This window comes from Nocardia sp. NPDC051052 (genome assembly GCF_044456045.1).
Lineage (GTDB): Bacteria > Actinomycetota > Actinomycetes > Mycobacteriales > Mycobacteriaceae > Nocardia.
Window position 1 is genome coordinate 1 of the sequence record NZ_JBITFL010000015.1, and the last position, 115,343, is coordinate 115,343.

Genomic DNA, 115,343 nt, shown 5'->3' on the forward strand with positions numbered 1-115,343 from the left:
GCGCCACCGGCGGAGGCACCGGCGGCGGCGGATCCGGCGGCGGCGGAAACGGCGGCGGCGGAACCGGAGGTGGCAACCACAACGGCAGCAGCGGCGGCGGCGGCAGCGGCAGCGGATCCAGCAGCGGCGGAAGCAGTAAAGGCAGCGGCGGCGGAAGCGGCAGTGGTGGTGGCAGTGGCAGCGGCAGCGGCGGCAGCAGCAGCGGAGGTGGATCCGGCAGCGGCAGTGGACATTCCGGTGCCAGCGGTCAGCACGGCGGCTCCGGCCACTCCGGGGCAACGGGTAGCGGCCCCTCGGGAGCCACCGGGCCGGGGCAGACCGGTCCTTTCGGCACCGGCGCCAGCGGGGGCTCCGGCATGTCCGGCGCGGATCTGCTCAGTCTCTTTTCCGAAGTGCTACAGCTCATCTCGTCCGGCATCCCGATGTTGCAGCAGCTGGGTGCTCAGCTCGCCGCCCAACTCGGGCCGGGCCTGCAGGCGCTGGCGAAGGCGGTCCAGGACGGTTCGATGACCGTGCAGCAAGCCACGAAAGCAGCCGCCGACCGCATCGCGTCGGGGCTGGAAGACGTGCGGGACCAGTTCCTGCCGCCCGGACCTACTGGCCCGCACGCCCTTTCCCGTTCGCTACTTCCGGGGGTCTTCACGGTGGACCCGCTATCCTCCGGGCCCGGCCGAGCCCTCGCGCCGGAGCCGACGGTCTTCACCGACTTCACGGCCACGACGATCGACGGGCAGCCGGTGGCGAGTGACGAGACGAGCCGGCCCGCCGGTGTCGAAGTGGAAGGACAGCAGTCGTGACGCGCACCTGGCGGTTGACCGGGCTGGAATACCTGGTGTTGCGTGAGCGGCTCGTCGGTCGTCAGCAGAACTGGCCGATGGATTATTACTCCGACATCCGCGGCTATTACGACTTCCAGTTCCGCAAGGCGCGGGTCTGGGGTGAATGGCAAGCCCGGTGGGAACCCGAACTGGCCGAGGCGCTCGTGCAGTCGCTAGATGCGGAGGTTCGGCTGGCGGCGCACGTCTACAACCGTGGCGCGCCGACGGATCTCACCGGACGGATGGTGTTGGCGGGCAAGCGTTTCGGCGATCGAGCGGTGCTGATCCACGGGCGGCACACGCACACCGTGAACAGTCACGACGACATCGAGATCACGGTGTGCGATGCCGTCTCGCTGACCCGCCTGATCGTCGACAAGCTGCCGCCGATGGCGGCGGGCTCGCTGCCGCGCGTCGAGTTGCTCGGGCACAACCAGGAGGAGACCGTCGATCATTGGCACGGCCGCAGCTCCGTCTACGACGATGACCACGCAGTCGACAGCCACTGCAGGCAGTGGCAGGCGGCGCCGAAGGGCACCGTCGGCCGCATCGTGCTGACGCAGGGCCACTCCAAGTTCGGGCCGAGCGGCAAGGTCACCAAGCAGATCTTCTGGGAGGAGCACGTCGGTGACGGCGGCTATGTCATCGACCTGGATCCGACGCCGGCCGCCGTCGCGACCGATACCGAGGGCCTGCGCGCGCTGATCGACCGGCAGTGCGGCGAATTGCTGCTCGTCGGCCAGGACGAGTCCCGGCGCGGCGTCGAGCGGGAAAGCGTCTACGACGACGCCTGGTGAGCGACGCAAGCCGGTGTGGCGGAAGGGAAGTGGTGGGCAGCGGTGACCAGGTCCAGTGATCGGCTGAAGTCCGATGTGGCTCAGGTGCTCGACGATGTGGGACAGCTGATCGCCGGCATGGCCGGAGCGCGGCAGCGGTTGCAGGCGTTGACGGCGTCGGCGGAGACCGAGCGCGGGCGCGTCCTGGTGGTGGTCGATGCCTCCGGTGCCGTCACCGAGGTCAGCTTCGCCGACGATGTCGATGATCTGGACTACAAGCAGATCGCCCGGGCCGTCGTCGCTGCGGCGCAACAGGCGGCGGCGCAGGTCAAGCGCCGGTCCGAGGCGATCATGGCACCCTTGCAGGCGGCTCAGGCGCGGCTGCCGCAGCTGTCGGATCTGGTGGGCTGGATGCCACGGCAGGAAGGGATCCCGCAGCCGCCGCCCGCCCTGTTGACGCCGCCGGGTGAACGGGTCGCGACGGACCTCTTCGATTACGAGCGGGACGGTCCCGCGCCGACGCCTCCCGGCGCCGGTGACCTGGCCGATTCCGGTGTGCCGGATGCGGACCGGGCCGCCGAGATCGTCCGGTTGCAGGATCATCGCGCGAAGCTCGTCGCAACCGGCACCGCAGAAGGGCGTCGCGTCAGCGCGGCGGTGAATGCTGACTGCGTCCTGATCGATCTCAAATTCTCTACTGGCATAGGCGATCTCGACTATGACGAGATCGCGGAGGCCATCACCGAGGCGTCGCGGCATGCGGTACTGGCCGTGGCGCGGTTGGCCACCGCACTGTTCGCGCCGATCGCCGCCGACCGCACCGACTTCCCGGGCCCGGCCGCGATACTGACCGGTGTCGAGCAGCTTCGTGACCAATTGCGCTGACGCGCACCGTAATTCATACATCAGCACGTTGGAGTGGTGGACATGGCACTTGATCCGGATATCTCGGACAACACGAAATGGGCGGGTTTGCCGGGTGAGGCCGCCAATGGGCATCTGTCGCTGGAGGCCGGGATAGCCGAGAAGTGCGCCAGGCACGTCGAGGATATGCTCAATGTGATTGTCGGCGTGCACACTTGGATCTTTCAGAATTTCATGCGGGCGAGTCCGCCTATCGCGAATACCACGTCTGGTTCTGGACTGTACCGCGTGTACAACGAGAAGATCGCGACCGAACTGACCGAACGGATGGACCGGCACCGCACCATCCTCACCGACATGGGCAACACGTTCGTCGCGGCAGGCAAGAACTATCAGACGACCGAGCACGACAACACCGTGAGCTTCCAGGACATCTCCTTCGTCAACCTGCCCGGCACGCCGCCGAGCGGATCGCCGAAGCCCGGGTCGATACCAAAGCATCCGCGCAAGAACAGTTCTCAGTCCACCGTCTACGACCCCATAGCCATCGTGCCCGAGCCTGGATCCCAGTTCAGCTGGTCGCAGCTGTACATGATCGGTAACTCGATCAATCCGCAGGCCGTCGCCGACGCCGCCGGGGTCTGGTACTGGTTGTCCAAGACCCTGGACACGGGGTTCACCACACTTCGGTCCAATATCTATGCGGCGGGGGTGGATTGGCAGGGTGCGGGAGCTCAGTCCGCGACGCAGGCCACCACCCAGTATGTCGGCGCTTCGCTCCAATTGACCGGCGACATGAACCTGCTCGGTGACAACATGCTGAACACCTCGGGCTGGCTACAGCAAACCAAGCAGAACGCCACCCCGCCGACCCCCGAACTGCCGTCGTCGCCCAATGCGGCCGAACAGTACCGACTCCAAATTCAACTGTTCCATTACCAGGCGAATTTCCAGACCTACTACACCACCAATTTCCCGCAGACCACCAGCACGATCGTGGCGTTGCCGCAGCCCGACCAGGTGGCCGTCGTGCCCGCACTCGACAACTCCGAACCCCTCACCGAAGGGGGGTCGGGACTACCGGCCCGCGACCTGGACACCAGCGGCAAACCGGAACCGGGTGGCGACAATCCGGGTGATAGCGAGCCGGGCGGCACTGAGCCCGGTGGCAGTGAACCGGGTGGTAGCAATCCGGGTGGCACTGAGCCGGGTGGTAGTAATCCGGGTGGTAGTGACCCCGGTGGTAGTAATCCGGGTGGTAGTGACCCCGGCGGCAGTCAGCCCGGCGGTAGTAACCCCGGTAAACCGGCCCCGACCGACCATATGCCGACAGGTGCGCTGCCATCGACGACGCATAAACCCGGCGAGCTGTCGGTCAACCCGCTGGCCCGGCCGCCACTCGCGGTGAATTCGTCGACCGGTCCGGGCACCGGGCGTGGCCCCTTCGGCGGTATCGGCGGCAAGAGCATCGTCGGCGCCAAGGGTCTGCTGTCGGCCGAGGAATTGCTGGCCAAGGAATCGAAACTGTTTCCGCGCGCGAGCATTGCGCCGAAGGAGGTCCCGCTCGGCCGGTCCGGTCCGGTCGGTGGCCGTGAGCCCGGCTTCCCGATCGGCGGAGCTCCTGGCGCGCGCAGGGACGAGGAAAAGCAGCGGAAGCGTTTGGAGCTACTGAACTCCACCGAACACCTCGACGAGGCGCTCGGCACGCCTGGCCGCGGTGTCCGGCCGGTGTTGGAGCGGTGATCCGCACCTGGAATCTCACCGATGTCGAGCTGATCGTGTTGTGGCACCGGCTGTTCACCGATCGGTTACCGCAGCCGCTGTTCGCGTTGTATCGCGGTGCCGACGGTGCCGAGTGGGAGCGACTGACCGCCGACGCTCGGCACAGCTTGCGCGCCAAGGAAGACGGGGTGCTGCACGGCGCGCTCGACCGGGTGGCGCACGCCGACATCCAGGTGGCGGTGTACGCCTTCGATCCGCGGAACCCCGGCGACCCGTGCGCCGCGGTGCGGATGCTGGGCGCGCAGCAGGGTTCGATGGCCACCCTGATCCGTCAGCTTCCCGGCGAAACCTGCTGGCACAGCTCCGGATTCGTCGTCTCCCTGACCGCGGCGGAAGGGCTGGCGCGGCTGCTGGCGGCAGCCCTGCCAGCCTGCGACGCGGGGCGGCTGCCGGATACCCCGCTGGTGCTCGTGCCGGGCGGCGGCGACACCGATCATCAGTACGGCCGGTCGCTGGTGTACGACAGCGACCTGGATGCCGAACGCCGCAGCGCGGCCTGGCTGGCCCATCCGGTCGAACGCGACGGGTTGGTCGAAACCAGCCTTGGCAGTTCGATTTTCGGCCCCAGAGGGGTTACCGCGCACCGCATTTTCTGGCGCGATCTGGTCGGCGACGGCCGCTATGCCTTCGCCGATACCGGCGCTCCGATCGCCACCGCGGTGGACACCCGGCGGCTGGCGGCGATGATCACCGCCGACATCACGAAGGTGTCGCAAACTTTGGAGGATGAGCGCTGTGTCTGAGCGGTTCGGGATCGTGCACGAGACCGGTGTTTTCGAAGGTGTCGATGACGACGTCGAGAGTCGGGACGGCGAAGCTTCCGTTGCCGGGCATCATACGGCCGAATCGCCGACTGGGGATCATGAAGTGGCCCAGGAAGATTCGGGTTTTGCCGCCTATTCGGTCGGTGAAGCCTCACTGCGCGGCGGCGATATCGTGGTGACCGCGACCGATTCCGGCATTCCGCTGTCGGTGCGGGTCACCCCTGCCCAGTTGCGTCGCGATCCGAACGACCTCGGCGACGATGTGCTGCGGCTGTGTCGGCTGGCGGCCGATCGCGCGGGACTGAGTCGCCGGACCTATCTGACCGAACTCGGATTCGCTGAACAGACGATGAACATGCTCGGCCTGCCGACCCCGGCGGCGGTGGAACGCTCGGAACTGGTCGACGAGGCCGAACGAAGTTACGAGCCGCGCAGCTGGCTCGAACAGGATGGGGACCAGTGGTGACCGATTTCGCCGCCCTCGAGGCCGCCGCCAGGGAGCGGCTGGCGCGGATGCAACAACTTTCCGATGATCTGGCCGCGGTGCGGGTCGTGCACGCGCACGACAGCGGGGCGATCACCATCACCGTCGACGGTGCCGCACGTCTGCTGGATCTTCGCGTCTCCGAAGGTGTTTCGCAGCTGTCACCGGCCGAGTTCGAGCGTGCCGTGGTGTCTACCGCCGCGGCGGCCGCGCAGCAGGCGCTCGGCCTGCGCGCCGCGCTGATCGAAGATTTCAACGGCCAGGTGAACGAATAGCATCGACGCTCGCGCGGCCCCGCCGGTTGCGGTGTCGTGCAGCCGATTTGTCGGCGGCACAAGTGCGCAGGACAGCACAATCGAGCCTGCTCCGCCCCTTGATCAGCGCAATCGACGGCTAGGTGAACAGTAGGCGCGGCATCCGCGCAGAACTTGCCGATCGTCAGGGGCTCAATAGATTTCACCGTGAACCGTGTAGGTATCGAGTTCGCACAAACAGCCCTAGGAGCTACCGCGATGAATGTCCTCCATGTGCAGCCGGAGACCTTCCGACACTACGGCGATATTTCCGCGGCCATGGCAGCGACGGTCGCACTCGTAGGGGCCGCCGATCAAGCCGCCGGTGTGGCGGCCGTAGTGCCCGTGTTCGGGCTGATCGGCCAGGAGTTCCTCGCCAGTTTCGCCTACGCCCAGGCCAACCACCTGGGTTCGGTGACCGAACTGGCCGAGATCTTCAGCACCACCGCGGCGAACTCGCACACCGCGGCCGCGGCCTACGAGCAGGCCGACCAGCACAGCGCCGACACCTTCGTCGTGCCGTCGGTCGCCGAGTAATGGCTGCCGTCGAAACACCAACGGACCCTTTGCATCCCACGGTCCTCGACGCGCTGCGCAACACCCCGGTGGGGCCGCTGCTCGGCCAGCCGGTCGAGCAGGTGCTGGCCGGGCTCGGACTGCCCGCGTTTCCGCAACTGCCCGCGCTCGCGCCACTGCCGGGCCTGCCGGTGTTGCCGCCGCTGGACGTGGCCGCCCTCGCCAAACCGATCACCGATCTGTTCAGCGGTTTCGGTGACGGCAATATCGGCGGCAGCGGGGCGGTCAATCCGCAGACCCTGCTGACCAACGTGATCCAGGCCGTCCAGACGGCGACACAGTGGGCCGCACAGGGCATTCAGCTGCTGCAATCGCTGGAGGGCGCGGGCCCGCGGTCGGCCGCTACCTCGGCGGCCACGGCGCAGCTCACCGCGGGCGCGCTGACGCAGCAGGCCGGGCAGATGCACATGTCCATGGGTGCGGCCGCCGGGACCGTGGCCATCGGCTACGCCCAGATGGGCGCGGTGGCAGCGCGATTCGCGCTCACCACCGCCGCGCTCGGTCTCACCCTGGCCACCCCGCCGGGGCAGGCGGCGCTGCTGGCCTCCGCGCTGGAAGCCGCCACCGAGGCGCTCGCGATCACCGCGACCACCAAGGCGCACCTGATCGGGCACTCCGGGCACATGAGCGCGACCGGACAGAAGGTGCCGACGCACCACCTGAGCCGGGCGAGCCTGCAATCCGCGGCCTCGTCGGCCAAGGGTGTCCCGGCCAAATTGGCGCCGCGGGTGGGCACGCAGGTCAAGGCCGCGAAACCGGCCGCCGCGGCGACCACCGGCACGCCCAGCAAATCCATTGAATCGCAACTGACGCAATTGATTTCGCAACTGCAGCAGGTCGTGCAGCCGCTGATGTCCAGCGCGCGTCAGCTCGGTCACCAGCCGAATCCCGTTCCGAACGGGCCGGTGCCGCGCACGCCGGCCGGGCCGGCTCCGTCCGCCGAGTCGCGCGGTACTGCCCTCCAGGCAGTCGGAATCGGCGGTGGCGCAACGAGTCTCGCGTCCGCCCCGCTCGGCCAATGGCAGCCGCAGAACTCGTTCGTGACGGCGGTGCCCGCGGTGACCACGGCATCGGTGGTGCCGGGGGCAGCGGTGACGATGACCGAAGAGGCGCTGCCGCCGATCCTGCCCGCCACCGGGGCGATGCTCGGTGCCAACCGGGCGGGCGCCGCCAACGGCACCGACGCGGCGCTGGTTACCGCCCGCCACGGCGACGAACTGGTGGGCGGGGAGCCCACCGATACGACCACGCCGGTCATCGGCGACCACATGACCAGCGGCCCCGACACCCCGTTCAACTCGTAGAGGAGCACACCATGAGCCACGTCGCGATCGATCACGAACTGGCCCGGCTGGCGGCCGGTCGGCTGGACAGCCTGGCCGACGGCCTCGAGGGCGGTATGCAGGATTCCTACGCCGCGCTGCGCCCGGCCGCGGCCGGGCTTGATCCGGTGTCGATCCGGACGTCGCAGACCTTCGGCGAGGTCGGCGGGTCGTTTCGGGAGTCGTATCTGAGCGGGGTGCGCGAACTGCGCAAGATCGCCGCGAACCTGCGCTCGCACGCGGATCTGGCCGAAGGCGCCGAGAGCAACAACGCCCAGTTGTTCCACCTCTGACGCACCACGGGCGCGCGCACGCGCCGAGATAAGGATTGACGCGATGGCCGAACCGGCACAGCACGGATTCACCGGCACGGTGTGGGATGCGGTCCCGGCCGAGCAGCTCGCTCATGAGCTGACCACGGGGCCGGGCGTCGTCCCGATGGCCGAGGCGGGCTTCGCCTACACCGCGCTGTCCGCGCGGCTGAGCGATGCGGCCTTGGAATACCACGGCATTCTGTCGGTCGTCGGCAACGCCTGGGGCTCGCACTCCAGCCAGGACGCGCTGGCCCAGCTGGCTCAGCTCGGTGGCTGGCTGGACGCGAGCGCCGCGGCCGCGCGCAGCAACGCGGCGGCCGGCGCGCAGCAGGCGGCCGCCTACGAGATCGCGCAACTGGCCATGCCGCACGTCGCCGAGGTGTCGCAGGCGCTGCACACGGCCGAGGATCTGATCAAGGGCAGCCTGCTCGGCGGACCGCTGGCCGGGGTGCTGGACACGGCCGAACAGCAGCTCGACGCGCTGCGCGAACAGGCGGCCCAGGTGATGCGCACCTACGAGGCGGCGAGCGAGCAGCTGGCGACGCCGTGGCAGCCGGATCCGGCACCGGCGGTCTCCGACGGTGCCGCCTTGCTCGCCGAAGAAGGACCGCCCACCGCCGGCGCTCCGGCACAGGGCCCGGCGGCGAGCGCGTCGTCGGTGCCGCAGCCCGCGCTGCAGATGCCGCAGGGCGTGGATCTGTCCGCGCTGGACCTCGCCCCGGTGCCGACCGTGCCGGTCGGGTCCGAGCCGATGCTGCTGCCCCCGGTGCTGTCGCCCGGCGTGACGATGGCGCCGGCCCCGGCGACCGTGCAGCTCGCCGCCCAGCCCATGACGGCCGCACCGCCGATCATGCCGCCTGTCGCGGACAGTCGAGCGCAGGCCAAGGCTCCGGTGTCCCGCGCGGTGGCCGCCGAGGCCGACGACCTCGGCGACTCGATCCTGGTCCAGGCCGGATTCGCCACCGCGCCAGCGGTATTGGGCAGAACTGACCATGCCGTCCACCGTTCGGTGCCGGCCGGACCTGCTGCGGAGGACTGATGCGTACCGCCTGTTCCCGGTTGGGTGCCGCGTCGAGTGCGGGGCGCCGATGACGACACTGACCAGCGACGGCTTCCTGGCCGTCGCCGACGCGCTCGGCGTCCAGACCTTCCCGCCGGTGCTCGCGCTACGGCCGAGTCACCGCGATTACGACCGGCTCGACGCGGCCAGAGCCGACACGGTCGCCGAGCTGCTCGATCGGGGCGTGCTCGATCGCAGCGGGGACGTGCTCGACGATGAGCTGACCTCCGCGCTGTGCACACTCGCGCGCCCGGATCGTGCGCTGATCATGCGAATCCGGCGCGACGGCAAGCTGATTCGCGTCTGCCTGGCCCGCCGCGGTCTCGATCACGCGGTCACGGTCCGCACCGACGACGAGTTGGAGGTGCGCACGGTGTGGGGTGACGAGGATCCCGTCGCGCTGGCCGCCCCGCTGCTCGGCCCGCTCGGGCGCTGCCCGCCCGCCGACATCGCGGCATTGCGTGCCCCGACCGCCGACCTGCGACAGCGGTTCGACGACGCCGGTTCGGATTATGCGGCGGTCGCGTACAGCCTTGGCATGACGGAGGCGGCGGCGATCACCCTGGGAATGGCGCTGCGGCAATGCCATTCCGTGGCCGAGCTGGTCTGCTACAGCTACCGTGACGGCCGCGCCGTCCGGTCCGCCGCCACCGCCGCGGTCTACGACACGGCGGACGGGCGCATCGTCGGCGGCGGTAGCGTCGCCGCGGACGGACAGGCCTGGACCACCTTCGCCCCTGGCAGCGATCGCCGGCTGGCGCACGTGATCGCCGCGCAAATCGAGTCGCTGCCGGAAGGCAGGTGGATGCCCTAATCAATCGATCGGAACGGCCGTCGGCGAAATCTGATCCCCGGCTTGTTCGATAACTGTTCATCCTTTACCCCCTTATTCACTCAGGAGGCTTTCCATGTCCGGAGCATCAACAACCAGCATTGATCCCCAGGCGTTCAAAACAGCGCAGAGCAATTATGCGGCGGTGATTCCCGCGATCCGGAAAATCGCCGGGAATCTCGACGGCACCGTGCAGGGCGCGAAGGCGGGCTGGCAGGGTCAGGCGTATGTGGCCTTCTGTAAATTCGCCGACGATCTGCACGCTCAGATCATCAAGCTGAACGGTGACCTGAACGCGGTGTCGGACGCCCTGGATCAGGGCCAGAAGGTCATCGCCAACACGGAATACGACAACGCGGAAAGCTTCACCAGCCTCGGCACCAAATTCACGTAATGACCGCGCGCTCGTCCGTATTCGATAACAGAAAGGCTTTCTGATGACCGATTCCCCCATGGTGTACAACGCCGGTGCGATGTCCGCACTGGTCGCCGATCTGCGCACCTACCAGCAGCAGCTGCAGGGCCAGCACAACGATGCCGAGGAGCAGCGCAAGGTGCTGGACGCGAACTGGCAGGGCCAGGGCAACGTCAGCTTCGACGCCAAGCACAAGATTCTGATGGACGACCTGACCCAGCTGACCGAGACCGTGCTGAAGCACGCGATCGACGGCGTGCAGGCCGCCTCCGACCACGCCTTCACCACCGATGGCAAGGTCGCCGCCACCTTCGAGTAGTTCACCGATACCGACGCGGGCCCGGTACCCATCGAGGGTGCCTGGCCCGCGTTTCGGCGTTTCGGTCAGGCCGGTTGCGGCACCGCGACACTCGATTCCGGCGCGGCATCGAGGTAGCGCGACTCCTCCGGAATCGTCACGGCCCGCACCGTGAGCACGCCACGGGCGGTGCGGATGGTCACCTCATGCGGGTCGGTCGCCGATTCGACAAGCACGACATCGGCCCCCGGCACCGCCGCGGACACCGCACCCGGTGCTCGGACATGCACGACGGTCGCCTCGGCGACCTGCCCCGCCGATCCCACTCCGTCGTAGACGATCATCGTGGCGGCCGCCGCGTGCTGGGCGCCGCCGCCGGGGGAGGACACCGACAGCGCGGTCGGCTCGCCGATCTCGGCCGCCAGGTGCGACCAGGCGTCCGGCCGCGTGCTGTGCACGATCACCTTGGCGCCGACCGCGATCGCGCGCAGCACCATCAGCTGGGTCAGGCGCAGGTGCCCGACGATCTCCACGCGCCGCACCGCGGGGCCGAACAAGGGGACCGCGACGCCGAATCCGTCGCTGGTCGCGCCGATCACCTGGCCGGACCCGGCGGCCGGGACGGCAAGCCGGGCCAGTGCCGCGGGCGGACCGCTGGACGCGGCGGCCGGGTCGATGTGCCCGCCGTCCAACAGGATTCGCCGCTGGCGGCCGGTCAGCCGCCGTAGCCCCAGCTCGGCAGGCATCTCCGGCCGATCGCCCGGCGCGGTCGCGGCGGTGTCGTGCCGCACCAGCGCGGTCACCGCCACCTCATCGGCGGCGCGGCCGGGTGCGCCCGAGCGGGCGACCGGCGTCAACCGCAGTCGCACCAGGGTCGACAACCCCGGCACCGCCCAGATCCCGGCCAGCAGCTCGGAGGTCAACCGGCCGGATCGGACGGTGTAGCCCGACATCTCGACGGCGTCGTTGCGCACCGTGTGCCACTGCTCGGTCCAGTCCTGCGGTGCGGTGTCGTACAGCGCGTCCGCGTCCGCGGCGGTCAGCTCGGCGGCGGTCAGCATGCGCACCCGGACCCCGTCGGTGGCCAGGCGACTGACTACCCGGCGGGTCGCGACCAGGGCCGTGCGGATCGTGCCCTCGTCGCCGCCCCCGCGATTGTCGATGGCCTCGGTGTTGTCGAGCGGATCGAAGCGCAGCGCGAGCCGGACGGTGCGGGCCGCCGAGGCGGGCAGCGGCCCGAGCAGCCGCTCATAGATCCGCACCACGTCCTGGCTGCCCTGGGTGCGCACCCCCTGGGTGACGACGTCGATGGCGGCCAGCCGGATGTCGAACTGGGACAGGCAGCGGGCCGCCTCGGTCAGCGGCACCGCGTCGTCGGTGCGAATCTGCGCCGGGCCGAGCAGGGTCGGGGCGACGGTGGCCTGGCCGACCTCGAGCATGGTGATCATGTAGCGGCCGTCCCAGCGCATGCCGCAGTGGACGCCACCGGATTCCGGAACGGGCACGTCGAAGGAGTCCGCCGCGGACTGATTAGCAGAGCGGCGCCGATTACGCCACCGGAGGGCGATTCGCATTCCCAGAGTTTGCCAAATATTTGTTTGTTTGAATTTGATCGTGCCGAGCAGCGCAATTCCGAAACCGAGCGTCAGCGTGACCCAGAGTTGTGCGTGACAAGCGACCGCGATGGTGCCGGCTACGGCACCGGCAGTGGCCGAAGGAAGCACTACCGGCAGCGGTAGCCGATCGAATAGTCCGCGGGGCCCGGAACGCAGCGCGGGAATACCGGGGGATAACGGATTTCTGTTGATCGGCAGGCCGGACACTTCACTCATTGCGGTAGCATCTCACGAGCCCTTCGAATTCGCGTGTTCGCGGGCATGGTGGAGGAGATGTAATGCCGGCACAGTTGACGACTCGAGCGCAGGTCAATGGTTATCGATTCCTGCTGCAGCGTTTCGAACATGCGCTCGTGCGCCGCGATGTCCGCATGTTGCACGATCCCATGCGCATTCAATTCCGATCGTTGATCACCGGGCTGGTGCTGGCCGTGCTGTTCACCGGCGGCTGCCTGGTCATGTCGTATCTGAAGCCGGAGACCAAGATCGGCGAGTCCAAGATCATCATGGGCTCCGTCAGCGGTGCGCTGTACGTGGTGATGGACAAGACGACGCTGCACCCGGTGCTGAATCTGGCCTCGGCGCGACTGGTCACCGGCAGCAGCGAATCACCAACGCAGATAAAGGATGCCAAGCTCAACTCGCTCTCGCGTGGTCCGCTGCTCGGCATCCCCGGCGCCCCGGCGGCGCTGCTCGGCCCGGACAAGGCCGACCGTTCGGAATGGACGCTGTGCGATGACACGACCTCCGGCGTGCAGACCACCGTGCTGGACGGCGCGCCGCGGTTGACCGCGCAGGTGCGCGCGGTCGCCGACGACCAGGCGCTGCTTGCCACGCTGGGTGACGCGACCTACCTGGTCTACAACGGCAAGCACGCGCGCGTCGACATGAACAACCCCGCGATCGTGTCCGCCCTGCGGGTGCGCGGGCTGCGTCCGCGTCCCATCGGGAACGGACTCCTGAACGCCACCGTCGCCGCGCCCGAGCTCGCGGTGCCCGGGATCGCGAACGCGGGCGCCCCCGGCCCGGCCCGGATGGACAAACTCGTTGTCGGGTCGGTGATCCGGGTCGACAACTCGCGCGACACCACGCTCTATGTGGTGCTGTCCGACGGTGTACAGAAGGTGTCCGCGTTCACCGCGGAGGTGTTGCGCACCGCGAATTCGATGGGTATGGCGGCGATTCCGCTCGTCTCGCCGGATGTGATCAGCGGCGTGCCGGTGCTCGACACATTGCCGGTGGACCAGTTTCCCGCGGAACGTCCCACCATCGTGTCGGCCGACGACCAGCCGATCGCGTGCGTGACCTGGTCGCGCGGCAAGGCCGACCCGACCGCGCGGCTGCAGCTGCTCGCCGGTAAACAACTGCCGCTGCCGCTGGACGCGCGCGCCATGACGCTGGTCGGTGGTGGCCTGGACGGCCACGCCGACGCCAGCTACCTGCCCCCGGCCACCGGTGAATTCGTGCAGGTGACGGGGATCGAACCGGACAGCACCCGACGGGACGGCCTGTTCTATGTGACCGACACCGGGATTCGATTCGGTATCCCCGACGCGGCCACCGCCGCCATGCTCGGCCTGTCCGAACCGAAACTCGTGCCGTGGCAGCTGCTCAGCCAGCTGCCGCCCGGTCCCATGCTCGACCGGCAGTCGGCCCTGATCGCTCGCGACACGGTGCGCGGCGACGGCCCGGCCCGCTGAATGCGCGCCCGCGATTCCGTTGGACGCTACCGCGCGTGGGTGTCCAGCGAGCCGAACCCGCCGCGTTCACCACATGTTCACCGTGACCCCAACGAGTGCCGTCGGCCTCCCGATACGCCGGATCGGTCTGATGTATTCCCCAGTGAGAGTGAGGGCTGATGCCGCGGATAGTGAGCAGGCGTACCGACGGGGCGGCGATCGTCGCGGTCGGCGGCGTCTGCGTGATCGTCGAACCGGACTCGGTCGACGCGAGCGGACGCTACGCGGTCGCCGCGGACGCGCTCGAGGTGACGCTGGTGAATATCGCCGCGGTCGAGCCGGGCTTCGGCGCCTCCGACGGGCCGATGCCGGACGGCCTGCTCGCGGCCGACCAGATCGCGGCGATCCTGGCGTGGGAGGTCGGTTTTGTCGAGGGCGTCGAGGGCGATGCGGAGCGGCCGGGCCTCAGCGGCAACGAGGCCGAGCTGTATCTGCGCTATCGTCCCGACACCGGTGACCCCTATCCCGATGCGGGAGCGCGGTCGGTGGACGTCGCCTTCCCGCTCGAGCTGCGTGCCGGACCGAGGAAAGAATTGGTCGCGACGCCGCAGCGCGCCGGTGCGGCCGGCGATGTCGATGTCGTCGACGAGTTCGGCGAGCCGCCGCTGGTGACCCAGCTGTGCGCGTCCATGGCCTACCTCGACGATCTGTCCGGCGCCGAGATCGTCGCGGACGCGGCGCAGGACCTGATCGATCGAATCAGTTACGCGGCAACGGTTACCGAGTTCTATCCGGCGCTGGTGGAGTCGGTCGTGGCGGGCACGTTGCCCGACGAGGTCCTTGAACTGGCCGGGGGCTTCGACACGGCCCAGATCCTCGACTTCTTCGCGCGGCTGGTGACCGAGCTGGACCGGCTGCGGCCGTGGCCGGACCCGGCGCTGGTGTCGGTGGACCCGGCGACGTGGCCCTCGCTGGGATCGAGCGTGCCGATCGGCTGGGTCGACATCCACATCGATGATCTGGAATGGGCGGTGAAGGCGCCGTTCGGTGACGTCGTCGCCGATGAGCCGCCGATGCTGGTGCTGCGGCTGCGCGATGGCCGGGTGGTGGCGCTGGTGGGCGAGCAGGAACCGGAGCCTGCGCAGTTCGTGCTGCTGTTGCCCGCGCACGCCGACCAGCGCGACAGCGCCGAGGTGATCGCGTACCTGGCGCGATACGCGGGCTTGCGGGTGGAAACCGAAGGCCTGCGGGAGGCCATGACAGAAATGGCGGCGTCATGATAGATCCGCAGAACCGACGGTTGGCCGAGGACGCCAGTGGACTACTGGACGCGTTCGGGCAAACCTTCGGGCACCTGGCCGAACTGGCGCGCAGCCGCGCCGAGCTCACCGCGTCGGCGTCGGCGGAGCGCGGGCGAATCACCGTGACGGTCAACGCTTCCGGCTCGATCATCGCGACGAAGTTTTCCGGAGCCGTCGACGATCTGAGCTACAGCCAGATCGCCCGCGCCACCCTGCAGGCGGCCCAGCGCGCGGCGGCGAAGATCACCCGCAAGGACGAGGAATTGCGTGCTCCGCTGGTCGAGCGGCAGTCCGCCATGCCCCGGCTGGAGGACATGTTCAGCGAACTGGCCGAACTCCGCAAGAAGATGCCGAAAGCGGTGCGCGCGCCACTCACCTCGCCGACCGAGCGGAACGAGCGGCCCGCCACCGGCCACCGAATACTGGATCGCGATGAGTGAGGCACACATGGACGACGAATTCGCCAGGGCGGTCGATGATTTCACCGAGCAGGTCACCGTTATCGGTCAGCTGCAGGCCGAAGCCGCGCAGCTGATGGGTACCGGGACGGCCGCGCGCCGCCGGGTGACCGTCGTGGTGAACGCCGACGGCATCGCCATCGACATCAAGTTCGCCTCCGGCATCGGCGATCTGGAGTACGACGAGATCGCCGAGGCGATCACCGAGGCGTCCGGCAAGGCCGTTGCCGACGTTGTCCGGCAACGGAAGGAACTGATGGCCCCGGTCATGGTCGACTACGGCGAGGCCCCGAAAGTCGGCGATATGCTTGCCGCCGTCGATGCACTGAAGGACCAGTTCAGCTGAACCGGCGCGGATTCAGCGGGTGAGGCCGGCCAGTGCGAGCTGGGTGAAGCCGGCGGCCACGGCGGTGCTGTCCGCGCCGCCGAAGGCCGCCCGTGCCGTATCACGGGTGACCGTACCCGATTCGGCGGCCGCCACCAGGTCGGCGACCGCCGATCGGGACGTCGAATCGCCGAGTACCGCGCACACGATGCCGGTCACCGTGTCCGGTGTCCACATCCCGGGAATCGCCGCGCCGATCCTGGCCGGTCCGGGGGACTGCCCGCGATACCAGCCGGTGCCGTCCCACCAGTAGCAGAACGACAGCAGTCCCGCGACGGCCCGGTGGTTCAGGACCGGGGCATCGACCCAATCCGGAAGGCCGCCGTAGTATTCCGGCATCGGGGCACCGTCGTTGTAGGCGGCGTCGAGTTCCGGGGCATCCCAGGTCCCGCCGGAGAGCACGGCACGCCCGCCCGGCAGCAGGTGCAGCGTCGAGCCGCTGCCGTCGGTGGATTCGAACGCGGCGGCCGATCCGATAATTCTTGGGCCCCAATCGCTTTCGGCCACCACCGCGGCTGCTGCCACGGTGGCCCACCGAGCCCATACCAGGCGTGGATCGAGGAATTCGACTGGTATCGCAGGTGTTTCGCGGTCGAGGTGGGCGCGGGTCAACAGGTCGGCGAGCCGTAACCGCCCATCCTCGACGGCCAGATAAGCCGCAAGCCACACCGGAAGGCGTTCGCGCGGAAAGCGTGCCAGATCGGCGCGGTAGGCCGCGGCGGGCTGCAGCAGGCTCGGCGGGAACGGCACGTCGCCGTAGCCGAATTCGGAGACCGTCGCGCCGTCGCGATCGCGGCGAAGCTCGACAAGCCACCAGGCCCGATCCTGCAGCGCGACGGTCACTGTGCGCAGCAGCTGGATCAGCTCGGTGACCGTCGCCGGCACCGCGACCTGCGCGGAATCGCCTGTCTCGGTGATGAATACGGCGTCGGCGGTCACCGTTGTGACCGTCGCCGAGCAGGTCAGATACAGCTGTCGCCACCGCGGTGGGCCTGCCGGTAGGAGTAGCTCGGTGATGTCCGCGGCGAGTTCGTCGGCGTACCGACGGACCTCGTCGCGGCGATCGGGCGGCGCCGCGGCTGCCACCTCGGTGACCGCCGCACCGCCGTACTCGGTGGCCAAAGACAGGGCGAAATCCGGGCTTTCGTCGGTGCTCACGCCACTCCTGTCAGCCAGAATCCGGGGCCCGGCGGCGGTAGCAGCGCGCTGAACGGGTCCGGCATGTCGTGATTCAGCGGGCGTTTGCGGCCCTTGGGTTTGCCGCTGAAGTAGCCGCCGTCCGACAGCGTCCGCTCGATCTGGGTTCGATCGGTCTGGCCGTCCTTGGCGATCCGCGCCAGCTCGGCCTCGAGCTTGGCCTCGGTGATGCCGGTGGCCAGCAGCTGTTCCTCGCGTACCGCCCGCATTTCCGCGATATTCCCGCGTTGTGCGGCGAACTGGTCCTGGAGCTCGGGCAGCCTGGCGAAACCGGCGAGCTGTCGTTGCGCACGGCGGATGCTCGCGTCGACGGCGTCGAGCCGTTGTTGTTCGGTCTCGACTCGGGTTCGGGCGTCGGTCACTCGCTCGGCAAGCCGCTCCTGCCGACCGTCCAGCTCGCGGATCCTGGCGCCGAGGGCGCGGTGCTCCGCGCGACGCTGCTCCGGCTGGTCGTCCTGGTTTTGCCGCCGTAGGTTTTCGCTTTCGCGCTCATGCCGGGCGATGCGCTCGTTGCGTTCCTGCAGGTGCGCGGTCCTGGTCTGCTCGTCGACGGTGTCCCGTCGCGACAAGGTGTGCCGAGTCGACTGCCGGGACAGCCGCTGGCGTTCGGCCTCGGCGGCCGAATCATGCTCTGCCGCACGGGCTTCACGTTGCTTGTGCACTCTCTCGCGGGCGCCGAGAGCACGGTAGTCGTGCTCGGCCCGCGCCAACTCCCGGTTGTGCGCGGCGAGATCTTCCTCGGCGATCTGGTGCTCGCGCCGGGCCTGCTGGAGCTCGGCCTCGTTGACGTGCCTACTCGCGGTGAGTCGATCGAGTTCAGCGCGCTGCGCCTCGTGTGCCCTGGTCGCCGCGTCCAAGGCATCCTCGGCGGCACGGTCGGCCCGCTCCATGGCGGCAACGGCCTTGTCCTGGTCGCGCACCGGGCCGTCCAGCTTGCCGTGCGCGCCGCTCTGCTCCTGCTTGGTCAGCTCTAGATGGGTGGTGGCGCGGACGATACTGCGCTGCTGCGTGTGCACCTCACCTTCGGCCCGGGTGAATTCCTCGGCGGCCCTGGCTCGGTCGGCACCCGTCACCGTTGGCTCGTCGAGTTGCGCGCGCCAGTGGTCGAGGCGGGCCTGTGCCGCGCTGAGGTTACGTTCCGCCTCGTGCTTTTCCCGCTGGAGTGTGTCGTGCCGCTCATTGAGGGTGTGCAGCCGGGAGTTCGCGTCGTGCACTTCTTCGTGAATTCGCTGGACCCGCTCGTCCGCGGCGGCCAGCGAGCGGCTTCGTTGTTCGAGGGTGCTGAGCTTCCGGTCGAGGTCGGTGATGGTCCGGTCCGCCGACCTGGCGCCGAGTCGTGCTGGCTGGGGTGGCGGGACGTCGGCGGGGAGTTCGGCGCGCTCCACTGAATGGGTGGACGAGGCGTAGTCGTGGTAGCTCTCGGTTTCGGTGATTTCCAGGATCGGACGTGACCGGTCCGGCGGCTGGCTGGTGGCGTGCGGTGGGCGTTCGCCGATTACCGAATGGGTGGAGGACGAATCGTCGTGGTAGGTCACGGTTTCGGTGATTTCCAGGACGGGGTGGGTCGTTTCGGCGGGTCCGTCGATCGGTCCGGTGGTCTCGACCGTCTGGTTATCGGCTCGGGCACTGGCGATCTGGGGTTCCGGCTCGCCCGCCAGCACCCGCTGAATCCGCGCGCGCTCATCGATCGCATGGCTCTGTGCTTCCCCCAACCGTTGCGTCGCATGGACTATGGGGTCGCCGTCTCGGCCCGGCGATGCGTCGGCGGGTCGCGCCCTGGCCTCGGCGCGAGCCCGGACGAGTTCGAGTTCGCGGGCCTTCACCTCCCGCTGTGCGGTAGTGAGATCGTTCAGGGCTCTGCGTTGCTCGGCCTGAAATGCGTTGCGGTGCTGGCGCGGATCGAATTCCGGCGCGTCGGCGCGGCCGCCGGAGCGGGCTTCGCGGTCCGCCACGCGGGCGGCGTGGTAACCGGGGACATCGCGCTGCCTGATCTCTTGGAGCAGCTCGTCATAGGATTTGACGCGCGCGCTGGTGCTGCCGCTGCCCATCGAGCGCAGCGAGGGCGGTCGCGGCTGCTCGGTCCGCTCGGTCATCGGAATGTGCTCGGCGGATCCGGCGCGCCCGGTCGGAACGTGCTCGCCTTCGGGTCTCGCGTGGAACTGTTGCGGCGCATCGCCGAGCATGCCGATGTAGCCGCGCTGCGCGCCCATCAGGGAGTTCGCGGATACCGCGCCGATCAGCGCCATTCTCGGGTCGAAGGTTCCGGTGAACAGTTCGCCGATGCCCGCGCCGACGAGCGTGGCGACGACGGTCGGGACGGTACCCGACAGCAGCCCGAGGCCGGCCCCCCAGACGCCGGCGGTGGGGTCCTTGCCCAGGCGGGTCAGCAGCTTGCCGCCGTACTTCTCGACGTTGGTGGCCACCAAGGCGCCGACGTACCACGCGCCGATCGACGCGGTGATCGACATGGCGACTTCCTTGCCGTCGATGCCGTCTCGATGGCCCTTGGCGATCTGGATCTCCTGAATCAACAGGTCGCCACCGCCGGCCCAGATGACGTTGTTGACCGCCTTCTCGATCATGAATTTGGTGACCGCGGCGGGCATCCGGCCGACCGCGAGTGCCGTGGCGTCGGTGAACCCCCAATCGAGCGCCGCGCGGGTCAGTCCGGGTGCGGCCCTCCCCGCGAAACCCGTCACCGGTTTGGCCACCAGCCCGGCGATCTTTCCCGGACCGTCGGACACCTTCGGCAGATACCGCAGCACTTTGACCAAGAATTCACCGATACCCGGGATTTCCGCGATGAGGTCGAGGGCACGGTTGGTTACCCGGTAGACCGCCGCCCGAGTGGCGCCGATGGCGGCGGCCTCGACGGCGGGAGCGGTCGGCGGCCACAACCACGCGCCGACGATCTGCGCGGCCAGCATGCCGATCGCCACGATGATCATCAGCTTGGTTTCTTCGAGCGTGGTCGCCGCGTGCCGGGTGGAGGTGCCGACCTGCTGAAAGTCCTTGGCCAGCTGGTCTATCGAGGTGTCGCCGGAGATGAGTTTCCGCAGTTCCGCGCTGATGGCGTCGTGCCCCTGCCCGGCCTGATAGCCGAGCAGCGCGCGGTTGTGCACCTCGCCGAGCGCGGGAATCAGCTGTTTTTCCATCGCGTCGGCGGCGTTCAACCAGGCCTGGGCCATCGCGAACATCTTGTCCTCGTCGCCTTCCGGCCATTCCGAGCCGACCACATAGGTCAGCCAGGCCAGGTCCGACGGCCAATGTAACGACATGCGCGGCTAACGGAAGTTGTCGACGTTGCCGGACTCTCCGTTCGACATGCTGTTCGCCGCGGTGGTCAATCCGGTGCCGAAGTCCTCGAGCGTCTCGAGCATGTCGTTCCCGCCTTTCAGCAGGTTCGACCGGGAGGCGCGGTAGCCGTTGGCGCCCTCGGCGAACTGCTTGCCGAAGGAATCGTCGCCCCAGGTTTCCGTCCCGGCGCCGCCGACCGCGTCGGTGAGCTCTCGCATGATCGCGTGGAACGAGACGGCACCCCCGGGGGTGCCCGAACTCATGTCGAGCAGTTCCTGACCGGCGGCCCGCACATCACTCGGGTTGACGATGATGCTCTGCGTCATGGTGTTGCCTCCGGCTCTGTCCCGCAGCACCATTCGATCGAACGACGTGCCGCACTCGGTATCCCTCACTGGATCTATCACAGGACGGCGGTATCTGCCGGTGGATCGGATCGATGCCGATCCAGTGTTAATTTCCGCGCTGCCCGCGTCACGCCGATTGGCGGGACGGTGTCCAATAAACGACACTGCGTTGACCGCGATTGGACAGCGGACTCGTGTCACGGCTCGGCAGAGGTGAGAGAAGACCATGGGACAACCCACTCGGCCCCCGCTGCGGCGGGCCGGATGAGCACGCAGACGCTGCCCGCGCGGCTCGGCCGGCGCCAACGTGCGGCGGTACTGCTGGTGATGTGCGGCATCGCCTTCCTGCTCAGCTTCGATACCGCGATCCACGCCATCGCGGTGCCAACCCTGTTGCAGCAGTTGGGGGATCGGCCCAACCTGCAAACGTCGCAATGGATTCCCAAGGTCTACGTGGTGGTGGCGGTCGCGCTGCTCATCGTCGGCGGCGTGGCCGCGGACCGGTTCGGCGCCAAGCGCGTCTTGATCGTCGGCCTGCTGATGTACCTGGCCGGTGCCCTGGCGAATTTTCCGCTGGCGATGACGTCGGTCCCGCTGATCGCGTTGCGCGCGGTCATGGGGGTCGGCTCGGCGCTCATGATCCCCGCCGCCATGTCGATCGTCGGTGCGGTCAGTGACACCGACGCCGGGCGGGTCAAGGCGTTCACGGTGTGGCTCGGTTGCTTCGCCTCGGGTGTGACGATCGTGCAGCTCGTCAGTGGCCTGGTTCTCGATAATCTCTGGTGGCCGCGGATCGTGGCGGTGCTCGGGCTCATCGCGGTGACGTCATTGCTCGGCGTCGTGACGGTGGTGCCCGCGATGCCACCCGATCCGCCGCGCCCGGTGGACTGGTCCGCGACGACGGTGGTGACGCTCGGGGTCGGGCTGGTGACGTTCGCCCTGTTCCAAGGGCCGGAATGGGGATGGACGAACCCCTCGGTCGTGCTGCCGCTGGCCGCGGGCATCCTGCCACCCGCGATCCTCGCGATAGCCCGGCGCAGCGGCAACGAGCCGTTGCAGGACTACCTCTTTCGCTCGGATCCGCTTATCCGCCGGGCGGTGATCGCGATGGCCGCGGTGTTCCTGGCGGTGTTCGGGATCGTGTTCCTGGTCATCCAATATCTCCAGGCGGTACGGGGCTATTCGCCGATTGTCGCGGGCTGGCTGTCGTTCCTGCCGACGGTGGCCGCGATGGCGATCGGGGCGAAGCTGGGGCCGATGCTGCGGCGCCAGCTCGGGCCGGGCGCGGCGCTGATCGTCGGACTGGCGGCCGTCTTGGACGGCCTCGCCATCGGGCTGACCGCCGACGCGACCGGCGATCTGCCGCCGATCGTTGCCATGGTGACGGTGGCCAGCGCGGGTTTCGCCGTCGTCATCAGCGTCGGGATGGACACGGTGATCGGCGCGCCGCCCTCGTCGAGTCGCGGGATCAGCTGCGCGGCGCGGATGACGTTCGCACAGCTCAGCGGCATGCTCGGGCTGTCGATCGTCGGCAGCCTGGTCGACAGCGGTTACCACGCACATCTCCGGGTTCCTGCCGCGGTTCCGATGCAACAGGGCGACACCGTGGTCAGTCGCGACTCGCTGGGTAAAGCGGTGGCGGTGGCCGCCTCTGTCGTCGATCAGTCCGCCGCACCGCTGGCCGCCGCCGTACAGCACGCCTTCCTGGCCGGTTATCGGCACGGGTTGCTCGCCATCATCGGCGTCATCGTTGCCACGATGGTCACGATTATCGTGAAGTCCACCGCCTCGAAACGGCGTCGCGGGCAGGGCTCGTTGGGCGCGTGGTAAATGCGGAAAAGGTGTAAAGCTACTTTCTGGTCGGAATAATCGCGCGCCGTGCACAGTTGTCTCGGCTGGTGGATTTACGCGTGCTCTAACTGGCCTCTATTTTGCATGCGCAGCCGCCGCTGCAGCGGGTTGTGTGTCGACGTGAGCAGTGCCTGAAACCCGCTGTACCTGGCCATTTGTTAAGGAAGTATCAACATCTAAAGGTTTTCTAAAGAACGCGAGGAAATTATTTGGAATATCAAATGATGTCAAGCTGATGCAAATATTTCAATTGAAAGTTGACGACTCCTGAAATGTGCATAATCATCTCGTAAGGCACCCGTAACGAGCTGGATCCGGCCATTCGACACGGCGTGTCAGTGCTACTGAAAGGCTGAGGTTGCCATGCAGGATATCGAGGACGGCACACGCGTCAGCCGCCGCGCGGCACGTCCGGGTACCGCGAGCAGATCGATGCCTGCGCGGACATCGGCCGAGGAGACGCTGATGCGATCGCGGGCCGAACGCGCGCAATGCGAACAGGCGCGGGTGTTCCAGACCATGCTCATCGCCGAGGCGGAGCAGCTGCAGGACGAGTTGCGCGAACTGCATGCCGAACTGCGTGAGGTCTATCGCCATTTGAGCACCATGCGCCGCCGATTCCCGACGTTGCCGCCGGTCCCGCGAACCGTTGGCTACCCTCCCGTCGCGGTGCCGTCGGCGCCGCCCACCGGCCTGCGCCGGGGTTCCGCCACCGCATGACGATCGGCTCGGCGCGGTCGCTCGGCAGATCGCGCCCGGTCAACGGTCACTTCCACGGTCCGCTACCATTCAGGCTGCCTGAGGTCGACGGATCGGACAAATGTGCGTGTGGTGCTTGTGGAGGATGACCGGGGTGTGGTCGCGGCCGTTGTCGACGGACTACGAGCCCACGGATTTCATTCCGTCGACCATCTGTCCCATGGACTAGATCTGCTGACCTCGCACTCCGGTTATGACGCGGTAATCCTGGATCTCGGTCTGCCCGACGTCAACGGGTATCTCGTTCTCCGGCAATTACGTAAGGTCAGCTCCGTCCCGGTGCTGGTCCTCACCGCCGAGGGCGACGAGCTCGCGGTGGTGTCGTGCCTGCGGGCCGGCGCGGACGACTACATGGTCAAACCGCCGCGCGTCGGCGAGCTGGCGGCACGTCTCGAAGCGATCGTGCGGCGCTGGCAGGCCACCGACTATTGCCCGGCCGTCGTGGTCACCGGCGATGTCACCGTGGACCTGGTGGCGCGCCGTGTCGAGGTGGCCGGCCAGTCGGTGTCGCTGACCGTGAAGGAATTCGCGGTGGCGCGAATGTTGGTGACGCAGGCGGGCATCGCGGTAAGTCGCGAAAAGATCATGGACGAGATCTGGGGCGAGAAGACCACCGCCATCTCGCGTTCACTCGACGTCCACATGGGCGCGCTGCGCGGCAAGCTGAACAGGCCGGGCCTGATCGCCACGATCCACGGTTTCGGCTACCGCTGGGCTCGGTGAGATCGCTCGATGCGCGTCCGTTTACTGACGGCGTTCACCCTGCTCGCGGCGATCTGTATGACCTGTCTCGCCGTCGGCATCGGCTTCCAAATCGTGTGCAGCCGAACCAGGGGACTGCTCATCGATCGGATCCACGACGCCGAACGGTTCGTGGCGCTGTCCGCGGGACAGCCGTCGACCCTCGGTGCCGAAGCCCAGCGCTATCACGACCGCACCGGCAACGGTGTCCTGGTGACCGGGGCGGACGGCACCCTGCTGTGCGACATCGGCGTCGACCGCCGCGACCCGGCGGTCATCGAGGCGTCCGGCCGAGCCAAACGCTTTGTGCCCGAAGGCCAACCACCGTGGGTGTATCCGTGGAGTACCCAGTCGATGCTCGTCGCGGAACCGATCGGGGCGCCGCCGGAGGCGGGTGGCGTGGTGGTCATCGTGGTATCCACCTTCGCGACTCGCACGCAAATCGGCGACGCCTGGATACAACTCGGCTGCGTCACCGCGACCGGGGTGCTGTTGGTCGGCGGTCTCGCGCTGGTGATGTCCGGGTGGATCCTGCGACCGGTGTCCGAGCTGCTCCGCAACGTCGACGCACTGACCTCGACAATGCCGGTGCGCAACGCCGAGCCGCGCGGGCACGCACCCAAGGGCGAGGGCCCGCCGGAGATCGTGGAATTGGCGGTCGGGGTCCGGGCCTTGACCCAGGCCGTTGCCGAGCTGGCCGCCGCCGAGCGGCGACTCGTGGCCGACACCGCGCATTCCATGCGCAACCCGCTCACCGCGCTCGCGGTCAGACTCCAAGCGCTGCAACCGATGATGGCCGCGGATCGGGCGGCTTCGGCCTTCGTCAGCGTTGTCGGCGAAGTGGACCGGCTGACCGGGTTGCTGGACGGGCTGCTTGCCTCGGCCGTGGCCGAAGCCGGGCTCGGGTGCGCCGAGGCAACGAGCGCCGCGTCCGGCTGCGACGCGGTGCGGGTGGCCGGCCAGCGGGTCGAGGCGTGGCACGACGCGTTCACCGAGGCCGGTCTGACATTGACCATGCGACCACTGGTCACCACCGCGGAATCGGTAGTGCCGCACCAGGTTCTCACGCAGATCCTCGACGTCGCGTTGAGCAACTCGGCGCGTTACGCCGGGCGCGGCGCGGCGGCGACGGTCATCGTGAACCATGAATGCGAGTCGGTGGTGATCTCGGTCCAGGACACCGGAATCGGGGTGGCGCCGGACGAGATCGACCGGATCACCACCCGATTCTTTCGCGGCGCACAGGCCGCCGCCGGCGGTTCCGGGCTCGGTCTGCCGATCGCCGCGACCTTGGCCGCTCAGCACGGCGGATTGTTCTTCGTCGAGGCCGTCGAGCCGCATGGTCTGGCGGTGACGGTCAGTTTTCCCACGGTGTCCGGCCCCGCCGGTATCGACGAAACAGCCCGCCTTCGCTGATCCGCGCAACCTTACGGCTCGGTGAACTGCTTACCAGCCGGTGAACTCTGCATCTCCAGCCACGTCAAGCCAAGGCCGATGGCGCAACGATTGCTCGGTGGCAGCGGGCCCTACCGGCAGTGCGGCAGTTGACGAGGCCGTCGGGCGGTGAGCTCGGCGGGAGATGAGAAGGAACCGTGACGACACCGACGCCTGACCCCAACGGTCATCCGCGCGACCCTCATCATTTCGAACACGGTGGGCACGGGCGTCATCCACATCGGCACCCGCACAAGGGCCATCCGCCGCATGGTGGGACCGGGCCGCATGGTGGGACCGGGCCGCATACTCCGGGGCATCACGGTCCGTCGGGGGCGACCGGCCCGCATGATCCGGGTCATGGTGCGACCGGCGCGCATGGGCCGACCGGGCCCAATGGCGATCCGAATGGTGGCGACTCCGGCGGCGGCGAGCCCAAGGGTGACTCGGGTGGCGGTAAGCCGAGCGGTGACTCCGGCGGCGGTAAGCCGAGTGGAGGTGGCCCGAGCGGTGGTAAACCGAGCGGCGGCAACCCGGGTGGCGGTAATTCGGGCGTCGGCAACCCGGGTGGCGGTAATTCGGGCGGCGGCGGGAAAGCCGTGCAGGTCGATCCGGCGGAACTGATCGCCAAGGGTAAGAAGCTGGCGGATCTGCCGAGTGCGGCAAACGGCCTGTTCGACATTCTCAAAAAATTGAATAACAGCATCCAGTCGTTGGGGACCCCGTGGGGTGAAGACGAACTCGGGAAGCAGTTCTCGGAGGGTGCGTCGGGTTACCTAGCGGCGGTGGAGTCGCTGGTGGGTAATGCCACTCCTGGTCCGGACGCGGCCGGTGCGATTCCGGTCTATGGACAGATCCTGGTCAATTACGGCAAGACGATCGAGGAAGCGGGCAAAGCGTTCTCCCTGGGCGAGGATCTCTACGCCCAGTGGATGCTCGGCAACTATGTCAACGAAAACGCGAAAGGCAATCCGGGCCCGTACAAAGGACCGCTCAGTTCCGACCCGAACTTCGGCAAGAAAGACGACAAGAACAATCAGACGCCGCCTCCTGGCAACCAATATCAGGGCTCAGGTGGCGGTGGCCAGGATTCGGGAGGATCGTCGCAGGGTGGCCCGAACGCCGGTGGTGCGAACGCTGGTGGCCCGAACGCTGGTGGCCCGAATGCAGGTGGTCCGAATGCAGGTGGTGCGAACGCTGGTGGATTGAATCCGAAGGGTCCGAACACCGACGACACAGACGGCCAGAGCGCACCACCGCCGTCGAATTACGCGTTGTCCGGTTCGCCGTCGTCCCGCACTCCGAATTTCGACGGCGATAGCTCTGACGATCCGCGCGGCTCGATTGGCACATCGGGCGCGCCCCTGGCCGGCATGTCCCTCCCGCCGGGTGCGCTGGGGTTCAACGGGCCTGGGCCTGCCGTCGATCCGGCGACCGGTTTGCCGGTGGACAAGACCGGTGCGCCGAACGTGAGCGGCAAAGTCGGTGGCGGTGAGGGGGCGGCTGGTAGCACCGCCGGTGGCCAGCGGGCACCGGGGCCGGGGTCCGCGTTCGATGGTGAGAAATTGGCGTCGAAGAACGTCGGCGCGGGCATGCCGACCCGAGCTGGCATGCCCGGCAGCGGAATGACTCCCGGCATGCCGAGCACGCCGGGTGGCGGTGCCGCTGGCGGCGCAGCGCCCGAGGGGAAGAAAAAGGGGCGCGGTGAGCGCCGCAAGCCGCCGACCTCGGACGAGGTCGAGGACGAGCCGGGCACGGATGATCCGTGGCAGCGGTCCGGCTGGCCGATCGGTGGTCGGTGATGGCTGTTCCCGACGCGATCTCTCGATCCGATATCAACCTGCCGCCGAGCTTGCACGATTTGGCTTGGGTTGCCGGTGGCGCGTGGCCCAAGGGCAGCGAGAACGGTATGTTCGCGCTGGCCGATGCGTGGTCGGAGGCTTCCGGTGACTTGACCGGGCTGGTCGACGACATCAAAGAAGCGGTCACCGATGTTTTGCATGCGTATGCGTCGGCGGATTCCGATAACGCGGCGATGGTGCAGACGCTGAAAGATTTGACCAAGGAGTCGGATACCTCGTCTCTGCAGTCGATCGCGGAGTCGTTGAAACAGCTGGCGAGTTCGTGCGACAAGGTGGGTTGCGCGATCCAGCAAAACAAGATCATGATCATCCTCGGCTTGATTCAATTGTTTGTCGAGATCATGTACGCGTTGTTTTGGCCGCCGACGGCTGGGCCTACGATTGCGGCCGAAATCGCGTGGACCAAACTGGTTTTCCAGTGGCTAAAAAAGATGCTGTACGAAATCGTGGTCGCTGCCTTGCGTGCCGCCGGCCTCCAGGTGATTCAGAATATCCTGATCCAGTTGGGCCAGATGGCCGCGCACCACCGCGAGAGTTTCGATGTCAAAGAAATGGGGCAGTTCGCGCTCGGTGGCGCGTTGGGTGGCGCATTCGGTCATTTGTTCGGCAAATTGGGTGGAGATCTCGTCCGTCTCCTCGGCGGAAAAGTGGGGTTCAACCAGAAGTTCGAGCACATTTTCGCTGGTCTGGTGCAGGGCGGGGCCGGTGGTGTCGGCGGCATGATCGGTGGCGGTCTCGCCAACCAGATCGCCACCGGTGGCCCATTCGCGCTGGATCCGAGGATGCTCGCCGCCGGTGTGGCCGGCGCGTTCACCGGTGGTGCCCGAGGCTGGCGCAATTCCAGCGTGAAGGTGCATATCGAAAATCTGCCGATGTCGAGCCTCAAAGACAGGCCAGGGGCTGCGCCCGTCGGTGCGGTGGGTAAGGACCTCGGGAGTCCAGAACAGAATCTGAAATCGCCGCCGACCAGCCCCGCGCCCTCCCCTAAGGCCGGTGAGCCGAGCCTGGCGAATGGGTCGAGTCGTGCCAACGATTCGGGCAGTACGAGCGGGTCGAGTCGTGCCAACGATTCGGGCAGTACGAGCGGGTCGAGTCGCGCCAACGATTCGAGCAGTTCCAACGGGTCGAGTCGCGCCAACGATCCGGGCAGTACCAACGGGTCCAGCCACACCGGCGGATCGAGCAGTACCAGCGAATCGCAACGTGGCAATGGATCGGTTCACACCGAAGGGGCACCTCCTAAAAGCGAAGCGTCGAACCACAGTGCGGGATCACCGCGCACGGGCTCGGAAAGCGCCGCCGGGCAGTCGAATCGCAATGGCGCGACACCTCATTCGAGCGACAAGCAGCCTGACGGTACGACGACAACACAGTCGCCCAAGTCCGGGCTCGGGCGCGGCGACGGCGCACCGCAAACGGCGGGCCAGACTCCCCGTGCGGCTGGGGCCGGGGCTGGAGCCGGTACGACGGCGAGGCCTGTCGCGGACTCGGTGTCGCGGTCGTCGGACTCCAGCGGATCCGGTGGGTCGCGCGCGCTCGGCCCGGAGGCGAAAAGCAACGGCGGTGGCCGCAGCCCCGACAACGTGCATGCGGAGAGCCAGTCCACCGCGGCTGCCACCAGGGACAAGTCATCGGGCGCGGAGAGCAAGCCGGTGGTCGTGTCCGAGTCCGCGGTGCCGGAGAAGTCGACCGCGAATTCGCCACGCGGCGACGCACCCTCGCGGAAGGACGGGGACAACGCATCGCAGCACAGCTCGGCCAGCGCGAAACCGCACACCGAGGGGGCGGGCGAGAAGACGGCACCGGATACGAAGGTGAAAGCCGGTGACGCCCATGGTGGGACGACCACCGACTCCGCCAAGTCGTGGACCGAGCCCCGGTGGCGCCGAGTCGACGCGAGCCTGCTGGGGCCGGTGTGGCCGGGGACCGGTGCATTCCTGAAGGAACTGCTTCCCCTGCAGCAGACGTGGGCCTTGCTCAAGGGATTCAAGTCGCCGGAGCCGCGCGAGCCATACCGGGTGCCCGAGGGCAGCGATCTACCGTTGCGTCCCCGGTTCGGCCAGGAGGATGGAAAGGTCAAACCGCTTTCGCGGAATACGAACTGGCTGACCGCGGACGAGCGACCCGAGCATCTGTACAAGGTCGACTCGGCGGGGAACTGGTCCAAGGTATCGAGCCGCGCCGACGACGCCGCGTCGGTGTCGAGTAAGCCCGGGTCCGACGATGCCGCGTCGGTGTCGAGTAAGTCCGATGCGGTGTCGAGTAAGACCGCGCCGGGCTCCGACAACGCCGCGAAGAGTACCGATAAGTCGGCGTCGAATAAGTCCGAGGCGGGCGGCGGCGGGGGCAAGGCTCCGTCGGGTAAGACTGTCGTCGGGGAAGGCGGCGGGACTTCGGAGATCCCGCTGCCGCGGACCGGGCCGTTGTTGAAGCGCTGGGCGAATCAGACGGCACCGGTGATGCGGACGGTGGTCGGTGACCACGAAGGCAACTGGTATATCAGCGATCTGCCGCACGAGTCGTTCCACAATGCCGGGGTGTACGTGGCGTTCAAGGCCGCGTTCGAGGACGGGCGGATGACGGCCATCTTCGATGACGCCGGCGCCTATCGCCCGGCCCCGGGGCGGATCAGAGACGCGTTGAAAGACCTGTACAACGGTCTCGACCATTATGACCAGCACTGGCGGAAATACACCGAGGAGGAGCGGAACGGGTGGCCGCCCGCAGCCGAACGGAATGGCCCGGCAGCTGCCGAAACCCAGGCTGGGACGAAGGCCGACAGTGATACCGCGAGCCAGAAAAAGACCGACGAGGCCAAGAGCGACACCAAGAGCGACAAGAAGTCCGGCGCAGACCGCAGCGGTACCGAAAGCACTCGGCCCGGTGACGAGGAAGGACCGGCGACTCGTCAGGAATGGGACTCGATCGCGGGTCTGGATGATCCGAGAACCTTTACCAAGGACGAGTACGGAAAAGCCACGGTAGCCGATGCCGAACTGGTCGTACTCGGCGACAAGGACTACGCCTACTACGTCTGGCGCAGTGAGCATGTTCGCCCGGGTGTCGGCGAGGAGACGACCACCGGTTGGCGGCGTGCCGACAATGGCGCGGATTTGTCGACTGCCGAAGTGGAGAAAATCCTCGCGGATAAGCGCATGACCCAGATTCGGGTGCCTGGCGACGCGAAAGTGGAGCTGTCGGCGCCCGGCCGCCGCCCGTCGGGGACCGAGCCACACCTCACCGAGAAGCACCCCACTGTCGTCGAAGAGCTGACTCGCACAACGGATTCCGAGACGGATGGCGTCGGAGGGAAAGACAAGTCCGCCGACGACCATGGTCCGAACGAGGGGCCGGTAGTCCACGACGACGGGGCGCTCCCGGAGTTGGTCAATGTGCCGCGCGCAGACCTGGAGCGGATGACTCCGCAGCAGCGCGCCCGCGCCATCGAGGCCGACAGGTTGCTCGAAGCGCACAAGGCCAAGGGCTGGTCGGACGTGCCGATCGACGAAATGTCGCAGCAGTTCAAGGACGAGCTGATGGGCATGTTGAAGAACGGCACGGAAGAGGATGCGTTGATAGCCGCGATCGAAATGGTCCGGCACGGCACCGAGGGCAAGGTCCTGCGGTGGCATCAGATCTCGGGCCTGAAGGCATGGAATGACGTAAACGTCCTCGAGATGGCCGCCGGTGAAGGTAAGTCGATCACCTTCGTGGCGGATGTTATGACTATTGCCGCTCGTAAGGGCTCGATGCAGTATGTCACCACCAGCGATCTGTTGGCTAAGGAGGCGGAAACCGCATATCTGGAGGTAGCTCAAAAATTCGGCTTCAAGATTGTTCGAATGGATTCCAACACCACCTATGAGCCGCCGAAGGAGGGTGAGCCGACGATCTATGTCGGCACGCAGGACGAGCTGATGTTCGGAATCCTGAAGGGGCATCGCGTACCGGGCGCGGAGATCTCGATCGACGAGTACGACCAGGCGCGATATCACAAGGACTCCGCATACATTCTTGCCGACGCCGGCGTGAAAGGTGCGGCCGACCAGCCGATCAGGGATCAGGTGAACTGGGCTCGTGATTTTATCGAGCAGCATACCGGCACAGATGATGCTCGTCTCACCATGGCAGATTTTGCCACGACTCCTGGCGACGTAGCCGGACAACGCGAGTTGACGCCTGCCGGTCGTGAAAAGATCGAGAAGATATTGCAGCGGCCATTGCAGACGCCTGACCAGGGATGGAGTGAGGAGCATCGGCTGGCCATGGCCGCCGTCGCAAAATGGCAATTTCGCGCGGAGGCGCACTACACGGTCGATGAGGCAAGAAGAGCAATCTATATCATTGACCCCACCACGCACGGCGTGATGCGCGATGCCAGGACCTCCAATGAAAGCCGATGGAACAACGGTCTGGCGCAGGCTATCGAGGCCAAACATGATCTGATCATCCGCAATGATGTGGACAGTTCGAAGACGGCCATGCTCACCTCGAAAGAGGTGTACGAGAACGATTACGCGAAACTGAAGGGTGCCACCGGCACGGCCGATACCGTCCGGGCGAATGAAGGCGAATCGGCGGTCGAGCGCATCGCTCGTTTCCGGGCCTTGAAACTGCAATATTCCGACGATGTGGTCGCCGAAAACCGAGACGCGAAACACGACTTGATCGCCGAGCATGTCGTCAATAGGAGCAGAAACACCGGCCGGCCGGAGCTGGTGCTCGCCAACGACAACAGCGAGGTCGAGGCGATTGCGGGCCGGATGGAGGCCATGGGGCTGCGTCGTGGAATCGACTTCGAGGCGATCGACGCGAAACGGATCGTCGCCCTCGGCGAAAAATGGGAAGAGCAAGTGCAGGCCATCGTCAAGGGGGCCGGTGGGGAAAACAAGATCCTCATCACCAACCGGATGGGTGCGCGCGGCGTCGATATCAAAATCTCCGCCGAAATGAGTGAACGCAATGGTCTGTCCGTCAGCATCACCAGCCGGTCGGCGGAGTCGAGAGATTTCGATATCCAGGCCGAGAATCGCACCGCGCGTGACGGTCAGAACGGAAGCGTCCAATACTATATTTCCCCCGACGACGCGCTCTATGCGCATGTCCCCGAGGCGACGACTGTCCGGATCAAATACGAGCAGGCCGCCGCGGCGCACAGAGCCGATCCGGACGGAACCGATACCAAAGCCGCGCTCGCGGATGCTGAGCATGAACTCCGCCAGCTGCGTGAGCAGCTGCAGCCCATTGGCACGGAGCGGCCTCGGATTACCAGCTTTGTACCGCCGCAGCATTCATCGAATCACTCGGTCGAGCGCCCGCCTGTTACAGCTGAGCCGGTAGGCACTCCGCCGCCGGTGCCCGATCAACAGCAACAGCCCCCTACCGACGATGTCCAGCAACCGATTTCCGATGGTCCGGCAATACGGGTGGATGAAAAGGGGACATCGTTCCACTACTTCGTCGACGATAAAAGCGGTAGGAACGCTGTGGTGGGCCGTGTCCTGCCCTCCGGCGATTACACCGAATCCACGTATCACGACGACGGCCGTGTCGTGACGGAGTCGAGTCGACTGGTGACCACTACCGACGCGAACCGAAACACGGTAACCACCAATCACGCAGGCACGATCCAGACCACGGTTGTCAACGGCGCACTCACTACGCACCACAGCGGTGCACAGCTGATCCAAAAGATCGCGACCGACTCGGACGGCACGCACGTGTGGATTCAGCGTGTCGACGAGTCTGCAGACGGCTCGCAGGCCGATCTCGTCATCGGGACGGTAGGCGAGGGACACAGCGTCGTAGGCTTCGACGGTGCCCAACGGGTGATCACTGTGAACGAGACCGGCGCGGTGGTGGCCGCCGATACCCACGGTGAATTGCTTGCCCATCTCGTACCGCTGGACCATGCCGACCGTCTAGTGAACGGCGGTGTGCGGCAATCTATTCCGGGTTGGGATTCGCTCGCGGGTTACCCAGAGTTCTTGCAGCGCCTCGCGCAGCAGTGGTATCTGGCCGCAGGTCTGCACACCCGGCTGGTGAACGGCCCCGCGGACGGCAACTGTGCGTTCCGCGCCGTCCTGCAATCCGAGTATCCGGGTGCCTGGAAAGTCGGCGCACCCGGGAAACTACTGAATTTGGATGCGGAAGCCGCCCGCGATCGAGCGGGCGCCGCCGACTATATCGCGAAGAATCCGGCGGAATTCATCCGCTGGTTCGGGCTGGATGAGCCGCTCTCTCCCGAAGATCGGGAGCAGCTCCCGGCACTCGCACGAGCGGCGGCCGAGACCATCCGAACGTTGGATTCCTGGTCCGACGACTACCACGACATGGTTATGCATGCCCTGTCGCTGGTCAAGCAGCGTCGCATCATTGTGCTGGCCGACGGACAACAGCACATATTTCCGCCCGACGGCTCGCTCGACCGTACCGCGCCGCTCTATGTCGCGTTCGTTCCGCAGGACAGTGAATCGACCACGAACAACCATTACCTCGGCGTTCAGCGCGTCTCCGACAACGCCGCGCTACCAGAGGATTCGGCGCATTTCGGTCGGTCGGCAGCGGTCGCCGACGAACTGGCCGACGGCTCGCCAGTTCACCTGCTCGGCACAGCTGACACAGCGTCCCCGGTGCTTTCCGAGAAGTCGACCGCTTCGTCCGTCGGCGTGCGGTGGGACGACCCGGAGCTATTGATCTACCGCGGCAGCCGGCCGTATACCGGTCTGGTCGATGACTGGCAGCCGTCCGGTCCGCAGGATTGGCTGCTGCTCGGCAACAGCGATCGCCAGCTGTTCAGTGTTCATCGCGAAGCCGTCGGCGCCCATGACAGCCGAACGATCATCCTCGACCACGACGGCGCCGTGATTCTGCTCGGCGATCGAACGTTGCGACAGTTCAGCGAGGAACACGGGGTATCGAAAGTCCAGGCAGGCACCCTGCTGCCGTTCGGCCTGTCCTGGTCCGAACCGGAACTGCTCGGGCAGCTGATCCCCGGGCCCGCCCGCAAAGAAGATTTCGAGGATTGGTTGCGGGCCGACATCGATCACCGTGCCCTCCAGCTCGGTACGGCAGCTGCTCATCTACTGACCGCGTACGCATCCTCGGATGGTTCGATTCACGTAATGGATGCGCAGTTCAATCCGGTGCACTTGAATGGTGAGCGGCTCACCGCTTTGTTCGATCGATTCCGTCTCGAAAAATTCCAGGGCGTTCATCCGGTGCCGCTGATGTTGCAGGCGAAGGAGCCCGACCTGCTCGGCGCACCTTTTTCATGGCAAGACGACGAGGTAATCCCGGTAACCCGCAATGTGGCACAGCGAGTTCAGCCGACCGGTGGCCTGTTCACCAATGAGCGCAGGCTGATAAAGCCATATCCGGACGGCTTTTTCGGGTACGACGAGAGGATTTTCAACGCTCGGAAAGCATTCGTCTTCGGCGAGCAGCAGGAGTGGCATCGCTGGGTTTGGGGGCCTGACGGCGCCGAAGGATATGTTTCCGAGGAGGCCCTCGAGCGGGTCGGCTACTTTCCGGTCAGAGAGGTTCGGGACGGGGCGGCAGCTACGGGATACCGGCTCGCCGGGCGAAAGTCCGTCACGGTGCCGGGTCCGGTCGGCCCCGTAGAGCTCGCCGTCGGCGAACGAGTATTCGTCGAACCCAACGTTCAGCTGCACGCCGCGTTCCTGGTGCATCGGCAGAACGGCGAGGCGGTGTGGGTCGATTCATACGCGCTTGCCGAATTGGGCGTGTGGCGTCCGCGCCCGCTCGATGGACCCCTGTGGTGGCGATCAGGGCCGGCGATGGGCGATATCGCGCGGCTTGCGCAGGCGGATGCGGCGGAACTTCGCGGCATTATCGGTAACGACCTGACCAAGGTCGGCGCGATGCTGCGCGTCTACCGCGGCTACCGAGCCGATTCCAACGCGGAAGCATCGGTGCACGCGGCCGAACTTTTCGATGAGAACGGTGCCGAACGCCGCGGCTTCCGTAGCGTCGAGGTCCTCGTCGACGGGCAGTGGGCGCAGGTGGACTGCCTCACCCTGCTGCCTTACCAGAATGGGGAGCCGATCTGGCCCCACATGATCATCGAGGCGCACCGTGCGGTCCGGGCACATGCCGAGACGTCACGAAACGCACTGGCGCAGAGCGAGTCCGCCGATGCGTTGACCGGTGTCACGGTCGCGTCGCACTCCGCTACCGACGGGGACAGCCCGCCGTGGTCTTGGCAGGGGAGTACGGACGTATCGGAAACTGCCGGACTGGCGGACGTCGCGCACGCGACCGGCCTCGAACCCACCGAGGGCGGGTATTCGGTCGTGGTGCCCGCGCCGGATGTCGAGATCCGCTCGGCGGGGAACAGGTTTGTCGCGCCGGCGGACCTGGCCCTGCGCATCGAGTCGGCTTCGAAGGCCGGGGTCCCGTTCCGGGTCTCCGGGTTGCCTGGCACCGCAACGGTATTCGTGCGCCGAGACGATCTCGCCGCCAGCGGTTATGTGCTGCGGCGGGCGGCGGGTACCTACCAGCAGATCGACAGGAAAACACAGGCGGCCGAGGGGGACACCCTCGTCCAGGCGGTGCCGGTGCTGGCAACCGACGGCACACAGCGGTACGTGGTCCGTGGCGTCGAATACTCGATCCATCCGGTAGGCGACAATCCGGGTCTGCTCGAGGTCGAGCACGACTCGCTGTCGTGGCGGATCGCCCGCGTCGACGCGGAGCGGGCCGGACTGGCGCACCCGGATACGTTGTACGAACACTGGATTGGTGCGGGGGAGATCGACGGCCCCGAGTGGGAAGAGGTGGCGGGGGCCCACCATATAGCGAGCTCCGCGGACACACACAGTGACGCGGGCACCGCGGACAGCTCCGATCCGGGAGAGGCCGCAGGGTCGGCGCAGGTGTGGCGATGGTTGACCGAAAACCCTGGGCGACAGTTGTTCCTCGGTGACGCGTTGCACCACAGGTTCACCGCGGTAGCGCAATCCGGCCGGATCCTGGTGCGAACCGCCGGCGATCCGTGGATCGCGATGGATGAGCAGCGGCTGGGCGAGCTGATTCGTGAACATGGATTGTCCACGTTCAAGTTCGAGGCGGAAATCGGCCAGGACGAGGATCAGTCCACCAATTTCCCGCAGGGCCAGTCGGCGTCGAGCGATTCAGCGGCTGGTCGGCCGTTGCTGCGTGGTGGTGCGGGTGCGTCGAGCGGGCGTGAGTTGCGGGCGGTGTTGGCGGGTGTTGTTCCGCCGGTGGTGGGTGCGGTGTGGGAGTCGCAGCCGGGGGTGGCGAATAATTGTTTGTGGCATGCGTTGGCGCGGGCGCTCGATATTGATGCCGATGATGCTGGGGCGCATCGGGATTTCCGGGATGGTGTGGTGCGGGCGATGCTCGCGGCTCCGGAACTGTATGTCGGTGAGTTCATGGGTGCGGAGCCGTCGATGGTTGTGCGGGTGCGTGCGTTTGTCGAGCAGTTGAAACTGTTGTTGACGCCTGGTGATTCGGGTCGTCCGGCGGTTGATCATTTGCTTCCCGCAGCTGATCGTTCGTTGCCTGTGGCGGCGGAGGCTTTGGGGTTGAATTTGGATGTTTATTTCGAGAACGGTTTTGTCGAACGTTGGCGTTTCGGTGTGCCGGGGCAGCGGGCGGTCGCGTTGTTCCGGGCGGGTGTTCGGGATGATGACGGGCATTATTGGGTCGCGGTCGGTAAGAGTGGAGAGGTTGCTGGTTATCAGCCTGTGCTGGATGTCTCCGAGGTCGTGGGTTCCGGGCGTCCGGCGCTACGCGGCGGCACAGCCGCAGAGCCGCCGGTAGCTCCCAGTCCGGCGGTTGTGGAAACGCTGCCTGCTGATCCCGCCTACACCGAGCAGACTTTCCCGAGCGACGACGACCGCGAGTGGCTGTACGCGAATGAGCCGATCGAGGGTCTAACGGCTGCCGAGGCGCTGGTGTTCAGGCAGGCGGTTGTCGCGCCCACCGGCGATGAGAATCCGCCGCCGTCGAACCTGCCGGTCGTGCTGCCCGCCGCAATGATCAAGGCGCCGGATGACCGCGCACTGGTGCGTGCTGATGATGGTCAGCTGGTATCGATTCCGCTCAGTTCGGTGCTGCGGATGCGCGGGGGAGTCAGCAGCACCGGCAATGTCAAGTTCGTCGAGGTCGAACATCTCGGTGGCGTATGGGACGTGCCCGAAATTGTGCTGCACGAGGAGTTCGAGGAGGTATCTCTCGCCGGTAGACAACGCGGATGGCGGCCGAAGGCTGCCGGTATCTTCGGCGTCGGCAAGGACGATCAGCTCGTCAGATGGGCGGCGGATTCGAATGTCGCTATTCGACAGAATCCACTCGATCCGGCGAAGATGGATCTGCACCTGCCCGAAGACGAGGGCTGGTTGTCGGTCGGCCGATCCGAGGCGCTGGTCCTCCGCACCGGAAGGGCGGCAGGCGACCTTTACCGGGATGGGCGGCCGCGGCCGGAAGATGTCATCCAGGGCAATGTCGGGTCTTGCTACCTCCTGTCGAATCTGATCGGCTTGGCGACCAGTAATCCGCACCTGATACACAACATGATTCACGAGACCGGGACCGGCGAGTCGCGCACATTCAAGGTCCGGTTCTATGCTCCCGAGACCAATAGCTGGGTGTGGGTCGAGGTGGATAACACCTTCTACACCGACCCGGCCGGGCAGATGATCTATGCGGTACAGGATCCTTCGCGGCCGCTGTGGCCCGCCGTCATAGAGAAGGCCTGGGCAGTGTTCCGCGGCCGAGATCGAGGCTATCTCGGCATAGACGGCGGACAGGCCGGGGAAACGGCCGCCAGGTTGCGGCCGCCGCGGGTGCCAGGGTTCGCGGGCCGAGTCCAGTCGACCCATCACGTCGATGATCCGTTGGCGGAGGCGCTGTTCCAGCTGGACGTAGATGCGGTGGCCGACCTGGTGGGCAGCCAAGGCTTCGCTCGAATGTTCGCGGATTGGAACGGCCCGCAATGGCGAACCGAATTGGTGATGGCGCGCATGCGGGTAATGAATCGCATGAAGGACGAAGACTTGCTTCCGTCTGCTCTGCGGCAGAAAAGCCATGCCGAATTGGCCGAGGTGCTCGGTGCCGGCCTGGCGGCCGCGGTCGGCGAAGCACTGCTGGCTTGGCGGCCCGAGGACGAAACCGACAGTGCCATCGCCTTCGTGAATTTCCTCAACAGGCAATGGGGGCCGCTTCGCCAGCGTCTGAGCGATCATCTCGACGCCTGGGAATCGGTGGACGAGCTGCCCGATACCCGGATCGCCCAGTGGGTGGCGGAGCGAATTGATTACCTGCTCCATAGCGGTGACACGGTGAGCTTGGGTACGAAAGCTGATATCCCCGAACAACTGCCGTCTTTCACGTTGTCACCTCAACATGCGTACGCGGTGGTCCGAGTAGACCGGATCCGCCTGGCTTCCGGATCGTTCGGGCTACCTACGGCGGTGGTGCTCCGTAACCCGCACGGCGGCAATGAGTTCCCCGTAGACCTGAAGTATCTCAATCTGTTCGACATGCTTCGTGCCGCCGGACCGGGCACTCGTTTTGCCTATGGCGTGGCGGACGCCGAGGCGGGGCACGAGGCAACGTCATCGTCGGCGGCTCAGATCGGCGCACGGCCGGGTATCGCGCCGAATACCTCGGAGCCGGCGGCAGCCACCGTGCCGGACTTCTTTGCCCTCGACGGCACACAGTCCGGGGCTTTGCCACGATCGGTGGCCGGCCTCGAAAGCTTCCTTACGGCGAACGGTTTGTCGAATGTGCAGTTGGCCAAGGACATCGGCTTGGACCACCGGAACAGTCTGGTGGACCGGGGGCGGGGTCTGTTCGAGGATCCGGGCCCGCGGTTGGCCGCGCTGTGGGGGCTGCACGACGAGCTGCTCGGGCCGGTGCCCGCCGACGTACCCGCGGCGGTGCGGCAGCTGACCACGATGCGGCGACTGTGGGACATTCTGCGTTCGGCACGGATCGCCGACCGCTCGGCGGTCACCGTGGCACATCTCGACACCCTGTTGGACAGATTCGACGCGAGGGACGGCAGCGAAGGCCGCGCGGAGATGGTGGCCGGAGATCGCCGGATGCTACTGCTCGACGTGCTCGACAAGGCCAAGGTGCCTGGGCAGGCGATCTCACCGGCCCAGGCGGAAGACGCTTACCGGCGGTGGTGCGACCAGGCCGTCGGCACCATGGCCGGCGGCGTCGTGACGGTTGCCGGAATGCGCTCGGCGCTGACGAGTTTTGTTGCGCTAGGCGAGAATTCGCGTGCCCGCGGGTTCGTCCGCAAGCTCGGGCACGAGCGGCTCGACCGGTATCACGCCGAAATGGTCGCGCACCTGCAGCAGCAACTAGTCGCGCAGCAGACGCGCGGTAGCCATCCGGCCGAGGTGCACCAGGTGCCGACGCGGATGAACTTCGCCTGGTTCGGCGGCGAGCTGAGCCCGGCCGCGGTGGCGAACGTCGCGGCCTGGGTCGAGGCGGCCGAAGGCTCCGACTGGACGGTGACGTTGTGGAGTGAGAGCGGCCACGACAAGGTCTTCGACCAGTTGCGGCGGCATCCGGAGCTCGGTCCCCTGATCGGCGACAAGCTGCTACTCGACGGCGGTGTCACCGAACTGGTCGCCGAGGTCGGCGGTGACGAGTTGGTGGCCGCGTACCGGTTGGCCCTGCGAACCGGCGCGTTCAACTTGAGTTCGGACATCGCCCGCTACGCGGTGCTCGTCAAGTGGGGCGGGGTGTACGCCGACGTCGATATCGCGCCCGGCACGGTCCGGCTCGCGGAACTCCCGCCGATGCGCCTGCACGAGGACGACGTCCCGGTGCTCGCGCCACGGATCCGCGAGCACCGATCCTTGGGCGTGCTCGGTATCGATCCGACGCTGCCGTTCACCGAGCAGGTCGCCCAGGCCGTCGCCATTCGATATAACCGCGGCGAGTTCGGTAATCAATTCCTGGTCGCGCCGCCGAATTCGCGGTACCTGCGCGACCTGATGACGGCGATTCCGGAAAAACTGCTCTTCGGTAACCCGATAGACGTTCCGGGGACACCGTTCACCGATGTGCAGCGGGTGATTCAAGCCGACCCGGCAGAACTCCGCGACATCCTGACCCGAATGCGCGCGGCAGTAGCGGAGGAAACGATCACCCCGGTCGACACCATGCTGTTGGCGGTTCTGGAACACCACATCGCGGAAGCGATGAAAGTACTGCCCAATGCCGTACTCGGTCTTCAGGAACTGACCGGAACAGCCGACGATGTCGGCGGCCGGTTGACGTTGCGTGCCCCCATCGTCAGTGGGCCGATGCTGCTGGCGCAAAGTGCCGCGGTCCACGGCTCATTGATGAACTACGCCAAGAACGTGCTCGGCTTGGAAAAACTGTGGTGGCCCGACGTGACCGCGATGATGGACCCACGGATCGTCAGCGCGTTCGAACAGTTGGCTTGGCTTACCGACGAAAGCGAAGCGGTGCTCGACCAGGAGCCCGGGCAAGGGGCGACGTCCTCGACACCGGTCGAGGACGATGATGCCGTCGTCGACCTCCGCGACGAGGCGCCCGAGCCGGACCGCCTGGCAGCCGCGGTGGACACCACCGTCGACCTCCAGAACCTCGGCGTCGAACGGGTGGTGTGGCGGACAACCAGTGAACCGCTCTACCGCAGCAGCAATTCGTCGCCGAACGACATATTCGACACCGGATTCGCGCCGCCGATTCCGGAATTCACCGATCTGCGGAAATATGTCCTGAACAATAGGGATTCCGTCTTCGTCGGCACCTCGAAGAGAGCGGATATCTGGGAAGTATTCCCCCGTCGGTATGTCTACGAAATAAGTGTTCCCGGCGGAATCGACGTGAATGCGACCTTGGCGCTGCACGACAGTGATGCGCACAGCGCGGCCGGTCCGCACGATTTCCATCGCGAGGAGGAAATAGCGCTGCCAGGCGGGATTCGAAGGGAATTCATCGTCGGCGCCTTCCGTTTCCATCGATCCACGCAGACGTTGGGTCAATTCTTCCCCAATCCGAACTATGGTCGACCGCACGCGCCGCAGTCCGCCGACGCCGATGAATTGTCGATCGAGCAGGCGGAGTATATAGATTATGACAGCGAATCCGATGTCGAGGCCGACATCGGGCCAGTTTTCGACCCCGGTTACGAACCTGCGGATCGGCAGATCGAAGCGCTCCCGGGATATCAGGTAATACCGATTCCGCCAGGCCCGCCCGCGCTGTTCTGGGCGATCAATGTCGCCTCGGGGCAGCCGATGTACGGGGATCTACGTTCCCGAATTGTCGAGGCGTTGAAGGCTCGGCACCAGGAGTTCCTCGCGGGACGAAACCCGGAGGTCGACGGCGTCCTCGTGGCAGTCCGCGACCAAGAGGACACGCTCCGCCTGATGCGCGAGCAAGATCCCGACGACCCGGGTATTCCGGCGCTGGAGCAGGAAGTGGACGGCATGCGCCAAATGCTGCCCTGGGTGCTCAATTCGCAGATCGACGCCTACATCGATGTCGGCACATCGGATAGCGCAATCGGGGACGTGCTGGTCCGCGTCGCCGCCGACGAGCTGGGATTCCGTCTCATCGTGGTGAACCCGGACGGAAGCCGAGCCGCCTTCGGACCCATGGCCGGGCCCGAGCACGTCCTGATGCGAGTACACAACGGCAGCTACCACTACCACGCCGCCACGCGGATCCCCCTCGAGCTGGCAGAAGTGCGGTCCGCCGCAGCGTCGAATCTGAATGAGATTGCGGGCCTTACTGATTCGGTCAGCCGGACGCCGAGCGGGCAGTCGGACGAGTCGACGGGCGTCGAGGCGCTGACTCCGGGCAGTGCCGGCGGTTCGAGTGTGGTTACGGACATGAACCGGTCCGGCGAGGTCACGGATGTAGACCGGTCCGGCGCTCTGCCCGATGTGGTCGACGAAGCCGGCGGACTCAGTTTCGTGGCGGCCGCGCAACCGACGCCCACCGCGGGGAGCGTGCTGGCCCCCGAGACAGCTGTCGTCATGCCGCCCGCGGCGATAAGTATCCCGGGGGACCGCCTGATCGTCCCCGACCGCGCGGGCAACCTGGTGGTGGTGATGCTCGCGGGTGTCGAGCCCCGACTGGTCGGCCCGGCCACGTCGGAGGACGGATACGACTGGCGCCGTGTGGATTTCGGCGGCGAGATCGGTGAGCGCGTCGTTCGCTTCGATCTGCTGCGAAGCCACTTCGACACCTCGACAGCGAATCGGTCGCTGTTGAGGCCGAAGCACGCCGGTGCCGTCCTGGTCCGCGGCGATGGCGCGGCCGTGCACTTCGCCGCCGGCACGATCATGCCGGTGCGCATGGCGGGTCCCATTGTGGCGCTGCGTGATCCGGCCGATACCGACCCCGCGACCGCCTGGCACCCACTGCCCGCCGACACGGGGATGGCGCCGAGTCGGCGGACCATCGCCGGTGACCTGTTCGGTGCCGACGGTCCGACCGCGACCGACGTGCGGCAGGGCGATGTCGGCACCTGCTATCTGCACGCCGACCTGATCTCGCTGGTGCGGCAGGATCCAACGCTGATCACGGACATGGTCGTCGAGCACCTGGACGGCACCTGGTCGGTGCGTTTTTATCGCGGCGACGAGGAGGTGTGGGTGCCGGTCGACCGCACCTTCTACACCGATTCGGCGGGCCGGATGAGCTACGCCGCACACCTGCCCGGCCAGCCGCTGTGGCCCGCGGTGATCGAGAAGGCGTGGGCGGTGCACCGGGGCGGCGAGCAGGGTTACGCTGGTATCGATGCAGGCAGGGCGGGCGACACCGCCGCGAATCTGCGCCCGGCGATGGCCGCGGGTTCCGCGGGACGTGTCCAGCCGACCCGCAGCGTCGACGACCCGAGCTTCGCGCATCCGATGGGCATGGGCCGCGACGCGCTGGCCGAAGTGCTCGGTAGCGAGGGCTTCGCGCACGCGGTACTGGACGTCGAATCCGAGTGGCGCACTGAGGCGCTGGGTTGGTCGGACGCGGACAACTGGGACCGCGCGCAGCGCCACTATGCGGAATTGCTCGAGGCGCACGATGGTGAGAAGGACGCCGCGGCAACAGCTTTCCGGCAGTGGATGCGCGACATCGATCCGCGCGGCGCGACCGGCACCGCCCAGGTGCTTCGCCGTCGATTCGATGCGGCATTCGACCGTTTGTGGCAGCCGGGCGACACCGGGAATCCGATGGAATCGAGCAGCGCGGAGCTGTCCGCGCGGGTCGGTTCCGGTATCGCGCACGCCCTGATCGAACTGGTTCCGGCGTGGCGGGCGGCACGGCTCGACGGCGCCGAGGTGACCGGCCCGGCAGGTCTGCGCGCGTTCCTGGACGGGCACTTCGATCAGTGGACAGACCGGTTGACCGCGCAGCTGCGGGCATGGGAAGCCGCAGCACCGTTGGCGGACACCAGGATCGCGGCCTGGGTGGCGGACCGGCTGGACTACGCGTTGCGGCGCACGGACATTCAGACGTTGGGCACCCGCCGGACGCCCGACGGAAAGCGGCATGCGGGCAGCGGGCTCAGTCCGCAGCACGCGTACGCGGTCGTTCGTGTCGAACGCGACGCCGCCGGTAATCCGACCGGTGTACTGCTGCGCGACCCGAACGGCGGTCAGTCGACCGTACCGTTGCGTCATTTCAACCAGTTCGATTTCCTTTCCACCAGTGGCGCGGGCGCGCGCGGCATGCACGGGCTGGATGCCGTGCCCACCACTGGGATCGGGTACTCCCGGATGGTCGGGCAGCCGCAGGACGGTGCGGAGTCGCCGACCGAGATGGACTACGAGCTCGATACCCCGGCGGACATCGCACCGGACTTCATGGATTTGGATCGGCCTTTTACCGCTGTCGCGGAATCTGTTGCCACGGCGCAGATCCCCGCGGCCGACGATGGATCGGATTCGCTGTTCACCGCGCACGAGCTGTCGGCATTGTTCGGGGAGCCGATCCCGGCCGATCAGATCAACGCGGCTGCCGGCCCTGACTCCTCGTCAGCCGCGGCGCCTGTCGCCGCGGCGTGGGAGTTCGTGGAGTCGGCCGTCAACGCACCCGGGTCGATCGAAATGCCCGCTGCCGCGGTCTATCTCGATGAGAGCGGACTATTCCTGCGTGACACTGATGGCAAGTTGATTCGGATACACCTCGATACGCGGCTGAGTGTGGAGCAGCCGGACCAGCACCCGGACTGGTATGAAGCCCGATTCCCCGACGACTCGACGCGAAAGCTGAACAAGCGAGTGGTGGAGCTGGCCTTCGATATCTTCGGAGGTGGTTCGAACCCACGCGAAGGTATGTGGCTACTGGCGAAAGCCAACGGTCACGGTTATGTGGCTGGATCCGATAATCCGGTGCTTTCGACGCGGTCCAGGCCGGCGGCGATGACAAACATCGGGAACGCGGTGCGGATCAAGCTGTCCAAATCAGCCGAGTGGGAGTCGGTGACGTGGGTCTCGGGTGCCGATGAGTCGTTCATCGTCGGCCGCGCCGCAGGGCCACTGTACGGCGCGACCGGGCCGCGACCAGAGGATGTCCGGCAAGGCGGCATCGCGGATTGTTATCTGCTTGCCGATTTGATCGGGTTGGCCGAAAAACATCCCGAATGGATCAAGAGCATGATCCACGAGCATGGCGACGATACTTTCAGTGTTCGATTTCGGGTACCGGACGGCTGGCGTTGGGTTCGGGTGAATCGTGACTTCTACCGGGCTGATGACGGCAGCATGATGTATGCGGTGCACGAGCCGAACCAGCCGTTGTGGGCGGCCATTGTCGAGAAGGCATGGGCGGTACACAGGGGTAAGGACCGAGGGTACGCGGGTATTCACTTCGGCCGCGCGGGCCGGACCGCCGCGACCCTGTGGCCGGAGCAGGCACCAGGATTCGCCGGGCGCACCCAGCCGACCCGGAGTATTGATGATGTTTATTTCGCGCATCCGCTGACGTTGGAGCGTGACGCCATGGCCGAGCTGCTCCGTAGCGACGGCTTCGCCCACGCAGTGCTGGATACCGAACCCGCGTGGCGCGCCCGTCTGTCGAACAGATACAACACGAAATGGGCACCGGCCAAAAAGAAGTTCAAAGAGTTCCGCGACAAACACCCCGGGGACCGGGCGGCGGCAAAGCGGGAGTTGGAACGCTGGCTTCATGAGATCGATCCGCGCACGCGGCGCGGCACCGAGTCGTTGCTGCAGGAGTATTTCTCGGCGGCCTTCGATCTGCTGTGGGTGGACACCGACACCGAATGTCCGATGAACCTGGACCGAGCGGAGCTGTCGGATCGGGTCGGCGCGGGTATGGCACACGCACTCGACGAACTGCGTCCCGTGTGGCGTGCCGCGGAGCGGGAAGGTCTCGATGTGGCCAGTCCCGCAGGCCTGCGGGATTTCCTGGACGAGGAATTCCGGGTGCGGACGGTCCGGTTGATCCGGCATATGCGGGCGTGGGCGTCCGACACCGCATTGGTGGACACCACGGTCGCGGCTTGGCTCGCCGAGCGGATCGATTACGCGCTGCGTCGTGGGGACACCGTGGTCTTGGGCAGTCGAGCTCGGTTCGACGAAGATTCGACACATCCGGAAACCGATCTTTCCTCGGACCATTCCTACACGGCGGTCGAGGTTCGACGTAACGCGAAAGGCCGCCCGGCCGCCCTGGTGCTGCGTGATCCTTACGGCCCCGAGAAGGTTGTCCTACTGCGTCGATTCAACCAGTTCAAATCGCTGTCGAGCACCGGTCCCGGTACCTACGGCATGGATATTCTGGATGAAACGTCCTTTGTGAAGCCGACCGAGCTCGCCGCAAGCGGATCCGGGGCCCGTCGCCTCGCCGACACCTCGACCACCCATGCCATGGATGCCGGCTCGAGTTACGAAATCGCGGACACCCCAGGTGATCTCAGCGGATCCGGCGCCTTGATGAGCAGCGGGCTGCTCAGTCCGGCGGAGGTACCCGCGGCTCGGCATGCCGCGGTATTGGTACCAGATCGTCCAGGTTCTCTTGTTCAGTTACCTGGCGGTGAACAGGCGACGTTGATCGTTCGTGCTCGGGATGGCGGTGCCTACCAGGAACTAGTGCTGCTGGCGGGCATGCGGTTCGTCGTTGAACCGATTTACGGTGATTCGAGCGGGACGTGGGTGTGGTTGCGTCAGGGTGACCTGGTGTGGTCGGTGACCGCCGATGCCGCCGCCGCGGTGGGTTTGCGTCCGTTGCGCCGGCTCGACGGGCCGGCGTTTCGAACGGATGCTGACGGCAGGCCGCGGCCAACGACAGCGGATCTCGAATATCTACCGATGATTTCGCCGCTTGTCGAGGAACTTCGCGAATTGGTGGTCGAGCATCCGGCATCGGTTCGGGACATGGTGCGGTACGACGAAGTGGGCAATATCGAGGTATTGCTGCGGGTGGGGAACGAACCGCGATGGGTACGGGTGGATGGTCTCACCGATACGTCCGCTACTCCGGCCGAAGCTCCGGTATGGCCCGCACTGGTGCTCGAAGCGCACGCTGCCGCCGAGGCCTGGTTGCAGAGCGCGGCGAGTTCCTTTGCCGCGGAACATGCCGAGCCGCACGGCGGACTACGACCGTTTAATGTGCTGGAACGGCCTTTTTCCTGGCAGGACGGCAACGCGGTGACACGCCGGTGGGAGCGACAAGTTCGACCGACCGGAGCCGTAGTCGCCCAGAACAATCGGATCATATATCCGCACCCGGGCAATTTCTTCAGGCACGAAGCGAGCATGCACGAGGCTCAGAAGATATTCGTAGCCAATGAAAAGGCGAAACTGTATCGATTGGTACAGGGCGTGGGCGGCGACGTAGCTTACGTGGCGGAGGAAACATTGGCTCGGGTCGGTTACCGGCCGGCCACCGCGACCCGTGGCGCTGTTACCGTCTCGGGCTATCAGCTTGCCGAATCCCAGTTCGTGACGGTGCCGGGCCCCCTTGGTCCCGTGACATTCACTGTCGGCGAACGCATTACGGTCGAACCCCGCGCCCATCTCCGTGGCGCGATCCTGCTCCGTCGCGGTAACGGTGAGTCGGTGTGGGTCGACCCACGCGCGGCCGCGGAAGTGGGCGTACGGCACCCCAGGGTGCTCGACGGCCCCCTGTGGGGCAGGCCGGTTTCCACCCGCGAAGACCTGATCAACGATCTGCGGCAGCTGCCGAGACCGGCCATCTTGGAAATTCACGCAATTGTCGGTCGCGACTTGGCCGTGGTCGGTGACCTGCTGCGGATAAGCGGCGACAGTGCCGATAGCGCGCCCGCGCCGCTCGACGAGCAGGCCGCTGAGCGTCGAGGATTCCGTAGCGTCGAGGTTCGGGTCGGGCAGCGATGGGTGTCGGTGGACTGCCTCACCGATCTGCCTTATGAGAGTGGGCGCCCGATCTGGCCCCACCTGATCATCGAGGCGCACCGTGCCGTCCGGGCGAGCACCGAAACCTCGGCGGAGGTACCGCAGAATATGCCAGGGGGACAAGCACTTTCGTGGCTCGACGAGGCAATGAGGCTGCTGGGAGACGAGCGGGATCGGGTCGCGCCCGAAACCAGCACCCGACGGCCGTTCGTGCCCGTGTCGCCGGTTTCGGCCGATGAGCCGTACTTGCCGTTCTTCGTGCCGCCCATCGAGACGGTGCCCCGGCACACGGAGTTCGCACCGCCGCGGCTGCGCTACACCGGGGATACGGCGGCCGTAGTGGCCGCCGACGGCACTCGGATCGTGGCCGCGGGCAATCAGCTGCTGACCGTGACCGAGGTGGAATACGCAGGGCCGCACGGACTCCCGTTCCGGGTTCGGGTGGAGGGCGAAGCCCGATCCACCGCCTTGGTCACCCCGGCCGAGCTGGCGGCCGCCGGATTCGTGGTGCCCGGCGAGGACAGTTTCCTACCGGCCGACGCCGTGCCCGCCGTGCGCCGCGGCGACGAGTTCGTGCGCTTCGCCCGCGCCGGTTTCCGCCTCGCCGATCACCAAATGGGTTGGGCGCAGGACACGGTGGCGGAAGTTACCGGTGTCGCCCAGCGGCCGGACGGCACCGTCGACTTCGTCGAGATCGAACAGGACGGGCAGACCCGGCGGGTGACGTTGGCGGAGCTGCGCGCCGAGGGTTTCGTGACCGCCGCCGTCGGCAGCTTCGCCCGGCCCGACTCGCTCGGTATTCTCTGGCCCGGTCACGCGCTCCTGCACGCGCGGCGTGTCGAGCTCGGCGGGCAGGTCGCCCCGCTGTATCTGATCCACGGCAGGCCGTATGAGGTGACGGCGGGTGACGGCGACACGGTGCTGGTCACGGACGAGGATCGCGACGAGTGGTTGATCAGCGCCGCGCAGGCCGCGGCGGCCGGACTGCACTTGCCGATCGAACTGGCCGGGCCGCTGTGGGATCCGGCGACCGGACCGCGTCCTGGCGACGTCCCCCTGGACCTGGGCGATCCGCAGCTGACCCAGATCCTGCGTGAGTTCGTCACCCGGAACCCGGATGGGGTCAGGCGGATGTTCACGCCGATCGGCGCCGCGCGAAGCGACATCCTCGCGGCCATCGACGATGGCGACGACACCCTGTTCGCCTCGGAACACGCTATCGCGGAGGCGGATCCGATCACCGCGGGTCATTACGCGATCCTGCTCGAGGTGGATAGTGGCCCGATCCGGTACGTGATCGGCCGGGATAGCTACCCCGGCTCGGCGGCGGGCTCGGTGCCCGGCCCCGATCAGCCGATCTGGCCGTGGCTGCTCGCGAGCGCGTATCGCCACGCGTTGCACGACGAGACCGTGGCCACCGAGGAGGAGTTCGCCAACCGGCGCGGGTTCGTCGAATGGTGGAACGCGGACACGACCGGCGAAGCTCCCGAGGATCCGACCCCGGAGACCGAGATGCCTGGCGGTGGAGGGGATCCGGGGCCGAGCAGCGCCCGGGGACGTCCGCTCACCACCGATATTGTCGGTCCCGACCACGTCAAACGTCGGCGCACCGATCGCACGGAGGATGACGAGTGACACCGGCACGGCCGGTCGTGCCGACGGTGCGCACGCGATGATCGAGATCCCGCCCGAGCTGAAATGGCTGGGCTGGCTGGTCGGTATCGACCCGCCGGAGGGGAACGAGGATCTGCTGTTCGCGATCGGCAATGCCTGGAACGATGCGGCGAAAGGGCTTGCCGCTCAGGTGGATCCGTTGACGTCGGTGCAGCGGGACGCGACAAGGGCCTACACCTCGGGCGCCGGCGCGGAGGCGATCGCCGGGCTGTTCGACAGCCTGCTGCACGGCGGTGCCTCGCTGGAGACTTTGGCGGCCGTTTTCGATGAACTCGGCAACGCCGCCTTCGATTTCGGCACGGCGGTGCAGGAGGCGAAGTTGATGATGATCGTCTCCTACGTGCTGCTTGCCGCGGAGATCATGTGGGCGTGGATGTTTCCGCCGACGGCTCCGGCGCTGGAGGCGGCGGCCGTGGCGGGCACCCGGTCGACGCTGCGCGCGGCCGAGGATTTCACGGTCGCGAAGATCGAGCAGCTTGTGTTGCGAGCCTTGGGAACCGCTGGCCGCAAACCGTGGTCGAAGCTGGTCGTCAAGAATCTGTCCACCTACGCGGTCAAGGGCGTGGTGTCCGGCACGCAGGCGGTGGCCGTGGACGCGGTCGTGCAGGGAGTTCAACTGGCCGCACACACCCGCCGGTCCTTCGACAGCAACGAGTTGGTGCTGTCGTTCGGGTCGTCGTTCCTCGGCGGCATGGTGGGCCGGGCCGGCGCGCACTGGGGTGGCATCGCCTTCGACACCACGATCGGCCGGTTGACCAATAGGCTCAGCCCAGCCGGTGGGGCGTTGCGCGGCATGGCGATCGGCGCGTTCGGCGGTGAGGTGAGCACGATCGGCGGCGCGGTCGGAGCCGCGCTGAATACCGGGGATTGGCAAAGCGGGTTCAGCGGTTCCGAATTCGCCGCCTCGATGGCCGGTGGCGCCTTCCGCGGCGCGGTGCCCGGCGCGACCCGCGGCCTGTGCCAGCTGAACCGGGTCCCGCGCGGCCCGGCGAGCACCGGCTTTCTCCGGCATTTCCACTTCGACGCCGAGGGCAACGTTTACGCGCCCGCGAGCCGGGTCGCCAAGGCTATCGGTGCCGCCGGAGACGACCCCGTCGCGCGGCCCGCGCCGGTGGACCGATCCGCGGTCGAAGGCTCGGGCGCCACGCGGCAACGCAGGCTGGCCGAGCTCGACCGCCAGGATGCCGCAAACCTGCGCCGATACCACCGCGAGGTGCGTGAGCGGCAACCGCGTCTGCAAGCCGAACCCGCTGAGTCACAAGGGAATCGCTCGCGAAGCCGGGTGTTGGGCGAGTGGACGCGACCGGACTCGGGAGACCCGAGCGTTCCATCACCTGAGTCGCCGGGAAACCGTCTGCGGACGGGGCCGGAGTCCGCCGAGCCTGCGCCGCGGGCACAATCCGCCGAGCCGCCGGGGAGCCGCCCCCGGGCTCGTGCGCTCGGCGAACCGGCGGGCTTGGAGTCGGTCGATCGACAGCCGCCATGGGCGGCACGGATGTCGGGCCGCGCGCGAGAGTTCGCGGAACGGGCCGCGTCGACGCAGCACGCGGCCGACCAGGCCCAGGACGTCGCCGACACCGCGCAGCGGAAAGCTACCGTGCAGCAGACGCTGGCCGATGCCGGGGACGGGCGGGTCCGCGAAGCGCGGGCGAACCTTGTTCAGGCACAACGCCAAGTGCACGACGCTGAGAGGCAGTTGGCCAGCGCACGGACGACGCGGACGACCGACCCGCAGCGGGTCGAACAACTGCAAGGGCGTCTTACCGATGCGCAGCGCGCGCACGAGCAGACGTTGCGCGGATTGAGCGCCGCCGAACGGGAGGCAGGCCAGGCGCAACGCACGGCGGATCAGCATCAGGCCGATGCCGATGCCCTGCAGCGCCGGGCGGATCAGGCGCAGCGCCACGCCGACGACCACCGAATGGTGCGGATGAACCAGGAGGCGATCAACCGCACCGCGGATGGCGAAGCCAGAAAGATCACGCAACCGGGCACCGACGAGAACACCTGGTGGAAGCGGGCTCTGATGCGCAGCGAACGCCTCGGAAAAGAGTACGGCACCGGCGGCCCCGGCACCGACGTCTACCAAGCCAAGGCCACCGACCTGCGCGGCAAGACCCGCCCGAAGCAGTACAAGCACCACAATCCGGAGATCATCCCGTACACCGCTCCGACAGCGCCGGACTCGACAGCATGGGGCCAGCCGAATCCCCCGACACCGCCCAACCCGACCCCGCCGGGGCCGCCGCACCCACCGGACCCGTCGCATCCGCCGCATCCGCCGACGCCGCCGCACCCGACGCCGCCGCATCCGCCGCATCCGCCACCGCCGCATCCGCCGCACCCGACGCCGCCGGGTCCTCCGCACCCGCGAAATCCTCCGCGCCCGCCGCTTCCGCCGGACTTTTCGCATCTACCGGATTCGCCGCACCCGACGCCGCCGCCGCACCCGTCGGAGCTACCAGGCCCGCCGCCCCCAACGCGTCCATCGCACCTGTCGCGTCCGCCGGGCGCACCGAACCCGCCGGGCGCACCGAACCCGTTGGGCGCACCGGGTCCACCGAACCCGCTGGATGCACCGAACGCACCGAACCCGCCGGACCCTCGGCACCCGCCCCATCCGCCGCTTACCTCCAGTGGCCGAGCCGGACTGCCGAAGCCGCCAAGCGGGTAACGCTGCACAACAGCATGATTCGGCTCGGTGTGCTTGAAACATATTGTTAAGAAGCTGTTTCGGCGCTGCTCGCGCACAATCCTGGTTCCGGTCGACTGCGTCGATGACGGTGGTGTGGTCGGCCCCGACCAGGAGGAACCACTGTGGCACAGGTCATTACCGTCGATTCGGCCGCCGGGCTCCGGGCCGCCGCGACCGAGATGGACGGCGTGTACGAGGCGGTCAGCCACACGGTTACCACGCTGTACGAGACCCTCACCCGTCTCGGCGACCCGATCTGCGCGGTGCCGAGCGGTACCTCGGGGAGTGCGTCGGCCACGGTGGTCAGCTCCACGGACAGCACACGGCCGCCGTGGGCAACCGACGCGACCGGCTGCAAGTTCGCCACTGGCGCCTCCGGTTACGTGGCCATGAGCGTCGACCTGCTGCAGGGTGGTTTCGACCTGGCGCAAACGCTGGCGGAGTTCGCCAAGGGCATGCGCCAGGCCGCCGACGGCCTACAGGGCGCCGACGAGTACTCCGCGCGGCGCTGACCGACGCCGCACCGGAACCGGCCTCACACCGGCGGCAGGTAGCAGACCTGGATGAGCTCGCGACTTCGAGTGCGCGACACCAGCATTCCGCGCCCGGCGGGATACTGCGCCGGTCGCACATCGCTGAGCAGCACGCCCTCGTCCTTGGGCGTGCTCATCAGAATGCCGTCCACCGACATGTCTTTCAGCGGGCCGAGCACGCCGTCGTATAGTGCCCGCGCCGCCCCGCCGGCCCGCCGGGCGATGATCACGTGCAGGCCGATGTCACGGGCCTGCGGGATCAGATCCATCAGCGGGAGCAGCGGATTGTTGGATGCCACCATGTCGTAGTCGTCGACGATGACGTACACCTCCGGCCCAGTCCACCAGTTCCGTTCACGCAGCTGCGCGGGCGTGATGTCGGGACCGGGCAGGCGGGCGGAGACGAATCCCGCGACCTCTTTCAGCGTCGGGATCGAGGTCTGCGCGGACGTCGAATACCCGGCCAGATGCGGTGTTTCGATCGCGCCGAGCATGGTGCGCCGATAGTCGACGAGGATGACGCGCGCCTCGTCCGGCCCGCAATTCTCCACGATGCTCTGCGCGATGTTGCGCAGCAGCGTGGTCTTGCCGCAGCCGACGTCGGCGAAGATCATCAGATGCGGCTGTTCCTCGAAATCCAGCACCATCGGCTGCAATTCGGATTCGCTGAGCCCGATCAGCACCCGCCGGTTGTCCAGCACCAGACCCTGCTCGCGGGCCGTCGCCACCACCTGCTCGCGCGAGAGTTCCAGCGGCAGCATCCGGACGGCGGGCGCGCGCCGGTCGCCGTAGAGCTCGGTGAGCGCCTCCTTGGCCGCGAGGACGGCCTCGGACAGGGTGTTCGGGTCGACGTCGGAGTCCAGGCGGGGCAGTGCGAGCAGCATGTGTAGCTTGTCCGGGCTGAGGCCGCGGCCCGGACGATTGATCGGAACCCCCACGGCCGCACGGCGATCCATCTCCGAGTCGGACGGATCGCCGAGGCGCAGTTCGATCCGGGTGCCGATCTGGTCCTTGACGGCGGGCCGGAACTCGGCCCAGCGGTTGGCGCCGATGATCAGGTGGATGCCGTAGGACAGGCCGCGCGCGGCCAGCGCCTGCACCTGGGGCTCGATCAGCTCGAATTCCTCGCGGAACGCGGCCCAGCCATCGATCACCAGGAAAACGTCGCCGAACAGGTCCGCCGAGAGCGGCTGGGCGGCGCGCTGGTCCTGCGGCAGTGCCGCCAGCTCGGAGCGCAGTTTGCGGAAGTCACGCATGGACTCGATGCCGAGCTCCAGGAACCGGGCCTCGCGCTGGCGCAACAGCGTGCTGAGTTCGGCGACCGTGCGGCGCACCCGGTCACTCTCGAGTCGTCCGGCGGCCGAGCCGACGTGCGGCAGGCCGTTGAGGGCCGCGAGGGTGCCACCGCCGAAGTCGAGGCAGTAGAACTGCACCTGTTCGGGGGTGTGCGTGGCCGCCGCGGCCATGATGATGGTGCGCAGCGTGATGGACTTGCCCGACTGCGGTCCGCCGACGACCGCGACATTGCCCTGCGCGCCGGCCAGATCGATGGTGAGGACGTCGCGCTTCTGCTCATACGGCTTGTCGACGATGCCGATCGGCAGCCACAGCTTGCCGTGCACGTTCTCGGGCGAACGCCAATCCGATTGCGGCAGCAGCATATCGACGGTGGGGGAGAGTTCGAGCGGCGGCAGCCACACCTCGTGCGCCGGACGGCCGTGGCCGACCAGTCGTTCGACCACGGTCTGCAACAGGGAACGTTCGACACCGCTCGGGGGAGTCTCGGCGAGCAGCTCACTGAGGTCGGGTAGCGCCACCTCGACGACCGAGGGTGTCTCCGTGGTGACCTCGGCGGCACCGGCGGTGAACACATCCACGGCGCTTATCGCGGGCGCGATCGGTCCGCCGCCGGTTTGCCCGGTGGCCGGCGGCACATAACTGCCCGACACGTAGGTTGCGTTGAACCGCAACGGATCCGAGGAATCGCTCTTCAGATACCCGGCACCGGGTTGGCCGGGCAGATGGTAGGCATCGGTGATGCCGAGCACCTGACGGGACTCACCGGCCGAGAAGGTGCGCAGGCCGATCCGGTACGACAGATGCGAATCCAATCCCCGCAACCGGTTCTCCTCCAGCCGCTGCGAGGCAAGCAGCAGATGCACCCGCAGCGAGCGGCCCAGCCGGCCGATCATGACGAACAGCTCGGCGAAATCCGGTTTCTGCGACAGCAATTCGGAGAACTCGTCAACGATCACGAACAGCGCGGGCAGCGGATCGAGCGGCGCGCCATTGGCCCTGGCCTTCTCGTATTCGGTGACGTTGGCGAAGTTTCCGGCCGACCGCAGCAGTTCCTGGCGGCGGTTCAGCTCGCCGGCCAGCGCGTCGCGCATCCGGTCCACCATCGAAAGCTCTTCCTCGAGGTTGGTGATAACGGCGGCCACGTGCGGCAGCGGATCGAGGCCGAGAAAGGTCGCGCCGCCCTTGAAGTCGACGAGCACCAGATTCAGAAGGTCCGGTGAATGGGTGGTCACCAGCGACAACACCAGCGTCCGCAGAAACTCCGACTTGCCGGAACCCGTTGCCCCGATACACAATCCGTGCGGGCCCATGCCGTTCTCGGCGGATTCCTTGATGTCGATCTCGACCGGCGTCCCGTCGGGCGTGACACCGATCGGGACCCGCAGCCGCTCGCGAAAAGACCGGGGCCGCCAGACCGTGTTCGGATCGATGGTCGCCGCGTCCGGGATCCGCAGCAGCGCCATCAATCCCGGGTCACCGCTGCCGCCGTCACCGAGATTGACGATCTGCGCGGTGGTGGCGATGCGGTATCGGGACATGCCGCGCGCGAAGGTCGCCGCCACGGCGCAACTCACCAGGTCCGGGTCGGCGAACTTCTCCACCGAGCCACCGGTGCGTGCCCCGATCACCCCGTCCTCGACCACCAACTGCAGGCCGCGGCGCACGGCGAGCCCGGTCTGCGGTGCGGTCAGGTCAAGCACGGTCACCGAGTCGAGGCCCGCGTCGCTGATGGTGCGTTCGGAGCCGCTGACATAACCGTCGTCGATCACCACCACCACGTGCAACCGGCCCGCGGTCGGCGGCGCGTTGCGCAGGAACCGCCCGCGTTCCAGCAAATCCTCCGCCAGCGCGGTCTCCAGCTCCGACAGTGATTCGTAGAGCATGCGGGCCGTGCCGATGCGGTCGGCGTCGCGCGGATGTTGCAGGTGCGGAAGCCATTTCGTCCACGCCCAAGTGTCGGACTCAGGGTCGGCGGTGACGATGGCGAACACCATGTTGTCCGGACCGTGGAAGGTGGCCAGCTCGAGCAGCATCGCGCGCACCAGCGTCCTGCCGTGCTCGCGCGGGCCTTCGACATTGACCGCGGGAAACGCGCGCAGCGAGATCGCGGTCGGCAGCGCGTGCACCACCGAATGGGTGCGAACGAAACGCCGCAGCGCCACCGTGCCCACCGGCTCCAGGTCTTCGAGCGGGCCGGTCTCCGGCCTGCCGAGTTTGGTGGCGATGCGGTGGCTGCCGATGCCGATGCGCACGTGCCCGAAGTCCGGGTCGTTGGGTCGCCGTTCCCACATGCGACGGGTGCCGATCAGCGCCTGCAGGTCGATCGGGTGGGGGTGACTCCAGGTCAGCGACTCACGTTGCAGCGCACCGGTATCGCGCACATCGCGGCGCAACTGGTCGAGATAACGGAAGTAGTCCTTGCGTTCCTCGTTGAGTTCGGCGGCCTTCTTGCCGCCGCCCTGCCCGCGTCCGGCCATCATGCCGACCATCGACATCAGCATCATCATCGGGAACATCAAGGTCATCGGATTGGTCAGCATGGACTTGCCGCTCATGGTGACCATCAGCACCACCATGCCGACCATGGCGACCACCATCACCACCGGCATCAACCGCTGCCACAGCGGGCTCGGCACCGGCGCGGTGATCTCCGGCGGCGCGTTCAGCACCACCTCGCCGCCCGGCGCGCGCGGCGGCGCGATCCGAGCAACCCGGATGAAACCCTGTGTACTCATTTCTCAACCTCGCTAACGCCGGCCTCCGGCACGAGCACTCGTCGTAGCTGTGTCATTTGTTCGCTCACTCGGTGTCGTCGCCCGGGAAGGCGAGTGTGCTGCGCTGCTCGCGCCGGAACGGAATCGACAGAGCCTGGACCAGACCGAGCAGAGCAAGGCAGATCACGGCCCCGGCCTCGCCGATCCAACGCGGCCAAGGGTTTTCGGGTACCGGCGGGATCGGCGCGGCGATCGGTATGCCTGCCGCGGGGTCGCCCGCTGTCCGGGGCGGCAGCACCGCGGTGAGCGCGGCGACCGGGTCGATCATGCCCGCCCCGATCCGGCTGTCGTGCCCGGTGCCCGGCGCGTGCGCGGTGGCCGTGATGCGGTTCATCACCTCTGGCGCGGACAACTGCGGGTAGCGGGTGCGGACCAGCGCGGCCAGGCCCGCCACATAGGCGCTGGCGAAGCTGGTCCCGTCGACGGGAGCGACCTGGCCGTTGGACTGTGGCGTGCCGTTGACCAGCCCGGTGCCGCCGGGGGTGCTGTCGAGTGACATGAGATTGCTGCCGGGTGCGGCGACCCGCACCCACGGCCCGTAGAGGGTGTACGGCGACGGTGATCCGTCGGCCTCGACCGCGGCGACCGTCAGGACATAGGGAGCGAACCAGGCCGGGGCCGCGATGGTATTGACGGCATCCCAGCCCGCGGTGCCGTTCTGGTCCTTGCACGCCCCCTGCGACTCCAGGTTGCCCGCCGCGGCGACGACCACGACGTCGTGGTCGTAGGCGTATTTCACAGCGGCGCCGAGCATTCCGTCCACCGGGTCGGTGCCGACCGGCCTGCACGACACCTCCGAGATGTTGATGACGGTGGCGTGCAGGTCGACCGCGTGCACAATCGCGTCGGCGAGGGTGGCGACGGTACCGAAGCCGCCTGCCGACATCCCGCCGGGATTGTCCGTGCCGTAACTGTTCTTGGGTTCGTAGGCCAGGCTGGTCTGGCGGATCGACAGGATCGTCGCCTGCGGTGCCACGCCGGAGAATCCGTCGCCGCCGTCCGGCGCCGGGTGCGCGGCGATGAGGCCCGCGACCAGTGTGCCGTGCCCGTCGCAGTCGACGGTGCCGTTCGAGTCGGCGACATAATCGCCGCCCGGGACCATGCTCAGGCGGGGATGCGGGTTGATGCCGGTGTCGATCACGGCCACGGTCTGCCCGTCACCCCTGCTGAATTTCCAGGCCGATTCGAGTCCGAGCGCCTTCTGCACGGCGGGTATCCCGACGGGCGGGGGACCGGTCCAGATCGGGTGCGAGCAGAGCAGTCGCTGCCGCGCGGGTTCCGGCGGAGCCACCGGAGCGTTCGTGATCAGCGCACCCGGATCCACCTCGGGCGGCGCGATGGCCTGCGCCGCACCGGCCGGCGCGAGCGCCAACCCCAGCGCCAACCCGGCGGCGCAGCCCCGCAGGACCGCGCGCCGCGGCCCGGACTCAGCCATGGCGAGCGAGGGAGTAAATATCGAGTATCCAGAAGGCCAGCGGGCCGATCGTGCAGATCATCAGGTATTCCAGTAGCTCACCCGCACGTTGCGCGACCGGCGAGACCTCCAGGTGCGGCCCCGCGACACCGATCAGCACGGCGAGCACCGCGAATACCACCAATGCGCCCGCCGCGGGGAGCGCCGCGTCCGATATCCGCAGACCGACCACCACCGCCGGTACCACCAGGCTGGCGCAGCCGCCGAGCACCAGGGCCGAGGCCTGGGTCAGGTCGGCGAATCCGCGTCCGCGCCTGGCCAATACGATGCCGACCGCCCCGGCCAGCGCCACCGCGTTCCAGTGCGTCGCGGTCACGACCGTCGTGATCGTCGCGCCGACGGTGACCGCCACGATCGCGATGATCATGCCGGACTGGTACTGGTTCGCCAGCCGGGACCGCTGGCCGAGGCCGGCCGCCGACGGTATCGACGTCGCGCCGATCGCGCCGATCCCTTCGATGTTGGGGCGTGGCTCGTGGTCGCGCGGATCGATCGCGCCACCGGCCGTCGGCACCGGCGGCACCGGCAGCCGGGCCGCCGCCACCGCGATGCGCGGGGCCAGGGTGATGCCGATCAGCGCGACCACGATCACCGCCGCCGCGGCCTTCGACGGTGCCACGTGCCACACCGTCACCGCGCCCGCCGTGCCCGTGCCGAACACCGCCAGGCTGATCACCGCCGAGAACATCGTCTGGCCCGCACCGACAACCCGCAACGCGATAACCGCGAGCAGCAAAGTGGCCGCGCTGCACAACAGCAGATGTGGGGCGCCGAGCGCGCCGGGCACCAGCACGGCCGCGCCGCTGCCCGTCAACAACAGCCCGCATAGCGACAGTCCGGTGGCCGCGGCCGCCGCACCGTAGATCCGGGCGACGAGCGTGGCGGCGACCAGCGTCAGCAGTCCCACGACGAGGCCGCTCACACCCGCCACGATGCCCGAACCGCGCGTCGCCGCGACCAGGAGCAGCAGGCAGACGCCCACGGTGGCAGCGAGGGCGGCAGCCAGGCCCGCCCGACCGGACGAACCGGATGTCCAACCGCGGAACGAACTTTCGGTCAACCGGGCCACGGCGTCGATGACATCGTCGAACAGCGCGGGCGATTCGGCCGAGTCCACCGCCCGCAGGACCAGCAGTTCACCGTCGAAGACTTCGGCGTCGGTCAACGTGCGCGCGGGATCGATCGCGGTGTGGCCCAACCGCGCCAGCGTCCAATGCTGGGCCGCCAGCGGGCCGCCGTCGTCGTGCTCGGACAGGTCCGGGTTGCGGGATGCGATGAGCTCCACCACATCCGGGATGAAATTGGCGATCGCGACCGCCGTGGGCAACACCACGTCCACCTGGGTATTTCCGCCTATCACGGAAACACGGCACCGCTGCGGCTCGATAGCCGTCGACTCCATCACCTAAACGACTCCCGAAGTTCCTGGTCTCGATCTTCGGCAAGGTATCAATCGGCCGACGGCGCGGCACCCGTGGTGAACAGAGTTCGCCTCGTCGTAACCGCTTCGCGGAGACGACATGCGGAAACCCCGGTCCCGCCCGCGGGGGTATGTGAACTGTCCGTGAATGTCCGGTAGGCGCGGTTTGTTCCGAGGCGACCGGTGCGGGCGGTGACCGCTACATTGCCGGGCATGTCAGCCAACCGGCAAGCGCAACAGATCTTCGACGCGGGCGTGCTGTCGTTGGGTGTCATGGTCGACGGCCGGCAGGCCGCGAAGGATCTCGAATACGCCAAAGCCGCCTTCCGCCGCGCCACCGAACTCGATCCGGGTATGTGCGACGCCTGGCTGGGGCGGGTCACCGCAGGCGAGGTGACTCCCGATGTGCTGCAACGGCTTTACGAGACCTCGGCGACCTCGCTGCTGCGCGAGCAGCGGCGCCTCGGGCTGCCGCCGCGCCAGCTGTCGGGCCGGTTCCAGATCGGTCAGTACATCGACTATCCGATCGCCAGCCTGACCGAGATCTGGCTCGCCCAGGCGATGCGGTTGATCGACGACAAGCGATTCGGCGACGCCGAGCAACTCCTCGACGAGCTCGAGGCCCGACGGCGCAAGATCGTCGACGACCCGGACCGGGTGGTCGACGATCAGGTGTGCGCCTACACCCGCGCCGTCCTGCATTTCATCACGCAGCGCTGGCCGGACGTGATGTCGGTGCTGGTCGGGTCCGCGGAATGGCAGGACACCTACATGGCCGCTGGTGCGCACGTCATGGTGGGCACCGCGTGCGCGCACCTCGGATTGTTCGGGGAGGCGACCCGGCGCTTGGAGATGGCCGAGCGTGGCCCCATTCCGGCCGCTCGCATCGCCGCCATGTACTGCCGCGGCCTATGCGTGCGCGAGCAGGGCAACGAGGACGAGGCGCGCGCGCTCTTGGAGACCGTCTACACCCAGGTTCCCGATTTCGCCGCCGTCGCCCAGGCGATGCACGACCCCAAGTTCCGCATCGTGGTCACCACCAAGGAACAGCTCGAATCCCGTATCGACCGTTGGGATCCGGCGTCGGCGCCGTCGCTGGAAGAGGCGGCCCAAGAGCAGCAGCAGCACAAGGCGGAGGTGATCCTGGCCGCCGCCCGCGCGGAATTGCAGGCGCAGATCGGCCTCGGCGCGGTGAAGGTCCAGGTCGCCAAGCTGCAATCCTCGGCGACGCTGGCGCAGATCCGGGCCGAGAAGGGCCTCACCAGCATGCCGCGCGGGCAGCACCTGGCCTTTACCGGTCCGCCGGGAACGGGTAAGACCACGATCGCCCGGGTGGTCGCCAAGATCTATTGCGGCTTGGGCCTGCTCAAAACCGACAAGGTCATAGAGACCAAACGCTCCGATTTCGTGGGCCAGCACCTGGGTTCCACCGCGATCAAAAGCAACAAGCTGATCGACTCGGCAATGGACGGTGTGCTTTTCGTCGACGAGGCGTACACGCTGATCCAGGCCGGACTGTCCGGCGGTGACGCCTTCGGCCGGGAGGCGGTCGACACCCTGCTGGCCCGAATGGAGAATGATCGCGACCGGCTGGTGGTGATCATCGCGGGCTACGACGGCGAGATCGACCGATTCCTGGCCAGCAACGACGGTTTGGCGTCCCGCTTCTCGAAAAGGGTTAAGTTCGACTCGTATTCGCCCGAGGAACTGTGCGACATCGGCATGTTCATCGCGGGCAAGCGCGATTCGACGATATCCGACGACGCGATCGAGCTCCTCCGCTCGGCGTGTACGGAGCTGTACAACGCCGAGCGCACCGATCAGAGCGGCCTCCCGCGCCGCGGCGTCGACATCGCGGGCAACGGCCGGTTCATCCGCAATATCGTCGAAACAGCCGAGGAGGAAAGGGAATACCGGCTCGCCATGGACGACACCCTGGATCTGCGAGCGCTGGACCAGGACACGTTGATGCGGATCGAGGCGGCCGACATGCGGCAGGCGCTGGACAGCGTCCTGGCCACGCTGACATAGCGGGTCCGGGCTGATGGCAACCTCGGCACCCGTGATCCTGGTGACCTTCGCGGGTCGCCGGGACAGGATGGCGCTGCTCGCCGGCTATGTGGGCGAGGCGATTCGGCGCAATCTGATCGACGAATGGCATGTCTGGGACTTTTCCCGAAACGACGACGACGGCCGCTGGCTGGCATCGCGTTTCCCGACCGTCGGCCGCACCGCCGACGATCCCACGTATTGCGCTGCGGGCGAGCTTGTTCCGGGCGCCCCGTGGCGCAGCCGGGTGCGCGCGTCCAATGATGTTCATATCGGCCTCGCACCCCATCCTGGGAACGAGGAGGCATCGGCCTACGAGTTGGTCGTCGGTGGATGGAGTAATCAACGGACCGTGCTTCGGCAGGTGCGCACCGACGAACTCTTCCTGAACGATCACGAGTGGCGTGCCGATCGACCGCCGCCGGTGGCCGACCTCTACACGCCAGGCGTTCTGTCGCAGTCGGTATTTCGCGATCTGGAGGTGTCGGTCGGCGCGTCTGGTCTTGCGTTGAGCGTTGACGGAAACACCGTGCTGTCGGGCGTCGAAGGCAGTGCGGCGGGTGCGTACAGCGTCTATGTGAAGACCGGGTACGGCTCCGACGGCGAATGGCGTTTTCCCGAGCTCGCGGCGACGGAGTATCGCTACCGTACCGCTGGGGGACAGGGCTGGGCAGAGTTCTACCGGTTCTACTCCGTCCGAGCCGAATACTATGCCGACGCCGTTTTCCTGAAATGCGACGACGACGTCGTATACCTGCAGCTCGAACAACTCGCGGAGTTCATCCGATTCAGAAGACGAGAACCGAACTACTTTCTCGTCAGCGCCAACGTCGTCAACAACGGCGTGTGCGCCTACTACCAGCAGCAATCCGGCGCGATACCGCGTGACCTGATGGAGCTGACGTTGCCGCCGGACGGATTCGGCGGAACCCTCTGGGAGAGCGGCACATTGGCATCAAGGCTGCACCACCACTTTCTGAACGACCCGCGACTATTCGAGGAAATGCCGCAAGCGCCGATCCCGTGGCGCGGACGTCTCTCGATCAACTTCGTCTCCTGGCTCGGCGCAGATATCTCCTACCTGTCCGCGGTGGACGACGACGAGCTCCTGCTGTCCGTCGTGATCCCCGGCTATCTCGGCCGCCCGAACTGTATTTTCCCCGGATTCCTGGCCAGCCACCTCTCCTTTTACCCCCAGGTCGCCCAGCTCGACCACCACGCCCTGCTGGCGCGATACCGAATACTCGCCAAGGAGAACGGTCTTCCCGACGAGGGCTGACCGCTGCCGGTCTCACCGCGGCAACATGGGTATCGGGCTCGGCTCGGCCACGGTCACCAGCACAACGACATCCGCGTAGGGCGCATCCCCGTGCCCGAGGCGATGGGCGAAGCGTGCCACGGGAATTCGCCATCGATACTTCGCGGCGATCTCCGACTCCACATGGGCCAGTAGTGTGCCCGCGGTCACCAACTGGGCTTGGCCTTGCCGCTGGTGCGAGCCGAGTGCTGGGTTGCCGCGCCGGTCACCGGGCTGAATGAGCACCCGGCCGTCCCGCGCCAGCTCCTCGCCTTCGGCAGACCGCGACGACACGCGGAAGGCCAGCTGAGTGTCGCCGATCGGAATGACCAAGCGCGGCACCGCAGTCAACTGCCGCGGCCCGGTAACCCGAGTCACCAGCACGGTTTTGGCATCGCGCCACACGTCCGCGCCAGTCGAATTTCCACCACGGCGGGCCGGTTGTAGTCGGACATCGGGCCGCGCCACCTGCCCGTCGAGGGCGAGGTCGACGAGAGTACCTGTCATCGCGTTCGTTCCTTTCCCTTGGAGAATTCACCGATCGATCGGTGCCGGGTCCCCGGCAACACAGGCGGGCCCTTATTCCCTCAGCCGTACCCCACCATCGCCCGCTCAATCACACCGGTCAACCCGGACCCGCCCAGCAAAGTCCCGCCGTCGTGGAAGGGATAGACTTCCAGCGCGGCCGAGCGCGAGCGGTGCCAGCGGCCAGGGAGGGAATTGCCTTGCGGACGAGTCTATTTCGATGTGCTTCTGTCCTCGTCCTACTGATGTTGACCACGATGGATGTCACCGCCCGAGCTGAACCGGCCCTGCCGCAACCGGTCTCGGTGCTCATAACCCTGCCGGAGCCGACCGGTGCCGACGCGATCGGTGTGGTCGACCTGCATCTGATCGATACCTCGCGGCGCGATCCGTATAAGGCGGCCGTCCCGCGTGAGCTGATGGTCAGCATCTGGTATCCCGCTACCAACGTGGCGGGATTGCCCGTGCGGCCATGGCTTTCGCCCCGACTCGCCCAAATGTATGCCGACAGCGTGACTCCGGTCGGTGCCCCCTCGGCGCAGCGATGGGCTTTTGGACCCAGCCATGGCTACCTCGACGCGGGCGCGGAGACCTCCCGTGGGCGTCGGCCGATAATTGTCTTCTCGCCGGGCAAGGGGCTGCCGCGTGAGCTGAGCACCGCGCAGGCAGAAGATCTGGCCAGCCACGGTTTTGTGGTGGTCACCCTGAGCCACACTCACGAAACATCCGCAACGGAATTCCCCGGCGGGCGGATCGAAGAGAGCCTGCTGCCACCGGCAACCGATCCCGGCGAAGACGAGGCCCAGGGCACTACCGCGTTGGCGACGCGGGTAGCCGACACCCGGTTTGTGCTCGACGAGCTCGCCGACCTCGCCGCAGGGCACAACCCGGACGCTGACCAGCACGCGCTACCCGCGAACCTCGCTGGCGTACTCGACGTTTCGAAGGTCGCGATGTTCGGGCATTCCTTGGGCGGCGCCACTGTGGCGCAGGCAATGCACGACGATCGCCGGATCGCGGCGGGAGTCGATCTCGATGGCCGCCTCTGGGGATCGGTGGTCACCGACGGACTGGATCGTCCGTTCATGCTCATCAACCGCGAAGGCCATGATCGTGCCGAGATCCCGGGCATGAAACAGTTCTGGGCCGCTGGTCACGGACTGAAACTCAATTTCCGGCTCAACGGCGCACAACACCATTCGTTCTGCGACAACCAGCTGATCGCCGCTCCACTCGTCGCCGCGGGTGTCGTCTCCTCCGCAGCCGCGTCCCAGCTGGTCGGCACCATCGATCCGCGGAGCTCGATCGATCTGCAGCGCAGCTACCTGCGCGGTTTCTTCGACATGACACTGGGTCGATACGACGATCTCCCGCAGGCGCCTGCGAACTTCCTGCACCCGGAGATGGTCCCGGTTCCATAGGCGCTTAGCCGCATGCACTTTCGTGCCACGTGGCGATAAACGGTGTCAGGCCGAGTTGGGTTCTTCCATCGGCGTGCTGCCCGTTCGGCTGTCACCGGCTGACGACACGGCCTGCTCCAAATTCGCGATCAGTCGCGTCAGCAGCGCTGCGAGTAGCTGGATCTCGCTGTCGTCGAAGCCCGTGAGTGCGTCCGCGTGGCCTTGCGACAACACGGTCCTGGCCTCGGGCAGTAGCGACATCGCTCGCTCGGTGAGCGCGACCAAGCTGCTGCGCCGATCGTGTGGGTGCGGTGTGCGCTGGATCAGGCCATCGCGTTGCATGCGGCCCAGCAGTTCGGCCATGGCGGGCTGCCCGGCGCTGGATCGGGTGGCCAGCTCCTTTTGGGTCAGGGCGGATCCGTCCGCCAGCGTGCCGAGGACGGGGATCTGGCTGGCCGTGATGCCCAATGCTCGCAGGCGGCTGTCATGCAGCAGGGCGAAGAGCCGAGCCGCATGGTTGATCAGCTGAGCGGGTGCCGTCTCGGGTCGCCATTCCGTCATGCCGTCCAAGATACATCGGATCCGATCTAGAATTAATATCGGATCCGATGTACTTTGCTCATATGATCATTCGAAACGTGACAGTCATCGACGGATCCGGCGCAGCGCCGATCACGGACGCGGAAGTTGTCGTTGTCGGCGAACGGTTTACCGAGGTGCGGCCCAGCGCACCGGATGCGGCGCCTACCGACGACGAGGTCATCGACGGCCGCGGCGGATACCTGATCCCCGGACTGTGGGAAAGCCACACGCATTTGGCCGGCTACGCGGCCTCCCTGCCGGAACCGGAGCAGGTTCCCTACGTCATACGGACACTGGCCGATTTCCTTGCGACGGGGATCACGACGGTCGTGGACTTGGGTGGCTCACTGGCCATCGACCACGGCGTGCGGACCTACGCTGATCCGGGCGAGACGGCCAAACTCTTCTACGCCGGCCCGGTGTTCACCGGGGTCGAGGGCTGGCCGATGCAGGCACACGGCAACCCGGCCATGGCCCGTCAGGTCAGCGATCCCGACCAAGGCCGTCGGCTGGTGCTCGAGCTGGCCGGGGACGTCGACTTCGTCAAATTCATCTACGACGGCGAACCGGGGGCTCCGGACAAGCTGTCCCGCCGCGCCTTACACGTCATGGTGGACGCCGCGCACGAGGTGGGCAAGAAGGTGCTCGTGCACATCCGCACGCACGCCGACATCGAAGACGCGGTAGCGGCCGGGGCGGACTGCGTCGAACACGCCCCCTTGCCGTCGGGAGACGACGCGCTCACCGAAGCCGGGAAACTCGCCGATCTGCTCGCGAGTTCCGGGACCTACTACTGCCCGACCCTGGTGACCTGGGAGCAGCTCGGGCACGGCGGGGACCGCGGCTACCTGGAGGAACTCGTCGTAGCCGGCATCCTCGACGAAGCCGGGGCGCGGGCGGTGGCGGCGCGGCCGGGATTCGGGCGGCCGTTCCCGCACCACCCGGCGGCCGAATCCATGGCACGTTTCCGGTACGGGATGCGCACACTGCCGATCATGCACGCGGCCGGGGTGAAAATCGTTGCAGGCAGCGACGTCGCGCTGACGATGCCGTCCCCGCCGTTGGCGTTGCTGCGCGAACTGCAACTGTTCGCCAAGGCGGGGTTGTCACCCGCCGACATCATCGCCACGGTGACCCGGCACGCCGCGGCACGAATCGCGATGCCCGCATACACCGGGATGATCGCCGCGGGTTCGGTGGCCGACGCGCTGCTACTCGACCGCGACCCGCTCGCGGACCTGAGTGCGCTGTCCGACCCGAACGGCCGGGCGGCCACGATCCGCCAGGGCAAGGTACTGCCGCGGGGCTGGCGCCCGGAGCACGACACCAGCAGAGCCGAGGCATAGCCACTGGTCGACGGCCGCGATGTGGCGGGCCGGTTGTCGAATCATGTTGCCTGAGAGTAGGAATCAAGGATGTCCCTACCTCAGAGCACGCCTGGCTTGCGCGTCGCGGTCATCGGCCCCGGCGGAATCGGCAGTGCCTTCGCCTTCCACCTGTCCCGCGCAGGCCACGACGTCACCGTCATCGCTCGCGGCACCCGACTACAGCACCTGCGCGATGCCGAGGCAATCGTCACTACCACCGGTGCGCAAGCCGCCGTGCACGTCGCCGACGAGCTCGACCCGACTACACCATGGGATCTCGTGCTGGTCACGGTTCTCGTGTCGCAGGTCGACGTGCTGCTGCCGCGTCTCGCCGCCAGTGCCGCGCACACCGTCATGTTCATGTTCAACACCTTCGGGCCGCTGGACCGCCTCCGTGACGCCGTGGGTGCGCAGCGGGTGGTGTTCGGTTTCCCGGCGATAGTGGCCGGCATCGAAGACGGCAGACTGGCCTCGACCATTCTCCGCCGAGGCTTACCCACCACCGTCTCGGATGATCGTTGGGCGACTGTCTTCTCCGACGCCGGGATACCCTCGGCCGCACACCCTGATATGCAGAGTTGGCTGCGTACCCACGCGGCCCTCGCCGTGCCGCTGATGCTCGCCGGACTCAGCGCGCACCGTAGCGGCCGGGGGGTGAGCCGACGCGAAGCGATGGAGCTGGCTCGCGCCCTGCGCGAAGGATTGAACCTGGTGCGCCGACTGGGAAACAGCCTCACGCCGAGACCGCTCGCCGTCTTCGACCGCCTTCCTGTTCCGGTAGTCGCCGCGCTGCTGTGGGCACTCACCCGGCTCCCGGTATTCGTCAAAACAACGTCCGTGGCGCCGAAAGGTGAGGCGGCAATGCTGATCGACGAAATGAACTCCGTTGCACCGCAAGGCACCCCGGCGCTGCTGGCAGTCCGGCCGGGGTAGTCCTGGACATCGGCAGGACGACCGTGGTGGCCGCTATTCGCCCCGTCGCGCTAGCCGACGGTGTGCAGCACCGCTAGCACGATCGGCGTGCCGACGGCGACGACCACGGCGAGGAACAGGAGGGCGAACACGGTCTTGATGGCACGCCACACCGGCGAGATCGGGCGGCGTGATCGCCGCGCGAGACGGTACGAGTCCGCGCTGGATTGCCTTGCCCACGTGGAGAATCCTGGATCGGTCATGATGACGCTCTCTAATTTTAGTAAGTCTATCTGACCAATTTAATCAGGCTCGCCGACTTATTTCAACCATGGATCAGGCGTAGGGGTCGGTGATCTCGCGCAGTTCGCCGAGTGCCTCGCGCAGTTCGCGCATGCGCCGGGTGCCCAGGTGTGCGGCCCACTCGGCTTCGATCCGATCGGCGACCGAGTTGGAGAATTCGGCCACCTGCTTGCCGCGGGCGGACAGGCGGACCAGGCGGGCGCGACCGTCGCTCGGATCGGGAACGCGGTGCACGTATCCGGCGCGTTCCAGCTGGTCTACCAGGAATCCGGCGGTCTGCTTGGTGATCTGCGCTTGCTCGGCGAGGTCGGTGAGACGGGTGCCATCGGCGCCGATGCGCTGGGCGACCCTGCCCTGGGCCACGGTGATGTCGTCGAAGCCGGCCGCGCCGAGTTCGGCGAAGATCCGATCCTCCATCGACCGGTGCGCGATGTACATCAGCAGCCCCGTGTTCAGCTCGCCGTCGGCCATGCCGCTCCTTGACAATAGTACGATTCACTGACTATTTTAATCAGTGATGCTGACCAATGCTATCGGAGGTGTCCGATGACGGCACAGGTACGACAGCCGCTCGACCGCGAAGCCTGCTGGCGGGTCATCGAACAGCAGCGCCTCGCCATCGCCGACCTGCTCGCGGATCTGACCGCCGCGGAATGGGAGTCGCCGTCGCTGTGCGCGCATTGGCGGATCCGCGACGTCGCCGCGCACATCGCCCTGACGCCGCGACCGCCGTCGCTCGGCGCGCTGTTCGTCGCCGGTCTGCGCGCGAACGGGAACTACAACCGGCTCATCGACGACCTCACCGTGCGGGCCGCGAATCGACCGGTCGCCGAGCTGGTATCGACGATCCGCACCCACGCGGCGTCCCGAAAACTGCCGGGCCCCACCAACTATCGCAACATCCTGTTCGACACCATGGTGCACGGTCAGGACATCGCCATCCCGCTGGGTCGCACCATCGACGTCCCGGCCGACGCGGCCGCGACGGGTGCCGGCATCGCGGCCGAAATCGGTTGGCCGGTATGGGATAAGCGTCGGCTCGACGGACTCGCCTTGCGCGCCACCGATATCGACTGGTCGCACGGCGCGGGCGCCGAGATCCGCGGCCCGATCAAGGCGCTGCTCCTGGTGGTGACCGGGCGGGCGGCCGCGCTGGAAAGCGTGACCGGCGAAGGTGTTCCGGCGCTGGCCGCCCGACTGCTCGCCAACTAGGCGTCGGCGGATGTAATCGCCTGACTCGTCTCCGGATTCGCCGACGTTACTACCGTGTCGCATCCGGCCTAGTAGCAACCTCTGAGCTATCGTTATATCCGCGTACAGGTTCATGCAAAAGATCGGCGATTTCGGACAGGTGATCAGCAAGCGAACCCGAGAGGAGAACCGCTATGCGTAAGCGAAGCGCGACTGCCGAGGCCGAGCTGCTCGACCCGTCCGGTGTCCAGCAAACCGCCGCTGCCTGATATTCAGATGGCAGAGAATGTGATCGGACGGCGTGCGCTGCTCGGCACCGCGGTCGCCGCGGGCGCATTGGCGGCCACCACGTCGTGCGCGGCACCGTCGGCCCGGATCGATTCCGCGCGCTCGATAGACCGCAGCGTGGAACTCGCCAGAGAGATGCTGCAGGTCGACTCGGACGACAAGGACCTGAAGCTGACGTATCTGCGGACGCTCATCGACACCGGTCTGCCGAAAACCGTTGCACCCAAACGGGTTCTGGTGATCGGTGCGGGTCCGGCCGGATTGGCCGCGGCCAACCTGCTCGTCGATGCCGGGCATCAGGTGACCGTGCTCGAAGCCAACGGCAGCCGCACCGGCGGCCGGGTCAAGACCTTTCGCGGCGTGTTCACCGACCCGAACCTCTACGCGGAGGCCGGTGCGATGCGCCTGCCGAGCGCCCATCCGCTGGTGCTCGCCCTGGCCGACAAGCTGGGTCTGCGGCGGCGGCAGTTCCACAACGCCGATGTCGCGCCGGAAGCGCGCTCCGCGTCCGTAACCCCCGTCGCCTACCGGTCGTTCACCGGCGAGCAATGGTCGAACGGTCCCGCCGCCGAGTTCCGGCCGCCACCCGCCGCGGGTCGCAGCCTGATCGACACGAATGGAAAGATCGTCAGCCGCGCGAACTACGCCGCCGATCCCATGATCGTGCACAGTGGCTTCGGTGTCGGCCTGACCACCCAGGCCCGGGTCGCGCTCGACCACGCCCTGAGCCGGGTCGCGGTGTCCGACGATTGGCCGATCGAACGCCGAATCGACAGCTGGGCAAAGGTTTTCAATAGGTACGAGGATTACTCCACCCATGGTTATCTGATGGAGCAGGGCTGGAGCCTCGGGCACTTCGCCGCGGTCGGCACCCTGGAGAACCTGACCTCCCGGCTGCACTACGGCGTCATCTCCGCGATGGTCGATCACACACTTATCCGTCCCGACGCCAGCTACTGGGAACTCGCAGGCGGCACCGCGACACTGACCGACGCGCTCACCCGGAAACTCGGTCCCGCCGTACATCAGGGCAAACGCATGACCCATATCGAACAGACCGACCGCGGCGTCAAGGTCTGGACCACCGCCGAAACCGGCAACGAGCATACCGATGGCCAACCCGTCGACCCGATCGAAACGTTCGAGGGCGACTACGTCATTCTCGCTATCCCGTTGACCGCCACGCGCTTCTGCACCTTCGATCCGCCGCTGTCCTACCCGACCCGGCGGGCCATCACCGAACTGCACCACGACGCGGCCACCAAGGTGCTGCTCGAGTTCAAGACCAGGTTCTGGGAGCAGGGCCCCGGCGGCTTCCGCGGCGGCGGCTGCGTGTCGGACTGCCCGAACCGGTTCACCTATTTCCCCTCCCACGTGCCGGAGGCCGAGGGCGGCGTCGTACTGGCCAGCTACACCTGGTCCGACGACGCCATGCGCTGGGATTCGCTCACCGACAGCGAGCGCGTGCATTTCGCGCTCGCGGGAATGCGCCGCATGTTCGGCCCCCGCGTCGACGCCGAATTCACCGGCGTCGGCCTGTCCCAGTCCTGGCAACGCGCCCGCTACGCCCTCGGCGAAGCCGTCATTCCCACTCCGGGCCAGCTGCACGAGCACCACGCCGCGACCCGCACGATCGAAGGCCGAATCCACTTGGCCGGCGACCACACCAGCCTCAAACCGGCCTGGATCGAAGGTGCGCTGGAAAGCGCGGTCCGCACCGCGCTCGAAGTCCATCAACGCTGAGGCGGGACGTGCAGATCGCATACGTCGTGTGGCACCGCGAGCAATGGCAGCGGATAAGCGGCGCCGCCAGGTAGCTCATCGAGAGCGGGTGCGCAGCTGGTAGCGGCGTTCGGCGTAGGCGAGGTCGTCCCGCCACAATCGGGTGGCGGTGTGATTCATCAGTGGTCGAAGCAGCGGCAGCGCGCGGCGCGCGTGGCGGAAACCCGGCCGGTCCGAATTCGCGATCACCGCCTCGACGACGGCGGTGCGCGCCTTGCCGTCCGGTCCGAGTCCCATTGGTGTGGCATGGGTTTCGACCACGCTGCCCGCCCCCTCGCCGGAAAGGATGCGCATCACGATGGTCCGTGGATCGGGGCAGGTGAACTCGGCTTCGACGGGGACGCCGAGGCTTCGGGTCACTCGGAAGGTCACGTTCAGCAGGAAACGGTGATTCTGTTCGGTGATATCCGTCAGCGGCGGTGTCTGCGTGACGTCGAGCCTGGCGAAGGAATAGGGATGGAACCACGCGCCGTGCCAGGGGTCGAGCCGGTTGGCGATGATGTCGCGCGGCTCGCACACCCCCACCAGCCTGGTGACGGCATGCACGGCAGTGTCCGCCGGGCGTGACTGGATAATCGGTGCGTCCGTGGGGGTTTCGCCACCCACGGCATCGAGGCGAACCCACGCGAGCACGCCGTCGTCGTGGCTGGGGAAAGCGCGCCAGCGCGCCGAACCGCCCGCGCCGACCCGCATCCCGTGCCAGCGGCAGATCAGCGCGGCATCCTCGACCTCCGCGAGGTCGAGCGGCGCGCCCAGATGTGGACACGCGCCGGGGCCGACATGCAGATCACCGGCCCGGTCGCGCCAGGCGACGATCTCGCGACCGCCGATCGTCGTGCCGAACGGGCGGTCGCCGCGCACGCCGGTGCTCGCGGCGAAGGCGTACCAGTTGCCCGAGGGCCGCTGCTGCGACCAGCGCAGCGCGGTCTCGATCAGCCGCGGGTCGGCCGCGTCGTAGGTCGGTTGCTGCCTGGCCCACTTCTCCGGCGAAAAGCGTTGCAATGGCGACTTTTCCAGCCACTTGGCGGAATATCGGCGGTTACTCATCGGGTACTCCTCTCCCGGGTCGCGAAGCTACGCAGTACCGCGGAACGACCCTGGACCGGGACCGTCTCCAGCGGGTGTCCGGCCGCACCCCACTGCCGCAGCAGCGCGTTCGCGGCGAGCCACCCGGTAGTCGCGGCCCGTTCCATCAGGGCGACCGGCAGGTCGACCCGAATGCCGTCACCGGCGAGCGCCAGGCGCGGGTGCGGGGTCAGCACGCCGGGCCGTCGAGCGAAGTCGCCCGGCGCGAACCGTGGGCAGTCCTGCCGCCACAGCATCCGCTCGGCGACGATCGGCGCACCGGCGGTCTCCGGATAGAGCTCGTGCAGGCGCGCGAGCAGCCGGTCGCGTAGATCGGCATCGGCGGCAGGCTTGCTCGATACCGCGTAGGCGTGCAGTTCGACCACGCTGCCACCGGTGCGGCGGGCCCATTCGGCGGCCTGGTGTTCATAGCGGTCCAGCACACTGATGTTGTCGAGTGGGTCCAGGCCGCCGGTGGCCAGGAAACCGGTCCGGTCGGCGCGTACCGGCCGGCCCAGCCACAGCCGGTGCACCGCGAAGGGCGGAGCCGTCGCCAATCCGGCTATCCGCGAACGCCATTCGCGGTCGCCGAGGGTGGGGGAGGCGGCGACGATGGTGCGTAGCGCGGCGACGTCCACGGCCAGCACGACCGCGTCCGCGTCGAGGACCGCGCCGCTGTCGTCGGTCACCTGGAACGTGGCGGCGCCGCCGACGTCGACGCGTGCGACGGACACGCCGGTATGGAATTCCACCTGGCCCGCGCGCCCCGGCACCTTCGGCGCGCTGAGGTACTCGGCGAGCGGGTTCCACAGGCTGACGTCGAAATTGTCCTGTGCCACATCGAAGATCAGGCCCTCGCTGGAACCCAGGAAGTAGATGTGGAACATCGCCGCCAGCTCGGCAGCGGACATCTGCCGCGGTTCGACGAAGAAGCTGCGGGAGAAAACGTCGAACGCCAGGTGGCGGGCGGCCTGCGGAAAGTTGATGGTGCGTAGGAAGGTTTCCGCGTCGAGGTGATCGAGCTGCTCGTAGATCCGCGGGACCGACACCGCGGCCAGCGGTGCGGCGGCCCGCGCGTTCATGCGGATCAGGTCGGATAGCCGAAAGGTCGGGCTGCGCAGGGCGAAGGCGAGCGCGTTCCACGGTGGGGTGCGCGGCAGGTGGCGGAAGGTGTCGCGGCGGCCGTCCGCGTCGACGAGCGGATAGTCGTCGACACGACGCAACCGAGTCAGGCGGGGATCGCTGCGCGCCAACAGTTTTCGGAGATTATAGTACTGCGCGAAGAAGGCGTGGAAGCCACGATTCATTCCCACGGCGGTGCCGTCGGCCAGTTGCTCGGTCCAACCCCCGGCTCGCCCGCCGAGATACTGTTCCCGTTCGAGGACATCGACGTGAAAGCCCCGTTCGGCCAGCCCGGTCGCGGCCGCGAGCCCGGCGATTCCCGCGCCGACCACCACCGCCCTCGGCCGCGTCCCGCCGGCACCGACATCGGACACTCCTGGCGCCCCCGGATGGTTGACTCTTCGCCGATCCCGACCGGTTGCCGGCTCTGCCACACCGTTTCTCACCGGGCACACCTTTCCTGTCGTTGCCGGGCGCGCTCCCAGCCGAGCAGCACCGCGGTCACCAAGGCGAAACCGAACAGGAAGTCCTCCACCGGGATATCCCACGGAAACCGCAGTCCGAGAATGTGATCAGGGTTGTAGCGCACGATCGGCGCGGTGCGCTTGGTCAGCCAGCCGTCGACCAGGATTTGGAAGCCGAGCACGATCGCCATGGACAGCCAGTATGCAGGGCGCCGGAAGAGCCCGGTCCGCAACAGTCGGCATTCGACGAGGCAGACGGCGCCGACGGCCGCGACGGCGGGCAAGGTGTAGCCCAGTCCGGTCACACTCATCCGCTGGTCTCCGCCCGTGCGCGCGCATTGTGCCTGCGGCCGAGCAGGTGCTCCACCGCGGTGAAGGTGAGCAGCCCGCACAGCGGGATCACCGCGAAGAACAGCAGCTCTTCCAGCGGCATCCCACCCGGCAAGCGCACGCCGAGCAGGTAGGCGGGGTTGAAATCCCAGACGTTCGCGGCGATCGCGAGCAGATCCCAGACGATGAACAATGCCACCGGCAGCACGGCGCCGAGCAGCAGCCGCGGCCGCCGGTAGACACCCGGTCCGAAGAACTCCAGCGGCGCGGTCAACGCCAGACAGGCGATCAAGAGGAAAAGATAGTGCCAGTGATCCATTGCGCTCCCTTATGTTTTCGGGAATCCGGGGCGTTATGCGGATGACCGCACGGGGTCGGCTTTGCGTCCTTGACGCGCCCACCAGGCACGCACCAAGCCTTCGACGCCGACCCGAACCCGTCGTCTGGTCCCCACCACGGCGCGCCGGCCGAACACTTCGAAGTCGTTGTCCTCGATGCGGCGCAGGATATCGGAGTACAGCACCAGCGCCGTGGCGACGCACGGGCGTGATCGCGGGGCCAACCGCTCGATCCCGCAGCGCGCGAAAGCATAAGTTTGCCTGGTGATTTCGTGCTGCGCGGCCAGCGCGCGGCGCACCCGCGGCTCCACCCGTCCGTGTTGCCTGCACCAGGTCAGCAGCTCCCGGTCGACGCCGAACACGGCCAGTTCATCGGCGGGCAGGTAGACCCGGTCGCGGGCCAGATCCTCGTCGACATCGCGCAGGAAGTTGGTGAGCTGGAACGCTTTTCCGAGGGCCGCCGCGTACGGCGCCGCGTCCTGCGTGGATTCCGTGGTGCCGAGAATCGGCAGGAGTTGCAGTCCGATCACCTCCGCCGATCCATAGACGTAGCGGTCCAGCGCGGCGCGGTCGGGATAGTCGGTGACCGACAGGTCCATTCGCATCGACGCGAGGAAGGCGTCGAACAGCTCGCGCGGTATCCGATAGCTGTCCGCGGTGTGCAGCAGCGCCGCGAGCACCGGATCGCCGTCGGCCTCGCCCGAGTTGAATTGCCGTGCCAGCGTTGCTAATCGGGCCGCGCGCTCGGCAGGGCCGAGGCGTTCGTCGAAGTCGTCGAGGATGTCGTCCGCGCGGCGGGCGAAGCCGTAGAGCGCGTGCACGCCGGGCCGCTGGTCGGGGGCGAGCAGGCGGGTGGCCAGGAAGAAGGTCTTGCCGTGCTGGGCGTTCAGGGTGCGGCACCGTTGATAGGACTGGCGTAGCGCCGGATCGGTGATCCGTGCCGCATCGAGTTCGGTGCGTGTCATCTCGAATGTCCGATCAGCTCGGGGAGCGGGTTGGGGTGGCCGGCCGCGACCGCGCACCGGCGGGTACCGGTCCGGTGATGCGGTCGGCGGCGAGACGTCCGGAGACCAGCACCGGCGGAATGCCGACGCCGGGCACGGTGGAGCCGCCGGCCAGCACCGCGTTGTCGATCCCGCGAATCATGTTGGCGGGCCGGAACGGACCGGTCTGGGCGAAGGTGTGCGCCAAGGCGAAGGGGCTGCCCGCGAGCATGTCCTTGGCGGCCCAGTCCTCGGGAGTGATCACCCGGAGTAGTTCGGCGCCGCGGATTGCTCCGGCGCCCAGACGATCCCGGGTGATGTCGAGTACCCGCTCGGCGTAGGCGGGACCGAAACTCGACCAATCTATCTGTCCGCGTTCGAGATTCGGTACCGGCGCGAGAATGTAGAGCAGTTCGCGCCCGTCCGGTGCCAGCGTGGGGTCGCTCGCGGTGGGACGGGTGAGCAGCAGCGAAGGGTCGGACATGACGCGGCCGTCCTGGATGATGTCGCGGAAAGCCGATTCCCACGCCGCGCCGAACAGCAGCGAATGGTGCGGGATATCGAGGGCACCCCGGTCGCAGGCGACATGCAGGATCGCCGCGGAGGGCGCGGCGCGCACCGGAATCGGCCGCCGCGAGCGATGGCCGAGCAGCTGGTAGGCACGATGTCGCTCGGTGGTCAGCACGATTGCGTCACAGGCGATTCGCTCGTCGGTGTCGGTATGGACGGCGTGCACTCCGGTGCTGTCGCGGATCAGTTCGGTGACCGTGGTCCCGTAGCGGAACCGCACGCCCGCGGTTTCGGCTGCGGTGGCGAGCGCGTCGGGCAGCGCACGCATCCCACCGCGCGGAAAGTAGACCCCCGCCATGGTGTCCATGTAGGCGATCACCGCGTAGGCGGCCAGCGCGCGATCGGGCGCGACACCCGCGTACAGCGATTGAAAGGTGAACACCCGCCGCAGATCCGGGTCGGTGATGAACCGCGCGACCTTGCGGTCCCAGCCGCCGAAGCCGCCCAGCGCGGCCAGGCGGGTCAGCGACGGCGTGGCCAGGGATAGCGGCGAGTCGAAGTTCGACGCGATGAAGCTGTCGAACTCCGCGTGATAGAGCCGAGTGAGCCACTCCCGCAGCCGCCGATAGCCCGCGGCTTGGTCGGCGCCGGCGAACTCGGTAATCGCGTGCACCATGGCCTGCTCGTCGCTGTGCACGTCGAGGGTGCGTCCGTCGGCGAACCGGGCGCGATAGGCGGGCGTTATCCGGTGCAGCTCCAGCCGATCCCGGGTCTGCTCGCCGACCGCGGCGAAGACCTCATCGATCAGATCGGGCATGGTCAGCACGGTCGGGCCGGTGTCGATCCGGTAGCCGTCCAGATCCAAGCGGCCCATCCGCCCGCCCGGCACCGACTCCCGCTCGACGACCGTCACCGTCCTACCCCGGCCGGCCAGATGCAGCGCGGTGGCCAGGCCCGCCAAACCGGCTCCCACCACCACGACGTGGTCCGTAGCGCCCTTGACTGTGCGCATCCGATGCCTCCTCTACAGCTGCCGCGCGGTGCACAGCAGCGCCATCTGGTCCAGAGCCGAGCGTTGCCCGAAATCGAGCGGTCCGGCGCGCAACGCGGTCCTGGCCGCGTCGACGTGCTCGGCGATCATCGCCTCGATGCGCTCGGGTGCGCCCGACCCGCCGATCAACGCCCGGCACCGGGCGATCACGGCCGGGTCCAGGACCGGGCGACTCATCAGTTCGAACAGTTCCCGCCGGGACGCCGGGCCCGCCGATTCCAAGGCAGCGACCACGACGCTGGTGGCCTTGCGCTGACCGAGGTCGCTGTCCTCGGGTTTGCCGGTGATCGCGGCCGAGCCGAAGATGCCGAGCAGGTCGTCGCGGAGCTGGAACGCCTCGCCGATGTGAGTTCCATAGTGGGACAGCATCTTCAGCGTGCCGTCGGGGCAGCCCGCCAGCGCGGCGCCCAGCTCGAGTGGTCGCTGGACGGTGTAGTTCCCGGACTTCGCGCGGGCGATGTCGAGCACCTCGTCCAGGGTGGGCCCGCCGCGAACGTCGTTGGACAGATCGCCGAACTGGCCGATCGCCAACTCGATCCGCATCGCGTCGTAGCCCGGCCACACCCGGGCCAGCGCCGCGGCTTCGACACCGCTCTCGCGCAACATCTGCTCGGCCCACACCAGGCACATATCACCGAGCAGCGTCGCCGCGGCAGCGCCGAATCGGTTGTCCTGGTTGCCCAAATGCCGTTCGGCCAGGCGAATATGTGCCGCGGATTCGCCGCGGCGCAACACCGCGTCGTCCATCACATCGTCTTGCAGCAAAGCGAACGCGTGCAGCAGTTCCAGGCTTGCCGAGGCCCGCAACGCGGCACCGTCCGGTTCGGCGCCACACAGCCAGCCGAGGTACATGAACGTCGAGCGCAGGCACTTGCCTCCGGTGGCGTATTGGCGCAGCACGTCTTCGACGCCTGCCGTGCGCAGGCGGTCGATCCGTATCCCACCGAGGAAGTCCGCGACCTCATAGAGCACGCGGGTCCGCACCTCGGCCCGCCAGCTTTCGAACTCGCCGACGCCGGCGGTTCGGCTTCGGGTGGACGATGGCCACGACGCGTCGACAGAAACGGTGCTCACCGGCGGTTCCCTTCTCGAATGCCCCGCACGCCGCGCCCGTTGCCGGTTGCCGCGTCCGGTGCCGAACTGAGCTGCGCGAGCTGGTCCGAAATCGTGTCGAACGGTGTGTGTTCCGCCATTTCCGCGGCCAACCGCCGGGCGGCGAGGCGGTAGCCGCCGGTGCTCAGCACGCGGTCGACGGCCGCGGTGAGCGCGGCGGGCCGCGGTCGGCCGGTGCCGAGGTCGATCCCGGCACCGAAATGCGCTACCCGAGCGGCGATTTCCGGTTTGTCGGCGGTGTCGCCCGCGACGATGACGGGCACGCCGTGGCTCAGCGCCTGCTGCACGCCGCCGTAACCGCCGTTGGTGATCATGAGGTCGACGTGCGGCAGCAGCTGGGAGTACGGCACGACATCGCATATCCGCGCGTTCGCCGGAATCGGCCCGAGCGGGGCTGCCGAACCACCGGTGGTGGCGACTACCAGGACCTCGGCGCGCGGGCTCAACGCGGCGAGCGCCGGGCGAATCAGTCGGCCGAAATCGGCGTTGTCCCAGGTGCCTTGGGTGACATGGACGACCGTTCGTGCTCGCCGCAGCTCCGCCCACCACGGTGGCAGCGCGGCGTCCACGGCCGACGACGCCGGAATCGGCCCGGTGAACACCACCGACGGCGGCAGATCACGCCGCGGGTATTCGAAGCCCGGCACGGTGAACTGGAGCAGCCGGTCGGCCAGCTTCGGCCAGTCCAAAAAGAAGACCGGCGCCTGCTCGACCCCGAGTGCGCGCAGGGTCGCGTCGAGCCGGGCCTGATCGTCGCGAAACAGCACATGGTGGACGAATCGGTTCATCGCCGTGTAGTCCTGCCCGGCCTGTGGTCGCCGGCCCATGCCGAACGGCGGTGCGTCCATGCTGGACAGGGTCAGCGGAACCACTCCGCAGGCCAGGACCGGTGGCCGCGCGCGTCCGGACAGCAGCAACGGAATCGCCCCGGTGTACATCACGTCGACCAGTACGGCATCGAACCGTTCGCGTGCCAAAGCGGTTGCCAGCGCGTGGTATTGGGCGGCCAATGGAGCGAGAAGGCTCGACCGCAACTCCGCCCGGCCGGTGCGCCAGCGCCCGATCACGCCGGGCAGTCGCCCTGGTGGCGGTCCGGCCGACGCGGGTCGCGCGATGTCGGCGAGGGGCAGTGGCTGAACTCCGGCGTTGGCCGCCGCTGGATGAAACGTTTCACCGGCGAGCAGTCGAACCTCGTGCCCGCGGCGGCGGAGGTCGGCGGCGATCGCGAGCATGGGCGTCACATGTCCGGGTATCGGACTTGCCGCCAACAGGTATCGGGCCATCACGCTATCCCTCCGCTGAGCTGACGCGACACCGCTGGCGAGGCTGTTTACCGCGACGCTCGCGAGGTAGCCGGTGGGCGCGCGCATCGTGAGCGAGCTCGGGGTATTTACCCACGCGACTCCCTCCGAAACGGATCTGTTTATTGTACCTCAAGTGATGCAGAAACGATGCAGCAAGTCGGTCAAACTATTTCAGAAACTTAATCACATCGCAACCCCGGTTACGTGTCGACGCCGGGCACCGCTGCGGCGCGGCACAGTTCTTCGATCGCCTGCTCGAGCGATTCGGCCTGCTGCACGCCCATCAGGCCGGTAGCTCCTGCCCATCCCGGCCCGACCAGCAGCACCTGCGCGGACGCGGCGCGGGCGACGCGGACCGATTCCGGTCGCGCGGTGGCGTGCACCTGCGACCACAGCGCCAAGACGGGCGTGCCATCGTGTTTCGACAGCGCGCTGATCAGCGCGTCATCGGGCACCGACTGGCCGAGGAACACGGCGGGCACGCCGCGCTCGGCCAAGGCCGCGCGCAGCACTTCGAGCGGAATCGTGTGGTACTCACCGTCGGTGCAGGCGAGCACGACCCGACGGAGCCGCTCGGTGTCCCGCAGTGGCGGACTCACCCGGTGTAGTCCGGCGACGACCGCCCAAGAGAGCGCGTGCTCGACGTCGACATCGCCCCCCGCGGCATGCTGTCGGCCGACGACGGCCGCAAAAGCGGGTCGGCACAACCGATTCCAGGTCGCGATCACGCCGTGGTGGGCGAGGTGGGCGGAGATCGTCGCCAGTAGTTCCGTGGAATCGAGTCGCACCGCCGCGGATATCACGGGTTCGATGTCGCCGAGCGCGGGAACCGGAGCGTCGACCGCCCGCGCCGCGTGCGCCGCGCTCTCGGGACTCGCGCCCGCGCGCACCAACTCGACCATCCTGGCGATGATCGCCACATCGTCGGGCGTGTAATGGCGATGCGTGCCCGGACGGTGCCGCGGCGGCCCGAGCCCGTACCGCTGATTCCAGCTCCGCAGCGTCGCCACCGGTATGCCGAACCGGCGAGCAACCAAACCGATGCGGTACTCGACCCGCGGCGCACCCTGCTCTCCGGCTGTCATCCAGGGTGCGCTCCTTCGCGAGTAGGCCTACTTCGAGCATAGGCGCTACGATGCAAAAGCGATGCATATATCGCGGCTTGTCGCCACCGCTGCCGAACCGCTCAGTTCGCCTCGCGCGCCGGCGCGCCGTCGGTCAGTTCGGTGAAGTAGGTGCGCATCGCGCCGACGACGGCCGTGAGCACGCGATGGGCCGCGAGTAGATCGGCCTCGGGAAGGTCGGCCATGGCCGCGCGGGTACGCAAGCCGAGAGGGGTGAAGAAGGAGCTGGCGACTTCCATGCCGTGCTCGTCGTAGCGGAGTAGCACCTTGCGGCGATCGCTGGTGTCGGTCTCGCGGCGGATGTGGCGCGAGCTGATCATTCGATCCACCAGGTAGGTGATGGCGGCGGGAGACACGCCCATCGAGGTGCCGAGGTGTCCCGCGGTCAGCGGGGTGCCCTCGGCGTCGGCGGTGGCGATGTGCGTCAGCGCCCGGAAGTCGTTGGGACGCAGATTGTTCGACTGGGCGAAGACGTGCCCGAGTTGCTCGGCGGCGGTGGTGAGCGCGCGGATGTCCAGGGCGATCTCGGTTTCCAGGCGGTCGCGGTCGCCGTGCTCGGTGCTGCTCTCGGCCGGGTTATCGATGGGCATCGGCGTCCTTTCTGTCTAGATCGCCAGAATATCCGCCGGTGCCGCGCAAGTTGTCGCTCATGGGCATTGCTCGTGGTGCTTCTCGCGGCGTCGACGGCACTCATGGGATTCATCGGCGGCAACGACGCGGCAGGTCAGGCGCCGCGATCACTGCCCGATTCGGCCGAATCGGCCAGGGCCGAGCAGGCACTCGACGCCTTTCCGGGCGCCGATGTCGCGTCCGCGATCGTGGTGGCGAGCCGTTCTGATGGCGCGGAGCTGTCCGCGCCGGACCTGGCGGCCGCCGACGCGGCGGTAACCCGCATGCTGGCCGTCGAGCAGCAGCCCCCGTCGGCACCTGACCGGCCCGCCCTCGTGCCTGCTCCGGATCGCAAGGCCGCGATCGGCCAGGTTCCGGTCGATGCCACCCTGCGCTACATCGTCGAGCACGGCGCCGCCGCGCAGGTCGTCTTCGATTACAGCGAGCCGCCGTCGGCGCTGCCCGCCCAGCACCAGCCGATGGTCGAGGCGCTGGCGAAAGTGATGGAAGGCCTTGGTGAACCATGGCTGTCCCTGTTCACGGCGGCCGCGTGCTCCGTGCCGCGCACACCGGCAGGCTGACGGACTTGGCGCCGTAAGGATTCCGTTAATGTGGTTGCCCTGGTTACTCGCGGCGATGCGGTATCGGGATGTCGGTCGCCCTGTAGGAGAGGGCACATGTGTCCGTCACGCTTCGCGGCAACACCGGTACGCGGCTCGATCACGTCACGATGGCGCTCGGCTGGGACCCGGTGCGCCGCGGCCGCTGGTTCGGGGGCCGCGCCAGGGACATCGATATGAACGCGGCCGCGCTGTTGTTCAGCGGCGAGCAACTCATCGATGCCGTCTACCATGAGCGGCTCACCTCGACCGACGGCTCGATCCGGCACCTCGGCGACAGCGTCAACGGGGAAGGCAAGGGCGACAACGAACTCATCGCGGTCGACCTCACCCGGTTGCCGCTCCAGGTGACTGCGGTGATTTTCCTGGTCACCTGCTACACCGGCCATTCCTTCGCCGAGATCGAGAATGCGTTCTGCCGGTTGGTCGACGGCGGGTCGGGCACCGAGATCGTCCGCTACGAACTGCACGGTGAATCGCATACCGGGCTGGTGATGGGCGCCATGCGCCGCACCGATGACGGGGGTTGGACGTACCACGAGATCGATGCGGGCATCACCGCCCGGCATCCGGCCGAGGCCGCGCCGCAGGTTCGGCAATATCTGTACTGATCGCCTCCGCCTGCCGACGGGCGCCGAGGTTCGGTCCCAGCGCGAACGCACAAGAATCTTGATCTCTTGTTGTGGCGCGCGTTACAGTCCTACTCGCTAGTAACTGGGGCGGGTCGGGGTGTGGGCCGGATTTGCCGGAGCACTCGATCGTCGAATGAGGTGGTCAGACATGCCGGTCATGGCACGAGCGGCCTGTTTGCGCGGATATTGCGCGCTCGTCGATCAGCTGGGTGGAGACGGCCGGACGCTGCTCGGGCGATTCGATATCGACACCGACACCATCGACAGCGATGACACCCTGATCGCGGCGGAATCCATCGGCTGGGCGCTGGAAGCCGCGGCGGCCGACGTGCGTCGTCCGGACTTCGGCCTGCGGTTGGCCGCCAGCCAGCAGGAGACGGTGCTCGGTCCGTTGGCGGTCGCGCTGGCGCACGCGCCCACCGTCGGTGCGGCGATCGCTTGCGCCGCGCGATTTCTGTTCATCCAGCACGCCGGGCTGTCGATCGCGCTGGTGCCCGACCCCGAAGGCGAGTCCGATGTAGTCGCGCTGCACTATCGGGATCCCGCGGAGGCCACGGGATTCAGTCAAGGGGTGGATCTCGCGGCGGGCACGATTCACCGAGCGCTGCGCAGGGTGTTCGGCGAGGAACCCGCACTCCGGTCGGTACATCTGCCGCACGAAGCACTGATATCCCCTTCGGTCTACACCGAGCATTTCGGCACCGACGTCCGATTCAGCACGCCCACCACCATGTTTCGCTTCCCGGCCGCCGTGCTCGAGCGCCCGGTGCCGGGCAGCAGCCCGGTCGTGCGCGCGATGGCGATGGACTACCTGACGAAGAACTACTCCGAGCTGGATCGGACGATCAGCGCGCGGGTGCGGGTGTCCATCGAACAGTCCATCGGCACGGCCATACCGGATATCCGCGATGTGGCGCGCATGCTGTCGATGCACGAGCGCACCTTGCAGCGCACGCTGGCCGCGGAAGGCACCTCGTTCCGCGAGATCCTCGACGAGTCCCGTCGAGACGTGGTCTACCGGCTGCTGCGCGAAACCGAACTGTCCATGTCCCGGATCACCTCGCTGGTCGGCTTGGGTGAGCAATCGGCACTGACCAGGGTGGTGCGCCGCTGGTATGGGATGACGCCACAGCAGATCCGCAACGCGGCGCGGGTTGAGCGCGGCGAGCGTCCGTCGATCCGCCTCCGCCGCACCGTTTCCCGGTAGTGGTCGCAGGCCCCGTACCGACAAAAGCGGTTCCTGACCATCGGGTGATGATCAGGAACCGCGTTGTCGTTATCCGCCGGGTTTATTCAGGGATGTCGGTGCTCAGTGGCACGTTCACCCAACTCGGGGCGGCGGGGTCGAGGCGGACGTGTTGCGCCCGCAATCCGGAGTCGACCAGTACCGGCAGGATCGGCAGACCTTTCGGAAAGTTGCTGGCGTACACATCGACTCGCAGTCGGTGACCGGGCTGTAGGACCGCGTCGATCGGGGTGAGCGCCACGTCGAGGGCGACCGGGTCGCCGGGCACGGTTCGTTCCCGCCGACCGAGATCGAGGAAATAGGCGGGACGCGTGTAGTCGCCGTTCGCCGACTTCGTACTGTTCGCCTCGTCGATCTGCCGCAGCGAAGCGACCAGCTGGCCGGTGGCGATCTCCCGCGAACTACCGTCGGGCGCCACATCGTTGAGCGTGGCCACCCAGTACCCGTCGGCCGCGTCGTGCACCGCGTTCAGGTGCACCGCGACCGGGCCGGAGATCTTCGTCGCCGCGCCCACCGGGTTGCTGGTGAAGGTGAGCCCGTCGTTCTCCCATATCCGCGAATCCTCCGCGCACGCTTCGATGATGGCGGGTACGCCGGCCGCGATCCGGGCCACGTCACGACCGCACAGGCTGAGCAAGCCCGGCGCGACGGTCGCATCGCGGACGCCTGCCTGCCGCGGGGTCGCGGACAAGCCACCGTCGAACCTCGAATTGGCGCTGGTGCCCGACGAAATGTCATCGAGATACATTCGCCGATAAGTGATTTCGTCGCGCGGGAATTCCGGCGCGTCGGTCCAGGCGCCGCCCTGCTGTTTGACAGTGAGCGGGTTGTATTCGTCTATGCCGTTGTCGATTCCGCGCAGCCAATGGTCGAACCACGCCCGCTGCAACACATCCAGCCGAGGCGGCATGCCCGGCTTGCCGAAGCCCGCGACGCCCGAGCCCACGTGATATCCGTCGCCCATGATGAGCTTCTTCTGCTCGCCGGGCAGCGGGATGGCGTTGAACGTCTGCGTGGGAGTGTCACCGAAGATGTCGAACCACGCACCGACCATGAAGGTAGGTGTGGTGATCGCGGTCGCGTCGGTCTTCAGGCCACGGCGGAATTCCGAGTTCGGATCGAGGAGATCCTTCGTCGATTGGGTCAGTTGCTCCGGCGCCATCGCGGTGTAGCCGTTGACGACCTTGTCGACAAGGGTTGCGGGATTGGCCAATCGATCCTTCAGCCACTGCAACTCCTGGGCCGGATCGAACCGGCCGACCAGCAGTCCTTCGATGTCGGGAATCATCTTGGCCGCGTTGACCCCGATCAGCCAGGGCACCAGGAAGCCGACGCCGACCGCGCCGCCGGGCCCGGCGATGTCGTTGAAGATGTCGCCGCTGCCCTCGTAGGCGAAGACCGCTTTCAACCCGGGCGGCTTGTGCGCCGTCGCCTGCAACGCGGTGATCGCGGTGAACGAGACCCCCATGGTTCCGACATTGCCGTCGCTCCACGGTTGCCGGGTGATCCAGTCGATGACCTCGGCGGTGTCCTGCTTCTCCCGGTCCCCGAAGACCTGCCACGCACCGGCCGAGCTGCCGGTGCCGCGCAGATCGACCTGCACCAGTGTGTAACCCGCGTGCGCCAACGCCCAGTCCTGGGCCGCGGCTTGCACGGCACCGGCGTCCAGCTGGCGACTCAGATCGAAGATGCCGTCCAGCCCCACGCCCGGAATGTTCAGCGATCCAGCCCACGGCAGCAGCACATCCTTGATGCCCGGAATGTCCAGCAGCGCTTGACCGATCAGAATCGGCAACTTCCCGTAGCCCTGCATCTGCAAGATCACCGGCCGTTTGCCGTCGGCCACCCGGCCGTCCTGTGCCGGATGGATGATGTCGGCCTTGAGCACCGTGCCGTCGCTCATCGTGATCGGCACGGCGAGATCGGGTGCGATGCCGCGGTACGGCTGCGGACCGTCCACCGCGGCGGTCCAGCCCGCGGCGAACTTACCGCCATCAATACCGGTGAATCCGCCGGGGGAGTCGGCGGAGCCGATCGGTGTCGCAAAGGGCGTCACCGCCAGACAGGCGGCCGCTGCCACCAGATACTTCAATGCGAGCCATGTCGGTCGCGACCGAGCAGTCATGCTGATCTCGAAAAAGTCATGCCCGGATTGTTGCTACCAGTGAGTAATAAGGGCTCGTCCCGCCGCGACATCTTTTTGCCCCGCGACGACACGGCACATTCAAACCCGCGGTGGAACTACGGACCGGCCTCGGCTCGGCTCAGAGGTAGGTGGTGTACGAGGTCGCGCTATCGGGTTCCTCGATCACCAATACCGCGGCCGGGTCGGCGAAGTACTCGATCGCGGACGAGGCGGTCAACCGTGAGCCGGGGTGTACGAGCAGCCGGTAGCCCGCGGCGTGCAGTGCGCCGACCACTGCCAGCGCTGACCATCGGGTCGACTCCTGGCTGGCCTCGGGTCTGTTGATGTGCAGGCACACCAACCGCCGAGACCACGAACTGTGCAGCGATACGACCACATCGCCTTCGCGATCGGTGCCGTCGTCCGCGACGGAGACTCCCGCGCTGCGGAGCACATGGGCGGCTCGCGCGGTTTGCTCGAACTTGGCCAGTATGTCCAACGTGATCTCCGGCGGCCAGGCCGCCGAGGTGCGTCGCACGATCTCGCTGCTGCCCAATCCCTGCCGCTTCGCCGCGTGCATCAACTGAACCAACCGGCGGTTGGCTGCGACGAAGGTGCTGACAGCCGCACCCAGTTCCGTTGCGGCGGTGGGCACGTCGCCCGCGTGGTCTTGGGCGGCCTGCACCGCGGCGGTCGGGTGATCGGATGATTCCCTGTTCGACGCGTGATTTTCGAGCGCTAACGCTCCGGTGTCGAATGTGGTCACGTCGTCGTACAGGTTCATGGCGGCATATTAGGGCCTATCCGGCCGGCGGTGACCATTGTTTAAGGCAATCTAAAGTCCGCTAAGCGACTGTGTTCCATGGCAGTACGTCGAGATTTGACTTGCATAGACGGCTGTCGGAATCGTTTGGCGGATTGCACAACGGTGGCGCTCGATCTATGGACAAATGTCACGACCGAGCCTGGTTGTGTCCAGGTGCAAAACTGTGAGCTTTCCGGACTTGTGTTCGCAGGATTGCCCCGTAGACGACGGTCAGCGGAAGTAATGCAGCGGCCGCGGCGGCGTGATCTGGGCGGCGCTCAGGGTTAGTGTTACTTGTGGTTTGACGTATCTATTGCCGCTAGTAGATACTGCTGACGCAAGACGGCAGAACACTCCGAAAACGGTCCTCACCACGGCAATTCGTGGGATGAACAGCGGGCGGAAGAATACGATTCCGGTCCGCGTGTACGGGCGCGCCACGACCCGGTGACGGAATGCCACTTATCTCTGATTCTGGACCGAACGGTGCTACGGAAGGGTCGATAGCTCGACATGGAGATTGCCGATGCCTGAATATCCGCTACTCACTCCCAATACCATCACGTTGCGCCAGTTCGACTACTTTGTGAACGCGGTGCAACTGGGCTCGCTATCGGCCGCCGCCAGGCGGTTCGGAATAACGCCGTCGGCGATGTCACAACAGATCGACGCGTTGGAGACCTCGCTCGGCCACAAGGTGTTCGACCCGCAGTCGCGCAGGTCGAGGCTCACCGAGTTCGGCAGCGCATTCTTCGCGCAAGCCTCGAACGTTGTGGAGTCCGCCCGCCAGGCGGTAGCCATGGGGCAAACGTTCGGCGATGGCGGGATGACCGTCGGCACCACGCCGACCATCGCCCAGAAGCTGTTGCCACCGCTCATCTACCGGATGCGGCACGAACGAAACATCGACAGCATAGAGGTGCGATCGTTCACCGATATCCGTGAGCTGAACGCGTCCTTCGAAGCGGGCACCCTCGACCTCGCCGTCGGCCCGCTCGCGCAATCGAGTTCACCGGTCGTGCACTGCTTCGGTGCGGAAGAACTCGTCGTCGTCTGCCACCCCAGCCGGCGAAACAACTTCGACGGCTCATGGAAACAACTCGTCGAGGCGCCCTGGATCCGCTGCGGCGCGAACTCCGATCTCACCGACACCGTTACGCGCGAGGCAGGTCTGGCCGGCGTGCAAGTCCGTTTCACCGTCCGCGCACCCGATGTGTCTACCGCGCTGTGCCTGGTGGAACACGGTGTCGGGGTCGCGCTGGTGCCGAAAATGGCCTTACACGGACCAGCCCGCTTGCTGTCCATTGTTCGTTTGACCCGTCCGATCCGCCGGAAACTGGCCGTCCACGCGCGCGACAAATCACCGCATGTAGTGAAATTCCTCGAGGTCATCAGCGACACCGAACTCGTCCGAAAGTTCGGGGCCGCAGGACTGCTGGAGGTGCGGCGCCCGGACCACGAACCAGAGCAGGGCTGCTCGCGCCAATCCTTGAATGCTTGAAGATTGTGCTGTTCGGATAATAGGTAAAGGCCCACGCCAAATTTCCGTAATCACCGTGATGGCGGATTTCGATACGTAACTGAACCTTGCCTTCGACTGCCAGTTCCTTCTCGGCGACTGCCAACAACACTCAATTTCAAATGTACGGCTCGGAAGCGGTCTGCGTCGAAGACGGTTACGGCACCTACAAATTGGAACCCGACATAGGACAGTAGTAACCGAGGCGTTACTCGGTCATGTTCGCGGCCAGCGGTACCCATCACCTACACATGCGGCGGGTACAGCTGACCGCGAGCATTCCGGAAGAACCCAGCGCGCCACTACCTCACCACATGCTCGCCCGAGGACTGGGTGCGTCAACCAGCACACGCGCCCAGATACGCCATCCCAACAAGCACTAGAGGACTATCGCGCCCATCGCATGCGTCGAGGCTGCCGCGGTGGGTGGACTACGAACTTCGATCGCCAGACCTACAGGGGACGCAACGTTATCGAACGGCCGGGGCAGCCGCCCGGCGCGGACCGCCGCCCAGCCGCCGACGCGCCCGCAACGAGCTCACGAATCATCCGGCGATGCCCTCGCGCTCACCCGCCATCCCCGCCGTCGGCCCAGCGCACGAACAACGCGTCGATCGCCCCCGCGTTGCGCACCGATCCGCCGTGCCGAAAGAATATTCGGTGTCGGGGATCGCCTCCGGGAGAAGGGAAATGCCAATGCGGAGAATAGTTCTCGTCGCGGCGGCGCTGGTGGCCGTCACCGGCGGGCTCACCGCGGTTGCCAGTACGGCGGGCGCGGTCGACGATAAGGCGACCTGCGCCGCCGTCAACATGGCATGGACCGATTTGCGTAACCGGATCGAAGCACTCGACGGCAAGGGCTCGATCGCCGACCTACGGCAGATCTACGTCGACACCGCGGGGAAATTCGACGCAGCTGCGGCCACCGCGGACCAGGGCGCGCTGAAGGACGCACTCAATACCGCTGCAGCACAGCTGAATCGGCTCGAAACCGCGACGAACCGCGACGACTTCGACGGGGTGATGCGGGATTCCGCGTTCACCGCCGCCATCGACGCGGCTGGCACACCCTGCGGACTCTGATCTCGCTTGCCCCGCTACGAGGGCTCGTCAGTATGGCCTGAAATGGGCTCGTGGGCCCCGAAAAGGCGGGGGTGTGGCTGCTGCTGCGGGGCCCTCCCGGTAGTCGGCGCGGCTGTCGTCGTAGAAGATTCCGATCGACGGATCAATAGTCGGGCCGGATTGGCTTCGGCGACTTCGGTTTCCACGTCCAGGGCGGGATCGACCCGGTAGGCCAGCTTACTGGCCGTGACCAGGTCGACTCCGTGCCGACGCAGCTCGTCGGTCACCGCGGGCACCAGCACGTCGTAGCTGCCGACCAGTTCCGCCGATGCCGCCAAGTCGAAGCCGTGCACGATGTTCAGTCGGCGGTTGTGCCGGGAAGCAGTGTCGGCGGCCCACTCGACGGTGAGGTCGGAGGCTGCGGAACCGTCGACGCCGACCACCACCACGGCTGTGGCCAGCCGGCGCGGATCGATGGTGGGGGAGGTGGGCATGGACGGCTTCCCTTCGGATCCAGTGGTTCTGGTACCCGTAGGTTACGAAGCCGAGGCGGCGATGGCTTTTGCGCTCGCGCGCCGGTAGCAGGCGTGCACGACGACCTGCCGATGCTCGTAGCTGAGCGTCGCCAGAGCGCGCTGGATGACCCACGGTGTCAGCAAGCCTGGCACCTGGGTCATCGACGTGCCGGTCGACCATCGAGCTGGCATCGGTGGTGAGTTCGTGATGTCCTCGGCCGCACCGCAACTCGTCATAGGCGAAGTTGTGGGCGACAGTGAATAGTGGAAACCAGCGGGGGAATCCGATACCTGATTCATAAGCAACTCGCCCTTGCTAGTCGAAGGGGGTTCTTGCGAGGCAGTACCCGTGAAGGGCAGTACTACACCAATCCGGCCGTGCGACAGCATTCGAGGGTGCGGGCGGTCGAGCGTTGCACTTCGGGCATAACGGCCGATTTCACACGGCGATCCCCACGGCACGACCGATGGCGTAGGTGACGACCATAGCCAAGGCGCCACCGATCACGACCCGACCTGTTGCCCGCGCAGGCGCCGCGCCGCCGAGCCGTGCGCCGAGCGCACCGGTCAGCGCCAAGGCGATCAGTACTGCAATGACCGTCACCGGTACCCGAAGTGACACGGCGGCAACAACAATCGCCAGCAACGGCAATAACGCCCCGAGGGTGAACGACAGCGCGGAGGACAGTGCCGCGTGCCACGGATTGGTCAGATCGTCGGGGTCGATACCCAATTCGGCCTCGGCGTGGGCGGCGAATGCGTCGCCGGCAGTCAGCTCTTCGGCCACCGCGAGCGCGGTGGCGGCGGTCAGCCCCTTCGCCTGGTAAATCGCGGCGAGCTCGGCGAGTTCCGCCTCGGGCTCCTCGGCCAGCTCACGGCGCTCTGCCGCCAGCAACGCACGCTCACTGTCGCGCTGAGTGCTGACCGACACATACTCCCCGAGCGCCATCGACACCGCACCCGCGACCAGACCGGCGACGCCCGCGGTGAGAATCGGACCGCGTTCGATGGTCGCCGCGGCAACACCGACGACGATGCCCGCGACCGAGACGATCCCGTCGTTGGCGCCGAGTACACCGGCCCGCAGCCAATTGAGCCGCGAGGCCGAGCCCGCCGCGTGCGGCTCCGACGAGTGGGGCGCAAGAATTGAGGTCGAAAGACCCTCGGACGCGGTGCTATCTCCACTCATACCGTGCACGCTAACGACTTCCAGCTGTCGCCACCAGCAATGAAAGGCTGCCCGAAGTGAGGTAACGCATTGCACACCAAGGTTTCCCATACCTCAGAACCGCGCACCGAATGTGGCGCTTTCGGACGGAATTACCGTGGCTGTCGAACATTCTCGCGCGACGCGGCGCGGTGCTATTACTCAGTTCGTCCTTCGGCATGCGGTGACGCCGCTTCCGCATGGTTGCGAATGGTATGGATGGTGGCGCGCATAATGTGCGCGACGAACGGCCGAATCAGCCGCCAGTATCGCAGAAACCGTTGCCATGAGTCCGGATCCGTTGTGACCGTGCGGCACTGGTAGCTGAGCAGTGTCGCGTGCTCGCCATAGCGTTCCACCGAGAAGTTCGCGGCGATCCACCCCGGCTCGGCGAATCCGGCGAAGTCTGCTTGCGCTACATCACGCCACTCGATGTCTGGTTGCCGGAACTTCCCGACTGCGCCGAATGCGATCTCCCGGTCGGGCCGCTCACCGAGCAACAGCTGCTCCGCACAGCACTGCGGCCGCTCCGAAAGGGGCGGCCGTAGCGTTCGAGCGTGGAGCTGTTCGATCAGCTGGACGAGCTTGTCTCGATGCTCTTCTTGGCTGACATTCCGGAGATCTCGATTCGGCGCGGTGTGGCCTTGGCGGCGACGGGGATCATTATCGACAGCACGCCGTCTTGATAGGTGGCGCTGATGTTGTCGGCTTCGACACCCTCACCGAGGGTGAGCTGGCGCATGAATCGGCCGGCGAATCGTTCGGACGCGATCCACTGCACGCCCTCCGCGCTCGGCAGGCTGCGTTCCGCGCGCAGTGTAAGCGTGCCGTTTTCGACGCTCACATCGACCGAGCCGGGGTCGACGCCAGGCAGATCGGCGTTGAGCACATAGTGGTCACCGGTTTTGAACAGATCCATCGGCATAAATCGTGGGGCCCGCGCGGTACCCACGGCCTCGCCGAGTAGTTGACGTGCGACTGTGTCGATGTCATGGAACGGATCGAACCTGAGCACAACAATCACCTCGATTTCGAGTGGCGGCGCATCGCCAAGGCGGCGTACGCCGGTGGTTGTGCAATCCCTACGTTAGCACTCTCGAGTCGAGAGTGCTAACGGGTCGCGCGACGAAAATAGCTGCACCTGAAGACTTCTCGCGCCGAGTTGCGTTGGACCTAGATGCGTTGCGTGCCAGTCGTCGACCATGCAACGACTGCTGCGAACCCAACCGACGGCCCGAATTCGACGCAGGTTCTGCCCGGTTCTTTTCGAAGCTGTGTGTCTGCTGGGATCAGCGCGCCGGTGTGGCGAGCTTTCCGTTGGCGATTCGTTCGACGAACAGCGGGATGAAATCGCGTATCGGTCGGCCGAGGAGGCGTTGCTGTGCGTCGTGGACGATCTGCTCGACTCTGTCCGGAGCGACCTGCGGGTATCGTCTGGCGAGGCGTTGGACCACTTCGTTGATCTGGTGGTTCTCATCATTTGCCGTACTTCATGGTCGCCGCGATGCGCCGGAAGGTCAATCAGTCGGATTGCCGTGAGCGGACTGCCTCTGTCGATAAAATGGCCGAATTCGACTGGGAAACTTACTGTTCCGAGTCAGTTGGATCGCCCGCCTGGATCTGATCCAGGAAGTCGAGGCTTGACGCCACCGAACGGGCCTGTGCCCACTGCGGATTTCGGTGGAATGTATCGGACATGAAGTTCTCGATCGGGTCTGACCAGTCGCGAGGCGCAGCGGCGGTTGATCCACGTCGGGCCCAACGCGCTGTCCTCGACGGCGGCGCCACCGCCGGGGCGACACTCGAGCCACCGGCCGCGACGCACCGAACATGGTGATAGCCGCGGCGGGCGGTATCCAGAGGCCGAACTACCTATCACCCGGTGCCGTTCGCCCCTGGGACCGCATCGCAGTCGAGCGCATTCTATGGATGGCCGAAACGGATTCGTGCCTCAGTCAGGAGAAGTTGTGAACGTAGTCGTCATTGTCCTCGCGGTGGTCGTGGTGGCGTTGATCGTGCTGGCACTGTCCATTCGAGTGGTCACCCAATACGAGAGGGGAGTGTTGTTCCGGCTCGGGCGCGTCATCGCGGTCCGTGAACCCGGTCTCAACCTCATCGTCCCGGTGATCGATCAACTGCGGAAGGTGACGATGCGCATCATCACCATGCCGATCCAGTCACAGGGCATCATCACCCGCGACAATGTCAGTGTCGACATCTCCGCCGTCGCGTACTTCAGGATCGTGGACGCCGAAAAGTCTGTCGTCGCGATCGAAAACGTCTACGCGGCCATCGATCAGATCGCCCAGACCACGCTGCGCAAGGTCGTCGGGCAGCACACCCTCGACGAGGCGCTCTCCGAGACCGACGTCATCAACGCCGGTATCCGGGAGATCCTCGACACGACCACCCTGGAATGGGGCGTCGAAGTAACCCTGGTCGAGTTGAAGGACATTCAACTGCCCGACAGCATGAAGCGCGCCATGGCCCGGCAAGCCGAGGCAGAGCGCGAGAAGCGAGCGAAAATCATTGCCGCAGAAGGGGAATCAATGGCTGCCGCCGCGCTGGGCGATGCCTCCGACACGATGATGGCGCACCCGTTGGCATTGCAGTTGCGCAACTTGCAGACGCTGATCGAGCTCGGCGTCGACAAGAACACCACCGTCGTCTTCCCGGCTCAGCTGATGAGCGCGATCGGCGACGTCGGCTCCTACTTCGCCCGCGAAACCGCGGCCGCAGCCGCGCTCGCCGCCGTGCCGGCGGCGCTACCGATCCAGCCCACCCCGAAGCCCAACGGCACCGCCACCCCGGTGGCAACGACGCCGATATCGAATGAGGAAACAACGAGGCCGTAATCGACATGGCAAGCGACGACCCGCCGATCGGCAGCATCGGCGGGTCCCTGCGCGGAGACGGTAATTCGGTCCTGGCCAGCGGCGAGGGTCTGTCCCGGATGCGGCTCGATAATCTCGCGGCGGCGCCCGGTCGCACCGCCAATGACTACGGTGGGTCGACGGCCGAAGCCTTAGGACGGGGTATGGGCCTTCCTGACATCCCGCGGGATCGCGTTGCCCGGGCAATCGTGGGAAGTGCCGCTGAACTGTGGTATTTCGACCTCGACGCCCGCACCCTCAGCGCGCCAAGAGGTCTCCGCCGTGGACAAGACAGCGGCTACTCGCCGGTAGGGATGGTTCCGTCGAGCACTGTGCGGATAGCTCTGTGTTCCACGGGTTTTGCGGCGTAGTGTTCGGCTGGCTTTCTCTGGGTCCCGAAGCGCGGCTCGCCTCCGTGTGGACGACAGACTCAGGAGCAGCCCATGGTGTATGTCGATCGTTGTGACGCCGGCCGCCGACTCACCGAACGCTTGCCGGCGTTGTCTGGATCTGGGGTGGTCGTCCTCGCGTTACCGCGTGGCGGGGTTCCGGTCGCTTACCCGGTCGCGGCCACGCTGCGGGTCCCTCTCGATGTTGTGGTGGTACGCAAACTGACCGTCCCGGATCAGCCGTGGCTGGTGTTCGGCGCCGTCGGTGAGGAGGGGGTGCGTGTCATCGACGAAGACATGGTCGCCGACGCTGTTGTTTCCGAGCCTGAAAGGCTTGCGGTGACTCGCGAGCAAGGAGAACTGTTGCGCCGCAGCGCTGCTCGCTACCGTCGTGATCATCCGTGCCGGGCGTTGGATGGCGCCACCGCGGTGATCGTCGATGACGGTCTTGCCACAGGCGCTTCTGCTCATGCGGCTTGCGCGGTTGCCCGCGCGCGTGGCGCGGTCCGGGTGGTATTCGCGGTGCCGGTCGGCGCGTATCAACCGATCCGCGCGCTGGCCGCGGTCGCGGACGCCATCGTTTGCCTGCACACGCCGCAGCCGTTCGGTTCGATCCGCCTGTGGTATATGGACTTCGCCGAAGTGACCGACCTCGAGGTCTGCGCTCTGCTCGACTCGGCAGCCGAAAACCAGCCTGTCCCACGTCGGTCAGTTCCATCCGGCACAGGGGTTGTTGGTGCTGCAGGGATTTGAAGGAGATCGACCCGGCGGCCGCCGGGATCCAGAATGTCGCCAGCCGATAGGCGAGGACGCCCGCGACCGCTGGCGCACTCGGCACACCGCGATGATCAGCCCGGTTACCAGGGCTGCCCCGATGACGCCGAGACCCGATGGAGTTGGGCTGGCTGCGCCGAGAGCGGCCCCGCCCAGAAAGACCGCGGCGACCAAAGCGATCGAGGCGTGTCCGCCGAATGCGTGTACCGAAAACCCCAGGGCTGCAACGTAAGCAATATTTGTGCCGACCTGACCACCGATCAGCATGGCGGCCCGTGACGGCTGGCGCAGGATGCCGGCCATCGCACCGAGGGTGGTGCGTATCTCGGTCAGCCAGGCGGGGCGCCGCAGCATGAGCACGACTCCGACGCCGAGCGCGGCCATCACGGAGACGAAGCCGATCAGCAAAATCCAACCGGAAGGCAGCGCGGCGGTCAGCAGCAGCCGGGTCCGGCCCAGCCAGACTCCGGCGCAGGCCAGCTCGATGAGGTGCAGCATGACACCGGCCGTCACCGTAAGGGCAACGGTCGCAACGGCAGTGGCCCGCGTGAGCCCGCAGCGCTCCAGATACCGCTCGTTGACAGCGGTGCCGCCGACCCCGTATGGCATCAGCAGGTTGGCGAACGACGTCGCCGGCTGCGCGTTCATCGTGCGTCCGAAGGGGAGTGGCCGGGGACTTGCGCCCATTACCGCGAGCGCCGCCGTGGCGTAGGTCATGGCCGACATGGCCAACCCGCCCGCGAGCCACTGCCATTGCGCATCACCGAGGGTGCGGATGGTCTGCCCGAGCTGTCCGATCTGAGGCAGCAGTACGTAGGTCCCGAACCCAGGTGCTCGACCGGTCCAGCTACCTCGGATCCAGGTGCCTGCTATCGGCTGAGCGACCGAAGGCCCGGAAGCCGTCAGTCCTTGCGCGGCGGTTGGTCGGGCAGTGGTGCGGACCAGCGCAACACCGTGCCGCGGTCGGCACCGCGTCCGATGTCGAAATTGCCGCCGGACTGCTCCGCGCGCGCGGCCAGGTTTGCGAGTCCGCTTGTGTGGGGGAGATTGTCGGGGATGCCGGTGCCGTCGTCGGTGATCTCGATGATGACGTCGTCGCGGATCGACAGATTGATCGATACTGTGGTCGCCGAGGCGTGCCGGACCGCATTGCTGACGGCTTCGCGCAGCACTGCCTCGACATCCTCGGACAGCGGCGGCGCGAGTACCGAGACCGGTCCGGCCAGGCGGATCGTGGTGCGAAGGCCGGTGTCGGCGGTCATCTCGGCGATCACCGCGTGCAGCTGTTTACGCAGGGTCGGGGCGTCCGCGGCGGTGCTGCTGTGCAGATCGAAGATCGAGTGCCGGATTTCCTGGACGATGGACTGGATGTCCTGGATGGTTTCGGTGAGCCGGGTCTTGATTTCGGGGGTGCGGGTGCGTTGCGCTGTGCTCTGCAGTGACAGCCCGACCGCGAACAGTCGCTGAATGACGTGATCGTGCAGGTCGCGGGCGATCCGGTCGCGATCGGAGAGTACGTCGAGTTCGCGCATGCGTCGCTGGGTGGCGGCCAGTTGCAGGGCGAGCGCGGCCTGGCTGGAGAAGGCGGTGATCATGGCTTGTCCGGCTGCGTCGAGGGGTTGTGCCTCGGTGGGGCGCAGGGTGACCAGCACGCCGATGACTGCGTTTTCGGCGCGCAGCGGAAGGATCAGCGCGGGTCCGAATTTGGCGGGTTCGTCGAATTGCGGGCGGAACATCAGCTGGTCGCTGGCCACCACCCGACCTGACATATACGCCGTGCCGGAATGTGAGTCGGCAATCGGGATACGTTGTCCGGGAAGGTGTTCCGATCCGGCGCCGGCGGCGGCGACGACAACGAGTTCGGTGACCTCGTCATGCGGGATATCGGGATCTTCGGGTAGGGCGAGGAAGGCTGCCGCGGAGTGGGTGAGTTTCAGTGCCCGGTCGGCGATCAGCTCGAGCACCTCGTTCGGTTCGCTGCCGCCGAGCAGTTCGGTGGCCACGTCCTGGGTCGCCTCGAGCCACTGCTGGCGGACGCGGGACTGCTCGTAGAGGCGTGCGTTGGCGATGGCGGTACCTGCGGCTGCTGCGAGGGCCAGCACGATGGCTTCGTCGTCCTCGGTGAACTCTTGGCCGCCTGCCTTCTCAGTGAGGTAGAGGTTGCCGAACACTTCATCACGCACCTTGACCGGAACACCGAGGAACGTATTCATCGGCGGGTGGTGCTCAGGGAAGCCGACTGATGCGGGATGGGTCGAAAGATCGGTCAGCCGAATGGGTTTCGGTTCCTCGATGAGCACACCGAGCACGCCGTGACCGCGCGGCAGGTCGCCGATCATCACGCGGGTTCGGTCGTCGATTCCTTCGTAGACGAATTCGGCGAGCTGCAGACTTTCCTTGTCGGTTTCGCGGACGCCAAGTGCGCCGTATCCGGCATCGACCAGCTCGATCGCGGTGTGCACGATCGTGCGCAGGGTGTTGTCGAGGTCGAGGCCCGCCGTCACGACCAACATGGCCTCGATCAGCCGGTCCATCTGATCGCGTACGCCGACGATCTGGGCAATCCGCTCCTGCACCTCGGCGAGCAGCTCACGCAGTCGCATCTGCGACAATGTTTCGACCACCGGCCTCTGACCAGGCCCGGCCGGGCCGGACCGTTTGCCATCCATATCGGTCATCTTCCCACGTGGAGATGACCGCAGCGGTAGGCCGACAACCCGCCTGCGCTCCCGCTAGTCGCTAGCGACTCACTCCCGCTGCTGCGGTGCATTGAGCTTCGAGGCGATGACGGCGGCCTGGGTGCGGCGCTCGACACCGAGCTTGGCCAACAGTCGGGAAACGTAGTTCTTCACGGTCTTCTCAGCCAGGAACATGCGGCCGGCGATCTGCCGGTTGGTCAATCCCTCGCCGAGCAGATCGAGCAACGTGCGTTCTTGATCGGTCAGGCTGGCCAGCGGGCCGGTTTTAGCGCTGGCCTCGTCTCGCAGCTTTGCCATGAGCGCGGCCGCGGCACGATTGTCGAGCAATGATCGTCCGGCACCGACCTCCCGAATGGCATCGACCAGTTCGAGAGTTCCGATATCTTTGACCACGTAGCCGCTGGCCCCGGCCAAGATCGCGTCGAGCATCGCTTGTTCGTCGGTGAACGAGGTCAAGATCAGGCAGCGTAGCTCGGGGTGCTGGTTGAGCAGGTCGCGGCACAGCTCGATGCCGTTGCCGTCGGGTAGTCGAACGTCGAGGACGACGACGTCGGGTCGCAGCGCGGGGATCCGCGCCATCGCCTGGGACACGTTGCCGGCCTCGCCGATTACTTCAAGGTCGGTTTCGGCGTCGATCAGGTCGGCGACCCCGCGTCGCACGATGTGATGGTCGTCCACCAAGAACACGGTGACCATGGGAATGCACCTCCCTGAGCAGTTGATTCAGCCTACGAAGATTTCCTCGGCCGCGGCACGGAGTTCGACTCTCGATTGAGGACCAAAGTCCCTTGACGTGGCTGATTGCCAGGCACCGAAGGCGCTGTTCACAGTGTCATGGAGTGGCAACTCGGTGTCGAGCGACGTCGCGCCCGACCATGGCACCGCGGACTCCGACATGGCTGCGGCAATTTGCGGAGTCGCCTCGGAGTCGCCGGTGTCGCGCTGGCCGATCCGGCGGTTCGCTACCGTGGCCGGACAGCCGCACTGCAGTTGAACAATATCGGCGTGTGTGTCGGCAGCAAGCAGCTGGGCGCGCTGTCGTTCGTCCGCATCGAGCCAGCTGGCATCGAGGATCACCGAGACACCGAGCGAGAGCAGCAAGCGTGCGCGCGCCAGCAGCTGGGTATAAACCTGATTCTTGTTCGGTGCGGAATACGCTCCCACACCGAAGGTTCCACCGCTTCCATGCACCTGCCCCGTCGCGCGCAGCTGCGTGCGCACCTGATCGCTGGAGCACACGACAGCCCCCGTCAACGCCGAGAGCTCCTTGGCAACAGTGGATTTCCCGGTACCCGGCAGTCCGCCGACCAGCACCAGACGTACCGCTGCCTCGTCCAGATGCCGCGCGGCGATCGTCAGATGGCGCCGTATGCGACCGCGGGCGGAACTGTCGCCCTGCCCGAAGCGGATCGCATCGACCTTGGCACGAACGAGCGCGCGATAGGCGATGTAGTGATCGCGCAGCGACCGCGGCGCCGGATCGGCGGTGACCAGCAGATAATCCGAGAGCAGCTGATCGCCGAGTCCTGAGTAGCCGAGGAACTCCAGATCCATTGCCAGAAAGGCGATGTCATCGAGGCAGTCGACATAGCGCAGCCGATCGTCGAAGTCCAGGCAATCCAGCACCCGGAAGCCGTCGGCCAGGTCGAAGATGTCCTCGGCCTGTAGATCGCCGTGACCGTCGACGATGCGGTCATCGGCAATCCTGTTCATCAGCAACGATTCTCGGCCGTCGATGAAGCGCATCGCGAGCCAGTCGATCCGATCGACCAGGTACGGATCGGCTACCTCGGGCTGATCGGCAAGACTGCGCAACAGCATTCGCCATCGGCCGCGCAGCGCGTCGGGGGTGCCTTCGGCGTTGATCTCGGGACTACGGCGGGCCGAGTGATGGAACAGTGCGATCACCTGTACCAGCGCCGATAGCCTCGATCGGGACAGCTCAGGGTCCGCGAGGGTGTTCGATAGTCTGCGGTCTTCGGGCATCCGGCGCATGAGTACCACCGGCTCCGACGGCCCACCGACCGGGTCGGTGAGGTGTGCGACGCCGAGGTACACGTCCGGCGCCACAGCATCACGAGCCCGGAGTGCGTTTCCCGCAGCTCGGCGGGCGATCCGTATTCGGGCATGGAGCACAGCCTTTCGGAGAATCCGATTCCTGTACTCAGGATCACCCGCGGTGGGTTTCCGCGGGACGGCCGAAGGTCATTGATGTCGAGGGACTTTCGGATCGTTTCCGGAAGTCCCTCGACATGGGGCCGTCCTGCTCTGTATCCGGACGTCAGTGGAATGGCAGCGTAGAGATCGACGATGAAATGGACGGTGGGCGGTGATGAACCACGGATGGCCCGACGAGCCCACCCTGCGGGCGGCGTTGACACTCGCGGTGCGGGCACCGTCGGTCCACAACACACAGCCGTGGCGGTTCCGGATCAGCGACCACCACGTAGACCTGCATCTCGACCCGACGCGGGCGAATCCACTGGCCGGCACCGAGCAGCGCGACGCCGTATTGAGCTGTGGCGCAGCACTACACCACCTGCGAATCGCGCTCGCCGCAGCGGGGTGGTCGGCCGTCGTGCATCGGTTACCGAATCCGGCCGATCCGAACCACCTCGCATCGATCGAACTGGTGCCACATCGACCGACCATGCTCGAACACGCACTGAGCGGCGCGATCCTGCGCAGGCAGACCGATCGGCGATCCTTCAGTTCGGCGCCGATCCCGCCCGGCTATCTCGGGCTGGTGAAGGAACGTGCGACGACGCTCGGAGCAAACGTCCGGCAGGCCGCGGACGCCACACGCGAACGTCTGGTCGAGGCGCTGCGCACGGCGCCGGACGCGGATGCCGGCTATCGACTGGAACTGGCCGACTGGAGTGGCAGGCCGGCGACGCCGGACGGCGTGTCTGCCCACAGCATCCCGCTGTACTCGCATCCCGGGGGAGTACCGGGGATAGTCCCCGTGCCGCGACAGGCTGCGCCCGACTTCGCTGAACTACTGGTACTCGGCACCTCGACCGACGACCGGTTGGCACAGCTGTGCGCGGGTGAGGCGCTCAGCGCGGTACTGCTGACCGCGACCAACGTCGGCTTGGCGACCTGCGCCCTGACCGAGCCACTCGAGATTCCCGAACTACGGCAACGCATCCGCGTCGGCGTGCTGGACGACCTGGCCTATCCGCAGGCCGTCATCAGAATCGGCTGGGCTTCCGCAGCTGCCGCCGCATTGCCGTTCGCGCCGCGCCGCGCACTCGCCGATGTATTGGATCCATTCGAACCAGCGGCCTGCTGAGCGCGGGCCGGCGCGGCGCGATCAGTCAGGTCGGTGACTTATGTGACCGGACCACGCGACCCTTGATCCCAGCCGTGGCGTGCCGACTACCAGCACCGCCGCTTGGGCCGGATCCGCGCGGGCGAGTTCGTCGTCGCCCAGGACTGGCAGATCTACTTCCTGGCCATGATCACCGCAACGATCGGAGTGAACCTGGTCTGGGCGCTCGCCGCGCCGTTCGTCGTACCCGTCGAGGCGTATCTGATCGCCGGAATGGTCGGCGCGCCCGGACCATTGTTCGTTGCGTACCTGCTGGTCGCCGTTTCCTCTTCGCTCACCACGACGGCCTTCCACCAACGCAGCATGAGGCGGTTTGAAGCCTCCCTCCGCAGGGACGACTCCGAAGGGTCACAAATCTGCATCGTCCGTGCGGCACTGATCTAAAACGCTTCGCCTACAACATTATCAGCGCTTCTTCACGTTCAGGACACACGGGAAATCTCACCCTTCGTGAGGTTCGTTCTGCATCCGATACCGGCTTGGGCAACGGCTTCAGCGGATAAAGATGGCCTCGGTGCGTGCGTCGAGTTCGGCAAGTATGCGCTCACCGAGTGGGGTGAGTGTCGCTCCCTCGTGCAATGTTCGTGACAGGGATCGGAATCGCATGAGCAGGGTGTCGAGCCGCGCTGACCAGCGCTCGTCTGCGCCGTGGTCGATTGCTCTCGCGAATGCCTCGCACAGGCGCGCGTAGACGAAGGATGCGTGATAGACACCGATGACGGGCCTGGGATCGGGGCGGGCCACGGAAACCAATCTCTTGTCAGGGGGGTCGTTGTGGAGTTTGCCAGTGTGCTGGATTGCGAAGAGTCTGAGATGTGCGGCCTCGTGTACCAGGCGCTCGAAGGTGAACAGTAGATCGTCGGGCGCGGCGCGCACGAATACCGCACCTTGGAACAGAGGCGTCGCCCAGCCGAGCAATAGTTCGCTTTCGAAGGGGACGATGACGCGTACGTAGCGCAGTAACTCATCGGCCGCCTCTGGCCAGCACTCCCGCAGGAGATTGAGAACAGTGCGGTACGCATCGACTAGAGCCGGGTTCGGTTGGGTGACCGGTTTCAGGTCTCGTCGCGCATTCGTACCTGCGCCGGGGACGGCGTTCATCCGCGCGAGAAATCGGCGGATCACCGGATCGCCTGCGTCGAGGACGAGGTCGGCGTCCTGCAGCGGGCGCAGTCCGTGGTGCAGCAATTCGCTCGACCTGATGTCGTGGTGGTTGGGCCCGGCGTCGAGCAGAGCCTCATTCCCATGGATGCGGATGGCGGTGAAGGGTTCGTCGGGTGTGGCGGCGACCCGTCTGTGGCGAAGACCGGGGCCGCGCAGATCGCCCTCGGTTAAGGGGATCACCATCCCGTGTTCGGGTACCGCGTCGTCTTCGATCAACGTGGCCAACAGGATTCGGTTCAGATCGAGGGGGTGAATATCGGTGGCCGTGTGGTCGGACACGGACCACTTCTTGAACAAAGGATGGCTCACCGCGCGAGCCAGGTCAGCGTCCGGTAGGCGCTCCACCGACTCACGCGCAAGCGCCATCTGGTCGCGATAGGGGTCGTCTGGCTGAGCTAGATGGGTTTCGAGCTTCCGCAGCAGTACGTCCTTGGCGCGCTCGGCCAGGATGCCTGGCAGGCTATCTGTTCCGGTCGCCGGGACCGGGTTAATGCTGATGTCATGCATGGTGTTTCATTTCGACAGTTGAGCTGACAGGGGTCAGAGGCTGACCGACTCGCACTGTTGTGCGGACAGGCTGGATTCGGCGAGATGCTCGAGGTCTGCCGCAGTGACAGTGGCAAGGTCGGTGGCGCCGGGCGGACGGTGCGGAGCCGACAACGCGTGGCTCACGGCCAGTGGAAGATCCGAAGAGTCCAGCCGATATCGACGCACGACCATCAGCCGTGCTGTTTCCAGAGCATCGTCATCGGGCGGGTGGTAGGTGGACTCGGGCAGCAGTTGCAGCTGCCTGCGTCTGGTCGCGTTACACGGATCCGCACCCGTGTACACGACGAGTGCCGATCTGGTCGAATCGAATCCCGCGTACGCGGTGTACGCCCCACCTTCCTCTCGGACGAGCGGGTGGATGTAGCGGCGACGTAGGTCGGCGCCGAGGACCGCCGCGGTAGCGGCGTCGATGTCGGCTGCGATCGGCCACGCCGTGGCATGTGCGTGCCACCGGTGGCTGTTGGCGAATTCGACGCACACCGGAGGCATCGGCGGGGATGGCCGTGCGGTCCACGCCGGTCGATCATCGGCCCATCTGACATGGGTGGACGAGGCGCGCGGACCGACGATGAGCAGTCTGACCTCGGCGTCGGCGAGCTGTCGAAGCGCCGCTGTCAGTGCGGTCATCGAATCGTCGGTGGATTCGGCTGCGGTCAGCGATTGCCAACGTGCCATTGCGGGCATGCCGGTGACCGCGTCTTGTGCCGCGCCGACCGGCGATACTCGGGCGACCGCGGCGCTGTCGGCGAGCTCATGAGTTTCGGTCATGAGGGTGAATGATCGCCGTCGAAGGGTCCGCGTGATTTCCGCGACGAGTGCGTCGCGGACGGTGGGGGTATCGATGATTGTCGTCAGCAGAGCTGTCCAGAAGTGAGGCGACCAACCGTCGAACAACAAGTCCACGGTGGCAGCGGCACCGCGCACGATTGCCGTGCGGGTGAGCAGCGGTGGGCGTGGCATACAGGTGGGGACCGGGATTTTCCGCGCTGCGGTGCGGAGGAACCTGACAAGCGGATCGATCAGAAATGCGGAGGCTGACTCGACGGTCAGCAGAACGTGAGTCAGCGTGCGGCTTTGTCCGTCGAGGGGCAACAGTTCCAGGCCCGGCGCGGTCTGTTCGACTACCGGCTGAGTGGGTATGGATCGGGCGATCAAAGGTCGTAGTGGCAATCCTGACGCATCCTGACTGCCCGGCCGGGATCGCCATACGGTGGCGTCCTTGCGGATTCGTGTGCGTGTCGGCTCGCCCGGGTCGTTTCCGGGCAGGCCGGCGTCGGTGACGATGCCGAGGTCCATCCGCGACGGCGGAGTGCGGCCGGAGCCACGCGGACCGAGCAGCGTGAGCGGGGCGTGTCCCGCCATCCGGGGACCGGCCAGGGCCAGCCCCCACGAGATCGACGGCGGCATCGTCCGATACGGTGCACCCAGCAGTTCGAGTGGTGAATTGTCTTCGGAGAGTGTCCGATTCGCCTGCACGTCGCGGATTGTCGCTTCGAGCCCGCGCAGTTGCTCCGATGCCTGTGCGGTGTCGACACCATCCGCCGGGCTGCCTACGTAGAGCACAACGCCCGCGCCGAACGGTGCGGGCGTGGAGATCGTCCAGTGGAAGTCCCGGCTTCGGCGATCGGCCGTCAGTGCGGCGGCCAGTGCCGCGGCCTCCGTCCACCCTGCTCGATCGCTATCGGAGATCACCACCTGTACCGCGGCCCAGTATCGCGGTTCGGTGCGAACCGGGCCGTGTAGCAACGCTTTCCGGTGCGGGGGCATACCGTGTTGTTTGATGGTGCCCGAGCGGTCGGCATGCGCTGCCGCAAGGGCGGTCAAGGTCGGCTCGGCGTCGGGCGAGCTGGCGAACGAATGCGCGCCTTCGGGCCGGTAGTACGTCTCGTGGAAGGCGGCACAGGATTCGTATTCGAGGGCGGGCAGCCCGCCCGGTGTCCCTTCGTGTCGGTACTGAGCCGGGTCGTCGGGACGAAACCGGCGCACGGCCAGGCGAGTGAACCACTGTGCCGGTGGTTCGGATTTGAGTGCGAGCTCGCTATGAACGATCCCCCGCCATTGGGCGGACGAGCCGTCGGCGCCTGCGGTGGCGCGGCAGGCCTCGCGCAGAAAATCGCGTCGTCGTAGCAACGGGTGGTACAGCCCATCGAGCAAGACATCGAGCAGATCGGCATAGTCGTGCGGATCGCCGGCCGTGAACGCATACGAGGTGCGACCGGTCTCCGACAGCCCGTTCATGAAACCCGAACAACTTCGATAGGCAGCGGTCAACAGGGCGCTGCTCATGGGGAATTTGCGAGATCCGGTGCCGATGAGATGCTCGACCGCGTGCGGTAGCCCGCTGTCATCGACGGCCGGGGTGCGGAAACTCATGCCGAACCCCAGATCGGGGTCGTCGGTATGCCGATGCAGGTGCGTCGCCCCGGTGGGATGCTGCCAGAAAGTGCAGTGCACGCCGTCGTGATCGACCGCGCCGATCTGTCGCCACGGGCTGGTCATCGCTGGGCCAGGCTCGCGGCGGGGGTGACCGACCGTGGCTCGTCGTTGCCACAGAGTCCGCAGCGTGGATGCGGCGGGCAATCCGAATAACCCGACGACAGATCCCCGCGGAATTCCCAGATCCGGTTGGCTGTCGTCGGTTCCATCCCGAGCAGATAGCGGACGACTTCGAGACAGACAACGCCGGAGGTGATGGCGCCGACCGGGCTCAATGCCCCGGAGTTGCCGCGCGGCAGCATGCCCTGGCGTCGTAGCAGCTCACCGTAGCGGGGCTGTCGATCGGTTTGATGGGTCCAGTCGCAGATCGTGCACGCTGTCCCGGAGGTCGTGTGGAAGGGGCCGACCCTGCCCCCGCTGGCTTGCACAAAGGGCCTGCCGGTCGCCAATGCCGCCGCGGCCACCCATTCTTTGATCAGCCACGGTGGCTGATCGGCCATCCCGATGACGAGGTCTGATTCCCGCGCCAGATCCCGCAGGTCGTCGGGGCCGGTGACATAGGCCTGCACCGCCCGGATTTCGGTACGCGGGGCAAAGGCACGCATTCGATCCGCGGCGGCGAGAACTTTGGGCCGGCCGATGTCCTGTTCGGTGTACAGAATGCTGCGATTGAGGTTCGATGCCTCGACTACATCGCCGTCGAGCAGGGTGAAACGGCCGATCGCACAACACAACAGGTTGTAGGTGACCCAGCTGGCCATACCACCGAGACCGACCAGTAGCACGCTGCTGCCGCGTAGTCGTGCCAGCAGGTCGAATCGATTCACTTCGGCGGACTCCAACTCCGAAAGGTAGTTCAAGAGTCGATCGAACCGGGCAAGGTCGGGGTCGTCGGACGGGTGTGCGACGGTTTCCAGGAAGCCGCCATCCAACAGTGCTGACATCCACGGTGATTCGCGCACCCGATCCGGCGAAGAGCCGGCGCGCAGTTCGTGCAGCGCGGCCACCTGCGCTTCGGCGAAACCCGATAGCCGCAGGTTGTGGGTGCCGAGTTGCATCAGCAGCGTGTCGCCGCTCCAGATCATTCGTGTTCGCGCCCGCAGGCGGAGCATTTCGGTCATCGCAGGCTCGCTTCTTCGCGCAGCTGTGACCACAGCTGGTCCCCGACTTCGGTGAACTCGATCTTCGGTCCGGACTCGACCTCTCGCATACCTCGGGTCAGCAGGTCGGTAGTCTCGGCATGTCGCGTGCTGTGCATGCTTTCTCCGGTCACCTCCCGTGCCCGACGGTGGAACGCGGCGATCCTGGCGAACGCGAAACATGCCTGGATCAGGCCGGAGAGCGGGCGCGGATCCGCGCGCCATGGGGATGCGTAGGAGGCGTCCTCGGCCGGGGTCAGCAGCGGATCCAGTTCCTCGATCAGCGTCAGCCGCAAATGTGCTTCCTCGTGCAAGAAGTGCTCGGCCGTGTAAGCGGTGTTGCTGAACGGCCACATGGCTTCGGAGAGGAAGACGGTGCCCATCATGCACGCCTCGGTGAAGCTGGAATGGAATGCGCTGCGATACGGAACAAAAACTCGCACATGCGTTTTCATCTCGGCGGCCAGTTCGGGCCACACCCGTTCGATGAGCTCGAAGGAGCGAGATATGTCGCGGGTCCGGGTGGTACCCGGCTCGGTCATCGGTGCCAGATCCGGTGCCGGATAACCGGGTTGCGCGGGCTTGCCGTTCATTGAAGTGATCAACCTGCTGATCCACGGGTCACCGGCGTCGATCTCGATTCCGGTATTTGGGATGCTCGGATGGGGTATGCGGGTGACCGAACCGAGGCGCGTTGCGGTGTCGTCGGTCGGATAGTTGCTCGGGATATGCACGGTTTCGCCTCGGATCACTCCGTCGCCGTCGTTGCCGAAATACACCCGCAGCCGATGTACAGCGGGTGGAAAGGCAAGGTGTGCTGAGGATCCGGGCAGCCGCAGTTCCCGCTGCCCGGCCGGAACGAGTACCGGGGTCGGAATCGACAATCCGTACTCGAGCGCGGGGATTACCAGGAAACGGGGAAGATGGTGTGCCCATGCACGCAGGAACTCCTGATCGCCGCGCAGGCAAGCGTCCGACAGTTGCAGCCAGTAATAGTTGAAGAAAGGGTGCGAGACTACTTGCCGCGCGGCATCTTCGGACAAGGCGAGGAAGACGTCGCGCCAGCAGTCGAGCATATATGCGGTGTCGTCGCCACTGAGCGCACCGATGCGGCGAATGACTCGCGGTACGGAATTGCGTAGCCGGTCGGTGTAGGACAGGTACGCGAAGTCCGGGCCTGTGGTCAGGGCCAGTCGATCCAGCGCCAGCGCTTCGAGCGACGAGGTGAGAGCTGTCTGATTGCTCATATCTCTTCCAGAAGGTAATCAGAGGGGTTTTCGGTGGGTTGGGCATCGCCGCATTGCTCGAGCAATGCGGCGTGGGCGGCGCTGATTTCACCGATCAGGCATTCGCCGTGGTCGGTAAGGCGCACCGCTGAGCGCACTGTTGCCAGCGCATTGCTGACCTTGTCCAGCAGCGCCCGAGCCTGCGCTGCCCCCCGGTGTGCTGACGGGGTCTCTACCGATACCCGAAGCAATGCCTCGGCCGCGCGGGTGAAAACGAACGCACCGTGGATCAGTCCGGTCACCGGGCGCGGCCCGGCCCGGAACGGACTGTCCACCCGGTCGTCCCAGGCATGGTGATGTAAAGGCGAGAACACCATGGCGGCATTGAGCCGGATATGACTCGATTCGTGCACCAGCCGCTCCACCAGAAACAGCGGGTCTGCGAAGTCGTCTCGCAAGAAGACGGCACCCTGCCAGGCGGTATTCGAGAACGCTGAGGTCCTTCGGCTGCGTATCGGCACGATCAAACGCACGGATTCTTCGATCTCGGCTCGAATTTCGGGCCATCGTGCACCGAGCCGTTCGAAACATGCCGCGAGTTGCTCGCGCATTTTGGAGGTAGGGGTCACCGGAGCCACGGTCTCGGTGGCGAACCCGCTGGGGTCGGCGCCGATCTCGATCAACATCGCTGGCAGCCGCTCATCATCACCGTCGAAGCTGGTGGCGCGAGTTCCCGCGACCAGCGCACTGCCATGGCAGCCGGGCAGGCCCGCGGCGATCGTGCCCTGCCGCTCGCGGTCCAGCCGCCATCCGAGAAGACCGCCGGCGTCGGCGCTGATCATGACGGTATGTCCGGCCGCGTCAGGACCGAGGCTCAATCGAGGTCCGGCCGCGTGCAATCCGAGGGCCCCGCCCGCGCCGACCTCGACGGCGATCGGCGCGGATATCAGCCCCGCCGCGGGCAGCAGCAGCGTCGGAACGAGTCGGGCGAGACTGCGCCGGGCGGCCGGGCGGTCATTGATCCGCAGCGCGGCGACCAGCCCGGTGAACGACGCGTAGAAAAAGGGGTCATCGGCCAGCACGCCACGTTGCGGCCCCGGCATTTCCGGCAACCTGGTCAGCAGGTCGGCGAGCGCTGCCGGCGACTCCGGCCACAGGCGTCGGCTGAGGTCGGCGAGTTTCGCCAATTGACGCAGGCGTAGCGAAACAAGGTGGTCGGCGATCGCGGCGTGATTCGCGGCATCCGGCGCTAGTGTCAGCGCCTCGGCGACAGGGTAGGTCTCGGTTGTTGTCATGGAGTGCTCCTCGAAGGGGGGTGATCAGCGGGTCGGGCAGCCTGCTGCGCCAGCGTGTCGAGCCGATCGGCTGCCCAGGCGGCCACGCTCGAGAACCCGGCCGGACCGGCGACGCGCCGCAACTCCACGAGGGGGGTGATCGAACGAGCATCGATGCGTACCGCGTGCATGAGAGACGCGATGCCACGCTCGGGCTCGTCGAGGTGGAGTGAGCAGCGGGCCGCCTGGGTGAACGCATACGACGTGTATGGAGCGCCGAGCAGAGCCGCGTGCTCGTACGCGGATCGTGCCTCGTCCAGACGCGACTGGTGCAGCAGGAAATCGCCGAGCCGGACATGCACCTTCGGATCCAGCGGATCGTGGGTGACCAGTTCCCGGTAGTACTGCTCGGCCGCCTCGGCGTTTCCCACTCCCATCCATGCCCGTGCCCTTGTCTCGAGCAGCGGATGGAGATTCTCGCGAGCCAACAGCGCATCGGTCCCGGTATCGATCAGTGCCGCGCGCGCCGCGTCCTCGGCCGCCCCCAGCATCTGTTGCATCCGAGGGAAGTCGTGGCGCAGGTACGGCACGAAGCTGACCCCGCGCCAGTACGCGCTCGCGGTCACCGGAGCGACGGTGTGCCGGTCGGCTCGCCGCAACAGTTGGGTGGCCGTTGTCGCCCACCCGTCGATCACCGTGAGTGTCTTATCGCTTTTCGCATGGTGCACCACGAGACCGATCGCAGCGGACAACCGGAGATCGAGCGGGTACCCCGGGTGCTGAGCTGTGCTGGCCATGATCCGCTGTGCCTGGTGAAAGGCGGTGACGGCGGTGTCGCGGTCCGCTGACTTGAACAGCGCGTTGCAGCGCAGCAGCGCGAGTCTTGCCGCGCAATCCGACTGGTCCACCGGTAGTTTCGGTGAAACGAGCCGGACAACGGCCTGCCAGCACCCCAGCTTGCTGAGGACAGCCGCGACCCGCAGCCGGTCGGTGTCGGCCAGAGTCGGCCACTCATCGATGAGATCGCACAGCACTGTCCATCGTGCGGAGCGCGCACCGGGCGGCACCGCGGTCGGATCGTGCGGGTCTCCGGTGCCACACTCTTCGACGAGCGCCGCGCGCAACAGGCTCGCGGTATTGATCTGATAGGCCGGGATAGGTGTGCCTGCGAGCAGATGGCGGCCTGCGTCGGCAACGCCCCTCGCGTGGATCGGCCCGTGCTCGTCGGTCAGATCGAAGTAGGCGCCGAGCAGGGCACGCGAGAGCGTTCCCGGATGCGTCTGGTGCCCGACAGCGGTTGCGGCTCTTAAGAATTCGGTACGCACGAGTCCTCCTGGGATTCGGTATCGTCGCGCAGCGCATCGAGTTCGCCCGCAGCCCAACCACGGAGGTGTTCGTCGCCGTCCTGCCGAGCTGTCTTCAGCAGCTCTGCGAGCGGACTGAGTGCCGCGGGATCTTCGTTGTTGGCGCACGCCAGTGCGAGCCGGCGAAAGATGTCGCTGTCCTCGGCTGTTCGCGCGGACTTGTACCAAGCCAACGACGCATAGGGTGCGCCGAGGGCAGCGGCGGCCAGGTATGCCCGACGCGCCGCGTGCGGTTCGTGTCTGCGCAGATACAAGTCGCCGAGTCTGATGTGGGTCTTTCCGTCCATCGGATCGACCCGGGTGAGTTCGTCCGCATACCGCACCGCACGATCGAGATCGCCGGCCCACGCCATCTCGATGGAGCGGGTTTCCAAGAGCGGATGGATGTTCATCCAACGCAACCCGTGCTGGATCGCTGTCTCATCAGGGAGTTCGCGCGCGTGTCGTTCGGCGCGGTCCAATTGTTCGCGGGTGCGTTCGATATCTCCGGCGAGATAGGGCTCGAAACTCACGGCCCGCCAGTAGGTACTGACGGCCAGCGCGTCCAGCCAATGCGCACTCGGGCGTAGCCGTTCGGCCTGTGCGTCCGCGAGCCTGCAGTATCGCGCCAGCTGCCGCGCGGAGGCCAGCGGCCCGCGCGCGTGCAGCACGACGAGGGTGATCGCGGCGGCGAGCCTGGTCCGAATGGACAGGTCGGCGCACGCTTCGACTGTTTCCAACGCGCGAACACTCTGTTGTCGGGCCGCCGGAGTGCGGCGGCAGGCAGACCGCGCGTGCGCGACCCGGGCCAGCGAGACCAGGCACGCGGGATCGTCGGCGGTCAGATGGCGCCCGAGCTCGGTCATGGTCTCGTAGAAACCGAGCGAGGACAGCAGCAAAGTGACCGCGGACTGGGCTGGCGGCGACAATCGGGGAAAGTCCGCCAGCCGATCGCAGAGCAGTTGCCACCGTTGCGTGCGCAACTCGAGTGGAAGGGCCGCCGGATCGGTCACCGCGTAGCGGGACATGTTCGCGGCGGCGGTGATTCGAGTGCGAAACGCCGGTCCCGGGCGGTGCTGGATCGGCAGTTGTGGCGCATCGGCGTCCGAGACGGCGGCGACCGCGAACTCGAGCCCGATGACATGGCTGGGTGGCTCGATGGCGGCGGCTCCGAGATCGAAATACGGACGGAGAAGCTCGAACTCGATCCCGGGGGTCCACGGCGCGGGTTGCGTCCACGCCGTGCGCAGATACGTTTCCATCAGTGTGTACAGCCTTCCGAATCAGCCGACATGTCCTCTTGCACCAGCTGGCCGCTGTGCAGGACCGAAACCAACGCGGCCAAGCGTGAGTCCGCACACCATTCGGACCTGGTGACCGGACCGTGCGCGAGCCGTCCGATCAGTCGGGCGGCCACCGAACTGTCGGGAACCTCCACCGAAGGGCGACGGTTCTCTGGATCGACCAGCCCTACGGCAGGCACCAGATGGTCGCCCCGGCGGACCAGCGTGCGCGTTATTTGGATGTTGTGGCCCAGGACAATGCGCTCGGCGGCGACCGTGCAGGTCGGGTCCGGATCGGTCGAGAACTCGCTGAGCAGCGGCACCAGGGCCGGCGGCAGATCGAGCGTGTTCGTCTGCTGGCCGGTCCTGAACAGCGGCACGCTGATCGGGCCGAGTGCCCGCGCGATGGTCCGCGCCTGCGCACCGGACATGTGGCGCAGATCGCGGCTGCTCCAGAACCGGGAATCGGTGCCGTTGATCCCATAGAGCAGCCGCACCATCGTCTGCACCCGTTCGTAGTGGGCGCGCATCCGGCGGTCGTACCAATCGGCCAGTTCGTGCTCGGGCAGGCCGTCGTTCAGGAAACTGACCGCGGCGGAGGCCGCCGATATGCCGCTGTAGAGCGCGCCGTGCACGCCGGTGGAGAACAGCGGGTCCACGAAGAAGGCCGTGTCGCCGATCAAAACGCGTCCGTCTCGCCACAACGGGTCGGCCACGATGTGGTTGGTGTAGCGCAGTAGCCGCGGTGCCCTGGCCGAACTCGCGGATCTCAGCAGCGCCGCGATCAGTTCGGTCGTGCCGATCTGATCGGTCAGTGTCTGCGCGGGTGAAAGTTTCAAATCTGCTGCGTCACCGACGAATCCGATACTTGTAGTGTTCGCATCGAGTGGGATGAACCAGAGCCAGCCATCTCTGGACGCTTCGCTGATGACATTCGGCGCCTGATAACCGGAGACCCGGTCGGCCCCGGTGTAATAACCGGACACGGCGACTCGGTGTGGGCCGCTCAACCGCTGCGCCGATCCGAGCCTGCGCGGGGTGAATTGGAACAAGCCACTGGCATCGACCACCACGCGTGCCCGATGTTCGGTCCGGCCGTGTGCACCGTCGCTGACGACGGTGCTCATCCGGCTGTCGGCAGCTGCCGATGTCGACCTGGCCCACTGCTGTTGCCACACAGCCGCACCGGAGTTCGCCGCGTGATTCAGCAGCAAAGTGTCGAATTCACTGCGATACACCTGATACGCGCGATGCGGCGCGGGGAACTCCAGGTCCAGCCGACGGTGCTTTTCACCCCACACGAAAACGGCACCGGTCTTGCGCAGAAACCCGGCGCTGTCCAAGTCCTCGAGGACGCCGAGGGTGCCGAGCAGGGGCATGGACATGGCGAGCAGGGACTCCCCGATGTGATGCCGTGGGAATTTCGTGCCTTCCAGCACTCGGACCTGTAATCCGGCGCGGGCTGTGATGGTGGCGAAGGCCGCGCCTGCCGGACCGCCACCGATCACGATGACGTCGACTTGTTCAGTACGCATGGGACGTTCTTTTCCATTCATGGTCATGCCACGGCGGCCAATGGCCTGCACAGCAGGAGACGGCTGCCGCCGACCAGGAGGACAACCGCGATCGCGGCAAAGGACAGGGTCGGGCTCGAAACACCGGCGAGTGACACGAAGACGATCGGGCCGAATGGCGCGAGCCAAGTGACCATGGAAATCAGAGCCGTGAAGACCCTGCCGCGCATCTCGGGCGCGACTTCGAGTTGGATATAGGAGGACATCGCGACCTGCGCGGCGCCCGCCGGGATTCCGGTCAACACCAGCGGGATCAGCCCTATCCACGACGTAGCGCACCCGGCGAAGAGCAAGATTCCGGTGCCCTGGGCGAGGAAGTTCACCCGAAGTACGGCGCCTCGATGGCGTTTGAGCGGAGTCTTGTTCAGTACCGCCATGCCGACGACCCGCCCGACCGCCAGCGCTGCCAGCTGAGCACCGTACCGAGCGGACCCGTCGGTGCCGAGCAGCAGTGGCAGGACGAACGGTATCGAGTTGAAGGCGAAGTCCATGAAAGGGAAGGTCTGGAAGCACGGCCCGAGTACGCGATGTTTCAGCAGAAAACGAACGCCCTCGCCGATCGCCTGCAGCCGCCCGGAGGTGGATCCGGTGCCGCTCGCGCTGGACGGTATCGGTGCGGGGATGCGGGCACTGAAAATCATGACTGCCGAGAATGCGAATGTTGCCGCGTCGATGAACATCAGGACCGCGCTGTCGACATATTGGAGCAAAAATCCGGCAAGCGCGGGGCCGACGACACCGATGATGCTGAGAGCGCCGAGGATCCAGGCATCCATCGAAATGATGCGATCTCGGTTGTTTCGGGCCAATTCAGGCAGCAGTGTCTGGAGAGCAGGGGTGAAAACGACGCTGACGAAGGCGAGCAGAGTCGCCAGCGGCAGCGTGCCTGCCAATGAGGTCGATCCGCCGAAGAGCAGGATGGCGAGCACGGCAACAATAGCGCAGCGGATCAGGTCGGTGCCGATGAGCAGCCGCACCCGATCGGATCGATCGATAAGGACACCGGCGAATAGTCCGATCACCGCGGTCGGGAGAGCCAATGCCACACCGAGTCCGATCAAACCCGACGGCCCAGCGTGCGCAACGGTGAGTGTCAGCGCGACGCGGTAAAAGGCGTCCCCGATGACCGAGACGGCCAAACCGAGCCAAATCAGGGCGAACGCCCGATTACCCGGAATGCCACTTCTGAGCCCCGCGCTCCGCGGGATGACTGCCCTGATCGAATTCATTTCTCAAGCCATTCTGTATCGGCGAGGCCTTGCCGCGGAGCGGCCGGCGGTATGCACCGCGGCAAGGCTTTCGGTTACCCTAAATTTCAGGCAGACAGGCCGTAGGTGTATTCAGCGGCCAGCAGTACTCCGAACTCCTCGAGCAGTTCGCTCTCGGACGCGGACAGCTTGAATTCTGGCTCCACGCTCTCCGCTTTCTTCTCGGTTGTGTTCATTATCGACTCCTTTCGTTTTCGGCGGCAATGAACGATTCAGATGACAACATGTGCTGAATATGTATGTCAACGATCTGGATCGATGCATTGAACACGATCGGCATATTATTTCGAGTCGTCCCATGGAATGCGGCGGCGTGTGTCGCGCGTGCGGCCGGATCCGACGACGGCATGAACGAGATTCGAAGCGCGATCACGGGGTTCACTGATTCCGGGTGTGGTGTCGATCGCTCAGCCTGGCGGCCAGATCGTGCCAGGCATCCGCGCACTCCCGCGCAGCCATGACGACCATTTCCAGGCAGTGCGGGGGCATTCCGGCGATGAGCTGTTCCCGTTCGCTCGACTCGATCGGCTGTGCGTGCAGCATCCGCAGCAGCGCTCTGCCCATCTCATTGGAGCGCAACGAGGGATCCCTTAACAGCAGGTGCGCGGCCCGGCCACGACTACCGGACGAGGATCTGATACTCACCGGATCCACCGTGTCGGCGGATTGTTCCCGAGGACGCTTGGTCGATACGGCACCTTCGCCGCGCTGCAATCGAACACGCACGTCTCGGGCGGTCGCCGGTGAGATCCCCGCGGCCTTGGCGATCTCCCGCAGCGAGGCATTCGGATTGCTGTTTATGT

86 protein-coding genes and 1 pseudogene (1 of these 87 running past the window's edge) are annotated in these 115,343 nt (G+C 66.7%); 42 read left to right on the top strand and 45 right to left on the bottom strand.

The window, feature by feature from the left end:
- The 14 genes and pseudogenes from ACIBCN_RS36930 to ACIBCN_RS36995 form a co-directional block, all read left to right on the top strand.
- Positions 1-797: pseudogene (locus tag ACIBCN_RS36930) on the top strand (hypothetical protein); the annotation flags it as partial.
- A complete protein-coding gene (locus ACIBCN_RS36935; RefSeq protein WP_396996618.1) occupies positions 794-1,615 on the top strand; it encodes an ESX secretion-associated protein EspG in 822 nt (273 codons plus the stop codon). The pseudogene ACIBCN_RS36930 and the gene ACIBCN_RS36935, both read left to right, overlap by 4 nt.
- A gap of 42 nt (positions 1,616-1,657) precedes the next feature.
- Positions 1,658-2,479 (top strand): YbaB/EbfC family nucleoid-associated protein, encoded by an 822-nt coding sequence (locus ACIBCN_RS36940; RefSeq protein ID WP_396996619.1) that lies wholly within the window; start codon positions 1,658-1,660, stop codon positions 2,477-2,479.
- Between the two features lie 42 nt (positions 2,480-2,521).
- On the top strand, positions 2,522-4,201 hold the full coding sequence (locus ACIBCN_RS36945) for a hypothetical protein (RefSeq protein WP_396996620.1): 1,680 nt from the start codon (positions 2,522-2,524) through the stop codon (positions 4,199-4,201).
- Entirely contained in the window at positions 4,198-4,983 is a 786-nt protein-coding gene (locus ACIBCN_RS36950; RefSeq protein WP_396996621.1) for an ESX secretion-associated protein EspG, read from the top strand. The genes ACIBCN_RS36945 and ACIBCN_RS36950 overlap by 4 nt, the downstream gene beginning before the upstream one ends.
- Positions 4,967-5,470: a hypothetical protein gene (locus ACIBCN_RS36955; protein WP_396996622.1), complete on the top strand. Its 504-nt coding sequence runs from the start codon at positions 4,967-4,969 to the stop codon at positions 5,468-5,470. The genes ACIBCN_RS36950 and ACIBCN_RS36955 overlap by 17 nt, the downstream gene beginning before the upstream one ends.
- Positions 5,464-5,763, top strand: coding sequence for a YbaB/EbfC family nucleoid-associated protein (locus tag ACIBCN_RS36960; RefSeq protein WP_396996623.1), 300 nt, complete (start codon positions 5,464-5,466; stop codon positions 5,761-5,763). The genes ACIBCN_RS36955 and ACIBCN_RS36960 overlap by 7 nt, the downstream gene beginning before the upstream one ends.
- A 237-nt stretch (positions 5,764-6,000) precedes the next feature.
- Positions 6,001-6,318: a type VII secretion target gene (locus ACIBCN_RS36965; RefSeq protein ID WP_396996624.1), complete on the top strand. Its 318-nt coding sequence runs from the start codon at positions 6,001-6,003 to the stop codon at positions 6,316-6,318.
- Complete coding sequence (locus ACIBCN_RS36970; RefSeq protein WP_396996625.1) at positions 6,318-7,661, top strand: hypothetical protein; 1,344 nt, start codon at positions 6,318-6,320, stop codon at positions 7,659-7,661. The genes ACIBCN_RS36965 and ACIBCN_RS36970 overlap by 1 nt, the downstream gene beginning before the upstream one ends.
- An 11-nt stretch (positions 7,662-7,672) precedes the next feature.
- Entirely contained in the window at positions 7,673-7,972 is a 300-nt protein-coding gene (locus tag ACIBCN_RS36975; protein WP_396996626.1) for a PE domain-containing protein, read from the top strand.
- 43 nt (positions 7,973-8,015) lie between these two features.
- Positions 8,016-9,032, top strand: coding sequence for a PPE domain-containing protein (locus ACIBCN_RS36980; protein WP_396996628.1), 1,017 nt, complete (start codon positions 8,016-8,018; stop codon positions 9,030-9,032).
- 49 nt (positions 9,033-9,081) lie between these two features.
- Positions 9,082-9,867, top strand: coding sequence for an ESX secretion-associated protein EspG (locus tag ACIBCN_RS36985; RefSeq protein ID WP_396996630.1), 786 nt, complete (start codon positions 9,082-9,084; stop codon positions 9,865-9,867).
- Between the two features lie 94 nt (positions 9,868-9,961).
- Complete coding sequence (locus ACIBCN_RS36990) at positions 9,962-10,279, top strand: WXG100 family type VII secretion target (RefSeq protein WP_396996631.1); 318 nt, start codon at positions 9,962-9,964, stop codon at positions 10,277-10,279.
- A gap of 43 nt (positions 10,280-10,322) precedes the next feature.
- The gene (locus ACIBCN_RS36995; protein WP_396996633.1) at positions 10,323-10,619 is read left to right on the top strand and encodes a WXG100 family type VII secretion target; all 297 of its coding nucleotides are present in this window, start codon (positions 10,323-10,325) and stop codon (positions 10,617-10,619) included.
- A 65-nt stretch (positions 10,620-10,684) separates the two neighbouring features.
- Here the strand turns inward: ACIBCN_RS36995 and eccE are convergent, their stop codons facing one another.
- A complete protein-coding gene (eccE, locus tag ACIBCN_RS37000; protein ID WP_396996635.1) occupies positions 10,685-12,430 on the bottom strand; it encodes a type VII secretion protein EccE in 1,746 nt (581 codons plus the stop codon).
- Positions 12,431-12,492: 62 nt separating this feature from the next.
- Here eccE and eccB point away from each other — a divergent pair, with 62 nt between their 5' ends.
- The 4 genes from eccB (at position 12,493) to ACIBCN_RS37020 (ending at position 15,998) form a co-directional block, all read left to right on the top strand.
- On the top strand, positions 12,493-13,914 hold the full coding sequence (gene eccB / locus ACIBCN_RS37005) for a type VII secretion protein EccB (protein WP_396996637.1): 1,422 nt from the start codon (positions 12,493-12,495) through the stop codon (positions 13,912-13,914).
- Positions 13,915-14,072: 158 nt separating this feature from the next.
- Positions 14,073-15,173: a hypothetical protein gene (locus tag ACIBCN_RS37010; protein WP_396996639.1), complete on the top strand. Its 1,101-nt coding sequence runs from the start codon at positions 14,073-14,075 to the stop codon at positions 15,171-15,173.
- The gene (locus ACIBCN_RS37015) at positions 15,170-15,634 is read left to right on the top strand and encodes a YbaB/EbfC family nucleoid-associated protein (RefSeq protein WP_396996640.1); all 465 of its coding nucleotides are present in this window, start codon (positions 15,170-15,172) and stop codon (positions 15,632-15,634) included. Before ACIBCN_RS37010 ends, ACIBCN_RS37015 begins: the two co-directional genes overlap by 4 nt.
- A complete protein-coding gene (locus ACIBCN_RS37020) occupies positions 15,627-15,998 on the top strand; it encodes a YbaB/EbfC family nucleoid-associated protein (RefSeq protein WP_396996642.1) in 372 nt (123 codons plus the stop codon). The genes ACIBCN_RS37015 and ACIBCN_RS37020 overlap by 8 nt, the downstream gene beginning before the upstream one ends.
- A gap of 12 nt (positions 15,999-16,010) precedes the next feature.
- On the opposite strand, the gene ACIBCN_RS37025 is transcribed toward ACIBCN_RS37020, so the two are convergent.
- The 3 genes from ACIBCN_RS37025 to ACIBCN_RS37035 are packed head-to-tail and all read right to left on the bottom strand — an operon-like array spanning position 16,011 to position 20,857.
- Positions 16,011-17,195: a hypothetical protein gene (locus tag ACIBCN_RS37025; RefSeq protein WP_396996643.1), complete on the bottom strand. Its 1,185-nt coding sequence runs from the start codon at positions 17,193-17,195 to the stop codon at positions 16,011-16,013.
- Positions 17,192-20,512 (bottom strand): hypothetical protein, encoded by a 3,321-nt coding sequence (locus tag ACIBCN_RS37030; RefSeq protein WP_396996645.1) that lies wholly within the window; start codon positions 20,510-20,512, stop codon positions 17,192-17,194. Before ACIBCN_RS37030 ends, ACIBCN_RS37025 begins: the two co-directional genes overlap by 4 nt.
- Positions 20,513-20,518: 6 nt before the next feature.
- Positions 20,519-20,857 (bottom strand): hypothetical protein, encoded by a 339-nt coding sequence (locus tag ACIBCN_RS37035; protein WP_396996647.1) that lies wholly within the window; start codon positions 20,855-20,857, stop codon positions 20,519-20,521.
- A 285-nt stretch (positions 20,858-21,142) separates the two neighbouring features.
- On the opposite strand from ACIBCN_RS37035, the gene ACIBCN_RS37040 reads away from it, so the two are divergent.
- From ACIBCN_RS37040 to ACIBCN_RS37060, 5 genes are all read left to right on the top strand, one after another.
- Positions 21,143-22,708 carry an MFS transporter gene (locus ACIBCN_RS37040; RefSeq protein ID WP_396996648.1) on the top strand — a complete coding sequence of 522 codons (1,566 nt, stop codon included), beginning with the start codon at positions 21,143-21,145 and terminating at the stop codon, positions 22,706-22,708.
- A gap of 486 nt (positions 22,709-23,194) precedes the next feature.
- Positions 23,195-23,449, top strand: coding sequence for a hypothetical protein (locus ACIBCN_RS37045; RefSeq protein WP_396996650.1), 255 nt, complete (start codon positions 23,195-23,197; stop codon positions 23,447-23,449).
- A gap of 102 nt (positions 23,450-23,551) precedes the next feature.
- Complete coding sequence (locus ACIBCN_RS37050) at positions 23,552-24,211, top strand: response regulator transcription factor (protein ID WP_396996652.1); 660 nt, start codon at positions 23,552-23,554, stop codon at positions 24,209-24,211.
- 9 nt (positions 24,212-24,220) lie between these two features.
- Entirely contained in the window at positions 24,221-25,645 is a 1,425-nt protein-coding gene (locus ACIBCN_RS37055; protein WP_396996653.1) for a sensor histidine kinase, read from the top strand.
- A gap of 176 nt (positions 25,646-25,821) precedes the next feature.
- Positions 25,822-27,465: a hypothetical protein gene (locus ACIBCN_RS37060; protein ID WP_396996654.1), complete on the top strand. Its 1,644-nt coding sequence runs from the start codon at positions 25,822-25,824 to the stop codon at positions 27,463-27,465.
- Positions 27,466-27,947: 482 nt separating this feature from the next.
- On the opposite strand, the gene ACIBCN_RS37065 is transcribed toward ACIBCN_RS37060, so the two are convergent.
- Positions 27,948-28,382 carry a hypothetical protein gene (locus tag ACIBCN_RS37065; protein ID WP_396996655.1) on the bottom strand — a complete coding sequence of 145 codons (435 nt, stop codon included), beginning with the start codon at positions 28,380-28,382 and terminating at the stop codon, positions 27,948-27,950.
- 633 nt (positions 28,383-29,015) lie between these two features.
- On the opposite strand from ACIBCN_RS37065, the gene ACIBCN_RS37070 reads away from it, so the two are divergent.
- The 3 genes from ACIBCN_RS37070 (at position 29,016) to ACIBCN_RS37080 (ending at position 52,787) form a co-directional block, all read left to right on the top strand.
- Positions 29,016-49,541: a C2 family cysteine protease gene (locus ACIBCN_RS37070; protein ID WP_396996656.1), complete on the top strand. Its 20,526-nt coding sequence runs from the start codon at positions 29,016-29,018 to the stop codon at positions 49,539-49,541.
- A complete protein-coding gene (locus tag ACIBCN_RS37075) occupies positions 49,531-52,254 on the top strand; it encodes a hypothetical protein (RefSeq protein ID WP_396996657.1) in 2,724 nt (907 codons plus the stop codon). The genes ACIBCN_RS37070 and ACIBCN_RS37075 overlap by 11 nt, the downstream gene beginning before the upstream one ends.
- A 143-nt stretch (positions 52,255-52,397) precedes the next feature.
- Positions 52,398-52,787, top strand: a complete 390-nt coding sequence (locus ACIBCN_RS37080) for a hypothetical protein (RefSeq protein ID WP_396996659.1) — start codon at positions 52,398-52,400, stop codon at positions 52,785-52,787.
- 23 nt (positions 52,788-52,810) lie between these two features.
- On the opposite strand, the gene eccCa is transcribed toward ACIBCN_RS37080, so the two are convergent.
- From eccCa to eccD, 3 genes are all read right to left on the bottom strand, one after another.
- Entirely contained in the window at positions 52,811-56,842 is a 4,032-nt protein-coding gene (eccCa, locus tag ACIBCN_RS37085; RefSeq protein WP_396996661.1) for a type VII secretion protein EccCa, read from the bottom strand.
- A 64-nt stretch (positions 56,843-56,906) separates the two neighbouring features.
- Entirely contained in the window at positions 56,907-58,316 is a 1,410-nt protein-coding gene (mycP, locus tag ACIBCN_RS37090) for a type VII secretion-associated serine protease mycosin (RefSeq protein ID WP_396996662.1), read from the bottom strand.
- Positions 58,309-59,715: a type VII secretion integral membrane protein EccD gene (eccD, locus tag ACIBCN_RS37095; protein ID WP_396996663.1), complete on the bottom strand. Its 1,407-nt coding sequence runs from the start codon at positions 59,713-59,715 to the stop codon at positions 58,309-58,311. The genes mycP and eccD overlap by 8 nt, the downstream gene beginning before the upstream one ends.
- 273 nt (positions 59,716-59,988) lie before the next feature.
- Between eccD and eccA the strand changes: the two genes are divergently transcribed.
- Together eccA and ACIBCN_RS37105 are read left to right on the top strand one after the other, a co-directional pair.
- Entirely contained in the window at positions 59,989-61,806 is a 1,818-nt protein-coding gene (gene eccA, locus ACIBCN_RS37100; protein ID WP_396996665.1) for a type VII secretion AAA-ATPase EccA, read from the top strand.
- Positions 61,807-61,819: 13 nt separating this feature from the next.
- On the top strand, positions 61,820-63,103 hold the full coding sequence (locus ACIBCN_RS37105) for a hypothetical protein (RefSeq protein ID WP_396996667.1): 1,284 nt from the start codon (positions 61,820-61,822) through the stop codon (positions 63,101-63,103).
- Between the two features lie 12 nt (positions 63,104-63,115).
- Here the strand turns inward: ACIBCN_RS37105 and ACIBCN_RS37110 are convergent, their stop codons facing one another.
- On the bottom strand, positions 63,116-63,628 hold the full coding sequence (locus tag ACIBCN_RS37110) for a hypothetical protein (protein ID WP_396996668.1): 513 nt from the start codon (positions 63,626-63,628) through the stop codon (positions 63,116-63,118).
- A gap of 275 nt (positions 63,629-63,903) precedes the next feature.
- Between ACIBCN_RS37110 and ACIBCN_RS37115 the strand changes: the two genes are divergently transcribed.
- A complete protein-coding gene (locus tag ACIBCN_RS37115; protein WP_396996669.1) occupies positions 63,904-65,067 on the top strand; it encodes an alpha/beta hydrolase family protein in 1,164 nt (387 codons plus the stop codon).
- A gap of 45 nt (positions 65,068-65,112) precedes the next feature.
- Here the strand turns inward: ACIBCN_RS37115 and ACIBCN_RS37120 are convergent, their stop codons facing one another.
- Positions 65,113-65,607 (bottom strand): MarR family winged helix-turn-helix transcriptional regulator, encoded by a 495-nt coding sequence (locus ACIBCN_RS37120; RefSeq protein ID WP_396996671.1) that lies wholly within the window; start codon positions 65,605-65,607, stop codon positions 65,113-65,115.
- 77 nt (positions 65,608-65,684) lie between these two features.
- Here ACIBCN_RS37120 and ACIBCN_RS37125 point away from each other — a divergent pair, with 77 nt between their 5' ends.
- Both ACIBCN_RS37125 and ACIBCN_RS37130 read left to right on the top strand, forming a co-directional pair.
- Positions 65,685-66,974 (top strand): amidohydrolase family protein, encoded by a 1,290-nt coding sequence (locus ACIBCN_RS37125; protein ID WP_396996672.1) that lies wholly within the window; start codon positions 65,685-65,687, stop codon positions 66,972-66,974.
- A 69-nt stretch (positions 66,975-67,043) separates the two neighbouring features.
- Positions 67,044-67,928 carry a ketopantoate reductase family protein gene (locus ACIBCN_RS37130; protein WP_396996673.1) on the top strand — a complete coding sequence of 295 codons (885 nt, stop codon included), beginning with the start codon at positions 67,044-67,046 and terminating at the stop codon, positions 67,926-67,928.
- A 50-nt stretch (positions 67,929-67,978) separates the two neighbouring features.
- On the opposite strand, the gene ACIBCN_RS37135 is transcribed toward ACIBCN_RS37130, so the two are convergent.
- Together ACIBCN_RS37135 and ACIBCN_RS37140 are read right to left on the bottom strand one after the other, a co-directional pair.
- Complete coding sequence (locus ACIBCN_RS37135; RefSeq protein ID WP_396996674.1) at positions 67,979-68,170, bottom strand: hypothetical protein; 192 nt, start codon at positions 68,168-68,170, stop codon at positions 67,979-67,981.
- A gap of 73 nt (positions 68,171-68,243) precedes the next feature.
- Positions 68,244-68,681: a MarR family winged helix-turn-helix transcriptional regulator gene (locus ACIBCN_RS37140; RefSeq protein WP_396996675.1), complete on the bottom strand. Its 438-nt coding sequence runs from the start codon at positions 68,679-68,681 to the stop codon at positions 68,244-68,246.
- Between the two features lie 75 nt (positions 68,682-68,756).
- Here ACIBCN_RS37140 and ACIBCN_RS37145 point away from each other — a divergent pair, with 75 nt between their 5' ends.
- Together ACIBCN_RS37145 and ACIBCN_RS37150 are read left to right on the top strand one after the other, a co-directional pair.
- A complete protein-coding gene (locus tag ACIBCN_RS37145; protein WP_396996676.1) occupies positions 68,757-69,422 on the top strand; it encodes a maleylpyruvate isomerase family mycothiol-dependent enzyme in 666 nt (221 codons plus the stop codon).
- A 255-nt stretch (positions 69,423-69,677) separates the two neighbouring features.
- Positions 69,678-71,432 carry a flavin monoamine oxidase family protein gene (locus ACIBCN_RS37150; RefSeq protein WP_396996678.1) on the top strand — a complete coding sequence of 585 codons (1,755 nt, stop codon included), beginning with the start codon at positions 69,678-69,680 and terminating at the stop codon, positions 71,430-71,432.
- A gap of 75 nt (positions 71,433-71,507) precedes the next feature.
- On the opposite strand, the gene ACIBCN_RS37155 is transcribed toward ACIBCN_RS37150, so the two are convergent.
- The 10 genes from ACIBCN_RS37155 to ACIBCN_RS37200 form a co-directional block, all read right to left on the bottom strand.
- Positions 71,508-72,518 carry a DUF5914 domain-containing protein gene (locus ACIBCN_RS37155; protein WP_396996679.1) on the bottom strand — a complete coding sequence of 337 codons (1,011 nt, stop codon included), beginning with the start codon at positions 72,516-72,518 and terminating at the stop codon, positions 71,508-71,510.
- Positions 72,515-74,032: an FAD-dependent oxidoreductase gene (locus ACIBCN_RS37160; protein ID WP_396996680.1), complete on the bottom strand. Its 1,518-nt coding sequence runs from the start codon at positions 74,030-74,032 to the stop codon at positions 72,515-72,517. The genes ACIBCN_RS37155 and ACIBCN_RS37160 overlap by 4 nt, the downstream gene beginning before the upstream one ends.
- A gap of 68 nt (positions 74,033-74,100) precedes the next feature.
- On the bottom strand, positions 74,101-74,427 hold the full coding sequence (locus ACIBCN_RS37165; RefSeq protein ID WP_396996881.1) for a lycopene cyclase domain-containing protein: 327 nt from the start codon (positions 74,425-74,427) through the stop codon (positions 74,101-74,103).
- A gap of 2 nt (positions 74,428-74,429) precedes the next feature.
- Entirely contained in the window at positions 74,430-74,771 is a 342-nt protein-coding gene (locus ACIBCN_RS37170) for a lycopene cyclase domain-containing protein (protein ID WP_396996682.1), read from the bottom strand.
- A gap of 33 nt (positions 74,772-74,804) precedes the next feature.
- Positions 74,805-75,755, bottom strand: a complete 951-nt coding sequence (locus ACIBCN_RS37175) for a phytoene/squalene synthase family protein (RefSeq protein ID WP_396996683.1) — start codon at positions 75,753-75,755, stop codon at positions 74,805-74,807.
- A gap of 13 nt (positions 75,756-75,768) precedes the next feature.
- The gene (gene crtI / locus ACIBCN_RS37180) at positions 75,769-77,295 is read right to left on the bottom strand and encodes a phytoene desaturase family protein (protein ID WP_396996684.1); all 1,527 of its coding nucleotides are present in this window, start codon (positions 77,293-77,295) and stop codon (positions 75,769-75,771) included.
- A gap of 12 nt (positions 77,296-77,307) precedes the next feature.
- Positions 77,308-78,408, bottom strand: a complete 1,101-nt coding sequence (locus ACIBCN_RS37185; RefSeq protein WP_396996685.1) for a polyprenyl synthetase family protein — start codon at positions 78,406-78,408, stop codon at positions 77,308-77,310.
- Positions 78,405-79,730 carry a glycosyltransferase gene (locus tag ACIBCN_RS37190; protein WP_396996686.1) on the bottom strand — a complete coding sequence of 442 codons (1,326 nt, stop codon included), beginning with the start codon at positions 79,728-79,730 and terminating at the stop codon, positions 78,405-78,407. The genes ACIBCN_RS37185 and ACIBCN_RS37190 overlap by 4 nt, the downstream gene beginning before the upstream one ends.
- Before the next feature lie 221 nt (positions 79,731-79,951).
- A complete protein-coding gene (locus ACIBCN_RS37195) occupies positions 79,952-80,836 on the bottom strand; it encodes a MerR family transcriptional regulator (RefSeq protein ID WP_396996688.1) in 885 nt (294 codons plus the stop codon).
- A gap of 101 nt (positions 80,837-80,937) precedes the next feature.
- The gene (locus ACIBCN_RS37200; RefSeq protein WP_396996689.1) at positions 80,938-81,465 is read right to left on the bottom strand and encodes a MarR family winged helix-turn-helix transcriptional regulator; all 528 of its coding nucleotides are present in this window, start codon (positions 81,463-81,465) and stop codon (positions 80,938-80,940) included.
- 72 nt (positions 81,466-81,537) lie between these two features.
- Here ACIBCN_RS37200 and ACIBCN_RS37205 point away from each other — a divergent pair, with 72 nt between their 5' ends.
- The 3 genes from ACIBCN_RS37205 to ACIBCN_RS37215 all read left to right on the top strand — a co-directional run bounded on the left by ACIBCN_RS37205 (position 81,538) and on the right by ACIBCN_RS37215 (position 83,943).
- Positions 81,538-82,065, top strand: a complete 528-nt coding sequence (locus ACIBCN_RS37205; RefSeq protein WP_396996690.1) for a hypothetical protein — start codon at positions 81,538-81,540, stop codon at positions 82,063-82,065.
- A 98-nt stretch (positions 82,066-82,163) separates the two neighbouring features.
- Positions 82,164-82,715: a TerD family protein gene (locus ACIBCN_RS37210; RefSeq protein ID WP_396996691.1), complete on the top strand. Its 552-nt coding sequence runs from the start codon at positions 82,164-82,166 to the stop codon at positions 82,713-82,715.
- Between the two features lie 169 nt (positions 82,716-82,884).
- Entirely contained in the window at positions 82,885-83,943 is a 1,059-nt protein-coding gene (locus tag ACIBCN_RS37215; protein ID WP_396996692.1) for an AraC family transcriptional regulator ligand-binding domain-containing protein, read from the top strand.
- Between the two features lie 82 nt (positions 83,944-84,025).
- On the opposite strand, the gene ACIBCN_RS37220 is transcribed toward ACIBCN_RS37215, so the two are convergent.
- Positions 84,026-86,107 carry a CocE/NonD family hydrolase gene (locus ACIBCN_RS37220; protein WP_396996693.1) on the bottom strand — a complete coding sequence of 694 codons (2,082 nt, stop codon included), beginning with the start codon at positions 86,105-86,107 and terminating at the stop codon, positions 84,026-84,028.
- A gap of 139 nt (positions 86,108-86,246) precedes the next feature.
- Positions 86,247-86,891, bottom strand: coding sequence for a hypothetical protein (locus ACIBCN_RS37225; RefSeq protein WP_396996695.1), 645 nt, complete (start codon positions 86,889-86,891; stop codon positions 86,247-86,249).
- Positions 86,892-87,438: 547 nt separating this feature from the next.
- Here ACIBCN_RS37225 and ACIBCN_RS37230 point away from each other — a divergent pair.
- Complete coding sequence (locus ACIBCN_RS37230) at positions 87,439-88,413, top strand: LysR family transcriptional regulator (RefSeq protein WP_396996696.1); 975 nt, start codon at positions 87,439-87,441, stop codon at positions 88,411-88,413.
- A gap of 714 nt (positions 88,414-89,127) precedes the next feature.
- Entirely contained in the window at positions 89,128-89,514 is a 387-nt protein-coding gene (locus tag ACIBCN_RS37235) for a hypothetical protein (RefSeq protein ID WP_396996697.1), read from the top strand.
- Positions 89,515-89,528: 14 nt separating this feature from the next.
- Here the strand turns inward: ACIBCN_RS37235 and ACIBCN_RS37240 are convergent, their stop codons facing one another.
- The 6 genes from ACIBCN_RS37240 to ACIBCN_RS37265 all read right to left on the bottom strand — a co-directional run bounded on the left by ACIBCN_RS37240 (position 89,529) and on the right by ACIBCN_RS37265 (position 92,678).
- On the bottom strand, positions 89,529-89,987 hold the full coding sequence (locus tag ACIBCN_RS37240; protein ID WP_396996699.1) for a universal stress protein: 459 nt from the start codon (positions 89,985-89,987) through the stop codon (positions 89,529-89,531).
- Positions 89,988-90,029: 42 nt separating this feature from the next.
- Positions 90,030-90,200, bottom strand: a complete 171-nt coding sequence (locus ACIBCN_RS37245; RefSeq protein ID WP_396996700.1) for a hypothetical protein — start codon at positions 90,198-90,200, stop codon at positions 90,030-90,032.
- Positions 90,201-90,447: 247 nt separating this feature from the next.
- Positions 90,448-91,197, bottom strand: coding sequence for a VIT family protein (locus tag ACIBCN_RS37250; RefSeq protein WP_396996702.1), 750 nt, complete (start codon positions 91,195-91,197; stop codon positions 90,448-90,450).
- A gap of 176 nt (positions 91,198-91,373) precedes the next feature.
- Entirely contained in the window at positions 91,374-91,715 is a 342-nt protein-coding gene (locus tag ACIBCN_RS37255) for a hypothetical protein (RefSeq protein ID WP_396996703.1), read from the bottom strand.
- 71 nt (positions 91,716-91,786) lie between these two features.
- Positions 91,787-92,230, bottom strand: coding sequence for an Hsp20/alpha crystallin family protein (locus ACIBCN_RS37260; protein ID WP_396996705.1), 444 nt, complete (start codon positions 92,228-92,230; stop codon positions 91,787-91,789).
- Positions 92,231-92,504: 274 nt separating this feature from the next.
- On the bottom strand, positions 92,505-92,678 hold the full coding sequence (locus tag ACIBCN_RS37265) for a three-helix bundle dimerization domain-containing protein (protein WP_396996882.1): 174 nt from the start codon (positions 92,676-92,678) through the stop codon (positions 92,505-92,507).
- Positions 92,679-93,182: 504 nt separating this feature from the next.
- Between ACIBCN_RS37265 and ACIBCN_RS37270 the strand changes: the two genes are divergently transcribed.
- Together ACIBCN_RS37270 and ACIBCN_RS37275 are read left to right on the top strand one after the other, a co-directional pair.
- Positions 93,183-94,070, top strand: a complete 888-nt coding sequence (locus tag ACIBCN_RS37270; protein ID WP_396996707.1) for a slipin family protein — start codon at positions 93,183-93,185, stop codon at positions 94,068-94,070.
- 461 nt (positions 94,071-94,531) lie between these two features.
- On the top strand, positions 94,532-95,230 hold the full coding sequence (locus tag ACIBCN_RS37275) for a phosphoribosyltransferase (protein WP_396996709.1): 699 nt from the start codon (positions 94,532-94,534) through the stop codon (positions 95,228-95,230).
- Here ACIBCN_RS37275 and ACIBCN_RS37280 read toward each other — a convergent pair.
- The 4 genes from ACIBCN_RS37280 to ACIBCN_RS37295 all read right to left on the bottom strand — a co-directional run bounded on the left by ACIBCN_RS37280 (position 95,186) and on the right by ACIBCN_RS37295 (position 99,696).
- Entirely contained in the window at positions 95,186-96,196 is a 1,011-nt protein-coding gene (locus tag ACIBCN_RS37280; RefSeq protein WP_396996884.1) for a YbhN family protein, read from the bottom strand. The genes ACIBCN_RS37275 and ACIBCN_RS37280 overlap by 45 nt on opposite strands.
- Positions 96,154-97,920, bottom strand: a complete 1,767-nt coding sequence (locus ACIBCN_RS37285) for a GAF domain-containing sensor histidine kinase (RefSeq protein ID WP_396996886.1) — start codon at positions 97,918-97,920, stop codon at positions 96,154-96,156. Before ACIBCN_RS37285 ends, ACIBCN_RS37280 begins: the two co-directional genes overlap by 43 nt.
- Positions 97,921-97,998: 78 nt before the next feature.
- Entirely contained in the window at positions 97,999-98,646 is a 648-nt protein-coding gene (locus ACIBCN_RS37290; RefSeq protein WP_396996711.1) for a response regulator, read from the bottom strand.
- Positions 98,647-98,673: 27 nt separating this feature from the next.
- Positions 98,674-99,696: an AAA family ATPase gene (locus ACIBCN_RS37295; RefSeq protein ID WP_396996712.1), complete on the bottom strand. Its 1,023-nt coding sequence runs from the start codon at positions 99,694-99,696 to the stop codon at positions 98,674-98,676.
- Between the two features lie 586 nt (positions 99,697-100,282).
- Here ACIBCN_RS37295 and ACIBCN_RS37300 point away from each other — a divergent pair.
- The gene (locus ACIBCN_RS37300) at positions 100,283-101,245 is read left to right on the top strand and encodes an Acg family FMN-binding oxidoreductase (protein WP_396996714.1); all 963 of its coding nucleotides are present in this window, start codon (positions 100,283-100,285) and stop codon (positions 101,243-101,245) included.
- 102 nt (positions 101,246-101,347) lie between these two features.
- Positions 101,348-101,668, top strand: coding sequence for a hypothetical protein (locus tag ACIBCN_RS37305; RefSeq protein WP_396996715.1), 321 nt, complete (start codon positions 101,348-101,350; stop codon positions 101,666-101,668).
- Positions 101,669-101,776: 108 nt separating this feature from the next.
- Here ACIBCN_RS37305 and ACIBCN_RS37310 read toward each other — a convergent pair whose 3' ends face one another.
- From ACIBCN_RS37310 to ACIBCN_RS37360, 11 genes are all read right to left on the bottom strand, one after another.
- Positions 101,777-102,955, bottom strand: a complete 1,179-nt coding sequence (locus ACIBCN_RS37310; protein ID WP_396996717.1) for an aKG-HExxH-type peptide beta-hydroxylase — start codon at positions 102,953-102,955, stop codon at positions 101,777-101,779.
- A 33-nt stretch (positions 102,956-102,988) separates the two neighbouring features.
- Positions 102,989-105,496 carry a hypothetical protein gene (locus tag ACIBCN_RS37315; RefSeq protein WP_396996718.1) on the bottom strand — a complete coding sequence of 836 codons (2,508 nt, stop codon included), beginning with the start codon at positions 105,494-105,496 and terminating at the stop codon, positions 102,989-102,991.
- A complete protein-coding gene (locus ACIBCN_RS37320; protein ID WP_396996719.1) occupies positions 105,493-106,554 on the bottom strand; it encodes a HesA/MoeB/ThiF family protein in 1,062 nt (353 codons plus the stop codon). The genes ACIBCN_RS37315 and ACIBCN_RS37320 overlap by 4 nt, the downstream gene beginning before the upstream one ends.
- The gene (locus ACIBCN_RS37325) at positions 106,551-107,819 is read right to left on the bottom strand and encodes an aKG-HExxH-type peptide beta-hydroxylase (protein WP_396996721.1); all 1,269 of its coding nucleotides are present in this window, start codon (positions 107,817-107,819) and stop codon (positions 106,551-106,553) included. The genes ACIBCN_RS37320 and ACIBCN_RS37325 overlap by 4 nt, the downstream gene beginning before the upstream one ends.
- Positions 107,816-109,093, bottom strand: a complete 1,278-nt coding sequence (locus ACIBCN_RS37330) for an aKG-HExxH-type peptide beta-hydroxylase (RefSeq protein WP_396996723.1) — start codon at positions 109,091-109,093, stop codon at positions 107,816-107,818. Before ACIBCN_RS37330 ends, ACIBCN_RS37325 begins: the two co-directional genes overlap by 4 nt.
- Positions 109,090-110,397 carry a tetratricopeptide repeat protein gene (locus ACIBCN_RS37335; protein ID WP_396996724.1) on the bottom strand — a complete coding sequence of 436 codons (1,308 nt, stop codon included), beginning with the start codon at positions 110,395-110,397 and terminating at the stop codon, positions 109,090-109,092. The genes ACIBCN_RS37330 and ACIBCN_RS37335 overlap by 4 nt, the downstream gene beginning before the upstream one ends.
- On the bottom strand, positions 110,379-111,677 hold the full coding sequence (locus ACIBCN_RS37340) for a hypothetical protein (RefSeq protein WP_396996725.1): 1,299 nt from the start codon (positions 111,675-111,677) through the stop codon (positions 110,379-110,381). The genes ACIBCN_RS37335 and ACIBCN_RS37340 overlap by 19 nt, the downstream gene beginning before the upstream one ends.
- A complete protein-coding gene (locus tag ACIBCN_RS37345; protein WP_396996726.1) occupies positions 111,677-113,233 on the bottom strand; it encodes an NAD(P)/FAD-dependent oxidoreductase in 1,557 nt (518 codons plus the stop codon). The genes ACIBCN_RS37340 and ACIBCN_RS37345 overlap by 1 nt, the downstream gene beginning before the upstream one ends.
- Positions 113,234-113,256: 23 nt before the next feature.
- Positions 113,257-114,501, bottom strand: coding sequence for an MFS transporter (locus ACIBCN_RS37350; protein WP_396996728.1), 1,245 nt, complete (start codon positions 114,499-114,501; stop codon positions 113,257-113,259).
- A gap of 86 nt (positions 114,502-114,587) precedes the next feature.
- Positions 114,588-114,716, bottom strand: a complete 129-nt coding sequence (locus ACIBCN_RS37355; protein ID WP_396996729.1) for a hypothetical protein — start codon at positions 114,714-114,716, stop codon at positions 114,588-114,590.
- 202 nt (positions 114,717-114,918) lie between these two features.
- Positions 114,919-115,343 carry the final stretch of a ParB/RepB/Spo0J family partition protein gene (locus ACIBCN_RS37360; protein ID WP_396996731.1) on the bottom strand. The gene runs 586 nt beyond the window's last position, so only the last 425 of its 1,011 coding nucleotides appear in the window; its start codon lies off the right edge, out of view; its stop codon occupies positions 114,919-114,921.

Excerpts from the sequence above, each read along its gene's own strand:
- ACIBCN_RS36945 (WP_396996620.1), top strand. The coding sequence starts at position 2,522 with ATGGCACTTGATCCGGATATCTCGGACAACACGAAATGGGCGGGTTTG.
- ACIBCN_RS36955 (WP_396996622.1), top strand. The coding sequence starts at position 4,967 with ATGAGCGCTGTGTCTGAGCGGTTCGGGATCGTGCACGAGACCGGTGTT.
- ACIBCN_RS36965 (WP_396996624.1), top strand. The coding sequence starts at position 6,001 with ATGAATGTCCTCCATGTGCAGCCGGAGACCTTCCGACACTACGGCGAT.
- ACIBCN_RS36970 (WP_396996625.1), top strand. The coding sequence starts at position 6,318 with ATGGCTGCCGTCGAAACACCAACGGACCCTTTGCATCCCACGGTCCTC.
- ACIBCN_RS36975 (WP_396996626.1), top strand. The coding sequence starts at position 7,673 with ATGAGCCACGTCGCGATCGATCACGAACTGGCCCGGCTGGCGGCCGGT.
- ACIBCN_RS36980 (WP_396996628.1), top strand. The coding sequence starts at position 8,016 with ATGGCCGAACCGGCACAGCACGGATTCACCGGCACGGTGTGGGATGCG.
- ACIBCN_RS36985 (WP_396996630.1), top strand. The coding sequence starts at position 9,082 with ATGACGACACTGACCAGCGACGGCTTCCTGGCCGTCGCCGACGCGCTC.
- ACIBCN_RS36990 (WP_396996631.1), top strand. The coding sequence starts at position 9,962 with ATGTCCGGAGCATCAACAACCAGCATTGATCCCCAGGCGTTCAAAACA.
- ACIBCN_RS36995 (WP_396996633.1), top strand. The coding sequence starts at position 10,323 with ATGACCGATTCCCCCATGGTGTACAACGCCGGTGCGATGTCCGCACTG.
- eccE (WP_396996635.1), bottom strand. The coding sequence starts at position 12,430 with ATGAGTGAAGTGTCCGGCCTGCCGATCAACAGAAATCCGTTATCCCCC.
- eccB (WP_396996637.1), top strand. The coding sequence starts at position 12,493 with ATGCCGGCACAGTTGACGACTCGAGCGCAGGTCAATGGTTATCGATTC.
- ACIBCN_RS37010 (WP_396996639.1), top strand. The coding sequence starts at position 14,073 with ATGCCGCGGATAGTGAGCAGGCGTACCGACGGGGCGGCGATCGTCGCG.
- ACIBCN_RS37015 (WP_396996640.1), top strand. The coding sequence starts at position 15,170 with ATGATAGATCCGCAGAACCGACGGTTGGCCGAGGACGCCAGTGGACTA.
- ACIBCN_RS37020 (WP_396996642.1), top strand. The coding sequence starts at position 15,627 with ATGAGTGAGGCACACATGGACGACGAATTCGCCAGGGCGGTCGATGAT.
- ACIBCN_RS37030 (WP_396996645.1), bottom strand. The coding sequence starts at position 20,512 with ATGTCGTTACATTGGCCGTCGGACCTGGCCTGGCTGACCTATGTGGTC.
- ACIBCN_RS37035 (WP_396996647.1), bottom strand. The coding sequence starts at position 20,857 with ATGACGCAGAGCATCATCGTCAACCCGAGTGATGTGCGGGCCGCCGGT.
- ACIBCN_RS37040 (WP_396996648.1), top strand. The coding sequence starts at position 21,143 with ATGAGCACGCAGACGCTGCCCGCGCGGCTCGGCCGGCGCCAACGTGCG.
- ACIBCN_RS37045 (WP_396996650.1), top strand. The coding sequence starts at position 23,195 with ATGCGATCGCGGGCCGAACGCGCGCAATGCGAACAGGCGCGGGTGTTC.
- ACIBCN_RS37055 (WP_396996653.1), top strand. The coding sequence starts at position 24,221 with ATGCGCGTCCGTTTACTGACGGCGTTCACCCTGCTCGCGGCGATCTGT.
- ACIBCN_RS37065 (WP_396996655.1), bottom strand. The coding sequence starts at position 28,382 with ATGCACCTTCACGCTGGAATTGCGCCAGCCTCGGGCACCACCGGTGAA.
- ACIBCN_RS37075 (WP_396996657.1), top strand. The coding sequence starts at position 49,531 with ATGACGAGTGACACCGGCACGGCCGGTCGTGCCGACGGTGCGCACGCG.
- eccCa (WP_396996661.1), bottom strand. The coding sequence starts at position 56,842 with ATGAGTACACAGGGTTTCATCCGGGTTGCTCGGATCGCGCCGCCGCGC.
- mycP (WP_396996662.1), bottom strand. The coding sequence starts at position 58,316 with ATGGCTGAGTCCGGGCCGCGGCGCGCGGTCCTGCGGGGCTGCGCCGCC.
- eccA (WP_396996665.1), top strand. The coding sequence starts at position 59,989 with ATGTCAGCCAACCGGCAAGCGCAACAGATCTTCGACGCGGGCGTGCTG.
- ACIBCN_RS37105 (WP_396996667.1), top strand. The coding sequence starts at position 61,820 with ATGGCAACCTCGGCACCCGTGATCCTGGTGACCTTCGCGGGTCGCCGG.
- ACIBCN_RS37110 (WP_396996668.1), bottom strand. The coding sequence starts at position 63,628 with ATGACAGGTACTCTCGTCGACCTCGCCCTCGACGGGCAGGTGGCGCGG.
- ACIBCN_RS37115 (WP_396996669.1), top strand. The coding sequence starts at position 63,904 with ATGGATGTCACCGCCCGAGCTGAACCGGCCCTGCCGCAACCGGTCTCG.
- ACIBCN_RS37120 (WP_396996671.1), bottom strand. The coding sequence starts at position 65,607 with ATGACGGAATGGCGACCCGAGACGGCACCCGCTCAGCTGATCAACCAT.
- ACIBCN_RS37130 (WP_396996673.1), top strand. The coding sequence starts at position 67,044 with ATGTCCCTACCTCAGAGCACGCCTGGCTTGCGCGTCGCGGTCATCGGC.
- ACIBCN_RS37135 (WP_396996674.1), bottom strand. The coding sequence starts at position 68,170 with ATGACCGATCCAGGATTCTCCACGTGGGCAAGGCAATCCAGCGCGGAC.
- ACIBCN_RS37140 (WP_396996675.1), bottom strand. The coding sequence starts at position 68,681 with ATGGCCGACGGCGAGCTGAACACGGGGCTGCTGATGTACATCGCGCAC.
- ACIBCN_RS37145 (WP_396996676.1), top strand. The coding sequence starts at position 68,757 with ATGACGGCACAGGTACGACAGCCGCTCGACCGCGAAGCCTGCTGGCGG.
- ACIBCN_RS37150 (WP_396996678.1), top strand. The coding sequence starts at position 69,678 with ATGGCAGAGAATGTGATCGGACGGCGTGCGCTGCTCGGCACCGCGGTC.
- ACIBCN_RS37155 (WP_396996679.1), bottom strand. The coding sequence starts at position 72,518 with ATGAGTAACCGCCGATATTCCGCCAAGTGGCTGGAAAAGTCGCCATTG.
- ACIBCN_RS37170 (WP_396996682.1), bottom strand. The coding sequence starts at position 74,771 with ATGGATCACTGGCACTATCTTTTCCTCTTGATCGCCTGTCTGGCGTTG.
- ACIBCN_RS37175 (WP_396996683.1), bottom strand. The coding sequence starts at position 75,755 with ATGACACGCACCGAACTCGATGCGGCACGGATCACCGATCCGGCGCTA.
- crtI (WP_396996684.1), bottom strand. The coding sequence starts at position 77,295 with ATGCGCACAGTCAAGGGCGCTACGGACCACGTCGTGGTGGTGGGAGCC.
- ACIBCN_RS37190 (WP_396996686.1), bottom strand. The coding sequence starts at position 79,730 with ATGGCCCGATACCTGTTGGCGGCAAGTCCGATACCCGGACATGTGACG.
- ACIBCN_RS37195 (WP_396996688.1), bottom strand. The coding sequence starts at position 80,836 with ATGACAGCCGGAGAGCAGGGTGCGCCGCGGGTCGAGTACCGCATCGGT.
- ACIBCN_RS37200 (WP_396996689.1), bottom strand. The coding sequence starts at position 81,465 with ATGCCCATCGATAACCCGGCCGAGAGCAGCACCGAGCACGGCGACCGC.
- ACIBCN_RS37215 (WP_396996692.1), top strand. The coding sequence starts at position 82,885 with ATGCCGGTCATGGCACGAGCGGCCTGTTTGCGCGGATATTGCGCGCTC.
- ACIBCN_RS37220 (WP_396996693.1), bottom strand. The coding sequence starts at position 86,107 with ATGACTGCTCGGTCGCGACCGACATGGCTCGCATTGAAGTATCTGGTG.
- ACIBCN_RS37225 (WP_396996695.1), bottom strand. The coding sequence starts at position 86,891 with ATGAACCTGTACGACGACGTGACCACATTCGACACCGGAGCGTTAGCG.
- ACIBCN_RS37230 (WP_396996696.1), top strand. The coding sequence starts at position 87,439 with ATGCCTGAATATCCGCTACTCACTCCCAATACCATCACGTTGCGCCAG.
- ACIBCN_RS37235 (WP_396996697.1), top strand. The coding sequence starts at position 89,128 with ATGCGGAGAATAGTTCTCGTCGCGGCGGCGCTGGTGGCCGTCACCGGC.
- ACIBCN_RS37240 (WP_396996699.1), bottom strand. The coding sequence starts at position 89,987 with ATGCCCACCTCCCCCACCATCGATCCGCGCCGGCTGGCCACAGCCGTG.
- ACIBCN_RS37245 (WP_396996700.1), bottom strand. The coding sequence starts at position 90,200 with ATGCCAGCTCGATGGTCGACCGGCACGTCGATGACCCAGGTGCCAGGC.
- ACIBCN_RS37250 (WP_396996702.1), bottom strand. The coding sequence starts at position 91,197 with ATGAGTGGAGATAGCACCGCGTCCGAGGGTCTTTCGACCTCAATTCTT.
- ACIBCN_RS37275 (WP_396996709.1), top strand. The coding sequence starts at position 94,532 with ATGGTGTATGTCGATCGTTGTGACGCCGGCCGCCGACTCACCGAACGC.
- ACIBCN_RS37285 (WP_396996886.1), bottom strand. The coding sequence starts at position 97,920 with ATGGATGGCAAACGGTCCGGCCCGGCCGGGCCTGGTCAGAGGCCGGTG.
- ACIBCN_RS37290 (WP_396996711.1), bottom strand. The coding sequence starts at position 98,646 with ATGGTCACCGTGTTCTTGGTGGACGACCATCACATCGTGCGACGCGGG.
- ACIBCN_RS37295 (WP_396996712.1), bottom strand. The coding sequence starts at position 99,696 with ATGCGCTTCATCGACGGCCGAGAATCGTTGCTGATGAACAGGATTGCC.
- ACIBCN_RS37300 (WP_396996714.1), top strand. The coding sequence starts at position 100,283 with ATGAACCACGGATGGCCCGACGAGCCCACCCTGCGGGCGGCGTTGACA.
- ACIBCN_RS37310 (WP_396996717.1), bottom strand. The coding sequence starts at position 102,955 with ATGCATGACATCAGCATTAACCCGGTCCCGGCGACCGGAACAGATAGC.
- ACIBCN_RS37315 (WP_396996718.1), bottom strand. The coding sequence starts at position 105,496 with ATGACCAGCCCGTGGCGACAGATCGGCGCGGTCGATCACGACGGCGTG.
- ACIBCN_RS37320 (WP_396996719.1), bottom strand. The coding sequence starts at position 106,554 with ATGACCGAAATGCTCCGCCTGCGGGCGCGAACACGAATGATCTGGAGC.
- ACIBCN_RS37325 (WP_396996721.1), bottom strand. The coding sequence starts at position 107,819 with ATGAGCAATCAGACAGCTCTCACCTCGTCGCTCGAAGCGCTGGCGCTG.
- ACIBCN_RS37330 (WP_396996723.1), bottom strand. The coding sequence starts at position 109,093 with ATGACAACAACCGAGACCTACCCTGTCGCCGAGGCGCTGACACTAGCG.
- ACIBCN_RS37340 (WP_396996725.1), bottom strand. The coding sequence starts at position 111,677 with ATGGAAACGTATCTGCGCACGGCGTGGACGCAACCCGCGCCGTGGACC.
- ACIBCN_RS37345 (WP_396996726.1), bottom strand. The coding sequence starts at position 113,233 with ATGCGTACTGAACAAGTCGACGTCATCGTGATCGGTGGCGGTCCGGCA.
- ACIBCN_RS37350 (WP_396996728.1), bottom strand. The coding sequence starts at position 114,501 with ATGAATTCGATCAGGGCAGTCATCCCGCGGAGCGCGGGGCTCAGAAGT.
- ACIBCN_RS37355 (WP_396996729.1), bottom strand. The coding sequence starts at position 114,716 with ATGAACACAACCGAGAAGAAAGCGGAGAGCGTGGAGCCAGAATTCAAG.